At 64.3% G+C, this 115343-nt stretch carries 105 protein-coding genes, 1 tRNA gene and 1 pseudogene (2 of these 107 running past the window's edge); 54 read left to right on the top strand and 53 right to left on the bottom strand.

Going from position 1 to position 115343, the window contains the following annotated elements:
• Positions 1-426: the 5' portion of an LptF/LptG family permease gene (locus K8R92_02685; protein ID MCE9618797.1), read on the bottom strand. 1215 nt of this gene lie to the left of the window's left edge; the window shows 426 of its 1641 coding nt (coding positions 1-426); it begins with the start codon at positions 424-426; its stop codon lies beyond the left edge, outside the window.
• A 29-nt stretch (positions 427-455) separates the two neighbouring features.
• Positions 456-1832 carry a sigma-54 dependent transcriptional regulator gene (locus K8R92_02680; protein MCE9618796.1) on the bottom strand — a complete coding sequence of 459 codons (1377 nt, stop codon included), beginning with the start codon at positions 1830-1832 and terminating at the stop codon, positions 456-458.
• Between the two features lie 162 nt (positions 1833-1994).
• Here K8R92_02680 and murC point away from each other — a divergent pair, with 162 nt between their 5' ends.
• The 7 genes from murC (at position 1995) to cls (ending at position 8966) form a co-directional block, all read left to right on the top strand.
• Positions 1995-3443, top strand: coding sequence for a UDP-N-acetylmuramate--L-alanine ligase (gene murC / locus K8R92_02675; protein MCE9618795.1), 1449 nt, complete (start codon positions 1995-1997; stop codon positions 3441-3443).
• 4 nt (positions 3444-3447) lie between these two features.
• Complete coding sequence (murB, locus tag K8R92_02670; protein MCE9618794.1) at positions 3448-4401, top strand: UDP-N-acetylmuramate dehydrogenase; 954 nt, start codon at positions 3448-3450, stop codon at positions 4399-4401.
• Positions 4398-5300 (top strand): D-alanine--D-alanine ligase, encoded by a 903-nt coding sequence (locus K8R92_02665; GenBank protein ID MCE9618793.1) that lies wholly within the window; start codon positions 4398-4400, stop codon positions 5298-5300. Before murB ends, K8R92_02665 begins: the two co-directional genes overlap by 4 nt.
• 100 nt (positions 5301-5400) lie before the next feature.
• Positions 5401-6279, top strand: a complete 879-nt coding sequence (locus K8R92_02660; protein MCE9618792.1) for a hypothetical protein — start codon at positions 5401-5403, stop codon at positions 6277-6279.
• A 40-nt stretch (positions 6280-6319) separates the two neighbouring features.
• Complete coding sequence (locus tag K8R92_02655; GenBank protein ID MCE9618791.1) at positions 6320-6991, top strand: hypothetical protein; 672 nt, start codon at positions 6320-6322, stop codon at positions 6989-6991.
• 52 nt (positions 6992-7043) lie between these two features.
• Positions 7044-7511: a transcription elongation factor GreA gene (locus K8R92_02650; protein MCE9618790.1), complete on the top strand. Its 468-nt coding sequence runs from the start codon at positions 7044-7046 to the stop codon at positions 7509-7511.
• Positions 7512-7580: 69 nt separating this feature from the next.
• Positions 7581-8966: a cardiolipin synthase gene (gene cls / locus K8R92_02645; GenBank protein ID MCE9618789.1), complete on the top strand. Its 1386-nt coding sequence runs from the start codon at positions 7581-7583 to the stop codon at positions 8964-8966.
• A 36-nt stretch (positions 8967-9002) separates the two neighbouring features.
• Here cls and iscX read toward each other — a convergent pair whose 3' ends face one another.
• Together iscX and K8R92_02635 are read right to left on the bottom strand one after the other, a co-directional pair.
• Positions 9003-9212 (bottom strand): Fe-S cluster assembly protein IscX, encoded by a 210-nt coding sequence (iscX, locus tag K8R92_02640; GenBank protein ID MCE9618788.1) that lies wholly within the window; start codon positions 9210-9212, stop codon positions 9003-9005.
• 22 nt (positions 9213-9234) lie between these two features.
• Entirely contained in the window at positions 9235-9633 is a 399-nt protein-coding gene (locus K8R92_02635; GenBank protein MCE9618787.1) for a 2Fe-2S iron-sulfur cluster binding domain-containing protein, read from the bottom strand.
• A 73-nt stretch (positions 9634-9706) separates the two neighbouring features.
• On the opposite strand from K8R92_02635, the gene K8R92_02630 reads away from it, so the two are divergent.
• On the top strand, positions 9707-10771 hold the full coding sequence (locus K8R92_02630) for a 23S rRNA (adenine(2503)-C(2))-methyltransferase RlmN (GenBank protein MCE9618786.1): 1065 nt from the start codon (positions 9707-9709) through the stop codon (positions 10769-10771).
• Between the two features lie 28 nt (positions 10772-10799).
• Here K8R92_02630 and K8R92_02625 read toward each other — a convergent pair whose 3' ends face one another.
• The 4 genes from K8R92_02625 to K8R92_02610 form a co-directional block, all read right to left on the bottom strand.
• Entirely contained in the window at positions 10800-11501 is a 702-nt protein-coding gene (locus K8R92_02625; protein MCE9618785.1) for a hypothetical protein, read from the bottom strand.
• A 70-nt stretch (positions 11502-11571) separates the two neighbouring features.
• Positions 11572-12579, bottom strand: coding sequence for a hypothetical protein (locus K8R92_02620; GenBank protein MCE9618784.1), 1008 nt, complete (start codon positions 12577-12579; stop codon positions 11572-11574).
• A gap of 28 nt (positions 12580-12607) precedes the next feature.
• A complete protein-coding gene (locus K8R92_02615; protein MCE9618783.1) occupies positions 12608-13918 on the bottom strand; it encodes a ribonuclease D in 1311 nt (436 codons plus the stop codon).
• A gap of 51 nt (positions 13919-13969) precedes the next feature.
• Positions 13970-15292 (bottom strand): UvrB/UvrC motif-containing protein, encoded by a 1323-nt coding sequence (locus K8R92_02610; GenBank protein MCE9618782.1) that lies wholly within the window; start codon positions 15290-15292, stop codon positions 13970-13972.
• A 255-nt stretch (positions 15293-15547) separates the two neighbouring features.
• Between K8R92_02610 and K8R92_02605 the strand changes: the two genes are divergently transcribed.
• From K8R92_02605 to K8R92_02590, 4 genes are all read left to right on the top strand, one after another.
• Positions 15548-15889, top strand: coding sequence for a hypothetical protein (locus tag K8R92_02605; GenBank protein ID MCE9618781.1), 342 nt, complete (start codon positions 15548-15550; stop codon positions 15887-15889).
• 151 nt (positions 15890-16040) lie between these two features.
• Entirely contained in the window at positions 16041-17366 is a 1326-nt protein-coding gene (locus K8R92_02600) for a dihydroorotase (protein ID MCE9618780.1), read from the top strand.
• Complete coding sequence (locus tag K8R92_02595; protein ID MCE9618779.1) at positions 17363-20008, top strand: MMPL family transporter; 2646 nt, start codon at positions 17363-17365, stop codon at positions 20006-20008. Before K8R92_02600 ends, K8R92_02595 begins: the two co-directional genes overlap by 4 nt.
• Before the next feature lie 17 nt (positions 20009-20025).
• Positions 20026-20412, top strand: a complete 387-nt coding sequence (locus K8R92_02590; protein MCE9618778.1) for a heavy-metal-associated domain-containing protein — start codon at positions 20026-20028, stop codon at positions 20410-20412.
• Here K8R92_02590 and K8R92_02585 read toward each other — a convergent pair.
• Positions 20409-21461: a DHH family phosphoesterase gene (locus K8R92_02585; protein ID MCE9618777.1), complete on the bottom strand. Its 1053-nt coding sequence runs from the start codon at positions 21459-21461 to the stop codon at positions 20409-20411. The two genes, K8R92_02590 and K8R92_02585, sit on opposite strands and share 4 nt — an antisense overlap.
• On the bottom strand, positions 21458-22369 hold the full coding sequence (gene ribF / locus K8R92_02580) for a riboflavin biosynthesis protein RibF (protein MCE9618776.1): 912 nt from the start codon (positions 22367-22369) through the stop codon (positions 21458-21460). Before ribF ends, K8R92_02585 begins: the two co-directional genes overlap by 4 nt.
• A 112-nt stretch (positions 22370-22481) precedes the next feature.
• Here ribF and K8R92_02575 point away from each other — a divergent pair, with 112 nt between their 5' ends.
• Positions 22482-25355: an NAD-glutamate dehydrogenase gene (locus K8R92_02575; GenBank protein MCE9618775.1), complete on the top strand. Its 2874-nt coding sequence runs from the start codon at positions 22482-22484 to the stop codon at positions 25353-25355.
• A gap of 181 nt (positions 25356-25536) precedes the next feature.
• On the opposite strand, the gene K8R92_02570 is transcribed toward K8R92_02575, so the two are convergent.
• The 4 genes from K8R92_02570 to K8R92_02555 all read right to left on the bottom strand — a co-directional run bounded on the left by K8R92_02570 (position 25537) and on the right by K8R92_02555 (position 29664).
• Positions 25537-26457, bottom strand: a complete 921-nt coding sequence (locus K8R92_02570) for a hypothetical protein (protein MCE9618774.1) — start codon at positions 26455-26457, stop codon at positions 25537-25539.
• Between the two features lie 13 nt (positions 26458-26470).
• A complete protein-coding gene (locus tag K8R92_02565) occupies positions 26471-27496 on the bottom strand; it encodes a hypothetical protein (protein MCE9618773.1) in 1026 nt (341 codons plus the stop codon).
• 148 nt (positions 27497-27644) lie between these two features.
• On the bottom strand, positions 27645-28799 hold the full coding sequence (locus K8R92_02560) for a glycosyltransferase (protein MCE9618772.1): 1155 nt from the start codon (positions 28797-28799) through the stop codon (positions 27645-27647).
• Between the two features lie 16 nt (positions 28800-28815).
• Positions 28816-29664, bottom strand: coding sequence for a VOC family protein (locus K8R92_02555; protein MCE9618771.1), 849 nt, complete (start codon positions 29662-29664; stop codon positions 28816-28818).
• Positions 29665-29785: 121 nt separating this feature from the next.
• Between K8R92_02555 and K8R92_02550 the strand changes: the two genes are divergently transcribed.
• The 3 genes from K8R92_02550 (at position 29786) to K8R92_02540 (ending at position 31665) form a co-directional block, all read left to right on the top strand.
• Positions 29786-30532, top strand: a complete 747-nt coding sequence (locus K8R92_02550; protein MCE9618770.1) for a DUF2652 domain-containing protein — start codon at positions 29786-29788, stop codon at positions 30530-30532.
• 76 nt (positions 30533-30608) lie between these two features.
• A complete protein-coding gene (locus K8R92_02545) occupies positions 30609-31172 on the top strand; it encodes a carboxymuconolactone decarboxylase family protein (GenBank protein ID MCE9618769.1) in 564 nt (187 codons plus the stop codon).
• A gap of 25 nt (positions 31173-31197) precedes the next feature.
• A complete protein-coding gene (locus K8R92_02540; GenBank protein MCE9618768.1) occupies positions 31198-31665 on the top strand; it encodes a nuclear transport factor 2 family protein in 468 nt (155 codons plus the stop codon).
• Between the two features lie 195 nt (positions 31666-31860).
• Here the strand turns inward: K8R92_02540 and K8R92_02535 are convergent, their stop codons facing one another.
• Positions 31861-34758, bottom strand: a complete 2898-nt coding sequence (locus K8R92_02535; GenBank protein ID MCE9618767.1) for an insulinase family protein — start codon at positions 34756-34758, stop codon at positions 31861-31863.
• Between the two features lie 140 nt (positions 34759-34898).
• Here K8R92_02535 and K8R92_02530 point away from each other — a divergent pair, with 140 nt between their 5' ends.
• Positions 34899-35525, top strand: a complete 627-nt coding sequence (locus K8R92_02530; GenBank protein MCE9618766.1) for a hypothetical protein — start codon at positions 34899-34901, stop codon at positions 35523-35525.
• Between the two features lie 10 nt (positions 35526-35535).
• On the opposite strand, the gene K8R92_02525 is transcribed toward K8R92_02530, so the two are convergent.
• The 3 genes from K8R92_02525 to K8R92_02515 all read right to left on the bottom strand — a co-directional run bounded on the left by K8R92_02525 (position 35536) and on the right by K8R92_02515 (position 41517).
• A complete protein-coding gene (locus K8R92_02525; protein ID MCE9618765.1) occupies positions 35536-35964 on the bottom strand; it encodes a PEP-CTERM sorting domain-containing protein in 429 nt (142 codons plus the stop codon).
• A gap of 36 nt (positions 35965-36000) precedes the next feature.
• The gene (locus K8R92_02520) at positions 36001-37716 is read right to left on the bottom strand and encodes an EAL domain-containing protein (protein MCE9618764.1); all 1716 of its coding nucleotides are present in this window, start codon (positions 37714-37716) and stop codon (positions 36001-36003) included.
• A gap of 240 nt (positions 37717-37956) precedes the next feature.
• A complete protein-coding gene (locus tag K8R92_02515; protein ID MCE9618763.1) occupies positions 37957-41517 on the bottom strand; it encodes a PDZ domain-containing protein in 3561 nt (1186 codons plus the stop codon).
• A 20-nt stretch (positions 41518-41537) separates the two neighbouring features.
• Between K8R92_02515 and K8R92_02510 the strand changes: the two are divergent.
• A pseudogene (locus tag K8R92_02510) lies at positions 41538-42864 on the top strand (cyclopropane-fatty-acyl-phospholipid synthase family protein).
• Positions 42851-43966: an NAD(P)/FAD-dependent oxidoreductase gene (locus tag K8R92_02505; protein MCE9618762.1), complete on the top strand. Its 1116-nt coding sequence runs from the start codon at positions 42851-42853 to the stop codon at positions 43964-43966. Before K8R92_02510 ends, K8R92_02505 begins: the two are co-directional and overlap by 14 nt.
• A 2-nt stretch (positions 43967-43968) precedes the next feature.
• On the opposite strand, the gene K8R92_02500 is transcribed toward K8R92_02505, so the two are convergent.
• The 5 genes from K8R92_02500 to K8R92_02480 form a co-directional block, all read right to left on the bottom strand.
• Complete coding sequence (locus tag K8R92_02500; protein MCE9618761.1) at positions 43969-44505, bottom strand: hypothetical protein; 537 nt, start codon at positions 44503-44505, stop codon at positions 43969-43971.
• Positions 44506-44507: 2 nt separating this feature from the next.
• A complete protein-coding gene (locus K8R92_02495) occupies positions 44508-45062 on the bottom strand; it encodes a YdeI/OmpD-associated family protein (protein MCE9618760.1) in 555 nt (184 codons plus the stop codon).
• A 7-nt stretch (positions 45063-45069) separates the two neighbouring features.
• Complete coding sequence (locus K8R92_02490) at positions 45070-45483, bottom strand: VOC family protein (protein ID MCE9618759.1); 414 nt, start codon at positions 45481-45483, stop codon at positions 45070-45072.
• Between the two features lie 58 nt (positions 45484-45541).
• Positions 45542-45922: an ankyrin repeat domain-containing protein gene (locus K8R92_02485; GenBank protein MCE9618758.1), complete on the bottom strand. Its 381-nt coding sequence runs from the start codon at positions 45920-45922 to the stop codon at positions 45542-45544.
• A 122-nt stretch (positions 45923-46044) separates the two neighbouring features.
• On the bottom strand, positions 46045-46584 hold the full coding sequence (locus K8R92_02480) for a DUF1572 domain-containing protein (protein MCE9618757.1): 540 nt from the start codon (positions 46582-46584) through the stop codon (positions 46045-46047).
• A 181-nt stretch (positions 46585-46765) separates the two neighbouring features.
• Here K8R92_02480 and K8R92_02475 point away from each other — a divergent pair, with 181 nt between their 5' ends.
• The gene (locus K8R92_02475; GenBank protein MCE9618756.1) at positions 46766-49810 is read left to right on the top strand and encodes a hypothetical protein; all 3045 of its coding nucleotides are present in this window, start codon (positions 46766-46768) and stop codon (positions 49808-49810) included.
• 204 nt (positions 49811-50014) lie between these two features.
• Here K8R92_02475 and K8R92_02470 read toward each other — a convergent pair whose 3' ends face one another.
• Positions 50015-51700, bottom strand: a complete 1686-nt coding sequence (locus tag K8R92_02470) for an NAD(P)/FAD-dependent oxidoreductase (GenBank protein MCE9618755.1) — start codon at positions 51698-51700, stop codon at positions 50015-50017.
• A gap of 127 nt (positions 51701-51827) precedes the next feature.
• Between K8R92_02470 and K8R92_02465 the strand changes: the two genes are divergently transcribed.
• From K8R92_02465 to K8R92_02440, 6 genes are all read left to right on the top strand, one after another.
• The gene (locus tag K8R92_02465) at positions 51828-52265 is read left to right on the top strand and encodes a hypothetical protein (protein ID MCE9618754.1); all 438 of its coding nucleotides are present in this window, start codon (positions 51828-51830) and stop codon (positions 52263-52265) included.
• Positions 52266-52332: 67 nt separating this feature from the next.
• Positions 52333-53724: a TolC family protein gene (locus K8R92_02460; protein ID MCE9618753.1), complete on the top strand. Its 1392-nt coding sequence runs from the start codon at positions 52333-52335 to the stop codon at positions 53722-53724.
• A gap of 32 nt (positions 53725-53756) precedes the next feature.
• Positions 53757-55163, top strand: a complete 1407-nt coding sequence (locus K8R92_02455) for an efflux RND transporter periplasmic adaptor subunit (GenBank protein MCE9618752.1) — start codon at positions 53757-53759, stop codon at positions 55161-55163.
• Positions 55164-55224: 61 nt separating this feature from the next.
• Positions 55225-58503, top strand: a complete 3279-nt coding sequence (locus K8R92_02450; GenBank protein MCE9618751.1) for a CusA/CzcA family heavy metal efflux RND transporter — start codon at positions 55225-55227, stop codon at positions 58501-58503.
• 51 nt (positions 58504-58554) lie between these two features.
• A complete protein-coding gene (locus K8R92_02445) occupies positions 58555-58689 on the top strand; it encodes a 50S ribosomal protein L34 (protein MCE9618750.1) in 135 nt (44 codons plus the stop codon).
• Between the two features lie 71 nt (positions 58690-58760).
• A complete protein-coding gene (locus K8R92_02440; GenBank protein ID MCE9618749.1) occupies positions 58761-59264 on the top strand; it encodes a hypothetical protein in 504 nt (167 codons plus the stop codon).
• Here the strand turns inward: K8R92_02440 and rnc are convergent.
• Together rnc and K8R92_02430 are read right to left on the bottom strand one after the other, a co-directional pair.
• Positions 59233-60045, bottom strand: coding sequence for a ribonuclease III (gene rnc / locus K8R92_02435; protein MCE9618748.1), 813 nt, complete (start codon positions 60043-60045; stop codon positions 59233-59235). The genes K8R92_02440 and rnc overlap by 32 nt on opposite strands.
• Before the next feature lie 132 nt (positions 60046-60177).
• Positions 60178-60543: a PilZ domain-containing protein gene (locus K8R92_02430; protein ID MCE9618747.1), complete on the bottom strand. Its 366-nt coding sequence runs from the start codon at positions 60541-60543 to the stop codon at positions 60178-60180.
• Between the two features lie 186 nt (positions 60544-60729).
• Here K8R92_02430 and ilvC point away from each other — a divergent pair, with 186 nt between their 5' ends.
• From ilvC to K8R92_02415, 3 genes are read left to right on the top strand one after another with little or no spacing between them, the layout of a single operon-like run.
• The gene (ilvC, locus tag K8R92_02425) at positions 60730-61767 is read left to right on the top strand and encodes a ketol-acid reductoisomerase (protein MCE9618746.1); all 1038 of its coding nucleotides are present in this window, start codon (positions 60730-60732) and stop codon (positions 61765-61767) included.
• Complete coding sequence (locus K8R92_02420) at positions 61764-62675, top strand: undecaprenyl-diphosphate phosphatase (GenBank protein ID MCE9618745.1); 912 nt, start codon at positions 61764-61766, stop codon at positions 62673-62675. The genes ilvC and K8R92_02420 overlap by 4 nt, the downstream gene beginning before the upstream one ends.
• A gap of 46 nt (positions 62676-62721) precedes the next feature.
• Positions 62722-63162 (top strand): hypothetical protein, encoded by a 441-nt coding sequence (locus K8R92_02415; GenBank protein MCE9618744.1) that lies wholly within the window; start codon positions 62722-62724, stop codon positions 63160-63162.
• Positions 63163-63221: 59 nt separating this feature from the next.
• Here the strand turns inward: K8R92_02415 and K8R92_02410 are convergent, their stop codons facing one another.
• Complete coding sequence (locus K8R92_02410) at positions 63222-64772, bottom strand: aldehyde dehydrogenase family protein (protein ID MCE9618743.1); 1551 nt, start codon at positions 64770-64772, stop codon at positions 63222-63224.
• Positions 64773-64837: 65 nt separating this feature from the next.
• Between K8R92_02410 and K8R92_02405 the strand changes: the two genes are divergently transcribed.
• Positions 64838-65500 (top strand): CoA transferase subunit B, encoded by a 663-nt coding sequence (locus K8R92_02405; protein ID MCE9618742.1) that lies wholly within the window; start codon positions 64838-64840, stop codon positions 65498-65500.
• 128 nt (positions 65501-65628) lie between these two features.
• On the opposite strand, the gene K8R92_02400 is transcribed toward K8R92_02405, so the two are convergent.
• From K8R92_02400 to K8R92_02365, 8 genes are all read right to left on the bottom strand, one after another.
• Positions 65629-66390: a FliA/WhiG family RNA polymerase sigma factor gene (locus tag K8R92_02400; protein MCE9618741.1), complete on the bottom strand. Its 762-nt coding sequence runs from the start codon at positions 66388-66390 to the stop codon at positions 65629-65631.
• Positions 66391-66845: 455 nt separating this feature from the next.
• Complete coding sequence (locus K8R92_02395) at positions 66846-67133, bottom strand: hypothetical protein (GenBank protein ID MCE9618740.1); 288 nt, start codon at positions 67131-67133, stop codon at positions 66846-66848.
• The gene (locus K8R92_02390) at positions 67130-69208 is read right to left on the bottom strand and encodes a flagellar biosynthesis protein FlhA (GenBank protein MCE9618739.1); all 2079 of its coding nucleotides are present in this window, start codon (positions 69206-69208) and stop codon (positions 67130-67132) included. The genes K8R92_02395 and K8R92_02390 overlap by 4 nt, the downstream gene beginning before the upstream one ends.
• Positions 69205-69903, bottom strand: a complete 699-nt coding sequence (locus tag K8R92_02385) for an EscU/YscU/HrcU family type III secretion system export apparatus switch protein (protein ID MCE9618738.1) — start codon at positions 69901-69903, stop codon at positions 69205-69207. The genes K8R92_02390 and K8R92_02385 overlap by 4 nt, the downstream gene beginning before the upstream one ends.
• Entirely contained in the window at positions 69904-70635 is a 732-nt protein-coding gene (locus tag K8R92_02380) for a flagellar biosynthetic protein FliR (GenBank protein MCE9618737.1), read from the bottom strand.
• Positions 70632-70889, bottom strand: a complete 258-nt coding sequence (locus K8R92_02375; protein ID MCE9618736.1) for a flagellar biosynthetic protein FliQ — start codon at positions 70887-70889, stop codon at positions 70632-70634. The genes K8R92_02380 and K8R92_02375 overlap by 4 nt, the downstream gene beginning before the upstream one ends.
• Positions 70890-70930: 41 nt before the next feature.
• Complete coding sequence (locus K8R92_02370; GenBank protein MCE9618735.1) at positions 70931-71653, bottom strand: EscR/YscR/HrcR family type III secretion system export apparatus protein; 723 nt, start codon at positions 71651-71653, stop codon at positions 70931-70933.
• Positions 71650-72093 carry a flagellar biosynthetic protein FliO gene (locus K8R92_02365; protein ID MCE9618734.1) on the bottom strand — a complete coding sequence of 148 codons (444 nt, stop codon included), beginning with the start codon at positions 72091-72093 and terminating at the stop codon, positions 71650-71652. The genes K8R92_02370 and K8R92_02365 overlap by 4 nt, the downstream gene beginning before the upstream one ends.
• Positions 72094-72273: 180 nt before the next feature.
• Here K8R92_02365 and bamD point away from each other — a divergent pair, with 180 nt between their 5' ends.
• The 3 genes from bamD to ftsH are packed head-to-tail and all read left to right on the top strand — an operon-like array spanning position 72274 to position 76109.
• Positions 72274-73482, top strand: a complete 1209-nt coding sequence (bamD, locus tag K8R92_02360) for an outer membrane protein assembly factor BamD (GenBank protein MCE9618733.1) — start codon at positions 72274-72276, stop codon at positions 73480-73482.
• Positions 73479-74033 (top strand): hypothetical protein, encoded by a 555-nt coding sequence (locus K8R92_02355; GenBank protein ID MCE9618732.1) that lies wholly within the window; start codon positions 73479-73481, stop codon positions 74031-74033. The genes bamD and K8R92_02355 overlap by 4 nt, the downstream gene beginning before the upstream one ends.
• Before the next feature lie 18 nt (positions 74034-74051).
• Positions 74052-76109, top strand: a complete 2058-nt coding sequence (ftsH, locus tag K8R92_02350; GenBank protein ID MCE9618731.1) for an ATP-dependent zinc metalloprotease FtsH — start codon at positions 74052-74054, stop codon at positions 76107-76109.
• A gap of 69 nt (positions 76110-76178) precedes the next feature.
• Here ftsH and K8R92_02345 read toward each other — a convergent pair whose 3' ends face one another.
• The 4 genes from K8R92_02345 to K8R92_02330 all read right to left on the bottom strand — a co-directional run bounded on the left by K8R92_02345 (position 76179) and on the right by K8R92_02330 (position 82191).
• Entirely contained in the window at positions 76179-77537 is a 1359-nt protein-coding gene (locus K8R92_02345) for a 2-oxo acid dehydrogenase subunit E2 (protein ID MCE9618730.1), read from the bottom strand.
• A gap of 12 nt (positions 77538-77549) precedes the next feature.
• Entirely contained in the window at positions 77550-78524 is a 975-nt protein-coding gene (locus K8R92_02340; GenBank protein MCE9618729.1) for an alpha-ketoacid dehydrogenase subunit beta, read from the bottom strand.
• A 14-nt stretch (positions 78525-78538) separates the two neighbouring features.
• Complete coding sequence (gene pdhA, locus K8R92_02335) at positions 78539-79705, bottom strand: pyruvate dehydrogenase (acetyl-transferring) E1 component subunit alpha (protein MCE9618728.1); 1167 nt, start codon at positions 79703-79705, stop codon at positions 78539-78541.
• Positions 79706-79827: 122 nt separating this feature from the next.
• The gene (locus K8R92_02330; protein ID MCE9618727.1) at positions 79828-82191 is read right to left on the bottom strand and encodes a PDZ domain-containing protein; all 2364 of its coding nucleotides are present in this window, start codon (positions 82189-82191) and stop codon (positions 79828-79830) included.
• A gap of 294 nt (positions 82192-82485) precedes the next feature.
• On the opposite strand from K8R92_02330, the gene K8R92_02325 reads away from it, so the two are divergent.
• Positions 82486-83124, top strand: a complete 639-nt coding sequence (locus K8R92_02325; protein ID MCE9618726.1) for a hypothetical protein — start codon at positions 82486-82488, stop codon at positions 83122-83124.
• Here K8R92_02325 and trpE read toward each other — a convergent pair.
• From trpE to K8R92_02310, 3 genes are read right to left on the bottom strand one after another with little or no spacing between them, the layout of a single operon-like run.
• A complete protein-coding gene (gene trpE / locus K8R92_02320) occupies positions 83113-84627 on the bottom strand; it encodes an anthranilate synthase component I (protein ID MCE9618725.1) in 1515 nt (504 codons plus the stop codon). The two genes, K8R92_02325 and trpE, sit on opposite strands and share 12 nt — an antisense overlap.
• A gap of 10 nt (positions 84628-84637) precedes the next feature.
• Positions 84638-85135, bottom strand: coding sequence for a crossover junction endodeoxyribonuclease RuvC (ruvC, locus tag K8R92_02315; protein MCE9618724.1), 498 nt, complete (start codon positions 85133-85135; stop codon positions 84638-84640).
• Between the two features lie 10 nt (positions 85136-85145).
• Positions 85146-85901 (bottom strand): YdjY domain-containing protein, encoded by a 756-nt coding sequence (locus tag K8R92_02310; GenBank protein ID MCE9618723.1) that lies wholly within the window; start codon positions 85899-85901, stop codon positions 85146-85148.
• A 283-nt stretch (positions 85902-86184) separates the two neighbouring features.
• Between K8R92_02310 and K8R92_02305 the strand changes: the two genes are divergently transcribed.
• The gene (locus K8R92_02305) at positions 86185-86964 is read left to right on the top strand and encodes a 6-carboxytetrahydropterin synthase (GenBank protein MCE9618722.1); all 780 of its coding nucleotides are present in this window, start codon (positions 86185-86187) and stop codon (positions 86962-86964) included.
• Positions 86965-87020: 56 nt separating this feature from the next.
• On the opposite strand, the gene K8R92_02300 is transcribed toward K8R92_02305, so the two are convergent.
• From K8R92_02300 to K8R92_02290, 3 genes are read right to left on the bottom strand one after another with little or no spacing between them, the layout of a single operon-like run.
• Positions 87021-87218 (bottom strand): CDGSH iron-sulfur domain-containing protein, encoded by a 198-nt coding sequence (locus tag K8R92_02300; protein MCE9618721.1) that lies wholly within the window; start codon positions 87216-87218, stop codon positions 87021-87023.
• Between the two features lie 38 nt (positions 87219-87256).
• Positions 87257-87724, bottom strand: a complete 468-nt coding sequence (locus K8R92_02295) for an acetolactate synthase (protein MCE9618720.1) — start codon at positions 87722-87724, stop codon at positions 87257-87259.
• 39 nt (positions 87725-87763) lie between these two features.
• Positions 87764-88654 (bottom strand): ABC transporter substrate-binding protein, encoded by an 891-nt coding sequence (locus tag K8R92_02290; GenBank protein ID MCE9618719.1) that lies wholly within the window; start codon positions 88652-88654, stop codon positions 87764-87766.
• Positions 88655-88691: 37 nt separating this feature from the next.
• Between K8R92_02290 and K8R92_02285 the strand changes: the two genes are divergently transcribed.
• Positions 88692-90554, top strand: a complete 1863-nt coding sequence (locus K8R92_02285; GenBank protein ID MCE9618718.1) for a DUF885 domain-containing protein — start codon at positions 88692-88694, stop codon at positions 90552-90554.
• On the opposite strand, the gene K8R92_02280 is transcribed toward K8R92_02285, so the two are convergent.
• Positions 90540-91193: an MBL fold metallo-hydrolase gene (locus K8R92_02280; protein MCE9618717.1), complete on the bottom strand. Its 654-nt coding sequence runs from the start codon at positions 91191-91193 to the stop codon at positions 90540-90542. The two genes, K8R92_02285 and K8R92_02280, sit on opposite strands and share 15 nt — an antisense overlap.
• Positions 91194-91203: 10 nt before the next feature.
• Here K8R92_02280 and K8R92_02275 point away from each other — a divergent pair, with 10 nt between their 5' ends.
• The 4 genes from K8R92_02275 (at position 91204) to K8R92_02260 (ending at position 96139) form a co-directional block, all read left to right on the top strand.
• Positions 91204-92061 (top strand): HEAT repeat domain-containing protein, encoded by an 858-nt coding sequence (locus tag K8R92_02275; protein MCE9618716.1) that lies wholly within the window; start codon positions 91204-91206, stop codon positions 92059-92061.
• 16 nt (positions 92062-92077) lie between these two features.
• Positions 92078-93640 (top strand): MATE family efflux transporter, encoded by a 1563-nt coding sequence (locus K8R92_02270; GenBank protein MCE9618715.1) that lies wholly within the window; start codon positions 92078-92080, stop codon positions 93638-93640.
• A 156-nt stretch (positions 93641-93796) separates the two neighbouring features.
• A complete protein-coding gene (locus K8R92_02265) occupies positions 93797-95080 on the top strand; it encodes a radical SAM protein (GenBank protein MCE9618714.1) in 1284 nt (427 codons plus the stop codon).
• A 48-nt stretch (positions 95081-95128) separates the two neighbouring features.
• Positions 95129-96139 (top strand): adenylate/guanylate cyclase domain-containing protein, encoded by a 1011-nt coding sequence (locus tag K8R92_02260; GenBank protein ID MCE9618713.1) that lies wholly within the window; start codon positions 95129-95131, stop codon positions 96137-96139.
• An 89-nt stretch (positions 96140-96228) separates the two neighbouring features.
• Here K8R92_02260 and K8R92_02255 read toward each other — a convergent pair whose 3' ends face one another.
• The 3 genes from K8R92_02255 to ilvE form a co-directional block, all read right to left on the bottom strand.
• Positions 96229-97080 carry a hypothetical protein gene (locus K8R92_02255; GenBank protein MCE9618712.1) on the bottom strand — a complete coding sequence of 284 codons (852 nt, stop codon included), beginning with the start codon at positions 97078-97080 and terminating at the stop codon, positions 96229-96231.
• A 33-nt stretch (positions 97081-97113) separates the two neighbouring features.
• The gene (locus K8R92_02250; GenBank protein MCE9618711.1) at positions 97114-97587 is read right to left on the bottom strand and encodes a zinc ribbon domain-containing protein; all 474 of its coding nucleotides are present in this window, start codon (positions 97585-97587) and stop codon (positions 97114-97116) included.
• 414 nt (positions 97588-98001) lie between these two features.
• Complete coding sequence (ilvE, locus tag K8R92_02245) at positions 98002-98895, bottom strand: branched-chain-amino-acid transaminase (GenBank protein MCE9618710.1); 894 nt, start codon at positions 98893-98895, stop codon at positions 98002-98004.
• Positions 98896-98934: 39 nt separating this feature from the next.
• Between ilvE and ispH the strand changes: the two genes are divergently transcribed.
• Entirely contained in the window at positions 98935-99996 is a 1062-nt protein-coding gene (gene ispH, locus K8R92_02240) for a 4-hydroxy-3-methylbut-2-enyl diphosphate reductase (protein MCE9618709.1), read from the top strand.
• The gene (gene rlmN / locus K8R92_02235) at positions 99993-101168 is read left to right on the top strand and encodes a 23S rRNA (adenine(2503)-C(2))-methyltransferase RlmN (GenBank protein MCE9618708.1); all 1176 of its coding nucleotides are present in this window, start codon (positions 99993-99995) and stop codon (positions 101166-101168) included. The genes ispH and rlmN overlap by 4 nt, the downstream gene beginning before the upstream one ends.
• Here the strand turns inward: rlmN and K8R92_02230 are convergent.
• Together K8R92_02230 and K8R92_02225 are read right to left on the bottom strand one after the other, a co-directional pair.
• Positions 101131-104580, bottom strand: a complete 3450-nt coding sequence (locus K8R92_02230) for a 2-oxoacid:acceptor oxidoreductase family protein (protein MCE9618707.1) — start codon at positions 104578-104580, stop codon at positions 101131-101133. The two genes, rlmN and K8R92_02230, sit on opposite strands and share 38 nt — an antisense overlap.
• Entirely contained in the window at positions 104577-105470 is an 894-nt protein-coding gene (locus tag K8R92_02225) for an HAD-IIB family hydrolase (protein ID MCE9618706.1), read from the bottom strand. Before K8R92_02225 ends, K8R92_02230 begins: the two co-directional genes overlap by 4 nt.
• A gap of 62 nt (positions 105471-105532) precedes the next feature.
• Here K8R92_02225 and K8R92_02220 point away from each other — a divergent pair, with 62 nt between their 5' ends.
• Together K8R92_02220 and K8R92_02215 are read left to right on the top strand one after the other, a co-directional pair.
• Entirely contained in the window at positions 105533-106309 is a 777-nt protein-coding gene (locus K8R92_02220; GenBank protein ID MCE9618705.1) for a hypothetical protein, read from the top strand.
• Positions 106306-107415, top strand: a complete 1110-nt coding sequence (locus K8R92_02215; protein MCE9618704.1) for an RluA family pseudouridine synthase — start codon at positions 106306-106308, stop codon at positions 107413-107415. Before K8R92_02220 ends, K8R92_02215 begins: the two co-directional genes overlap by 4 nt.
• A 35-nt stretch (positions 107416-107450) precedes the next feature.
• Here K8R92_02215 and aat read toward each other — a convergent pair whose 3' ends face one another.
• On the bottom strand, positions 107451-108059 hold the full coding sequence (gene aat, locus K8R92_02210) for a leucyl/phenylalanyl-tRNA--protein transferase (GenBank protein ID MCE9618703.1): 609 nt from the start codon (positions 108057-108059) through the stop codon (positions 107451-107453).
• 96 nt (positions 108060-108155) lie between these two features.
• On the opposite strand from aat, the gene K8R92_02205 reads away from it, so the two are divergent.
• The 10 genes from K8R92_02205 (at position 108156) to K8R92_02160 (ending at position 114417) form a co-directional block, all read left to right on the top strand.
• The gene (locus tag K8R92_02205) at positions 108156-108401 is read left to right on the top strand and encodes a hypothetical protein (protein MCE9618702.1); all 246 of its coding nucleotides are present in this window, start codon (positions 108156-108158) and stop codon (positions 108399-108401) included.
• A gap of 285 nt (positions 108402-108686) precedes the next feature.
• Positions 108687-108757, top strand: a tRNA-Gln gene (locus K8R92_02200).
• A gap of 68 nt (positions 108758-108825) precedes the next feature.
• Positions 108826-109620: an NTP transferase domain-containing protein gene (locus K8R92_02195; GenBank protein MCE9618701.1), complete on the top strand. Its 795-nt coding sequence runs from the start codon at positions 108826-108828 to the stop codon at positions 109618-109620.
• Entirely contained in the window at positions 109617-110600 is a 984-nt protein-coding gene (locus tag K8R92_02190) for a ribose-phosphate pyrophosphokinase (GenBank protein MCE9618700.1), read from the top strand. Before K8R92_02195 ends, K8R92_02190 begins: the two co-directional genes overlap by 4 nt.
• A 55-nt stretch (positions 110601-110655) precedes the next feature.
• Positions 110656-111345, top strand: coding sequence for a 50S ribosomal protein L25 (locus tag K8R92_02185; GenBank protein ID MCE9618699.1), 690 nt, complete (start codon positions 110656-110658; stop codon positions 111343-111345).
• Between the two features lie 24 nt (positions 111346-111369).
• Positions 111370-111960 (top strand): aminoacyl-tRNA hydrolase, encoded by a 591-nt coding sequence (gene pth, locus K8R92_02180; GenBank protein MCE9618698.1) that lies wholly within the window; start codon positions 111370-111372, stop codon positions 111958-111960.
• An 84-nt stretch (positions 111961-112044) separates the two neighbouring features.
• Complete coding sequence (gene rpsF / locus K8R92_02175) at positions 112045-112473, top strand: 30S ribosomal protein S6 (protein ID MCE9618697.1); 429 nt, start codon at positions 112045-112047, stop codon at positions 112471-112473.
• 120 nt (positions 112474-112593) lie between these two features.
• On the top strand, positions 112594-113031 hold the full coding sequence (ssb, locus tag K8R92_02170; protein ID MCE9618696.1) for a single-stranded DNA-binding protein: 438 nt from the start codon (positions 112594-112596) through the stop codon (positions 113029-113031).
• A 169-nt stretch (positions 113032-113200) separates the two neighbouring features.
• Positions 113201-113956: a 50S ribosomal protein L9 gene (gene rplI / locus K8R92_02165; GenBank protein ID MCE9618695.1), complete on the top strand. Its 756-nt coding sequence runs from the start codon at positions 113201-113203 to the stop codon at positions 113954-113956.
• A gap of 89 nt (positions 113957-114045) precedes the next feature.
• A complete protein-coding gene (locus K8R92_02160; GenBank protein ID MCE9618694.1) occupies positions 114046-114417 on the top strand; it encodes a hypothetical protein in 372 nt (123 codons plus the stop codon).
• 65 nt (positions 114418-114482) lie between these two features.
• Here K8R92_02160 and mfd read toward each other — a convergent pair whose 3' ends face one another.
• On the bottom strand, positions 114483-115343 hold the final stretch of the coding sequence (gene mfd, locus K8R92_02155) for a transcription-repair coupling factor (GenBank protein ID MCE9618693.1). Its footprint extends 2448 nt past the window's final position; only the last 861 of its 3309 coding nucleotides appear in the window; its start codon lies off the right edge, out of view — the gene reads right to left on this strand; it ends in the stop codon at positions 114483-114485.

Raw genomic sequence — 115343 nt, 5'->3', positions numbered from 1 at the left:
CGCGGCGAGGAAGACGCTGGTGGCGTCCTGCGCCAGCATGTCCTGCATGCGACCCCAGAAGCGCGGCACGATGGTGTGCAGCAGCACGAACATGAGCACCAGCAGAATGAGACCGATCGCGATGACCGGCGCGAAGATGGTGCGGTAGCGCAGGCCGCAGGAGGACATCGCCACCAGCTCGTTGTCAGCGGTGAAGCGGTGCATCACCAGCGTGGCGGCGAACCCCGCGGAGAAGGGCAGCGCAAATTGCAGCATGGGGATCATCGCCAGCGAGACGTACTTCACGACGCTGCCGGAGCCCAGCGAGCTGTCGGCCAGCGGCTTGATCGCGGCGCCGAAGGCGATGACCACCACGATCACCGTGGTGGTGAAAAGCAGCACCCGAAGGAGCTCCGCCGTCATGTGCCTCCAGAGAATCCACGGCATGGGAGTGGGCCTTCGGGCAGCGCACCGCGCTACCGGAGCCCGTACTCCTTGAGTTTGCGGTAGAGCGTGCGCTCGCCGATCCCCAGCATCTGCGCGGTCTGCTCCCGATTGCCCTGGGTCAGGGCCAGCGTCTGGCGGATGGCCTCCTTTTCAAGCTTGTCCAGGCCGACGCCCGCCAGGCTGCCCACCGGCGACCCGTTGTCGCTGTCGGTGGAACGGATCTCGTCGGGAATGTCCGCGAGGTCGATCTCCGGCTTGCGGCAGGTGACCACGATCCGGTGCACCAGGTTGAGCAGCTCGCGCACGTTGCCCGGCCAGTCGTAGGCGGTGAGACGCATCATGGCGGGTTGCGAGACGCCGACGCGCGGCCGGCCCAGGTCGGCGCACCACTTGCCCACGGCGTGCGTGACAAGGCGGGGCACATCCTCGCGGCGCTCGCGCAGCGCCGGGATGTTGATCTCGACTCCCTTGAGCCGGAAGTAGAGGTCCTGGCGGAAGCGCCCGTCGGTCGATCGCGTCTTCAAGTCCTGGTTGGTGGCGCTGATGAATCGCACGTCGGCCTTGCGCGGCTCGTTGGCGCCGAGACGGATCAGCTCGCCGGTCTCCAGCACGCGCAGCAATTTCGGTTGCATCGATAAAGGCATGTCGCCGATCTCGTCGAGGAAGAGCGTGCCCTTGTCGGCGTACTCGAAGACACCCTCGCGATCGCGGTCGGCGCCGGTGAAGGCGCCGCGCACATGGCCAAAGAGCTGGTCCTCGAGAAGCGTCTCGCTCTGGCCCGCGGCGTTGAAGGTGGCGAAGCGGCGATCCTTGCGCTTGGAGTGCTTGTGGATGGCGCTGGCCACCAGCTCCTTGCCGGTGCCGCTCTCGCCCGTGATCAACACGGGGATCGTGCTCGGCGCGACCTGCTTGATGGTGGCGATGACCTGGCGGATGGCGGCCGATTCGCCGATGATGCCCTCGAAGCCATAGGCCGCGTCGACCTGGCCGCGCAGGCTGGAGTTCTGGTGACGAAGCAGGACGGTTTCCGCGGCCCGCTGCACGATGTTGCGGAAGACCACCACGTCCAGCGGCTTCTCGATGAAGTCATAGGCCCCGCCCTGTAAGGCCGCCTTGGCGGTCGGCACGTCCCCATGGGCGGTGACCAGGATCGTCTCGGCCTCCGGCTGATGGGTCTTGGCCAGCTTGAGCACATCGAGCCCGCTGGTGGGCGTATCCATGACCAGGTCGGTGACGATGACATCGAAATTGCCGTTGCGAAGCTCGATGTCCGCCTGGGCGGCGTTGTGCACGATGGTGCAGACATGCCCGGGCCGCTTCAGCGCATCGGCCATGGTCTGGGCGTGCTCCACCTCGTCGTCCACCAGCAGCACTTGTGCCCGCAAGGGAGCGGCCGATTCCGTCATCCGCCGATTGTACGGCGAATGGGTCGCGAGGCGGCCGGAAGGTCGCCATGAAATTGAGCGGGGTTTTCACCCGCCGGCCCCTGCCGGGCCGATGGTGATGGCATGGCGCCAACCACCCAATTCGAGCACGAAGTCTCCGGGAAAGTTCATACGATGAGGAGCGTGATCATCGATTCCGTCACGCCGTGGTTCTCAAGTCAGCGCTCCCTCGCTGAGCGAAGGATCTGGCTCGTCGGCGCCGGCGGCACCGGCGTCAGCGGACTCGCACGGCTGCTGAAACGGCGCGGCGCACAAGTGAGAGGAAGCGACCACGAGGCGAGTCCGGCGGTCCAGTCCCTGCGCTCGGAGGGCTTCGACATCTCCATCGGCACGGCGATGGATATCCCGGCGGACACTGAGCTGGTCATCGCCACCGCCGCCGCCAAGCCCGACCATCCGCAACTGGTGGCGGCGGCGAAAAGAGGAATTCCGGTGCGGACCTATGCCGAGGCGCTGGGGCTGGTGCAACTCGGCCACACCGCGGTCTGTGTCGCGGGGACGCATGGCAAGAGCACGACGACCTGCCTGCTGACCTGGTGTCTCCTGCAGGCGGGATTCGATCCCGGATTCATCGCCGGCGCCACCTGCAAGGCGCTGGGCGGAAGCATGCGCACCGGTGCAGCCACGCAAAAGACCGGCCCCTTCGCGGGTTCGCTGGGATTTCTGGTCACGGAATCCTGCGAGTTCGACCGCTCCTTCCACAAGCTGCATCCCACCGCCGCCATCATCAACAACGTGGAGGCGGACCACCTGGATTGCTACGCGTCGCTGGAGGAGATCATCGAGTCGTTCCGCGTCTTTGCGCTGCGACTTCCCGCCGCGGCCGATCACGGCTATCTGCTGATCGCCCACGAGGGCGCCCACCGCGAGCGAATCGCCAAAGATCTTCGCGCCGAGTGTGAAACCTTCGGCCTTCATGCCTCCGCTGACCACGTCGTTGAATGGTCCGCCGAAGGGATGGTTCGCGTGACGCGCTCGGGCAAGGAGACGCTGCGCTGGATTCCAAAATTGCTTGGAGCCCACAACGCGCTCAATGGCGCCGCCGCCGGAATCATGGCGCTGCGGCTGGGCGCGGATCGCGGCAGCGTTGAGCAGGCGCTGGCCTCCTTCGCCGGAGTCGATCGGCGCCTTGAGTTTCTGGGCGAGCGAATGGACGGCACTGCGAGCGTGCGCGTCTTTGACGACTATGGACACCATCCCACCGAGGTCCGCGTGACGCTGGAAGCCCTTCGCCACGCCGCCAAACCGCGGAAATTGATCTGTCTTTTCCAGCCTCATCAGCACAGCCGGACCCGCCTGCTTCTGGACGACTTCGGCACCTGCTTCGGCGCCGCGGATCATGTGCTGCTGACGGACATTCACTTCGTGCGCGACGCGGAATCCGAGCGGTCGCTCGTCTCGAGCGAGGATGTCGCCAAACGGATTCGCGACCACGGCGGCTCGGCGGAATGTGTGGGCACGATTGAACGGGGCGCCGAGAAGCTGCGCGAGATCGCGCGGGGCGGCGATGTCGTGGTGACGATGGGAGCCGGGCCGATCTACCGCGCCGCGCACCTCTATCTCAAGGCGTGAACCGATGACCACGACGACGCCCAACGCCCTGACCGAAGGACTCGACGCCATCGTGGAGCCGGACGCGCCGCTGGCCGGGCACACCTGGTTCGGCGTGGGCGGTCGCGCCGACCTGCTGGTGCGGCCGCGGAGCGAGGCTTCCCTGAAGGAGCTGCTGCGTCGCTGCCATGACTCGAATCTGCCGCTGCGCGTGCTGGGCTCGGGGGCCAATCTGCTGGTGCTGGAAGAAGGCGTGGACGGCGTGGTGGTGAAGCTGGACCAACCCGCCTTCACGCAGTGGACCTTGAACGCCGACGGCAATGCCAACATGGTGATGGCGCCGGCCGGCGTCGATGTGAGCAAGCTGATGAACGCCTGCGTCAAGGCGGGACTCGACGGCCTCTGCCCGATGTGGGGCATTCCGGCAAGCATGGGCGGCGCGACGCGCATGAACGCCGGCGGAAAGTTCGGCTGCATCGGCGACGCCATCCACTCGGTCGCCACCATGAACGAGCGCGGCGAGGTGCGCGTGCACCCGCACCGGGCGATCCAGTTCTCCTACCGCCACTCCTCGCTGCCGCAGGAGCTCATCCTCTGGTCGCTGCTGCAACTGACCCCCGGCGATCCGGACGAGCTCCGAAAGAAAGTCGTCGAAATCTCTCACTACAAGAAGAACTCGCAGCCCCTGGCGGACAATTCCGCGGGCTGCCTCTTCCGAAATCCTCTCGCCGAGGATGGAACCCGAACCAGCGCCGGAAAGCTGATCGACCTCGCGGGCCTGAAGGGATTCGCCCATGGCTCGGCGTTCGTCAGCCCGGAGCATGCCAACTTCATCTGCGTGAACAAGGGTGGTCTGGCCGGCGATGTGTTCGAGCTCGCCCGCATCGTGCAGCAGAAGGTGCGTCAGCGCCACGGCGTGGAGATCGAAATGGAAGTTGCGGTGTGGGGCCGCTCCATCAACACAATGGAGAAATCATGATGCGCGTGCTTCTTCTCAAGGGCGGACCGGATGCGGAGCGCGAAGTCAGCCTCAAGAGCGGCGGCCAGGTCGCGGCGGCGCTGCGCCGCGCCAAGGCCGAAGTCGAGGAGGTCACCATCGACCGCCTGACCGCCAGTGAACTCCGCGCACTGCCCGGCGATGTCATCTTTCCGGTGCTGCACGGGCCGTGGGGCGAGGGCGGACCGCTGCAGGACATTCTTGAATTGGATGGCCGCGGCTACGTGGGATGCGGTCCCGCGGCGGCGCGGCTGGCCATGGACAAGGCTGCGGCCAAGCGAGCCGCGAGCCAGGCGGGCGTGCCGACTCCCGCCTCATGCGAACTGCGGATCGGCCAGCCCATCGACCTCCGCCTTCCGCTGGTGATCAAGCCCACCAACGACGGCTCCAGCGTGGACCTGCGCATCTGCCGCACCACCGAGGAGCTCGACCGGGCACGGAAGGAGCTGGAGGGCCGGCGCCCGCGCCTGCTCGCGGAGGAGTTCATCGCCGGTCGCGAGTTCACCGTCGGCATCGTCAACGGCCGGACGCTGCCGATCATCGAGATCAAGCCCAAGGAAGGCGTCTACGACTACCAGGCGAAATATCTGCGCGACGACACGCAGTACCTGGTCGATCCCGAGATCTCCGACGACGTGAGGGAGGCGATGAACCGCCACTCCCTGCTGTGCTGGAGCGCCATGGAACTGCGCGACGTCTCGCGGGTCGACTTCATGGTCGACGCTCGCGGACCCTGGTTCCTGGAGGTCAACACCATGCCGGGATTCACCGACCATTCGCTGGTGCCCAAGGCCGCGAAACATGCGGGAATCTCCATGGAGCAGCTGGTGCTCGCACTCGCCAAGGAAGCCATGAGCCGCGGCGCCAAGGCGCACGCCTGAGGGGCCAAACGCCCGACCCGTGCGTGCCTCCGCGCGACTCCAGAACCCAAGGGTCGAATTCTTTACTTCCCGGCTGATTCTGACCGATTGAGGAGGTTCAATGGCCTCCCGCAAAAGATCGTCGCCGAAGCGCCGCGCCGCCGCTTCCCGCCCAAAGTTTTCCCTGAATCTCCACTGGATCAAATCCAAGCCCTTCCTGGTGGCGGCCGGCTGGTGCGCCTCCTTCGCGGTCATGGCCCTGTCACTGGGCATGGGAGTGCCAATCCTCAAGCGCGAGGCCGCGGCTCGGCGCAACGACGCCCCTTTCCTGGTCGTCTTCTCGTCGCGACCCGCATGGATGAGCGAGACTGACCTGACGCCGCTGGCGGATGTCGTGGCCGAGCGACTCAACGGATCGCCGATGGACCGCGACGGCCTCTCCGAAGCCCGCGAGGCGCTGATGCACACCGGCTGGTTCAGCGAGATCACCCAGGTAAAGCGCAGCGGCATGAGCGAGGTCTACGTCGAAGGCGTTTGGACCACTCCCTTCGCGGTGGTGCGCGAGGGCGGCTATGACCACCTGATCGACGTGGACGGGAAACTGCTCCCCCGCTGCTACCGGCCCAACACCGCGCCGAGCAGCCTGATCCGAATTGAAAATGCCTCCTTCGCGCGGCCCGCGGCTTTCGGCGATGAATGGGCCGGCAAGGACATGCGCGGCGCCGTGGCCCTGGCGCGGCTGATCGACGATCATGCCTGGCGCGGACAGATCGCCTGCATCGACCTCGACCGCACCAAGGACGATGGATGCCTGCGCATGAAGACCAATCGCGGGTGCACGATCAAGTGGGGGCGCAGCCCGGGCAACGAGGGCGCCGCTGAAGTTCCCGCCCGCCAGAAGATCGAGTACCTGCAGTGGCTTTACGACCACTACGGCCGCATCGACGCGGGATGCGACGACGAGCTCAACCTGCTCTCCGACTATGTCGGGATCCGCTGAGCGCCGGCCTTCCGTCGACCAACCGGGATAGTCTGCACCGATGAGCCTGCCTCGCGGACTGGTCTTTCTCACCACGGCGTGGATCTTCGCGGCGTGGTGCCTTTGCATCGGAGTGCGCCCGCCGATCCAGCCCTCGATCGCCAGCTACGTGCCCGGCGTCCGGCTCTTCATCGCGGCGATCGCGGTCGGGCTCTGCGTTGCCTGGCCCATGTTGCGGCTGAGTGAAAAGCCTTCGAGCGCCCCGATCCGCCAGGTGCTCCTGGACTTCGCGGCCCTGGCGGTGCTGCTGCACGTGGTGCTCTGGCCGCTGCGCCTGGCGACGAGCTGGTCCCCTGAGCGCATGGGACTGATCGACCTTTTCCTCTTCTCGTGGGCGGCGATCATCGCGGCGCTGCTGACCAACACAATCGCCAGCCGCTCCGCAACGGAGCGCGTCGTCGCCATGTCCGCCGTGGTGGCGATCGTGCTGCTGGGGCCGATCGCCTATGTCGCCAGCGTCCGCATGGAGTGGCCCGCTCCTCCGAACTGGCTCGATGGCCCCGTCATGGGCGTCCTACGCGAAACGCTCGGCGGCGGCGCCCGGCCCGACGCGATCACGTGGAGGGGAACGATCGGGATCGCCTCGGCGGCCGTCGCCTCCTGGATCGCCGTGCTGCTGATGCACCTGGCCGCGCCGAAGTCCCCGCGGCAACCCTCGCCAAATCCGGACTAGGGCAGTATCCTTCCCCTTCGCGGGCGCTTCGTCCGCACCCCAAAGGCTCACCATGGAAATCATCTCGCAAACCGACAAAGATCGGCTCGAAGCCCAACTTTCCGAATGCCTGCAGTTTCGGCCCGTCATCGCCGGCCGGATCGCGGAAGCCCGCGCCCAGGGCGACCTGAAGGAGAACGCCGACTACCACGCGGCCCGCGAAGACCAGGCCATGAACGAGGCCAAGATCCGCGACCTCGAGGCCAAGATCGCCCACGTCCAGGTGGCCGGCGAGATCGAAGTCCCCATGGACATGGTCTTCCTCGGTGCCATCGTGCTGCTGCGCGACGTGCAGAACAGCCGCGAGGAGAAGTACCGCCTGGTGGGGCAGATCTCCGACGACTCCAGCGATGACTTCATCGAAGTCACCGGGTCGAGCCCGATCGGCGTGGCGCTGATGAAGGCCCGCGTGGGCGAGACAGTGCGCGTCGACCTGCCCCGGGGCGAGCGCCGCTTCCTGATCGTCAAAATTGAAGGCTGACCGCTGACCTCGCATCTCGCGATCCTCGATCCCTTTCTGGTCGGCGGCGAATTCGCGCTCCAGATCCTGATGGCGGTCATCGTGCTGCTGCGCAAGGGGGACCGCCCCCCGGTGGCGATGGCATGGATGGTCGTGGTGCTGGCCCTGCCGGTGGTCGGGCTGGTCGCCTACCTCCTGGTGGGCGAGACCCGCTTCGGCGTCTTCCGGATGAAGCGGCACGCGCGGATCATCGCGGAAGTCGACTGCCCAGCCAATCACGAGCAGGCCGATCCGCGCATCCGCCGTTTCGAGCTGGCGCCGGAGCAACACCAGATCGCCTCGGTGGCGGCCCTGGCGAGCCATTCGATTCCCCTGGCGGGCAACCGACTCTGGCTCAGCGGCGACACGCAGGAAACCATCGATCGCATGTGCGCCGACATCGACCAGGCGGCCAAGCACGTGCACCTGCTCACCTATATCTGCCTGCCCGACAAAGCCGGCCAGCAGGTGTGCGACGCGCTGCTTCGGGCGGCGGCCCGCGGCGTGGCCTGCCGCCTCCTTCTCGACGGCGTCGGCAGCAAGGAGTTCCTCCGCGACACACTGCGTGCGGCCCTGGTTCAGGGTGGCGTCCAGGTGGTGGAGGCGCTCCCCGTGAACATGCTCCGGATGGTCTTCGCCCGGCTGGACATGCGCAACCACCGCAAGCTGCTGGTGGTCGACGGCACGATTGGATGGGCCGGCAGCCAGAACATCGCCGAGGCCGGCTTCGCGCCCAAGGCCAAGTACGCGCCGTGGGTGGATTGCAGCGTGCGCGTCGAAGGCCCGCTGGTGAAGGAGCTGCAAATGGTCTTCATCGAGGATTGGTACATGGAGTCGGAGGAGGACCTCGACGAGATCCTGCGCATCGAGCCCGAGTTCCGCGAGGACGGAGTCATCGCCCAGTCCTTCGCCTCCGGACCCAACTTCCAGAACGACTCGGTCACCCAGCTCATCCAGTCGGCGGTGCAGATCGCCAAGGAGGAGCTGGTGCTGACAACCCCCTACTTTGTGCCCGACTACGCCACGCTCTCGGCGCTGGAGGTCGCGGCCCGCCGCGGCGTGCGCGTGCACCTGGTGGTGCCCGCCCGCAATGACAGCATGTTCGTGCGGCTCGCCAGCCGCAGCCTCTACCGCGGCATGCTGGAGTGCGGGGTCCGCATCCATGAATTCCAGAAGGGACTGCTGCACGCCAAGACCGTCGTCATCGACCGCGCGACCTCGATCGTGACCAGCGCCAACCTGGACCGCCGCAGCTTCGAGATCAACTTCGAGGTGGGCATCCTGGTCTTCGACAAGGAGTTCTCCGGGCAGCTGCGCTACCTGCAGAACCAGTACATGGAGCAGAGCAGCGAGGTGCTGATGACCAAGTGGGACACGCGCAAGTGGTGGGACCGCCTGATCGACAACGCCGGCGGCCTGCTCAGCCCGCTTTTGTGAAGCGCGAATTCCATCGAGCGCCACGCGCGGGCGCGATCACTCCCGCTCGTCGATCCACGCCTGCTGGATCGCCTCCAAAATCTTCTCATTGCTCGGATGGCCGGGCTGTTCCTGGAATCCCTCCAGCGACAGCACCAACGTCTTGAGCCGCGGAAAAGCGATGGTCAGCGGATCGACCGCGGGATGCGCCTCCGCCAGCGCCTCGCCGATGTCCGCGACATCCAGCCAGTGCAGTTGATGCTTCATCGCGCGGCGCCCCGTGCGGCTCTCAATGGGGAATTTCCTTGACGGCATTGCGGTTCCACGCGGGAACGCGGACCACGATCGGGCCGTTGCTCTTGATCTCGCACTGGCAGGCCAGGCGGCTGTTGCGCTGCAGTCCGGGGGCCTCCTCGACGCGGTCCTCCTCCGCCTCGGTCGGCTCGCTCAGATGCTCCATCCCCTTCTCAACGTAGATGTGGCAGGTGCTGCAGGCGCAGACTCCGCCGCAGGCGTGCTCGATGTTGATGCCGTGGTCCATGGCCACTTCCAGGAGATGCTCGCCCACGCCGCCCAGCAACTCCCACTTGTCCTGCGGGGTGCTGGTCAGGCCGGCGGAATCCTCCAGATGAAAGGTCACGGGAACGATGGGAGGGCCGTGCTCGTGATCGGATCGTTTCAGATGCATGGACCTCATGGTAGGGAATGGAGTCGAATTTTTCCGCATCGGAATTTCGGGCCCCCGGCGTTACCCTTGCGCCATGGATGTCCTTGGCCTGACCAGCGGCGAATTCGTGGAGCGGCTGCAAGGCCGGCGCGCCCGGCGCGAGGCCCTGCAGACTTATGCCGCCGTCTTTCGCCGCGATGAATCCGACACGGAATTCGCCTCCGCCCAGCTGCCGGAGTTCGGCACGACGCAGGTCGACGGCGAAACCGTGAAATTCACCCTGAAGGTGGGCGGCGGGCTGGAGACGGAGAGCGTGATCATCCCCATGCCCCACACCGGCGGAGGATTTAGCCGAACCCTGTGCGTGAGCAGCCAGGTGGGCTGCGCCATGGGCTGCCGCTTCTGCGAGACCGCCCAGATGGGACTGCTTCGAAATCTCAGCAGCGCCGAGATCGTCGCGCAATGGTTCGCGGCGCGCCACCGGGTTGAGAACGCCATCGACGGCGGGCGCGGTTTCCAAGTCAAGAACATCGTCTTCATGGGCATGGGCGAGCCGACGGAGAATCTGGACGCGGTGCTTCATTCGGTGCGGATCCTGACGGATCACTACGGACCGTCGATCGCGCCCTCCAACATCACCATCAGCACGGTGGGCCGCGCCGAGGGCATCCGGCGGATCGCGGACTTCGCCCGGCAGACCGGATTCCACCGCCTGCACCTGGCCCTGAGCCTGAACGCGCCCAACGACGAGATCCGCTCGCAGATCATGCCCATCAACAAGTCCGAGCCCATCGCTGCGATCCTCGACGCGGTGCGCGGCTACCCCGACACCGCCGGCCCGATCTGCGTGGAATACGTGCTGATCCCCGGTGTGAACGACGCGCCGGAGCATTGCGACGCGGTCTGCGCCCTGCTCAAGGACATCCGCTGCTCGCTGAACCTGATCCCCTACAACCCGCGCCGCAACAGCCCATGGCCGGCGCCCGACGAGGAAAGCGTGCGCGCCTTCATGGCGCGGGCCATCGCCAACAAGCAGTTCTGCAAGCGCCGCGGAACCAAGGGCCGTTCCGCCATGGCGGCGTGCGGACAACTGGGCAGCGAAGCCATTCGCACCCGAAAGTTTGTCGCCTTGCAAACGGGCTCCGCCGGCTCGAACTGATTCGGCGCGGCGCCGAGTCAAGTTGGAATCAGCTGCTTCCCTCGCGCATCCGCTGAATCCCCTCGGGAAAAGGGTACTTGGCGAAGACCGCGGTCTTGGGCACATCCCACAATCCGACGGGCGGATAGATGTCGCCGCTGAAGCCCCCCTGGTTCATCGCCTGCAGCACCGCCTCGAAGGAGGGCTCCTGCATGGTGTGGTCGAGCAGCCGGTTGGACTTGGCGCCGAGAAAGCTCACGCTGCAGATGGGAAGTCGGTCGCGCCGACCCTCGACCATGCGGCTGATGGTGCGGAAGCCGCGGAAGAGATCCTCGAGCGTGAAGTGGGTCCGGCCCGCGGGTCGCAGCAGCGCCAGGATCAGCAGCTGGTCCAGATCGAACTTCAGGATGTAGGGCTCGCGGTCGTCCTTGGCGTGCAGACTGACGGCGCTGCGAAACATCTTGGCAAAGCTGGTGGCGCTGGAGAGCGTCCACTGGCTGGTGGGGATCAGCTTCAGCAGTTCGCCGAGCACGCCATGCGCGTTGTCGACCTCGTTGATGCCGCAGATCACGGTGCGGTAGCGCCCCTCGACCAGGTCGTCCAGCAGGTGCTGCCCCCACATGACGCGGATGGAGCGCGACCCGCAGAGCGTGCGGGGATCGCCGCGCGGAATCAGCGTGATGCGCGGCCCCGCGCTGGGGGCCTCGATCAGCCGGTCACCATCGCCGTTGTAGATTCGAATCTCGCTCATGGCTTCAGCATGCCTGAAGATGGCCGCCTCCGCAACCGCGCCGGGGCCGGTCACGGATCGCGAGCGACGATCAGGAGGAGAACACAATCATGGGCACGCACTCCGGCATCGGTCGGAAGGCGGGGCTCAGGAGTTTACCGATACGCGCGATGCCGATGGGCTCGCCGGCCTCGCCCTCGAGGAATTTGACCAGCGTCTTCACGGCGTTCGCCGCGTCCTTGCTGGCCACTGCCGCGGCCTCGAGCGCTTTTGGAGGCAGCACGATGGAATCGCAGTTGGCCCCCTCGGCGACCGCCTGGAGCGAACCTCGCTGCAGCGAGCGCCCCGCCGCAATGAGAGCCTGGGTGGAGTCCTGCGTGGCGATGCCCAGCAGCACCGGCGTCACGCCGGGACCCCAGTTCGAGGCGGGGCCGATCTTCGGGGCCAATTGCGGTGAAGCTTTCGCGATGGCCTGCAGCGCGGCGGCGCACTCGGCGGCCTTCGCATCCTGCAGCGTCTTGACGGAAACGCCATATTCGTTCATCAGACTGCTGGTATTGTCCACCGCGGACTTGTTGTTCCATGCGGGATCGAAGGCGCCCCCCGCGGCGGGCCGGTTCCAGATGCCGCTGCATGCGGTCACCGCCCGGGCGTTGGCGGGCTTGCCGTTCGCGGAAACCTTGACCACGATCTTCACGAACCAGGGCTCGGCCTTCTGCGGATAGAGCGATTGGAAACTGCAGCTGCTGGCGCTGGCAAGCGTGGCGACGCATTCCACCGCGGCGCCGACTTGGACCTTCAAGAGCCGGAGCTGGTCCTCTTCGTAGGCGGTGGACTGGCCGGTGAACACGATGGCGCCGGAGAGCTCGGGGGCCATCTTCAGGATCGAGCGGGCGCCAAAATCGTCGCACCACGCCCCCGCCAAGGCGAAGGGAAGGATGGGTATGTCCCGAATGGCGGTGCTGGCGGCCTTGGGTCCACCCTGTGGCTTCACGCCTTGCTGGGCCAGCGCCGCGGGAGCCAGCAGAAATGCCGGAATCGAGGCGAGCAGTTGGCGGCGCAGGGTGTTGCTGGGCTGGTTCATGGAAGGATCTTGCACGAAAACTCCTTGGGGTTCAATTGGTTCATCAAGCCTTTTCATCGCTCAGGCGAAGCGCTCCGCCTGCTGCGTCCCAACGCAGGGCGAGTTCGCTCCGGCCCTCGATAAATCCATCCAGCCAGCGGCCGATGCTCTCGCTGCGCCAGTCATCCGCGGCAAAGGGCTGTGCCGCCTCCGCGACCGTGGCTCCCTGGGCCATCTTGTGCTCGCGGTCGATCCGGCCCGCCAGCCAGGCGGTGAACTCGGCGCGGCTGGTCACCAGGTTCGGGGCGATGCTTGTCGCCATGCATCGGGTCTGGAAGGCCAGCCACATGGCGTCGATGCGCGACCGCACCGCGGCGTCTTCCAGCAGACGGGCGAACTCCTGGCGGATGGGCGGCATGCTCTTCGCCAGGCGGATGCACTCGATGATGCGCTCGCCGTAGCGCTCGGCGACGGACTGGGGAACGAAGCGGATCTCGCGCAGGGCGCTCAGGTTTTCAGGCTTGCGACGCACCAGCTCCATCAAGGCGCCGTCGGAGAGCAGCGTGCGCTGCGGCTGATCCTCAACCTCCGCAAGTTCGCGGCGCAGCAGCACCAGCTCGCGCAGAATCACCATCACCGCGGGCTTGAGCGGCTCGCCGCGCGAGGCTCGGCGCATCTGTCGGTCGGGATCGAAGACCGGCTCTCCTTCCAACTGCCGCGCACTCTCCTGCATGGCCCACTTTAGGCGCCCGAACCGATCCAGCTCCGCCTTGATCTTGCTCCAGACCAGCGGCAGGTAGCGGACGTCGTCGGCGGCGTAGCGGAGCTGGCTCTTGGAGAGCGGGCGCCGATCCCATTCGGAAAACGTGTGGGCCTTCTGCAGGCGGAACCCGGTGAGATGCTCGATGGTGTTGCCCAGGCTGCTCGGCCAGGGGAGACCGATCAGGCTGGCGGCGATCTGGGTGTCCACAAGCTGGTGGGCCTTGCCCTCGATCGCCTGCCGCACGGCCATCAAGTCCTGCTCGCCGGCGTGCACCAGGGTCAGCACCGAGGGATCTGCGACCAGCCGGTAGATGGGCATCGGATCGACTCCGGAGAGCGGATCGAGCAGCGCCACCCGCTCCGAGGTCGCGACCTGCACCAGGCAGATCTTCGGACGGAAGGACTCCTCGCCGATGAATTCGGTGTCGAAGGCGAAGACGCCGACCTCTCGCACATGGCGGACAAATCCCTCGACGGCTTCCGCCGACTCCAGCAGTTCGTGGATACCCCCCGGGACCATCGGATGCTCCAGCGACGCCGCATCCGCCTGCTGGCCTTGGTCGCGCTCCGCATCGGCGTGATGTTGTGCTCGTTTTGATCTTCGATGCGACACCGGGTGGGGCTCCTTCAGTCGGTCAAGAGTAGCGACACGCGGAGACGCCCATCAGCCGCCGGGCTTGCGGCGGGTCGAAGGCTTGGATTTCTTGCGGGGCGCGGCGCCCTCCGGCATGAGCCGCTTGCGCACCAGCAGGTGGTGGTAGTGCTGGGCGTAGCGATGGGCCTCGTCGCGGATCGCCTGACAGAGCTTCAGCCCGGGATTGTCGCGGCCGAGTTTCATGGGCTCGCTCTCGCGCTGCACGTAGATCAGCTCCTCCTTCTTGGCCAGGCTCACCACAAAGGGAGGCTTCGACTCAAACTCCCCGAATGCGTCCAGCGCCGCGCCGAGCTGCCCCGCGCCGCCGTCGATCAGGATCACATCGGGATAGAGCTCGCTGCCGCGGCCCTCCTCGCGGTAGCGGCGACTGACCACCTCGCGAATCGCAGCGTAGTCGTCGTTGGCGACGGTCTGGATTCGGAAGCGCCGGTAGCGCTCCTTGAAGGGGCGGCCGTTAACGAAGCAGACCAGGCTGCCCACGGTTTCTCCGCCGCCCAGATGGGCGATGTCGATGGCTTCGACGCATTGAATCTCCTGTGAGAGGCCCAGGGCGCGCTGCAGACTCTTGCATCCGGTTTTCGGATCCTGGACCGAGATCGTGACTTCGGGCTGCCAGTCATACTCCGGCTCGTCGCCGCGCCGCTCGCGCTCGTCCAGGCGCTCGATCGACTGCACCTGGTCGCGCAGGATGGCCGCCTCCTCGTAGCGATTTTCCTGGGATGCCTTGAGCATCTCCTGGCGGAGCTCACGCAGCATGACGCTGCGCTTGCCCTCCAGAAAGCGGCAGAAGCGGTTGATGTCTTCGCGGTAGCGTTCCCGCGACACGCGATTGGCGCAGGGCGCCGTGCACTGCGCCATGCTGTGCAGCAGGCAGGGCCGGAAGGAGCGGTTGCGCGGATCGTCGGCGCGGATGTCGAGCTCGCACGTGCGGTACTGGAAAACGCGCTGCAGGAAATGCACGGCGTGGCGCAGGCTTCCCCCGCTGGTGAAGGGGCCGTAGAGCTTGGCGCCGCGGAACCTCGGCGCCGAGGGATCACGCGTGATGTAGACGCCGGGGAATTCATCGCGCGTGGTGACCGCAAGGTAGGGAAAGGTCTTGTCATCCAGGAGCAGCGTGTTGAAGCGAGGCTTGAGATCCTTCACCAGGCGCGCCTCCATCAGCAGCGCCTCCCACTCCCCCTCGCAGGGGATCACCTCCACGTCCTCCACGGCTTCCAGCATCGGCTGCTTCTTCAGGCCAAGGTCGGCGCTCTCGATGAAATAGCTGGAGATGCGGTCGGGCAGGCAGTTCGCCTTGCCGACATAGAGGACCTTGCCCTCCGCATCCTTCATGAGATAGACCCCGGGAACCTGCGGAAATGCCCGGGCTTTGCCCAAGAGGCGCTTCAACCGTTCCGGGGTCAAACCTGCGGGATTGGGCTGGGATTCCGGATTCGGATCGTTCGACACAGGCGGAGTCTAGGAAATACCCCGCCAATTGAGCACTTTCCTTGAACCCCCGGGATGGTGTGCTACTATTGCCCCGTGCTTGCAGGGCGGAGTTCGCCCGGCACAACTGATTTCGAGTCATCTTTCAAAGGATCTCACATGAAGCTTTTCGCAACACTCACCGCCGGTCTTCTCCTCGGTCTCGCTGCTTGTACAAGCACAACCACCACCACCGCCCCAGGCGCCGTCAGCGGCTGCAATGGCAAAACCTGCGACATGAGCAAGTGCTCCGCCGAGTGCAAGGCGAAGTGCGAGGCGGACGCCAAGAAGGCCGCAAGCCCAGGCGCCGTCTCCGGCACCGCCAGCGGCTGCTGCAAGGACAAGGCTGCCACCACGAGCCCAGGCGCGGTCAGCGATCAGAAGTCTGATTGCCAGACCAAGTCCGGCTGCTCGACCAGCGGTTCAGGCTGCCCCTTCGCCGGCGCCAAGACCAACGGCTGATTGCGATGGATCAATGGAGCGGCGCTGACAAGCCCCGCTGCCTGCAAAGATGGCTAACGATGGGCGGCTCATGCATTTGAGCCGCCCATTTTCTTTTTGAATCAGGTCGTTTCTTCACGAGCGAGCACGCTCCGCTACCATCGTCGCACCCATGCCCAGCGCCGGCCCTGCCATCCTGATTCGAGGCGGAAGAGTGATCGATCCGGCGCGTCAGTTCGACGCCAAGGCGGACGTGATGGTGCGATCCGGCCGCGTGGAGCGCATTTCGTCGACTCCGATTTCCGACGGCGGCGCCACGGCCATCGACGCCGATGGATGCCTGGTCTGCCCGGGATTGATCGATCCGCATGTGCACCTGCGCGAGCCCGGCGGCGAGCACAAGGAAACCATCCGCACCGGGGCCGAGGCGGCGATCGCGGGTGGCTTCACTTCCATCTGCTGCATGCCCAACACCACGCCCGCCCTTGACCTGCCGAGCCTGGTGGATTTTGTCCGGCTCAAGGCCAAGGAGGCCGGACTGGCGAGGGTTTTTGTCGCTGCCGCGGGAACCATCGGACGCGAAGGCGAAAAACTTTCTCCAATCGGGGCCATGGCCAACGCCGGCGCCGTGGCCTTCACCGATGACGGCGTGGGCATCGCCGATTCCGCCGTGATGCAGCGGGTGCTGTTGACCTGCAAGGCCGCCAAGCGCGCGTGGATGCAGCACTGCCAGGATGCGGCTCTGACCGGCGAAGCCTCGATGAATTCCGGCGCGATCGCCGCCAAGCTGGGGCTGACGGGCTGGCCCGCCATCGCCGAGGAATTGATGCTGGAGCGCGACGTGCGTCTCAACCGCGCCATCGGCTGCCGCTACCACGCACAGCATGTCTCCTCGGCGGGAAGTGTCGAGATCATTCGACGGGCCCGTGCCGAAGGCCAGCCCGTGAGCGGCGAGGCTTCCCCCCACCATCTGCTGCTGACCGACGACGCCTGCGACGGATGGAACACCATCGCGAAGGTGAATCCCCCGCTGCGCCGGCCCGCGGACATCGAATCGCTGCGCAAGGCCGTGGCCGACGGAACATTGGAAGTGCTGGCGACCGACCACGCGCCGCACACTGCCAGCGAGAAGGCCCGTGATTTCTCCGCGGCGCCATTCGGCTGCATCGGACTTGAGAGCGCCCTGCCCATGTACGCGAAGGCCCTGATCGAGAGCGGCTTGATGAAGTGGCCGGAGATGATCCAGCGCATGACCGTCGGTCCGGCCCGCCTGCTGGGATTGCTGGAGGATGGATTCGGACGGCTCTTCGAAGGTGGCCCCGCCGATGTCACGGTGATCGACATTGACACCAAAGTGACGGTCGATTCCAGCACATTCCGGTCCATGAGTCGCAACTGCCCCTTCCACGGAATGCAGGGAACGGGCCGCCCCAGAGCCGTGGTGGTGCATGGAAAACTTTTCGATCTGGCCCGGGCTGACTGGTTCGAGGCCGCTTGAGCGCCCCCACGCCAGAGCGGCAGCGCCGCCGCGTCCGCCTGATGGATTGGCTCTACCGCGTCATCGCCGCCCGCTCCAAATGGATCATCGCCGCGCTGGCGCTTTCGACGGTCGTGTGTGCCTGGCTGAGCTGGACCTACCTCAAATTGGACGCCGACACGGATTCGCTGATCGGCGAGAACCAGCCTTTCCTGAAGGATTACCGACGCTTCAAGCATGACTTCGGCGATCTCGAATATGTCATCGCGGTGGTCGATCCGCGCGGCGACTCCGCCGCGGCCGACCGCGCGGTGCGCGCCTTGACGACGAAACTGGCGGCGCTGCCGAGCGTCTCCAAAGTGCACGGCTTCATCGACGCCCAGGACCAGTGGCGTCTCGCCCCCCGCGCGATGGCGGACGCGGAACTCGCCGGACTCGCGGATGCGGCCGAGGCGCTTCCCATCCTCGCGGCTCGGCCCACGCTGGGGACGCTCCTGGCCGAAGGCGACCGGCGGATCGCGCTACTGCTCGACCGCGGTTCATCAATGGACGACGCGACGCGGCGCCCCCTGGCCGCCAGCGCCTTCCTGCTGCTGGGCGCGGCCGCAAGCGGACAGCCGGGAGCTGCGCCACTGGATCTCTCGCTGCCGCGCGAGACGATCTGGCTGACCAACGAAGGCGGGCAGCTGCGCCTGGTGCTGGTGCTGCCGGTGAAGAACTACGAGTCGCTCGCCGTGGTGGACGAGTCGCTGGTGCAGATGCGCCGGGTGATCGAGGAGATCCAGGCCCAGGAGCCCGCGGTCGAGATCGGCCTGACCGGCAAGCCCGTGCTGCAGGCGGACGAGATGGAGACCACCAACTCCGACATGAACCTGGCATCGATGGTGGCGCTGGGTCTCTGCGCCGCGCTCTTCATGGCGGTCTTCCGCGGGGTGAAGCGCCCGCTCTTCGCCGTGGCGGCCTTTCTCGCCGGATCCGCGCTGACTTATGGTGCGGCCTTGCTGATGATCGGCAGCCTGAACCTGCTGAGCGTGGTCTTCATGCTGGTCCTGGTGGGCGTCGGACTGGACTACGGCATCCACATGATCGCCCGCTACCTGGAGGGATTGCGACACTTGGAGGCCCCGGAGAGCGTGCGACACATGATGCGCACCGCGACGCCCAGCATGCTGGCCGGCGCCGCGGTGAGCTCCGGCACCTTCCTGATCGCCATCTTCGTGCCCATGCAGGGGCTGCGCGAGCTCGGCATCATCTCGGGCGTGGGGCTTCTGCTGTGCGGGGCGACCATGGCGGTCGGCTTGCCGGCGCTGCTGCTCTGCTTCGACCGGCGCTCGGACAAGGATCGCGAGCGGCGGTCGTTCTTCATTTCGCGGGCGGCGCACTCGGAAACGCTCCCCGCCCCGGCGCGCAAGAGCCGCCACTGGATGTTTGTTGCACTCTCGATGGCGGCCATGGTCGCCGGCGTGGTGATCGCCTGGGAGCGCGTGGGTTTTGAAAGCAATCTGCTCAAGCTTCAGGCGGCGAACTTGCCCAGCGTCGGTTGGCAGCGGCGGCTGCAGACCGAGGGCGGCAACTCGACCTGGTTTGGCGCGGTGATGACCGATTCGTTCGACGAAGTGGCGCCCCTGGTTGAGAAGGCGAGCGCACAGCCGTTGATCGGGCAGACCCGCAGCGTGCTCGACTTTGTCAAGCCCGATTCGCCGAAGCGCGAGGCGCTGCGTCGCGCGATCGCCAAGGCCAGCGCGCTGCCGCAGGCGGTTCCCGTCGACCGGCCGCTGCCGGAGCTCGCCCGGCGCGCCGCCGATCGAGTGGACTCCCTTGCAAATGGTGCCAACACCGCCGGAGCCCCCGCCGCCGACATCGCGTTCATCCGCAATCTTGCCCTTTCGCTCCACGCGCTCCAGACCGCCCTCGAAGGCAATGCACCGGAGGCCCTGGCCCGTGCCGAGCCGGGCCTGGCCCTTGCCGCCAACGCGGCGCAGCAGCTTCAGATCGGTGCGGGACTGTCGATCCGCGAGTCGCTGCCTCCCGCGGTGCGTGATTCGTTCACGAGCGAGAACAACCGCTACGCGACCCTGCTGCATCCGAAGGAGGACATCTGGGAACCCGGCGCCATGGCCCCCTTCGTCGCGGCGATGCGCGAGGTGGATCCTTCGGTGACCGGCGCGCCGATCACGGTCTTCGAAAGCATGCAGCTTATGAGGGCGAGTTTCCTGTGGCAGGGCCTGATCGCCAGCGCCTTCGTGCTGGCATTGCTCTACGTTGACTTCCACTCGGTCCGGCTCATGGCGCTCGCCTTCCTGAGCCTGCTCGCCGGACTCGGCTGGACCGTCGGGCTCATGGGAGTGCTCAACATCCCCTTCACGCTGGCCAACTTCTTCGCCATTCCGATCATGATCGGACTGGGCATCGACAGCGCGATCCACATCACCCACCGCGTGATGGAGGGTGGGCTCACCCTCGGCTTCGGCAGCACGCGCCGCGCCGTGGTGGTGACGGCTCTGACCACGACGATCGGCTTTGGAACGCTGCTCTTCGCCCAGCACCGCGGCCTGCGCGGCCTGGGCGAGGTCATGACCCTCGCCAGCCTCTGCTGCCTGGTCTCGTCGGTGTGGCTGCTGCCCTCGCTGCTGCGTTGCGCGGGCTGCGACAAATTCAAGTGAGCGACTAGAATCGCGGCATGCACGCGCCCCGTCACTTGAAACACTGGCTCGCTTCCATGCTCTGCGCCCTTCTCGCCGGCTGCGGCTCCGACAGTGATCCGCGCGTCAGCAGCGTGGCCCCCGTGGTGTTTCAGTATTCGGTCAAGGGAATGCACTGCCAGGGATGCGTCGATGCGATCACCGACAAGGTGACGCACATCAAGGGAGTGGTCGACTGCCGCGTCAACCTGCAGGACAACTCAGCCACGGTCGCCGTGCGCGACGCGTCGATTGAACCCGAGGTGAAGAACGGCATCGAGCGGCTGGGCTACACCGTCTCGCCCTACGCGCCCCCGCCGCCGGCCCCAGCGCCGACCCCGATCGAAGTTGCTCCCGGCGCGGCCAAGTCGGGCACGACACCTTAATTCAAATTTTGAATCGCGCGCTCGACCGCTTTGGCGACCTGTTCCGCGACCTGCGGCAGCTCGCCGCGCACCCGGGCGCCTGCGGCGTGGATGTGTCCGCCGCCGCCGAACTCACCCGCCAGTCGGTTGACATCCACATATGGGCCGCCCGCATGCAGGGCAGGCTTGCTTCGGAAGCTGATCTTCACGACACCGGGCTCGGTCTGAGAAATCAGGATGCTGCACTCGGTGGTGCCCACCTGCATCGGGGCGTTGACGACCCCGGCCAGATCCTCGGAGCTGCCCGAGCTGGTGGCGAAATCCTCCGGATGCAGTTGCATGATGGCGGCGCGATTGTTGGCGAGCCAACGCATATTGCTCAGCGCGCGGCCCATCAGGCTTAGTCGCTGCGGGCGCGAATTCTCCTCCAATTGCCGGTAGAGGCGGTCCTTCTCGACGCCGGCGTTGATCAGGCGGGCCGCCAGGGTGAACACACCGGAGTCGGCGTTGGAGAATCGGAACCAGCCGGTGTCGGTGGCCAGGCCCGCAAAAAGTGCCTCGGCGACCGATTCGGCGCCGCCCATTCCAGGCTGGTCAAACTTGACGCCGAGAGCCTCGATCACCGGAATCAAAACCTGCGTGCAGCTGGCGCAGCTCGTGTCCACGATGCGATCCGCGAAATCGGTGTCGCCGCAGCGGTGATGATCCACTCCAACCGCCCGGTCGCGCCGCTCGCGCAGCCACGGACCCAGGTGCTCGAGCTGTCCCCAGGAGCCGGTGTCGAGCACGGCGATCGCGTCGTAATCATCGCCGGGCAACTTCTCCGGCGCCCGCCCCGGCTTCTCATGGCCGAGCAGGCATTGCAATGTGGGATCGAAGGGACCGGAGAACCAGGTGTCGACCGTCCGTCCGCGCTGCCGAAGCGCTCGAGCCAGGGCGAGCACCGAACCGATGGCGTCGCCATCGGGCTTGTCGTGCGAGGTGATCAGGATGCGCCGGGCGTTGAGCAGCCGGTCCGCGATGATTCGCGGCGTCGAGGTGGTGGAATAGGTCGCGGCCACAGGTCTCATGCCAGCACCAATTCATCGGCTATTTCCAGGCGCGTCCGTTGCGTGTCCCGGTTCATTTGCTCAAGAAGGGCTTCCACGCCGTCAAATCGGCTCTGCTCGCGCAGCCAGCGCGAAAATTCCAGCGTCAGCGTCCATCCATAGTCGTCCAGCGGCGCCGTGTGGTCGAGCAGAAAGGCCTCGACGGTGCGGGCGGCGCGGCCGAAGGTCGGCTTGGTTCCCACGCTGATTGCCGCGCGGCGGCGCGCGCCCGATGGCAGCGTGGCGATGCCCGCGTAGATGCCATCGCCGGGAAGCAACTGACCCTGCGTGGCGACATTCGCCGTCGGCCACCCGAGCGTGCGGCCGCGCTGGTCACCCTGCTCGACGCGACCAGTCAACTGGTAGGGCCGGGCCATGACTTTTGCGGCGTCCTCCACGCGTCCATTCTGAATCAGCCAGCGCAGCAGCGAGCTGCTCGCCGCCGCGACAGAGGAATCCCCCAGGCAAACTTCGACCGCCGCCACTTCGGCGACCTCAAAGCCAAGCCGCGATCCCATTGCACGCAGCGCCGCCAGATCCCCTTCGCGCCCTCGGCCAAAGCGGAAATCCCGCCCCTCGACGATGAACTCAAAGGGAAGATCTTTGCGAAGCCATGCGATGAATTCCGCCGCGTCCATGGCCAGCAGTTCGGCGGTGGTCGCAAGGACATGCACCCGGTCCGCGCCGCACTTCAGGAGCCAGTCACGGCGTTCTTGAAGCGTCTGGACACTGGGCGGAACGTGGGATGGATTGAGCAGCGATGCGGGGTGGGACTCAAGTGTCACCGCCACGACCTCGCCGGTCCGACCTGCCCGAACGCGGGCCTCTGCCAGCAGGGCCTGATGCCCCGCATGAACGCCGTCAAAGTTGCCAATGGTGATTGCGCGCAAGTTCAATAGCGTAACCAACTTAGGCCCTGTTATTGAAGGTCGGCCAAAAATGGGCCAAAGCAGGGCAAAAAGACGGCTTGAGTGGCGGTCGAAGAACGGCGATAGTGCTTGGATGCGCTCCTCCGAGACACCCGCCGTCACATCGGCCCCGCCCACCACTCCGCTCATCAACGAGCTCTCCCAGCAATTCAAGGCGACGGCCGAGAGCGTGGTGCCGTGGTTCCTCTCGCAGATGCCGCCGATGTATTTCCAGGACACCACGCCCGATCGCGTGCAGAACCACCTTCGCGCCATCATCGCGGCCAAGGCGAGCAAGGCGCCGCTGGACCTGACCATCCGCAGCGACGATGGCAAGGAATGGACCATGATCCGTCCGGGCAACCGCGTGGGCGTGCTCTCCGAGATCGTGGCCCAGTTGCCGATGAACGAGCCGTTGCGCGCCGCCACCATCCACGCCACGCTCGACGGCTCGCTGGTGGTCGACACCTTCGAGCTGGGTGAGCGCGTCCCCTTCAATCCCAGGGACCCCGCCCAGGCGGCCAAGGTCGACTCCGTCATCAAGTGGGCCTCCGAGCATGGCCTGGACTGGAGCGAAAAGGACATCCGCTCCTACGTCGCCGGGGCGAGCGCCGACTACGTGCTCACGCTCACGCCGCTGCGCCTCAGCCGCCACGCGGCACTCTTCCGCGAGGTGAGCGGCACCGACGGCGCCCGGACGGAGCTGGAACAGGAAGCCGACCCCACGCAGAGCCGCATCTCGATCGCCTTCTCCAACGCGCGGACGCGCACCATGCTCGAGCGCACCGCCATGGTGCTGGCACGGGCGAAAATCTCGATTTTCCGGGCCTATCTGGACCAAGTCAAGGACGCGCCGCACGGGCAGGTCACCCTGCTGGCCTTCGTGGTGCAGACCGAGGATGGCAAGCAAATCGACCCGAAGAGCGACATCTGGAAGAAGGTTTCGCACGACATCGCGCGGGTGAAGTGGATCAACTACGACATTCTCGAATTGGCCAACCGTCATCCCGGCCTCGACCTCAACCGCGCCGAAGCCGTGATGGGCCTCTGCCACCTCGTGCACCAGATGCTGGTGCACCAGGACCGACTGGCCTTCCAAAGCCAGGTGATTCTGGAAGCCGCCGAGGAGTCGATGGACATTTCGCTGCGCATCGTCGACCTGCTGGCGGCGCGCTTCGACCCGACAAAGCCGATGGACGACGCGGCCTTCGCCTCCGCCGTCAAGGTGATCCAGACCTCGCTCGAGTTCCTGCGCCCGCCCGGCTGGAACACCGTGCTCATGGGGATGCTCCGCGCCGTGCAGGCCACGCTGCGCACCAACTACCACCTGCCGCAGCGCTTTGGCTTCGCGCTGCGCCTCAAGCCCGAGCTGCTGCAGGATGAGCTGCGGCCCAACCTGCCCTTCGGCGTCTTCTTCGTCAGCGGCCGCGGCTTCAACGGCTTCCACGTCCGCTTCAAGGAGATCGCCCGCGGCGGCCTGCGCCTGGTGCGGCCGCGCGACGCCGCCCAGCACGCCCGCGAGAGCGATCGCCTCTACGACGAGGTCTACGCCCTGGCCAGCGCCCAGCAGCAGAAGAACAAGGACATTCCCGAGGGTGGCGCCAAGTGCGCCCTGCTGCTCGAGCCGCCGTCGGACCCCACCCGCTGCGTGAAGAGCTTCGTGGACTGCATGCTCGACCTCATCACCCCCGAGCCCGGCACCCGCGCCAAGGTGATCGACAAGCTCGGCATCGAGGAGTTCATCTATCTCGGGCCCGACGAGAACATCACCCCCGACCACATCGAGTGGATCGTGGAGCGTGCCAAGCGGCGGAAGTATCCGCTGCCGACCGCGTTCATGAGCAGCAAGCCCAACGCCGGCATCAACCACAAGGTCTACGGCGTCACCAGCGAGGGCGTGAACGTGTTTCTTGAGGTGGCCCTGCGCGACCGCGGCATCGACCCGAAGAAGCAGCCCTTCACGGTCAAGATCACCGGCGGACCCGACGGCGACGTCGCCGGCAACATGATCAGCATCCTGAAGCGCGACTACGGAACCAACCCGCGGATCACCGGCATCGCCGACGGCAGCGGCAGCGGCGAGGATCCCGACGGCCTGGACATCGATGAGCTGCTGCGCCTCTTCGCGGAAGCCAAGCCCATCGCCTCCTTCAACAAGAAGAAGCTGGGCAAGAACGGGCGCATCGTCACCGTAGACGAGCCCGACGGCGTCCGCCTGCGCAACACGCTGCACAACCGACTGGCCACCGACGCCTTCATCCCCGGCGGCGGCCGGCCCAGCACCATCGACGAGCGCAACTGGAAGGAATACCTCAAGCCCGACGGCACGCCCTCGAGCCCGCTGATCGTGGAGGGGGCCAATCTCTTCCTCACCGCGGAGGCCCGCAAGCACCTCAGCGCCGCGGGGACCACCATCATCAAGGACAGCTCCGCCAACAAGTGCGGCGTGATCTGCTCCAGCTACGAGATCATCGCGTGCATGCTGCTGAGCGAGGCGGAGTTTCTGCGCATCAAGACTCCGTTCGTCGAGGGTGTGCTGGCCAAGCTGCGCGAGATGGCCCGCACCGAAGCCGAGCTGCTGCTGCGCGAGGGCAAGGCCCGCAAGGACAAGTCGCTGCCTGAGATCAGCGTGAGCATCTCCAAGGCCATGAACGACGCGGCCGACCTGATCCACGGCTCGATGGCATCCTGGAGCGCGGCCGACCACGCCCTGGCTCGCGGGCTGGTGCTTGAGCATCTGCCGCAGGTGCTGCTGGAAACCGTCGGCGCCCGCGTCTTCAAGGATCTGCCCGCCCCCTACCTGAAATGGATGATCGCCAAGAAGCTCGCCAGCACCATGATCTACTCCAGCGGCATCGACTACCTCGCGGGTTCGACCCCGGAGCAGGCCGCGGCGAAGGCCCTGGAGTTCATGCGGCAAAGCAAGAAAATTCAGGCGCAGGCCGAGCTCGCGAAATCACTCAAGTGAATGGCTCCGTGAGCGAGGTGCTATCAGTCGCTCAGACAACATGGCTCCGCGAGCAAAGTGCTATCAGTCGCTCAGACAACGCTCCGGGGCTCGCGGACTCGCCCCTGCGCTAAACTCGCTTGGTGATAGCACTTTGCTCGCTGCGCACGATCCATTTCCAATTTGACACTTTTGCTCAGAATCAACGAGCCGTTAACCAGCGGATCACATTCAGGGCGAAGCGCTTGTTGTCGTAGCCCGGATTGTTGAAGCCGTACTTGTTGCCGTTCTTGTCGATCTGGGCGGTCAGCAGCGCGGACTCCGCCAGCACCACGATGCGCCCGCGCCAATGCTCGGCGCAAAGACCCTGGGCGTAGCCCGCCGCCGGATGGGGTTCCGCGTACTCGACGCTGGTGATGATGTCGCCCCCCTCCCGCTTCACATCGACCTTGACGTTGTAGTTCTTCGCCGCCGGCGAGAGGAGCAGCAGCGGCGTCCACTCCGCGCCGCCCTTGACGGAGCTACCCGTGAAGGTGTTGACGCGCTCGACCTGCTCGAAAATGGGATGGGCGGCGTTCAGATTGCCCTTGGATTTCTCGAAGAGCAGCGCGTCGCGCACTTCCTTGTTTTCCAGCGGCGGATCCTCGGTGTAGCCGTTGTGCACGGTGACTCCAAACTTCGCGAGCAGCGGCGCCATGGCCAGGCCGAAGGGATAATGCTCGGTGATGATCAGCGCGGAACCACCGCCGGCCACCCACGCCTCGAGCTGGTCGATCTCCTCCGGCGTGAAGGGCGGTATGTCGCCGGGATCCTCGCGGCCCATCGCGGTCGGGATGACATAGACCGCCACGCCCGCAAGGGTCGACGCGCTGATCGGTTGATCCGTGGAGCGGACGCGGCAACCATCGTTGGCGATCAGCCGGGCGAAGGGCGCGTAGGTCGTTGAAATCTTGTGATGGTTTTTGTGGGACTCGTCGAAGCAGACCACCGGCGCGGCGGCCTGCAGCTTCGGCGTGTCGACCGAGGCGTCGCATCCCTCGTCAGCGACCGAGCCGCTTGGGGAGCATGCTGCCACCGACAGAAGCATCGCTCCGATGAACAGGGCGAGTCGTGCGGAAAGCATCGGCCGTTCGTGGTCAGGAATTCCTGCGCCGCCGGGCCAGGACCGCGAGGCTGGAACACAGCAAGGCAAAGGTCGATGGTGCCGGCGCCGGGGCGCCGTAGTTGAATCCGGACAGCGAGTCGATGCTGAAGTCCGTGATGTTGCCCTCGGAGCCGACGACGTAGCCCTTGCCTCCCCACAGAATGGTGTTCGAGAAGTCCAGGTCGGTCGTGGTCTGTCCTCCGAATCCGCCGCTGGCCCGCTCGCCCGCCATGAGATTCGCGTAGAAGCCGGCGCTGAAGGCCGTGCCCCAGGTGAAGGGAATGGCGAAGGAGAGCGTGCGATTGCTGATCGACATGAAGGGCAGCGACGAGGAATCCGATGGTCCCCAATTCGTCGTGCCGAAGGCCACCATCTGGTAGTCCCAGCCCGAGAAGATCGTGCCGTTGTGGGTGGTGTTGAGCGCGTTGAAAAGGTTGTACGCCTGCGAATTGATGGCGCTGCCGTAGGGCTGCAGAATGTTGTGACTCTTGTAGGCGGCGACTTGCATTGTGCCCGACGCGCCATTGACCAGTGCCGTCATGGATCCGTTGACCACGATGGGAACCACCCAGATGCCGGTGGTTCCATTGGCCCCGCCTCCGGTCAGGGTGAACTGGTCGTTCCATCCCGCGTTGGCGGAAGCACCCGGGAACGACACCGCCATGGAGCCGTTGTTGTAGGCGCTGAGCTTGATCGTGCCGACGGACGCGCTGCCAAAGGCGTTGTTGCTGAAGGGATAGATGCCGGAGCTTCCGGAATTCGAGGCATTGGCCGTGGCCGTACCGCCGATGCCGGAAGTGCTGGTCTGGGCGTTGACATACAGCGTGCTCACGCCGCCCTGGACCGCGTCGCCTGGCGCACCCAGGCCGGAGAACGCCTGACTTCCCGCGGCCACGCTGGCAAAGGCCGCGCCATCCGGCGTGGTCGATTGGCCGTCGATGGCCATCGCGCAGGGCGCGATCATCGCTGAAAGAGCAAGGACGGAGAGCGAACGACGCGAAGCAAAGATCGTGGACATGGCGAAGCCTTTTCCTGATAGAGATTGTTTGAGTTCTTTTCCCATCACCTGCCTGTGACGCCTATGCCGATTGCGCGGGATAGACCGACGCAAGGTGTCCCATATTTGCCCCCTGTCCAGTGAAAATTTCCAGAAAGTGCGATTTTGCTCAAAAAGGGCATAAAGAGGGTTCGAAGAGAACTCCAAGCAGTTTCCGGGTCGCGTGCCCCCAGGTGAACCCCGCCGCCGTGAACGCCGGTCCGGCCACCCGAGCCTTCGCGGCCAGGTCGGGTGATTCGACCGCGCAAAGCATCTGGTGGACGAGGTGGTCGAAGTCGACCCGCAGCTCGAAGCCGCCGGCGTCGTCGGTCTGCTGGACGGCGACCCGCTTGGCGTCGACGCGCAGGGCGAAGTCCTCCGTCGTGAAGTCATCGGTGGAACCGCCCCGGGTGCAGATCACGGGCAGGCCGCTGGCGATCGCCTCCAGCACCGGCAGATTGAAACCCTCGGCCGAGTAGGGAGAGACGTAGGCGTCCGCCATCTGATAGAGCCGCGCCATGTCGGCGAAGGTCAGGGTGCTTTCGATGTAGTGCATCCGCGAATGGATGAGCGCGACCTCCGCTTCGGTGAGCGAGGCGGCCTGCGACTTGAGCATCTCCTGCGAGGCGTAGAGTTCGCCCAGGCCCTTCAGGACCAGTCGCGCGTGCGGATGCTTTCGCACCACGACGGCGAAGGCCTTGAGCAGCGCGTCCATGCGCTTGGTGGCGTTCATCGCGCCCAGGGTCAGAAAGACGAATCCCTCCAGGCCGCGCTCGGCGCGCATCGCGGCACGCCGGTCGGGATCGATGGGATGAAAGATGGAGGCGTCGACGCCGTGGGGCACCACCACCACGCGCCGCGGATCGGCGCCGCTGTGGATGAACCCCTCGCGCGACCAGTTGGAGGGGGTGACGATGATGGCGTCGCCCTCCTTGATTGCCTCCGACAACGGGCGCTTGCCGGCGATGTACTTGGCGGGGACGCATCGGAATTCGGCGGTGCCGAAGACCACGGTGCGGCGCGCGTCCGAGGGACTCAGGTTGTAGGGAAAGGAAACCCGCAGCAGCGCGTCCGGCTTCTCCCCCGCGGCCCGATCAGGAATGGCGCGGATCGCGGCCTCGGCGGATTCATCGAACAAACCCTTGGTCGCCTTCCAATTTGGTTGGAGAAAGGGAACGTCATGGTGCCGCAGCGCCACGTCCGGCTCACGCAGAAACTGCAGGCACTGAAACTGGTTCACGATCGCGTAGGAGTGGGGCAGGAACCTCCACCCTTCGATCAGCAGAGTCTTCACGGATCGCTCAGGAGCCGCAGCCACAGCCGCTCGAGGAGCAGCATCCGCTCTTGGCCGGCTGCCACATCGCGAAGCTCGCGCCGTTGGGGTCGGTGAAGGCGGCGACGCGGCCGATGCCGGGAATGTCCATCGTGGCGCCGGCGGCGGCGCCGCCGAGCTGCTTGGCGCGCAGGACGCTCGAGTCGATGTCCGCGACCTGCACGTACTGCAGCCAGTGCGATGGCGACTTGTCCTTCGGATTCCTTGCCATCAAGCCGGCGACGGTGCGCCCATGGCTTGCGAACATCCAATAGGGGAAGCCGAGCGTGGTGCTTTCGGTCACGGTCCATCCCAGCAGCTTGGTGTAGAAGGCGACCGCGCTCTTGGGGTCGGTGGTCATGAGCTCGTTCCAGCCCACGAGACCGTCGCCGCTCCAGTTCACGCCGTCAGTCTTGCCGGGATGGGCCTGAAAGAGGCTGACATGCGCGCCGGTGGGATCGCGGAACATGCAGAAGCGGCCGATGGTGATGTCCTTGGGGGGAACGATCACCTTTCCGCCCAGCGTGGCCACATTGGCGAAGGTGGCGTCGAGGTCGTCCACGGCGATGTAGCCCATCCAATGGGCCGGGATTTCCTTGGGATACTCGGGACCCATGCCCATCAGGCCGAAGGTGGCGTGGCCTTCCTTGGAGAGAATCGTGTAGGCCGTCGGGCTCGCGGGACAAGGCGCCGCTGTCGCTTCGAAGAGCGTCGCGTAGAAGTGTTCAGCGCCCTTCAGATCGCGACTGGAGCATTCATGCCAGCAGAATTCCCCGTGCACGCAGGGCTGGGATGTGTGGGAGCCGGTTGAAACGGGTTGGGTGGTGATCGCGGTCATCAGATTCTCCTTGCCGACAAGCATACAAGGCCGCCTCTCGGCTTCAATGCGCGGCGCGAGCCCGGCCGCAACCTGTGTCGTGCACTTCGCCCTTTCGATACGATCGCGATGGAACTCCATCATGGCCATCCAACCGACCTTTCTCCTCATCGCCGACATCGCCGGCTACACGCGCTTCATGAAGTTCCATCGCACGAGCCTGGCGCACGCGCAGGACATCGTGGCCCAGCTGCTTGAGGCGGTGATCGACGCCGCGCAATCGAACCTGACGCTGGCCAAGCTCGAGGGCGACGCCGCGTTCTTTTATGTCGCCTTCCCCGCGGGCGCCGAGCCCAACCTCAAATTCGTCGCCGAACAGGCGGCCGCCATCTACCGTGCGTTTCACCAAAGGGTCTCCGACCTGAGCATCAACGCGATGTGCAAGTGCGATGGCTGCACGCAGGCGGGCAACCTGAAAATCAAACTGGTCGGCCACCTCGGCGAGGCCGCAGTGCAGCGGGTCAAGCACTTGTCGGAGCTGGCCGGCGTCGACGTGATCCTGGTGCACCGGATGCTGAAGAACGGCGTGCCGCTGCCTGAATACATGCTGATGACCGAGCCGGTGCACCAGCGCGTCGATCGCAGCATGCGCGACCGCTCGACCATGCATGCCCTGGAACTCGATGGCCTTGGCCGAGTCGAGTCCTTCTACGTGGATCTCAAGAAGTATGTCGGCGAGGTGCCCGCGAGCACGCGGCAATCCCTGCTGTCGCGCATCGGGCGGGAATGCACGCTCGTCGCGCGGACCATTCCGGCGCTGCTAGGCCTGCGCAAGCCCTGCGCCGGCTTCCGCAATCTCGCCGAAGCGGGGACCCCCGTGAAGGGGTAGGCTGGCAAGAAGCCAGGCACACAAGCGTACGAAGTCTGCCTTCTTTGATTTGAACTCCAACCGACAGGACCCCATTATGGCGCGTCTCCCCATCCAGAACACCGAAACCGCAACCGGCAGCAACAAGGACATTTTCGCCGCGCTTCAAAAGGGACTCGGCATGGTGCCCAACATGGCCAAGGTCATGGCCAACTCGCCCGCCGTCCTGCAATCGTTCGCCCAGTTCAACGGCGCGATGGGCACCGCCAAGCTCTCCGGCCCGATCCGCGAGCAGATCGCGCTGCTCACCGCGGAGAACAATGATTGCACCTACTGCCTCTCGGCGCATTCGGCCCTGGGCAAGATGAGCGGCCTGAATCAGGCTCAGATGGACGGCGCCCGCCATGCCAAGTCGACGGACGCCCGAACGCTTGGCGCGCTCACGTTCGCCCAGGCGGTCATCGACCAGCACGGAGGCATTGGCACAAGCGAGATCAATGCCGTGCGCGCCGCCGGTTTTTCCGACGGGGAAATTGCCGAAATCGTCGCCGCGGTCGCGTTGAATTTCTTCACCAACTTCTTCAACAAGGCCTTCGACGTCGATGTCGACTTCCCACGAGTGGAAGCACACGGCCACGCGGCGGCTCTTCCCACGGCCTGAACCGGGGATGCCCTCCGTCACGATCATGCCCACCCCGCCCATCAAGCCGCCCTTCACGCGCGAGATGGCAGTCCACAAGGTGCGCGCTGCCGAGGATGCGTGGAACAGCCGTGATCCGGAGCGGGTTTCGCTGGCGTATTCACCCGACAGCCAGTGGCGCAACCGCGGCGAATTCGTTCAAGGTCGCGAGCGGATCAAGGAGTTCCTTCAGGGCAAATGGAAGCGCGAGAACGAGTACCGCCTTGTGAAGGAGCTCTGGGGGTTTCTGAACAATCGCATGGCCGTGCGGTTCCAATATGAGTGGCGGGACGATGCGGGCCAATGGCATCGTTCCTACGGCAACGAACTCTGGGAATTCGACGACGATGGGCTCATGCGAAGGCGCGAAGCCAGCATCAACGATGTGCCGATCACGGAAACGGATCGCAAGTTTCGCTGGCCCGCACCGGGGCCGCGGCCCCTGGATCACCCCGGCATTCCTGCGTTGATGTGATGATCGCAAGTGAGTTTCATTGACCCGCGTCGCGGAAAGAGGTTGCCCCACAATGCGAGTTTAGCGCAGGGGCGAGTCTGCTGAATCGAGCGGAGTGAGCAAGGTGCTATCTCCAAGCGAGTTTAGCGCCCGAGCAAGTCTGCGCAGCGAGGGCGCGTTGTCTGAGCGACTGATAGCACCTTGCGCACGAAGCGATTACTTGCCGGGCTGTCCTTCGCTCTTCGCGTCGGCGCCGCCCGCGTTCTGCGGGTTCACCATCACCACGATCGAGTTCTTCGGGTCGTAGTACTTCGCGAAGGTGTCCTTCACCTGCTTGGCCGTGAGGGCCTGGTAGGCGGCGGGCTCGTTCACCACATCGTCGAGCTTGGTGCCTTGGTAGGTCATCAAGTCGATGCGACCGGACCAATAGCCGGGCTCCTTGACCTGCTCCTCGAAGGTGTTGGCCATCTGCTTCCGCGCGATGTCCATCTCCTCCTCGGTGGGTCCGTTCTTGGCGAACTCCTCGTACATGGAGGCGAGCTTCTCGATCAGGGGCTTGGCCTTGTGCGGATCCGTGGGAGCGGTCGCGGAGAAGACACCGAAGCCGGGATAGGTGGTCGCGGCCCGCGACGCGGCACCGATGCTGTAGACCAGCTGCGCCTTCTCGCGGACCTCGGTGACCATGCGCGTGGAGAGGATGCGCGACGCCATGCCCAGGGCACGGACGTCCTCGCGGTTGGCCTGGTCGGCGCCGTAGAACCCGGAGAGCACGAAGGACTGCTTGGTCGGCGTGTCCAGCGTCTTCTCGAAGTAGCGCGGCCCCGCCGGACGCTTGAGCGAGCGGATGGACAGGTAGGTCTCAGGGCTCACTCGGGGGCGCTCCGAGAGGGCGCCGAGATACTTGGTGGCGAGATTGACCGCGCGGTCCTTGGAGATGTCGCCCACGACCGCCACCTCGATCGGCGACTCCGCGATCAACTTCTCCAGCCAGAGCTGCGATGCCGCCAGCGTCAGCTTGTCGATCTGCTCGGGAGTGATCGGCTTGGTCCGCGCCTCGTCGTCGGGATAAGGCAGCGACGAGGCCATGCGCGAGCCCAGCCCGTTGGGGGTCTTCATGGACTCCTCGATGACTTGCCGCGCCATCGTCTTGTACTGCGTGAAGGCGGCTTCTTCGATCTTGGGCTGCGTGAGCAGCAGATAGGCGAGCTGGAATCCGGTCTCGAGTTCCTCGGGGCTGCCCGAGATGGTCAGCGAGATGGTGCCCGGCGCGCCGCCACCCCCGCCGCCGCCGCGTCCGCCGCGACCGCCCCCGCCCATGCCGCCGCCGCGCACACTGACCTTCTTGCCGGTCATGAGCTCGCGAATGTCGGTCGAGGTGAGGGACTTTGTCGCCGGGCGACCCCAGGCGAGCTGGGCCGCCTGCGTGATGCCGCGGTTGTCGGCGTTTTCAAGCAGGTCGCCGCCGACCAGCGTGATGTTCACCGTCGCCTCGTTCTTCTTGTAGTCCATGAAGCGATGGTGCATGCGGACGTTGTTGCTCAGCCACCCCGACCAGACCTGGCTGGCGGCGTGCTCGTCCTGCTCCTTCAGGGTGCCGGGCTGCGGCAGTTCGTTCATGAGCTTGGTCGCGTGGGCGACCTCGACATCCTGCTTCGGCGAGACCGCCATCGCATCGGTGCCGATCTTCAGGAGCTGCTCCTCGGTGGGAACATCGACGCTCGAGGGAAGCACCGCGATGAAGGCCACGGCCTTGGGATCGAACTCCTTGGTGAAGCGCGTGGCGACTTCCTCGGCGGTGATGCCGGGAAGCTGCTGCTTCAGCAGCTCAAGGCGCTGCTTGGGAGACATGATGGGCTCGCCCGAAACCAGCGAGTTGTTCATGCGGCCGACGAGGGCGCTGGCGGCGACGGTGGACTCGGTCTCCACGGCGCGCTCGGCGCCGGACATGATCTGCTTCTTGACATCCTCGAGCTCGCGGGCGGTGAAGCCGAACGAGCGGGCGCGTTGAAGTTCCATCGACAATTCCTGAAGAGCAGCCTTCCACTTGCCCGGCGCGGCGCGGCCACTGAGCTCAACGCTGTAGAGGGTGGTGGCGTCGTTGCCGGCCGAAACGCGGCCGCTGAGGTAACTGGTGCCGCCGGCGGCGACCTTCGCCTCAAGGCGACGATTCATGGCGCTTTGGCCCAGGCCCAGCACCAGGTCATCCCGGTACATGCCCACGGTGGTGGTCGGCGGATGCGCCGGCTCCAGGTAGGTGACGCGGATGTCCTCGGAGGTCAGCTCCGGATCGCTCGCCACGATGGCGAAGCTGCGCACATAGCCCTTGATGCCGGGAGCCTGCGGAGTGGCCGTCGCCTTTTTGGCGGCGGTGCCGAACTTCTCCTTGATGACCTTGACGACCTCGTTGGGATCGGCGTCGGCGACCACCATCACGGTGGCGTTGCCGGGGCCATACCACTTGCCGTAATAGTCCTTGAAATCCTGCTGGTTGACGCCGTTGATCGTGGCCTCGGTGCCGATCGTGTCGCGCTGGCCGTAGAGCGAGCCGGGGGAGATGCGCTCCATGATGTAGTCGCTGGTCCGTTGCCGGGCGGAAAGTCCGCGACGACGCTCCTCCTGAATGATCTGGCGCTCGGCGTCGATTTCCGCGGGAGTCAGGCTCAGGCCCGACATCACATCGGCGAAGAAAGTCATGCCCTTGCCGAGCGTCTCGGTCTTGGCGTCGGGCAGCGAGAGCTGATAGGTGGTCTGCTCCATGTTGGTGAAGGCGTTCTGGTCGCGGCCGAACTGCATGCCCAGCGACTGGAAGAAGGGCACGACCGAGCCGGGAGGAAAGTGCTCCGAGCCGTTGAAGGCCATGTGCTCCAGGTAGTGCGCGATGCCGCGCTGGCGGTCGGTCTCGTTGAGCGAGCCGGTGCCCATGTGGATCCAGATGACGGCGCGGCCCGGTGGCACCGCGTGCTTGCGCACGATGTACTTGACTCCGTTGTCGAGCTGGCCGGTGACCAGCGAGGGATCGGTGGGAAGCGGCTTGTCGGCGTTCTGGGCGGCGGCGCCGAACACTCCGACGAAAACGAATGCGACAGCGAGAGCGAGACGGTTGCGGGTTGTCATGGTTTCTCCTTGCGACTCAGCGGAGCGAGCGATGGCGGAAACAAATTGCCCGGTGAGTGTACCACTCCGCACCGAAGAATTGACACAACGACAACATGGGCGCATCCATTCCTGAACTTCACCGCCTCTAGAATTTCGGGATGAACCGCCACGCGGCATTGCAGGCCATGGCCTTTGCGACGCTCATGACGGCACGTTGTGCGCCGTCCCAGCCCTCGCCCCAGGCCAAGAAGCAGGCGCCCACCGCGCCGACCGCGACCAACGCCAGTGGCGTTGCCCCGCCGAAAGCGGACACGGCGTCGGTCATCGCCTCCAACGGCTTCGCCTACAGCCCCGACGAGCTCGCGCCCGGCTACCCCGAGGTGGTCACCATTCGCCTGGGCAACCGCCTGCGGATCTATTCGATCTCCCCGGATTGGAATCCCGCCACGCTCGCCCTCTTGGACAAGCAGAAGGACGTGCTCTGGTCGATCCGCCTTGACCTGCCGCCCCGAGGCACGGTCAACGGCTCGATACCGAACGGAATCGATCCGGACTCGGTTCGCATCACCAGGTCCGCCGGCGCGTTCGATGCGTCGCACGTGTCGCACCTCATCGGCGCGACCGAGCCCGAATGGTCGACGGTCCGCATGAAGGAGCTTGGCGTGGCCGACGAATGGAAGAGCGGCGAGCCTGCGCCCGACCGGTTCTGGCTCACCGAGCGAGTGCGGCTGTTCCTTGACGAGCAGCTTGCCTCGATGCACCAACCGGCTGGTTCAACCGACTGACTCGCTGCGTTCAGCGGCGGCGGCGCGTTCCGGCGAGCCCCAGGCCGAGCAGCGTGAACGCCGAGGGCGCGGGAACCACGTGGACCGAGGTGACGTCTCCGCCGTCGGTGGCGCCGCTGAAGTTCACCAGGGCCGAGTCCGTTCCCGGCGCCGAGACCATCCCTCCGGCGATCTGCTGGCGGAAGACCTTGTCCAGGACATCGGCGTTGAAGGTGGTCAGCGCCGTGACGAATTCAGGCTCGGTGACTTCGGGAAAGGCGGCATCAAATGGCCACGGGCTGGAGCTGGAGACCAGGCTCGCCGCGGTGGCCAGGTCGAACGCCACCGTCGCGCCCTCGGTCGCGCCATCCACGTAGCGGCCGAAGAAGGTGTAGGCCACGACCGGCAGCGCGAACGCGTTGGTGAAGGGCACGCTCAGCGCGGCCGTGGTGCGCGTCATGCTAACTCCAGGCCCCTGCCGGAAACAACCTCTCACCTACACGGAGGTTTCGCAGGTCCAGGGTGAAGCGTCGATCCAGCTTCCCACCTGGTCGCTCCACAGGGGCTTGCTGATGTAATGGCCCTGCAACGTATCGCTCCCCAGGTCTTCGAGCGTGTCGTATTCCGCCTTCGTTTCCACTCCTTCCGCGACCACGCGCAGTCCCAGGTCGTGGCAGAGCATGATCAAGGAACCGACAATCTTCCTCTCCCGTGGATTGCGCAGCACCCCCGTGATGAAGGATTTGTCGATCTTCACCTCGTCGATGGGAAAGCGCTGGATGCCGGCGAGTGACGAGTAGCCCGTGCCGAAGTCGTCGATGGAAAGACCCACTCCAATGCGGCTGAGCACGTCAAAAATCTCCTCGGCGCGCTTCGGGTCGAGGATGATGGCGCTTTCGGTGATCTCCAGCATCAAGCGGTCCGGAGCGGAGCGGGACGCCTTGAAGACCTCGTCGATCATTTTCACCAGCTGGGAATCGAGCAGCGAACGCGCCGAGAGGTTCACGCTCATGCGGAACCGGTTTCCGCGGCTGCGCTCGCTTTCGCAGAATCGCAGGGCTTCCGTCATGACCCAGCGCGTCAGGGGGCCGATGAGGCCCGTCCGCTCCGCATCCGCGACGAACTGGCCGGGGGCGAGCATGCCCCGCCGCGGGTGACGCCAGCGCACCAGCGCCTCGACCCCGACGATGCTATGGGTTTTGAGCTCCAGCTTCGGCTGGTACTGAAGCACCAGCTGGTTCGATTTGATGGCCTCCTGCAGTTCGGCCATGAGGCCGAGTCTTTCGGAACTGTACAAATTGAAGGTCGGCTCGTAGACGGCGTAGCCGCTGGACCGTTGCTGGGCGCGGTACATGGCGATGTCGGCCAGCCGGAGCAGCGTTATGGAATCGTCGGCGTGCTGGGGCATGGTCGCCATGCCGATCGCCGCCTCGACCACGATGGGAATGTCGTCGATCAGGAATGGCTCCAACAGGGAAGCCTGGATTTTTTGAATGATCTCGGGCAGGTCGCTGGTCGCCACCAAATGCGGCAACAGAATGCCGAATTCATCGCCTCCGAGCCTCGCGACGACGTCGCGATCGAACAACACGCCTTTGAGCCGGATGCCCACCAGATTCAAAAGCTCGTCGCCACGGACGTGGCCGAGGGTGTCATTGACCTCCTTGAATCGTTCGAGATCCATCACCACCAGTGCCAACGAGTCCTCCTCCCGTTTCGCGACCTCGACGGCCTTGGCGACCAGCTCGAGGAACCTCGCGCGATTGGGCAGCGTCGTGACCGGATCCACGTAGGCGAGCCGACGAATGGTTGCGTCCGCCTCGCGCCGCTCACGACGCCCCTTCGCCTCCTCCAACTCGCGCCGGGTCGCGGGGACCAGCCGCTTCATCTGGTCCTTCAGGATGTAGTCGTTCGCCCCGGCCTTCATGGCGGTGACCGCGAGATTTTCGCTGCTGGTGCCGGAGACCACGATCAGCGGGATGTCCAGCCCGGTCTCCCGCAGCAACGTGATGGCCTCGAAGACGTTGAACTGCGTCAAGTTGAAGTCGAAATAGACAATGTCCCAGGTCCGCGCGGCGAGCTCGGCGCTCATCCCCGTCGAGGTGTCGATCCGTGCGCAGGTCACACGAAAGCCTCCTTGCTCCAGCTCCTGAAGCAGTTGATCGGCTTCAAGTTCGGACTTCTCGATGATCAAGGCGCGCAAGGAGTTCATCGCGACCCCGTGCGAATGGACAATCTCGAGAACCCGCACCGAGGCGGGCCGCACCATTCACCGGCTGGAATATTGACGCGCTCGCCCAAGCAGCCTCCGAGTTCCCAAGCGGAACAAATTTCGGATAATTTGGCGTTATTCTGACTTGGGGCAAGCGTACCACAGATCGACCCGCCGAAAGCCGCGGCGGACGATTGGCCTTTCAACCCGTGAACGATGTCGCTCGGCTCAATCGCCGCGCTATTTCTTCGCGTTGTCCGGCGTGCTCTTGTTGGGTCGCGCCGGCGGCGTGTTTGGCTTCACGGGGTTTTCCGCGATCTGTTTCAGCAGCAGGTCGACTGCGGCCTTGAGCTGCGCGTCCTCGCCGTTAAATGTGGCGTTGGGCATGTTGTCCACGATGATGTCGGGAGTGACGCCCTCGCCCTCGACCATCCAGCGGCCGTCGAGGCCGTAGACGGCGAACTCGCTGGCCGACGCGATGCCCTTGTCCACCAGCGTGTTGGAGGAGCTCAGCCAGATGCCGCCGCCCCAGGTGCGAGTGCCGATGACCTTGCCCAGACCGAGCCGGCGGAAACCTTCGGAGAAAGTCTCGCCGTCGCTGCTGGTGCGCTCGTTGCAGAGCGCCACCATCGGACCTCGGAACGCATATTGCATGTTCCACGAAGGCGGGTTGCCCACGCGCGGCGTCCAGAAGGCCCATGCCTTGCGCAGAAGTTTCGAAAGCACCCACGAGTCGATGTTGCCGCCGCGATTGTGGCGGACATCCATGATCAGGCCCTCGCGGTTGAAGATGGGATAGAAACCCTTCACCCAGTTGGTGTAGTCCCCCTGCCCCATCGCGCGCATGTGCACATAGCCGATCTTGCCGCCCGACCACTCGTCGACCAGCTTGCGGCGGCTGAGCTCCCAATCGGTGTAGCGCAGGTCGTTCTCGCTGCCTTGCGAAATCGGAATGGCGATGGCGTCGCGGCCGGCGTCAAAGCCGCTCTTGTCCGCGTTGGCCGGCTTGATGTGCAGCAGCACCTGCTTGCCCACCTTCTGCCGCAGCAGCACCGAGGCATCCGCCGCGGAAAGCGTGGGCACGCCGTCGATCGACTCGATGACATCGCCCACCTTGGCGGCCACCGCCGGCTTGGCCAGCGGCGAAATCCGCTCCGGATCGTCCGCCTCGCTCTGGTAGATGCGCGTGATGCGATAGCCGCCCGCGGCCTCGTCGCGCTGCAGCACGCCGCCCAGCGACGCCACCGCGATGTTGTCGGGCGGATCGCGCAGGTCGCCGCCATTGACGAAGTGGTGCAGCGTGGAGAGCTCGCCCACCATCTGCGACATGACGTTGTTGAGTTCCGCACGGCTGGTCACGCGGTCCACCAGCGGCAGGTACTTGTCCAGCATCGCGCGCCAATCCACGCCATGCATGTTGGGGTCGTAGTAGTAGTCGCGCATCAGGCGCCACGCCTCGATGAACATCTGGCGGAACTGCATGGCCGGGATCAGCGAGAGCGAGATGCCGGAGAGGCTGACCGCCTTCTTGTCCAGGTCGGTGACCGGCGCGGCCGCCGCGTCCACGATGTAGAAGGAATCCTTCTTGCGGATCAGCAGCTTCTTGCCATCCTGCGAGAGCTCGTACCCGGTGACGTCGCCGGTGACAGTCTTGGTCTCGATGGGATCGTTCTTGATCTCCAGCGCCTCCAGCGAGGCCTTGGGCTCGAAGTCGGTCGGGCGATTGGTGAAAAAGAGGGCCTTGTCGTTGGCGGTGAGCGACCCGTAGTTGTTGGCCTTGATCGGCACCTCGTAGAGGCGCTCCATCAGGCCGGCAAGCTCGATCTCGACCTTCTTGGGCTTCTCGTCCTTCTTGTCGTCCTTCTTCTCGTCGCCCTTTTTGTCATCGGGCTTCTTGTCGTCGGCCTTGGCATCGTCGCTCTTCTTCTCGTCGGTGTTGACCGCCGGCGCGTCGTCCTTCTTTTCGTCGACTTTCTTGTCGGCGTCCGTCGCCGGCTTGTCCTTGGCTTCCTTGGCCTTCTTCTCCTTCTCGGCTTTCTCAGCTTTTTCCTTGGCGGTCTGCAGCTCGTCCTTGGGCGCGAATGGGAATCTCTCGCCGGGCTTCAGAGCCAGCGCGTAAATTTTGGTGGTCTGATCCAGGAAGGGATCAGGCTGATTCGCGCCCCAGGGACTGTTCACCACGGTGCGCAGCGTGCGATCCGAGAGGAACCAGAGCCACTTGCCGTCGGCGCTCCACGCGGGCGAGTAGCTGGCGTAGCGATCGGTGGTGACCACCGTGACCTGCTTCGAATCGACGCTCCAGATCTTGATGATGGGGAAATTGTTGTCGGCCTGCGCACCGTAGGCGAGCCACTTGCTGTCGCCGCTCCAGGTGAAATCCGCAAAGTCGTCGATGTTGGAGGTGTCGATCTTGGTGTCCGTCTTGGCCTCGGTGTCGAAGATCCAGAGCTCCTGGTTCTTGTTGTGGTGCGCGATGAACTTGCCGTCGGGGGACGGGAAGGCGCCCCACTGCAGCACGGTGGCGTCCTTGGTGAGCTGCGTCGCGGCGCCCACGCCATTGGCGGGCATCGACCAGACTTCCACCTCGCCGCTCTTGTCGGAAAGGGCGATGAGTTGGTCGCTGTCCTTAATGAAGGTCGCGCCGCGGTGGCGCACCGTGTCGTCACGGTCCACGTCCACGGTGCGCCCCTGCTTGGCGGGCACCACGAAGATGCGGCCGCGGGCCGTGAAGGCGACCTTCTCGCCATCGGGGGAAAGCGATGAAGCCGTGATGTAATCGGCGGGCTTCTCCACCCAGCGCTCGCGCAATTGGTCCAGATCCGTCTCCAGCGTGATCGGCACCATCGCCGTCTTGTCGTTGGCCAGATCGAGCAGCCACAGATCCGCCCCGAGTTGGTAGGCAATCTTGCCGTCGCGCAGCGACATGTCCTGAATGTCCAGGCCCACGTGGTGCGTGTGCTGCTTCAGATCCTTGCCTTCCGGCGTCATCGACCAAACATTCATGTGATTGTCGCGGTCGGTCAGGAAATAGATGCGCCCCTTCCACCACATGGGCCGCTTGCTGGTGCCCGCGTAGTCGCCGGTCAGGTTCACGGCCTCGGCGCCCTTCTTGAAGCGCCAGACTTGCTGGATGGTGCCGCCCTTGTAGCGCTTGGTGAAGGAGCCGTTGAAGGGAATGCGCACGAAGGCGAGGGTGGAATCGTCGGCGTTGGCAACGGAGGGATCGAACGATCCATCGGAGGCCTGGGCCAGCGGCGCCAGCGTGCGCGCGCCGGTCTTCGGGTCAATAAGCGTTAACTGCTCGCAGGGCAGCGTGCTGAACTTGTCGGTGGTTGAAACGATGCGGCCATCCGCGGTCCAGCCCTGCACGCGCTGGCGCGAGGCGTCATAGGTGAGACGCTTGGGCAGGCCGCCATTGAGCGACATGGTGTAGACCTCGGCCGGACCCTCGTACTGACCGATGAAGGCGACGGTGTTTCCATCCGGTGAAATCGACGGCGCGAATTCATCGCCGGGATGGCTGGTGAGTCGCGTGGCCACGCCGCCGGTCGTCGGCACTTTCCACAAGTCGCCCTCCGACACGAAAACGATGAAGCCGGAACCCAGCGCCGGCATGCGGTAGTAGCCGGCGGGCTTGGAAGTCGGCACCGGCGGAACCGCGCCGACGGGCGGACCCGAATCGGCGCCGCGCACGGCGGCGTTGATGGCGAATGCGAGGCAGAAAGCGGGAAGAAACGGGGCCAGGGTTCGGATGGAGCGCATGCCGGAGTCTAACTCCGCCTGGCGGATTTCTGGAAGCATCGGCCTCCGCTTCGGTTTCCATGGCGTCCGGCACCTATCATGAAGGCCGTGAGCAACTTCCCGATGAGGGCAAGTGAACAGCGGCCGACGCTGGGCAATGTTGCGATTGCCGCGGCACGAGTGGTCGTCATGCGGGTCATGCGGGCCATCGGCAATCCGCCGGTGCGGATCGTGCTCTGGAATGGCCAGGAGATTTCAAGCTTTCGCGGGAACGCCGTGGCGCGGGTGATCATCCGCGACGCGGGCGCGCTGGCCAAACTGCTGCTCAACCCCGAGTTGAACTTCGGCATGCTCTATTCGGCTGGGCGCATCGAGGTGGAAGGCAACCTGCTGGAGTTCCTGGATGCGGCCTATCGCGCCTGGCCCCTTCAGAAGAAGGCGAGTCCGGGTCGCAGGCTGCTGACCTGGCTCAATCACGCGCGGCTTCATTCATTGGATAAGTCGCGCGACAACATCCAGCACCACTACGACATCGGCAACGACTTCTACAAACTCTGGCTGGATGAGCGCATGGTCTACACCTGCGCCTACTTCGAGAGTCCTGACGCCACGCTTGAGGAGGCTCAGTTCGCGAAGCTGGATCATGTTTGCCGGAAATTGCGCCTGCGGCCGGGCGAGAACGTGCTGGAAACCGGGTGCGGCTGGGGCGCACTGGCGCTGCACATGGCCAGGCACTACGGCGTGTCGGTGAAGGCCTACAACATTTCCAAGGAGCAGATTGCATTCGCCCGCGATCGCGCCCGCGCCGAGGGGCTCGAAGGGCGCGTCGAGTTCATCGAGGATGATTACCGCAACTCGCGCGGCGAATTCGACGCGTTCGTCAGCGTGGGCATGCTCGAGCACGTGGGCCCGTTGCACTACAAGGAACTCGGCGGGGTCATCGACCGCAGCCTGGGCGCCCATGGTCGCGGTCTGATCCACACCATCGGCGTGAATTTCCCCCGCACCATGGACGCCTGGACGGAGCGCTGCATTTTCCCCGGCGCCTGCCCGCCCAGCCTGGGACAGATGATGAAGATTTTCGAGCCCTTCGATTTCTCGGTGCTGGATGTCGAGAATCTGCGGCTGCACTACGCCAAGACGCTGGAGCACTGGCTGCAGCGCTTCGAGGCCCACGCCGACGACGTGGAGCGGATGTTTGACAAGGCCTTCGTGCGGGCGTGGCGCCTCTACCTCGCCGGCTCGCTCACCGCCTTCAAGACCGGCGGCATGCAGTTGTTCCAGGCGACCTTTGCCCGCGCGAGCAACAACCAGATTCCCTGGACCCGCGACCACCTTTATCAACCGCAGCAGACCCTTCGCGAAGTCAAGCCCGACGCGGTGAAGGACTCCATTGGAACGCTGTGACGTGCTCATCGTGGGTGGCGGGCCCGCGGGCTCGAGCTGCGCGTGGCAATTGCGCCGGCAAGGCATGGATGTGGTGGTGATGGACAAGGCGACCTTCCCGCGCGACAAGGTTTGCGCCGGATGGATCACACCCGCGGTGGCACAGGAATTGGAACTGGACCTCGCGGACTATGCAGCGAAGCATCTGCTGCAGCCGATCACGGCTTTCCGCACCGGCTTGATCGAAGGCCGTGAAGTGGAGACCAAGTACCTCTCCACGGTCAGCTATGGCATCCGCCGCTGCGAATTGGACGACTATCTGCTGAAGCGATCAGGCGCGCGTTTGCGGCAAGGCGAATCGCTCAAATCGATTCGGCGTGAGGGCGACAACTGGATCGTCAATGACTCCGTCTCCGCGCCGCTGGTCGTCGGCGCGGGCGGGCACTTCTGCCCGGTGGCACGCTTCATGGGTGCGAGCATCGGCAAGGACGAACCGGCGGTCGTGGCCAAGGAAATCGAGTTCGAAATGACGCCTGAGCAAACCCGCGATTGCAAGGCGAAGGCTGACACGCCCGAACTTTATTTTTGCCGCGACCTCAAGGGCTACGGCTGGTGTTTCCGCAAGGGCGCGTATCTCAACATCGGGCTGGGCCGCGAGGACAACCACCGGCTTCCCGAGCAGCTCGAGAGTTTTTGCAGGTTCCTCAAGCAGCGCGGCCGGATTCCGCAGGACATGCCCGACCACTTTCACGGACACGCTTATCTGCTGCATGGGCATTCGGTGCGCAAGCAGATCGATGATGGTCTGTTGCTGGTCGGCGACGCGGCCGGTCTGGCCTATCCGCAGAGCGGTGAGGGCATCCGCCCCGCGGTTGAGTCCGGCCTGATGGCGGCCGAAACGATCGTGGCCGCCAATGGCGACTACCGCCAAGAGAAGTTGCAGATGTACGCGGACAAGTTGCGCGAGCGATTCGGTAAGGGAGCCACCTCAAGCGGCGCCGGCCCGGCGTTCCTGCGAAACTCCATCGCCGGGTTCCTGCTGGGCACCAAGTGGTTCACGCGGCATGTGGTGCTGGACCGCTGGTTCCTGCACGCGAACCAGGCGGCGCTCCAACCCGCCTGAATTCACCAATTTCGTTTTTCGTAGGGCACATCCGCGTAGTCGGGCGAGATCTTGCTGCAGTAGGTGATCTCATTCTCGGGCGCACCGATCGACTTGAGCACTTTCACCTGGTGCTCGAGACATTTCTTCTCCGCTTCATGGCCGGTCCAGGCTTCCGATGGCACTTCGCCGGGATGAGCCTTGAGATAGTCGTGATAAAGCTTCGAATGAAAGGAATCGTGGGCGATGACGCTGGCGCACCAGGTCGGCGAGTAGAAGGCAGAGGCGTCGTTGATCTCGAAGACCGGCGGCGTGGCGTCGGCGCGCATGCCGCTGTGCTCGGACTGCTTGATGACGCCGATGTTGTCCGCGACGACCTTGTACGCGTCGGGGGACTTGCTCTTGAGCAGCGTCAGCGCGCCGGAAATCTGGCTCTTGAACTTGTCCGTGCCGATGACTTCGATCGCCGCGGCCAGCGCGGATTGCAGCGGAAGCCATGCCACCAGCAACAAGATGGCCAGCCATGTGCCGGACATTCGCACCATGCGAGTCGAACCCATGGCTAGAGCCTACGCCCCGCGGCGGATTCCGCGATGAGCTTTTTGATTCGCTTCGCACGAGTCTCCTCCTGCTTGGCGCTGACGATCCACCAACTGATCAACTTGCGGTAACTGGGCGACTGCGCTTCGTAGAACGCGAAGGCCCGCTTGTTCTTCTTGAGAAGGCCGGCATAGGGCTCGGGTATGACGGCCTTGTGCTGCTCGTAGGCGTAGACGGCGGATTTGTTATCGCGGCGCAGCTTGTAGGCGGCTAGGCCGGGTGGCCGCATCAGACCCTGCTTGATCAGCTCCTTCGCGATGCCGATGTTGATGGCGCTCCAGATGCTGGTGCGCTTGCGCGGAGTGAATCGAATGCTGTAGCTCACCGGGTCGACGTTGCGGCGAATGCCGTCGATCCAGCCGAAGCAGATCGCCTCACGCACGGACTCCTGCCAGGTGATGCTCGTTTTGCCGGAGGTCTTGGTGTAGAAACCGACCAGCAGCTCCGTCTCCGCGGCGTGATTCTTTGCCAGCCACTTGCGAAACTCGCCTGCGGTGCGGAAGAACCGGTGCTTCATCGCGCGATCAATCGCCTTCTTGCCAGAGGCCGATCACGTTGCCGGCGGGATCGCGGATCGTCGCGACGCGAAGATTGCCTTCGGGATAGGGCGCCTTCACGATCTCGCCACCGAGGGCAATGACGCTGTTCACCGCGTCATCGAGGCCGTCGACATAGATGTAGGGAAGCAGACCCGGCTCGCGGGCGGCCTTGCGGCTCTTGCGCCAGCGGCCGAGCATGTGCCCGGTCTGGTCGGAGAACTTCGGATGGTCGGTGTCGGCGTCCTCGATGTGCCAGCCGAAGACCTTCTCGTAGAACATCGCGGAGCGCCGCGCGTCGATGGCGGGGATCTCCAGGTAGGAAAGCCCGCCGTTGCGGGCGAGCTTCGGGTCGACGCTGATGGCGCCGCCCCGGGGTTCTTGTTGATTGTTCTTTGACATGCGAATGTTTTACCCGAAGACCGCGTCAATGCAAAATGATTTGGCGAGTCGCTGGTAGTTAGACGGCCTGAAGCTGGACGAACTCCAAAACGGCCTTGCTTCGCTCGCCCCCGGCCTTGGCGTGCTGGAGCAGGGAAATGCCGTGCGGGCCCTTTGATTTGGCGAGATTCGGATGCAGCTTGAGGATCAACTGCACATGCTCCAGCTCGCCGAGCATGGCAGCGACGAAGAGGTCGTAGCGGCCGCCCTGGCTGATCAGGTATTCGGCGATGTCCGGCCGGCCCATGTGACCGGCGCCGCCGATCGCCATTTCGAAGTCGCCGTTGCCCCAGTCCCAGGTTGCATTGAGCAGGGTCGGATGCTCGGCGAGCATGGCCTTGACCTTGTCCAGGTCGGAGTGGCCCGCTCCAACAAATTCCTTGACCAGGCTCGGCTCCAGCGCGGGCGGCTTTGGCTTTTTCGGGTCCTGAGTGAGTGCTGAGGAGGCAAGAAGCTTTCCGGGGATCAACAGAGCGGCGCCCAAGGTTCCGCCAAGGACGGCTCGTCTGGAAAGGTTTTCGTTCATGGCTTGTCTCCTTTACGCGGCATCGTGAGCACCTTCCACGAGCCAGGCTTGCCGCCGAGCTTCTCGTTCTCGGCGTGGATGCGGGCGATGAGAATGATCTGCCCCACGTGATAGGCCGCGTGCGCCAGCGAACGCTGAGCCGCCAGGATGACCGTGTGCGGCTCCCCGCGGACGGTGACGATGCGCGTGAGATCGGAGGGTTTCAGCGCGGCGAGCGTCGCGAAGAGAACCGCCCACCCCGCTTCCCAGTCGGCGAGCATCTCCGCGCGGGACTTGTAGGTGTCCACGAATTCGCCGTCGCGGTCGCGTCCGGGCTTCTCGCCGTCGGTGGTGAGGAAATCCGTCCAGCGCGAACGCAGGTTGCCCGCCATGTGCTTCATGATGATGGCGATGGAGTTGGTGTTGGGATCCAGCGGCGCGTGCAGCGCGGCGTCGGGCGCCTGGGCGGCGGCCTTCTCGGCGAGATCCTTGTACTTGCGGAAGGTCTCGGTGAGGGCGGAGAGGAAGGTGGTGTCGGAGTTGGGGGGTGGCATCATTCTGGCCTCAAATTTTCAGTTGAATTGTTCGATAGTTCAAAGCGGTGTCAGCGCTTCCTTTGCGATCGTAATCGAAGTCTTTGACAATTAATGCCTCAGGCCATATTAAATGACCTTCTCAGCTTTTCTGCCCAAGTGAACGGTAGCGCGGCAAACCAAGCAGGTGCTATTCTCTCAATACATGTTCGGGGACGACAAACTCCTTCCACTTTTCCTGCTACACGACGAGCCGATTTTTTCACATACCGAAAACTATTTTGAAGGAGACCCCTTCTCTAGAACGGTTGCACGTGCGGCATTGGGAACCAAAGGTCCATTCACCATTGGCGTATATGGCGAATGGGGGAGCGGGAAAACTTCTGTTCTACATGCGGCCCGCACCATGATAAATGCAGATTCCGCATGGTCGCATGTGGTGACGGTGGAGTTTAATGCTTGGCGATACGAGCGAGAAGAATTTCCAATAGTGCCCTTAGTGGCCACGATCGAGCGAGAGGTCGCGGCCAAATGCGTCTCACTCAAAGCGAGAGATGCCAGAAACCATGCGGAACAAATTGGTTGGTACGAGAAGGCTGGAATGCATTGCCGCGCCTTGCTCGCGGGTTTCCAATTCAAATTAAAGCCCGAAATAAAAATTCCATTTGTCGGGAGTATTGCTGCCGAAGCCACATGGTCCGCCAAAGACACGCTCGAACAATTCGCCAAACTTCAAAATGAATTAAGGACTCTCGATAATAAGCTTTGGTTCTCGCTCAGCGAATCGTGCCTTTCGCTCTCGACCTTTGATGCCCTCGATAAGGTCGGAAGCGCTGTCAGCAGCGCCGCGGGCGATACAAAGCACAACTGGCCACTTGTTGTCGTATTCATTGATGATCTTGATCGTTGCCAACCTGAAAAGGCTTTCGAACTTTTGGAAAATGTAAAATTGGTTCTCTGTCAAGCCGGATTCGTTTTTGTACTTGCGTTAAACCATATCGTCGTGGATGCGTATCTCTCACACTTGGCATTACAGCGCTATGGGAAAGACAATGCCCATGTCCACAAAAGTTATCTTGACAAGATTGTGCAACTGCCCCTCCACATGTCTCCCCGTGGCGAAAGGTTCGTAAATTTCGCAGAAGAACTTCTGGACAAACGCCTCGCAAAAGCGGTTGGCCATGAGATCCGCTTGGGGCTTAAGGATCTTGCCAAAGTTTTGGCGCTCTCGGCCAACCGCACTCCTCGCTCACTGGTGCGACGGATCAACACTGCCTTAATTGATATCGCCCTTCGGGACCCTACAAATCTCCCCAATTCACTTAAATCAGAATTACCTCCATACCAAATATTTTCGGGTTTATGCATTGTGCAACGAACGTTGGAAGCAACTATCGGAGTAGAACGCACCCGCGAACTCGCTGAGGACCAAGAACTTTGCGACCTGCTCAATCGTAAAAATATTTTTGAAGCGATCAAAGATGTCCATAATTTGCTTAACCCCCGCAAAATTAAGGATGATAGGAAATCACACCTTAAAGGCGACAGCAAAGCAATAAATATTCTTGTTCCCACGGAGTCGTCCGATCCGGGACGGGCTGAACGGTGGAACACCATTGTTCAAGCCATATATCGCGAGGCTTCCTTATACAAAGGCGACCGTGATTCGCAAGGCAACAATATTGCAAATAGCAGCATGCTTACAAGCAAAGAAGCGCAGCGATGGCTCTCCAAACACGAAGAGAGACAAGCGATCATGCGACTCACTGTACAACGCCCAGAATTAGAGCCATCGCAAAATAAGATCATCGAAATTGATTCAGATTCCCTACCGGCCACTCCTGATCATTCCATTAGTGGGGCCTCAAGCGAAATCATTTTTGGCAAACTTCCTCATAAAGAACGGGCGATTATTGAACTTAAAATTTTCCAACATCTCGAACTCCCTTCCGATTCCGTCTTGGATCAAAGGAAACTGTCTCAAGTAACTGAATTGGATTTTTCAGGAGACCATGTTACAGATGCAGGCGTGGCCTGGTTAGCAAAGGCTAGTACTAATCTAAAGTCACTTACCTCGTTGAACCTTAGTCACACTAAGGTGACTGATGTGGGAGTGAAAGAACTTACGGCCTCAGATACGGGCCTCAAGAACGTCACTTCACTAGACCTTAGCCACACAGAAGCTACTGATGTGGGCGTGAGGGACCTGGCTGACTCGGATTCAGGTCTCAAAATACTTACATCGCTTGACCTCGGCCACACGGAGGTGACTGATATAGGAGTGAAGGAAATCTGCCGTAAGGACACCGGCCTTTCGACCCTGACACGATTGGATCTCTCAAGTACCAACATAACTGATATTGGCGTAATGGAACTTTCTAAGACGGATACGGCTCTCAAGGCGCTTGATTGCCTCAATCTGTGTTTCACAGAAATGACAGATGCTGGAATGAAAGAACTCACGCGCGCGGATTCTGGCCTTAGATCTCTTAATACCTTGTTTCTCTTAGCCGGCAATGTCACTAATAAAGGGTGGACCGAGCTCTCTCGAGCGGACACAGGTCTCAAGTCTCTTACCACATTGCTTCTCTTCAATAGTCAAATCTCGGACGCGGGAATGAAAGAACTTACGCGCCCAGAAACCGGTCTTAAGAGTCTTACGAATCTTACTATTTACGAGTTAGGGACAAAGAAAGGGCTGTTGGAACTCGCTCGCACAGACACCGGACTTGCATCTCTCACTTCATTGACACTCTTTAATACGCCGATGAATGACGAGATTTTGAAGGAATTTACACGTGCAAATACTGGATTGAAGACTCTTACCACTCTGAATCTCTTCGACATAGATGTGACTGATGTGGGAGTTATGGAACTCGCCCGCGAAGATTCGGGACTTGAATCACTTGTATCGCTGTCACTCAGAATGACAAAAGTAACAGATATTGGAATTGGCGGACTCGCTCGACCAAACACCGGCCTCAATTCTCTTACATCTTTGGATTTGTGCTCATCAAAAGTGACTAATGCGGGAATTAGTGAACTCGCCCGTCCAAATACCGGAATTAAGAATCTCACATCGCTTGACCTCAGCATGACAGAAATAAGTGATGAGGGGATATATGAACTCGCACACAAAAGCACAGGCCTCAGATCTCTTAATCGGCTGTACCTCTCCCGAACGAAAGTAACAAAGGATGGAATTGAGATCGTCAAAAAACGCTGGCCAGGGATCAAAATATTCCAATAATTTCTGCCTACTTTGAGTAACTTCAAGCTTGTGCGACAATTCGAAATTCATTCATCAGAAAACATTTATACTTCCCTGGTAATTTGAATTTGGGCCGCGATTTTTAGACAAAGCCTTGATAAACCATATTTCCCTTTGGGCAAGATCCCATTTGCTTTCGATAGGTTGACTTCTTTATACAAATATTTTGGAGAAGCCCTCCGCTCACTTCGCCCTCACTCCCAATTCCTTCGCCACGCGCACCGCCGCATTGTGCCCCGCCGCGCCGATGACCGACCCCGCCGGATGGCACCCCGCGCTGCACGAATACAAGCCATCGACACCAGTGGCGTAGGGCATGCGCTGGTCGAAGCCGTAAGTATTGTCCACATGGTGAATGTGCCCGTAGCGAATGCCGATGTCCCTCTCGATGCGCTTGGGCGTCAGCACATAGGTGTCCAGCACTGAATCCGAAAAACCCGGGCAGAACTGCTCGGCGATGCTGAAAATGTGGTTGACATAGCGGTTCTCCTCAGCCTCCCAAGTCGATCCCTTGATCTCATAGGGCACCCACTGAATGAAGAACGCCGAATTGTGGTGGCCAGCCGCATCCTGCAGCGACGGGTCGACCTGCGTGTGGATGTACCACTCGATCGTGGGGAACTCCGCCAGCTCGCCGCGCATCACCTTCTCGAAGCCGGCCTTGATGTCCGCGATCGGGTGCTTGCCCTGCGGCAGCAGGTGCATGGTGCCGTTGTGCTGGCCGCGATCCTCCGGCAGGCACTTGAACTTGGGCAGGCCCTTGAGCGCCATATTGATCTTCATGGTGGTGCCGGTGCGGATGAAGTCATCCATGCGGGCGTTGAGCTTCTCCGGCAACGCGGCTCGCCCCACCATCTCGCGCAGCCGGAACGGGTCCGCGTTGACCAGCACCGCGCGGGCTGTGATCTCCCGCCCATCGACAAGGGTCACGCCAGTCGCCCTCTCCCCGGTCATGACAATCCTCGCCACCGGCGCGCTGGTCAGAATTGTGGCGCCATGTTTCTTGGCGACATCGGCGAAAGCATTGGCCACCGTGCCCATGCCGCCCTTGGCCACCATCCAGGTTCCATCGGCCTTGGGCAGTCGGCACATGTTGTGAACCAGGAAGTTCATGCCCGTGCCCGGCGTGCCGAACGAGCCGCTCAAGCCGCTGAATCCGTCGGTCACCGCATACATGGCCAACAGCAGTTCGCTCTGAAAGCCGAATCGATGCAGGTAATCCTCCACCGTGCCGGTGACCAGCTTCACGAACACCTCGCGCAGCTCCGGACGGATGTAGATGTCCGCAGTCGCCTCCACCGACACCGGCTCTTCAAGCCAGCTTGGCGCCAGGTCGTCGCGCAGCTTTCCAACTTCCTCGGCCAGCGCCTGATTGGCTTGCCAATCTCGCAGCGAGAACATGCTCAGGAATTGCTGCTTCATGGCGGCCTGGTCGGAGCCGAAGAGCAGGTAGCGGCCATCAAGCGTGGGCAGGAAGTAGTGCGGGTCGCGTCGCAGCACCGGAATGTTGGCGCCGGTGCGTGCAATGATTTCCGGCTGCATCACCCCCAGCAAGTACGACGCGGTTGATGTGCCCAGCTTCGGCACGCGTGCAAATGGATACTCGGTCTTGGTGGCGCCGCCGATCATGGCCCGCTCTTCCACCACGGTCACCTTCAAGCCTTGCTTGGCAAGCATGGCCGCCGCGACAAGTCCGTTGTGCCCCGCTCCAACAATCACGACATCAACTTGAGAGGGCGTGGCGGCTGGCGTTGCAGTTGGGGTGGTCGCGGATCGGGTCACGCGGCAAGAGTAAGTGCGAGCGGGCAGACTGTCGAAAGGCCGCCCATGTGGCCCAACGCCGCTCCATTCAGCCCCTCCACACCACATAGACGGAACAGATATCACACGCCAACCAGATGGAAATTGAACTCCATCAAGATTTACGCTAATTTGGCCGAACCACACTGAGGCTGTCACGCAGCACACCCACCGCCGAATCATCAAACCCCACCCGATGCACGACTCCCCCCTGCGACTCCTGACACTCTGGCTCTGCCTGGTCTCGTTCCTATTGAACGGCACCACGCTTTGCTCGGGTTTGGTGATCTGCGATGACGGCAAGGGCAACACGCACATTGAATGGGGCTGCGAGCGAAGCAACGACGGTGACTGCCGCAAAGTCTGCACCAACGAATCCGAATGCACGGAGGGCGAGAGCGACCATGCCCCTGCTCCCTGCTCGGACACCCCGGTCAATCCGGATGTCACTATCGCCCGCGCTTTGACGCACGGGCCTCAGGATTTCTCGCTGGTGGCAACACCTGTTGAGTTTGCGATTCCGGTTGCGATTCAGGAACCGAGTGCTTGCAACAAGCACCTGAGTTCCCTGCCGGTCCCGGTGCGTCCGCCCGACGCGCTGGCGCAATTGCGCTGTGTCATTTTGGTTGTGTAAGCACGAAGAACCCGCCCCTTTTCGGCGTCGCGTTTTTCGCATTTTCCACAACTGACAGGACACACTCATGACAATTTTTGCGCGTTTCTTCGTGCGCGGCCGGGCTCCCGCCTTGGGAGTAACCATCGCCGCGCTTCTTGCAGCCGGATGCCAGTCCAATGCTCCGCAACCCACCGCCGAGGAGTCCATCGCCCTTGCCATCGGCACCAAGGACGCCGTGGTCTTTCGCGATGAGGGCGGACCGCTTGATGAACCCTCTCACACAGGCGCACTTTCCGCAAGCGACGCCCTGCGCCTCGCGGTGACCACCGATCCGTCGCTGCAGGCAGCTCTGGCCCGTGTGCGCGTCGCCATGGCCGACGCGGACCAGGCCCGTCTGCTGCCCAATCCCGTGCTCACCATCGCCTACATGTGGGGACCGGGCCTTCCCCAGGTGCAGGTCTCGCTCATGGAGGAGCTGATCCAGTGCCTGCAGATTCCCCGCAAGGCCAGCGCTGCCGACAATCGACTTGCCAGGGCCGCCGCCGACGCGGTGACCGTGGCGCTGGATGTCGTGGTCGAATTGCAATCGCGCTACGCGGCTGTGCAGGCGGGCGATCAATTGATCCCGCTGCTGGAGGACCGACTTTCGCTGCTGAACAAGCTGGCTCAAGTCGCCAGAAACCGGCTCGATGCCGGCGAGGGCGTTCGCTCCGACGTCACGACGCTCTCGGCCCAGCGCGTTGCGTTGGAAGTTGAAATCGCGGATGCGCGGTTGAAGCGGCGCGAGGATCGCCTGCGTCTGGCGCGCCTCATCGGCGAGCCTTCAAGCGCGGGTGAATGGAAATTGGATTCCTGGTCGGCGCCGGCGCTCGAGGCGCACGCGGAGTCGCAATGGGTGAATGCGGCACTGCTTCACCGGCCTGAGGTGCAGGCCGTGACATGGCAACTTGCGGCCCTCGGGGACGAGTACGCACTGGCCAACCTGGCGCCGTGGGAAAGCCTGAGCGTGGGAGCCCAGACCCAGCGCGACGATCAATCCTTCTTCACGGGCCCCGCTCTTTCAACGCCCATTCCCATTTTCGACACGGGTTCTGCCAAGCGGGCCCGCGCCGAGGCGGAGCAAATGGAGGCCCGCCACAACCTCACGCTGGCCAGGCGCAAAGTGGTCGAGGAAGTGCGCGTTGCCTACCAGGCTCTAGCCGGAAATCTCGCCAATCTTCGCCGCGTGCAGATGGAGCTTGTCCCGCTGCAGCAGCAGCGGCGGCAGGAAGCCGAGGACGCCTATCAAGCAGGTCAGACCGACGTGACCACCGTATTTCTCGCCGAGCAGGATCTGGAGACTTCGCTGGCCAAGTCCGTCGACATCGAGCTGCAGGCCATTCTCTCTTTGATGCGCCTGCAGCGCGCCGTTGGCGGACCGGGTGTCACCCCCGTTGTCGCCCCCGTTGAAACCGCAAACGCCGGAGCCAATTCATGAACGCAATTCCACTCATTTCCCATCGTTGCCTTTTGTCCACCGCCCTTCTGACTGCGACCGTCGCCCTCGCTGCGCTGGCTTGCGCCGGGTGCAGCAAGGAAGCGCCTCATGCGGAAGCCGACCACCACGACCATGCTCACGAAAAGCCGGGCGCACAAGATGAGAGCGTTCCTCACGATCACGCAGGCGAGAAACCGGGCGCCCATGATGAGAGCGTCCCCCACCACCATGCCGCCGAGAAACCCGGCGCTCATGATGAAAGCGCCCCCCACGACCACGCTCACGACCACGCAAGCGAAGGCGAGCACTCCGACGAAGTGCAGCTCACCGCCGAGGCGGTCGCCCGTTACGGCATCAAGGTGGAGGCCGCGCAACACATGCTCCTGAAGCCCACCTTTGTCGCCCCGGCGCGGGTCGCCTTCAACACCGAGGCGATGGCCCATGTCGGTTCGCCGCTGCGCGGACGCGTGGTCGAGCTCCCGGCTCGCCTGGGCGCGCAGGTCCTTAAGGGTGACACACTCGCGGTGATCGAAAGCCCCGAGCTGGGCGAGGCGCAGGCCGAATATTTTCAGAAGCGCACCGCCGCTGAAATGTCCAAGCCGAGCATGGAGCTGGCGCGGATCTCCTGGGAACGCGCGAAAGGCCTCTACGAAAAGTCGCAGGGCATTTCCCTGACCGAGGTGCAGCGCCGCGAGGGCGAGTACTTCGCGGCGGTGGCCGCTCAGAAGCTGGCCCAGGCTTCAGTCATAGGTGGCGAGAACCGCCTGATCCTTCTGGGCATGTCGAAGTCAGGCATCGAGGCATTGGCCGCCACCGGCGAGATCATGCCCCGCTATTCAATCCTCGCCGCGATCGACGGACAGATCGTCGAGCGCGAAGTCACGCTGGGAGAACTCGTCGGCCCCGACCGGGAAACGCTCATGGTGCTGGCGAACATGAGCACGCTTTGGGTGATCGCCGATGTGCCGGAAGCACGGATGCACGAGGTTTCGCTCGGCGCCAAGGCCCTGGTCACGATCGGCACGGTCGGCAGCAAGGTCTTCGAAGGCACGGTGGCGTTCATTTCGCCGCTGGTCGACCCGAACACGCGGACCGCTTCGGTGCGCATTGAAGTTCCCGCCGCGGCGATGTCGCTCAAGCCGGGCATGTTTGCTCAGGCGGAAATTGTCGCATCAAGCGAAGCCGAAGGCGGCGCCGGAAAGCCCATAGTCGCGGTCCCCGACGAAGCGGTGCAGACCGTGGAGGGCGGCCCCGCGGTCTTTGTGCCGGTGCCCGATGAACCCAACACATTTGCGAAGCGCGCCGTCACGGTGGGCAAGTCCGTGGGCGGTCTGGTGCCAGTCTACTCCGGTCTTGCCGTCGGCGAGAAGTTTGTCGCCGCGGGCAGCTTCATCCTGAAGGCGGAACTAGGCAAGGGAAGCGCGGCGCATGAGCACTAGCGCACTGCGTACCGAATCCATTGACTGACCTCCAGACACCACACCACAGAAAACGCTCCCCATGCTCGAACCTCTGCTCCGCTTCTCGATCAAGAACCGCTGGCTCATCGTGCTACTCACGGCGATGGTCGCATCGCTTGGTCTCTACTCGCTCAAGAAGCTGCCGATTGACGCGGTGCCCGACATCACCAACAACCAGGTGCAGATCAACGCGCTCGCCGCGGCTCTGGCCCCGGCCGAGGTCGAGAAGCAGGTCACCTATCCGATCGAAAATGCCCTCGCCGGAATACCCGGCCTGCAGTCGACGCGCTCGCTGTCGCGCAACGGCTTTGCGCAGGTCACTGCGATCTTCGAGGATGGCGTCAATGTCTACTTTGCGCGGCAGCAGGTCTCCGAGCGGCTCGGCGAAGCCAGGGATTCGCTGCCGCAGGGCGTCGACCCGGTCATGGGGCCGATCGCCACCGGCCTGGGCGAGATCTACATGTACACCGTGGAATATGAGCATCCCCGCGGAGTCGGCGCGACTATCACCGATGGCGTGCCCGGGTGGCAAGCGGATGGCTCCTATCTGACACCGGAGGATCGGCGCCTGGCCAGCGAGCTCGAGCAATCGGCCTATCTGCGCGAGGTGCAGGATTGGATCATCCGTCCGCAACTCAAGGGTGTGAAGGATGTCGCGGGCGTGGACGCGATCGGCGGATACGTGAAGCAGTACCACGTGCAGCCCGATCCGATGAAACTGGTCTCCTACGGCCTCACCTTCACGGAGGTCATCCACGCGATCGAGAGCAACAACGTCTCGACCGGCGCGGGCTACGTCGAGCACAAGGGAGAGTCCTACCTCGTGCGCACCACGGGGCGCATCGAGAACATGGAGCAGCTTGAATCGATCGTGGTGGGCACCCGCAATGGCGTGCCGATCTATGTGCGGGACATCGTTGTTCCGGGCGGAGTCGGCGTCGGCCGCGAGCTGCGCACCGGCTCTGCCAGCGAGAATGGCAACGAGGTCGTGGTGGGAACCGCGATCATGCTCATCGGCGCCAACAGCCGCACCGTGGCCGCCGCGGTCGACGCCAAGATGACCGAGATCCAGCGCAGTCTGCCGCCCGGAATCCGGGCCAAGACCGTGCTCAATCGCACCAAGCTGGTGGATGCGACCATCGCCACGGTCCGGACCAATCTGCTGGAAGGCGCCGTTCTGGTGATCGCCGTGCTGCTGCTGATGCTGGGCAATGTGCGGGCGGCGCTGATCTGTGCGCTGGCCATTCCGCTGTCGATGCTCATGACCGCCACCGGAATGGTGCAGTCGAATGTGAGCGGAAACCTGATGTCCCTGGGGGCGATCGACTTCGGTCTGGTCGTGGATGGCGCCGTCATCATCGTTGAAAATTGCCTGCGCCGGCTCGGCGAGCGCCAGCACCGCGAGGGCCGCCTGCTCACGCTGGAAGAACGACTTCGCGAGGTCATGATCGCCGCGAAGGAAATGATCCAGCCCTCGGTGTACGGGCAGGCGATCATCGTCATCGTCTACTTTCCGATTCTGGCGCTCACCGGCGTCGAGGGGAAGATGTTCCATCCGATGGCGCTGACGGTGATCTTTTCGCTCATCGCCGCTTTCATCCTTTCGATGACCTTTGTCCCGGCGATGGTCGCGATTTTGATCCGCGGCAAGGTGAGCGAGAAGGACATGTTCCTGGTGCGCTGGGCCAAGTCCGTCTATGCGCCGGTGGTCGCCTGGTCGATCCGCATGCGCTGGAGCGTGGTCTCGGCGGCGGTGGTGGCCTTCGCCGCATCGGCGCTGCTCTTCACGCGGCTGGGTCAGGAATTCGTGCCGCAGCTCGACGAGAAGGACATCGCCATGCACGCGATGCGGATCGCCTCGACCGGCATCACGCAGTCGCAGGCCATGCAGTTTGAAATCGAGCGGGCGGTCGCCGCCATTCCCGAGGTCGCCTTCATCTTCTCCAAGACCGGCACCGCCGAGATGGCCACCGATCCGATGCCCCCGAATGTCTCGGACACATTCATCATTCTCAAGCCCAAGGAGGAATGGCGCAGCGAGTTCGACGGGCAAAAGGGGAAACTCATCGAGTTCATCCAGAAAACACTGGCCGCCGAGCTGGGCAACAACTACGAATTCACGCAGCCGATCCAGATGCGCTTCAACGAATTGATCTCTGGCGTCCGAAGCGACGTGGCGGTCAAGGTCTACGGCGACGACTTTGCCGCGATGGAGAAAACCGCCAAGGAGGTGCAAGCGGTGCTCCAGGGCATTCCCGGCGCCGCCGATGTCAAAGCCGAACAGACCGAGGGCCTGCCGGTGATGACCGTTGCAATCGACCGCCCCGCCATCGCGCGCTACGGCCTGAGCGTGGCTGACGTGCAGACGGTGGTCTCGGCAGCCATGGGCGGCACCGAGGCCGGCCAGGTCTTCGAAGGTGATCGCCGCTTCCACCTGGTGGTTCGCCTGCCGGACGAGTTGCGCGGAAAATTCGACGTGCTCGAGCGACTGCCCATACCCCTGCCCAAGGGCGAGCCGCAGCCGGGCATCCTTCAGCACGCGAGCATCGTTGATTCTCAGGGAAAGCAAACCCAAACAGCGGACGCGGGGTTCGTGCCGCTGGGCCAGGTGGCCGCGATCGAGGTCGCGGAGGGTGCCAACCAGATCAGCCGCGAGAACGGCAAGCGACGGATCGTCATCCAATGCAATGTGCGCGGGCGCGATCTGGGTTCCTTCGTCCAGGAGGCGCAGCAACGCGTTCAGGGTGTTTCCCTTAAGGCAGGCCAATGGATCGTCTGGGGCGGCCAGTACGAAAATCTGGTGGCTGCCAAGGAACGGCTCGGCGTGGTGGTTCCCGTCTGCTTCCTTTTGATCTTCCTGCTTCTCTTCAGCACCTTCAAGAGCGTCAAGTACGCGCTGCTGGTCTTCAGCGCCCTGCCGCTTGGCCTCACCGGCGGCATCGTCGCTCTGTGGCTGCGCGACATGCCCTTCTCCATATCCGCGGCGGTGGGATTCATCGCGCTCTCCGGCGTCGCCGTGCTCAACGGTCTGGTGATGGTTTCGTTCATCAATCAACTGCGGCGCGAAGGTCTGCAGCGCGACACCGCGATCGAGCGCGGTTGCCTGGTGCGGCTGCGGCCCGTGTTGATGACCGCCCTGGTGGCATCACTCGGCTTCGTGCCAATGGCCCTGGCCCAGGGCACGGGCGCCGAGGTCCAGAAACCCCTGGCCACGGTCGTCATCGGAGGGCTGATTTCAAGCACGCTTCTCACGCTGGTGGTGCTGCCGGCGCTCTACCGCATTTTCACGGGGAAAGATTCCACAAATCCAAGCGGTTGAGCCGGAACCCGATTTACGCTACCCTGTTCGGCCCACCTCGAAGGAACCGCAATGCATTATCCGCACAAACTCAGCCGCATCAAGAAACTTCGCAAAGTTGGTTTCCGCGCCCGCATGCAGACAAGCAAGGGCCGGGCCATTGTGAATCGCAAGCGCCGCGTTGGACGGGCCGTCAAGACCCGCTGAGCCGCTTGCCAGCCCCCATAAAGTTGGCGCTGATTGGCCTTCGACTTTCCGGAAAGTCGACGCTTGGCCGCATGGTTGCCGCTCGCCTGAAGTGCGACTTTGTCGACCTGGACGAGGTCGTGTTGAAGCGACTCGGCACTCGGACGGTCTTTGAAACATTTCATTCGATCGGGGAGCCCGCCTGGCGCGCCGCCGAGTGCGCCGAACTGGCCCGGCTGCTTTCGCAGGACAACACGTGCGTGCTCTCCCTGGGTGGCGGCACGCCGATGGCGCCGGGCGCCGCTGAACTCCTTCTGCAATCGAAGTCGCAGGGCACATTGAAGATCGCCCTGCTCGAGCCCGGCGACTCCGAGCTCGCCCGGCGTCTGGCCAACAATCGCGGCGATCGCCCCCTGCTGCCCGCCATTCCTTCGACCGGTGACGCCAACGCGGATGCGATCGCCGAAGTGCGCACGCTCAACAAGATTCGAATGCCGCTCTATCGCTCGCTCGCCGACGTAATCGTGGACACCAGTTCCAGCGAGCCCGCCTGCGTCGAGCAGATCATTTCTTCTTTTCGGAAGGCGGGCTCTTAACCGAGTCGGCCTTTGGGGCGGGGCCGGACCTGCTCCGCCCAGGAATCGGCCGGGCGATCTCGATCCCCCGCTCATCCGCCGTGATCACGCCAAGTTCGCGAAGTGCCGATTGAGCCGCCGCCTGCTCGCCGGACTTCTTGCTCGCTCCCCAGCAGGCCGTGAAGCGCCGCTCGCCGCTGACCACCGCAATCTCGAAGCATTTCGCGTGGTCGGGCCCCTTTTCATCCAGAATCACGTAGCTGGGCGAGGGCATGCGCAGGGCCACAAGGGTCTGCTGCAGCACGCTTTTGAAGTTGAATTGGTGCCCGCCGCGCAGCGATTCGTCGACCCGGTGGCCGATGTGCTTCAGGATGAACTCCCGCGCCGGCTCTAGGCCTCCATCAAGGTAAATCGCTCCGATGACCGACTCCAGCACCGCCGCGCTCACCGAGCTCGGCAGCGTGGTCGGCGGACCCATGCCCTTGCCCAGACGCAGCGCCTCGTGCAATTTCAATTCGATCGCGATCTCGGCGCAGGTCTGCCGGCTCACCGCGTAACTCTTCACCTTGGTGAGATCGCCCTCCAGGCTTTCCGCCAACGAGCGGAAGAGATGCTCGCACACCACCAGCCCCAGCACCGCGTCGCCCAGGAACTCCTGGCGCTCGTTGCTCTTGGAGCGGTGGTCGCTCAGCGATGCATGCGTGAGCGCGGTTTCCAGGAGCGATGGATCCTGAAAGTGATAGCCAATGCGCTCCTCAATCTCCGCAATCGAAATTTCCTTCACAAGAACCTCTCGCCGCATCAAGCGGAACTAGCGAACCTTGGATTCGCGGGTTCTCCAGAGGACTCCCATTTGAAGAATGAGGAAGTCACCTGGAGATCACGCGCTGCGGCCGCTCACGCGAGCGGCCATCTTTGAGTCACCAAACCAAAATCATCTCAGCCGACCGTTCGAACCGCCCTTGAGAAGCGTAATCAGTCGCTTCTCATCTTCCTTGTCGGTGAATTTCGTGATCTCGATGCCCATGCGGCGCGGTCCGGGATCATCGATTTCGTCGAAGATCCTCGTGACCACGCCTGAGAAACGGATTTCCTTGAAAGTGCCTGTCGTGTAGAGATCGATGTCGATCCGCTTGCCGACTTGAAGAGCCTCGTCGAGCTCCAGGCGAATGCCGCAATTGCTGATGTCGTATGCATGACCCTCGAACGGAACCTTGTCGCAATGAACGACCACTCGCGACACATCCGGTCGAAGTGTGAATCTCTGATTTCCGCGGCGTTCGGGGTTGAGAGTTTTCATTGTGAGTTGGGAACGAAATCTCCTAGTGCATAGGGCTGTTATCGGTCAGCGGATCTTGAAACTTGAACTTGTTTTGAAAGTTTCCTAAATAATTTTCATCTGCCCCTAGTGTGCAGTGCATTTTGGCATCACCAAATGGCAAACCAAAAAAGCGACAAGATTTAGTGGTTTTTGTACGCTGCCCCGGTGTCCGACCCCAATAACGCGACCGCGGAGTTGAGAATCATTCAAAAAGATTCGGACGCACCGCTGGCGCCGTTGATTGGAAAGGTCGTTTCCGTCTTGGGTTACGGAAACCAGGGGCAGGCCCACGCTCAGAATCTCAGGGACAGCGGGGTCTCGGTGCGGGTCGGATCGGAGCCTGGAACCCGCGGACATGCACTCGCCAAGTCGGCCGGCTTTGATGTGCTGTCGACCGCCGAGGCGGTCAAGAATTCCGACCTGGTCATCGTGGCCTTGCCCGACGAAATCCATGGAAAAATATGGACTTCCGCCATCGAACCCAACCTCTCCCGCCATGCAGTGGTCGGGTTTCTGCATGGGTTCTCCATCCGCTTCGGCATGGTCAAGCCCCCCGCCTCCACTGGCGTCGTCATGGTCGCTCCCAAGGGCCCGGGCCGCACGCTTCGCGATCGCTTTGTTGCCGGCCAGGGCATCCCCTGCCTCTTCGCGGTGCACGCTGGCGGCATTGACGCGAAGCAGACGCGATCGCTCGGTTTGGCGTGGGCTAATGGCATCGGCTCGCTTCGCGCCGCGGTGATCGAGACCACCTTCGCCGCGGAAGCGGAGACCGATCTCTTCGGCGAGCAGAGCGTTCTTTGCGGCGGCATGCTGGCGCTGGTGAAGGCCGCCTACCAGACCCTCGTCGAGGCGGGCTATCCCCCGATGCTCGCCTACATCGAGTGCTGCCATGAGCTCAAGCAGGTCGCGGACCTGATGTACGCCCGCGGTCCTTCCGGCATGCGCGACGCCATCAGCACGACGGCGGAGTTCGGCGCCTTCGACGCCGAGGGCGTGCTGCTGACGGACAAACTTCGACAGGACTTCAAGTCAATCCTGGCCCGGGTGCGCGACGGTTCCTTCGCCCGGCGCTTTCAGGGCGACGCAGATGGCGGCTTCCCGATTATGAAAAAACTTCAGCAAGCGGCGGCCCATGATCCGATGGAAGAGGCCGGCCGCAAAGTGCGGGCGCTGATTCCCTGGCTGGCGAAAGAAACCCCTTGACGATTTTTGACGCATTTATCCTTGGCATCGTCGAGGGATTCACCGAGTACCTGCCTGTGAGCAGCACGGGGCATCTGATTTTGGCGGCGTCGCTGCTTGGCCTGGGCACGGGCGACGGCACCAAGGACATGGCCACCATCAAGGCGGCGCTGGATCAATTCGAGATCATCATCCAGGGCGGGGCCATTCTTGCGGTCGCCGGCATCTATTGGAAGCGCCTGAAGACCATGGCCCACGGCTGCGTCGGCTTCGTGCATCCGGAGCGGGCGACCAAGGAGTCGCACGCGGGCTTCCAACTTTTGCTGAAGCTGATCCTGGCCTTCATACCCGCGGCCGTGGTCGGGCTCACCCTGCAGAAAACCATCAAGGCTCACTTCTTCTATCCGGTTCCGGTGATCATCGCCCTGCTCATCGGCGGCGTGCTGATGGTGTCGCTCAAGGGCTGGCACAAGAAGAAGCTGGAAAAACACAAGCGGGGCGACACGATCTCGCATCTCTCCTTTCGCGGCGCCGCTTTCATCGGCCTGATGCAGACGCTGGCCCTGATGCCGGGCACGAGCCGCTCGCTGGTGACGTTGCTGGGCGGCATGCTGATGGGTCTCTCGCCGGTCGCCGCCGCGGAGTTTGCCTTTCTGCTGGGTTTGCCCACGCTCAGCGCCGCGGCGGTCTATGAAACCTTCAGCCTTTTCAAGGATGGCACCGTGGGCGTGACGCAATTCATCGGAGCACTCGGCGGGCCGCTGCCCGTGCTTGTGGGTCTGGCCACGGCCACGCTCAGCGCCGCGATCAGCGTGAAATGGCTGGTGAAATGGCTCACCCACCACACGCTGGCGGTCTTCGGATGGTGGCGGATCGCAGTGGCGGGCTGCTTCACCGTGGCGATCCTCGCCGGCTGGATCGCCCGCTGATCGAAATTCAAACTGCGACTAAGATCACCCCTCTCGAGGAATCGACATGGGACAAGCGACGCTCGCCTTTCGAAATTTTCTCATCCGCGCCGCCATCTTCGTTGTGCTCGCGGCATTGCTGGCGTGGGCCGTGGGCGGAACGCTCTTCGGCAAGCACCGAGTGAACTTCCCTCCCGTCGCCTTCGACGGGCGCGACTGGGCGGCGCAGGCCATCGGCAATGGACAGCGGCCGGACGAGGTGCGCTGGCGACTTCTTTCAAAGGCGGGCGACGATCCCTGGACGGTGAATCCCGATTCCGAATCCGGCGTGTGGCGCGAGCTGGTCGGGCCGATGGTGGATGCTCAGGGGTTGACGATTGCGGTGACCGAGGATGCCCCGGGTCCGACGATCAAACAATCCTGGACGCTGATTCGTTTCGCCAACGCCAAGGATGCGCCCACGAAGTCTCCGTTGCCTTCCGGCGCTCCATTGCGATCCGTGCCTTGACGCGAAACCTGGATTCCTGAAACTCAATTCACGCTGTGGTTCGCTGGTTTGTCGCGCCATCATTCGCCGAAGCGAATGCCCTGGGCGAGCGGCAGGTCCGTTCCCCAGTTCACGGTGCAGGTCTGACGACGCATGTACTGCTTCCAGGAATCCGAACCGCTTTCACGACCGCCGCCGGTGTCCTTCTCGCCGCCGAAAGCTCCGCCGATCTCGGCACCGCTGGTGCCCAGATTCACGTTGGCAATGCCGCAGTCGCTGCCGTCGTGCGAAAGGAATCGCTCCGCGCTGCGCACGCTGTCGGTGAAGATGGCGCTGGAAAGACCCTGGTCGACGCCGTTCTGGATCTCCATGGCCTCCTCGAAATTCTTCACGGAGAAGATGTAGAGGATCGGCGCGAAGGTTTCCTCGCGGGTGATGGCGGGCATGGCGCCCTTGGGAACCGAAATCAATGTCGGCTCGCAGAAATATCCCGGTTGACTCTCCCACTTCTTGAGGCCGGGCAAGCCGCCGCACTTCACAGTGCAACCCTGGGCGACCGCCTGCTCGATCGAGGCCTTCATGGCCTTGCGTGCCTCGGCGTGAATGAGCGGACCCATCAGCGTGTTCTCTTCCAGCGGATCGCCGATCTTGATGGTGGCGTAGAGCTTGATCAATCGCTCGGTCAGCGGCTTGACCACGCTCTCGTGCACGATGAGTCGCCGCGTGGTGGTGCAGCGCTGCCCCGCGGTGCCGACTGCGCCGAAGACCACGGCGCGCTCGACCAGCTTCATGTCGGCGTCGGGCATGACGATGATGGCGTTGTTGCCGCCAAGCTCCAGCAGCGTGCGGCCCAGTCGGCCCGCCACCACCTGGCCCACCTTGCGGCCCATGCGGCAGCTTCCGGTGGCGGAGATCAGCGGCAGGCGCCGGTCGGCGACCATCCGCTCGCCCACTTCGCTGTCGCGGCCGATGACCAAGCCGAAGACGTCGCGCGGATCGCCGTAGGCCGGCCGGAAGATCGTCTGCTCCTGCATCACGCGCTGCGCCACCTCATTGCAGGCGATGGCGGTGAGCGGCGTAATCAGACTGGGCTTCCACAGTGTGGCGTTGCCGCAGGTCGCGGCGAGCATGGAGTTCCAGGCCCACACCGCGGCGGGAAAATTGAAGGCGGTGATGCAGCCGATGGTGCCCAGCGGATGCCATTGCTCGAACATGCGGTGGCTGGGCCGCTCGCTGTGCATGGAAAGTCCGTAGAGCTGCCGCGAGAGGCCCACGGCGAAGTCCGCGATGTCGATGCATTCCTGGATCTCGCCCAGACCCTCGGCGCGGATCTTGCCGGCTTCCAGGGTGACCAGCTCGCCGAGATCCTTCTTGTGCTCGCGGAAGGCCTCGCCGATCTGCCGAACGATTTCACCGCGCTGCGGGGCCGGCAGCGTGCGCCACGCCTTCTGCACCGCCACGCAGCGCACGATCGCCGCGTCAAGCTCCGCAGCACTGTCCAGCCGGACGGTGGCGATGGTCTCGCCGGTCGCGGGGCATTCGCTGGCGATCGTGTCCGCGCCCTTGCCTGGCGCCAGGCGCGGATGTCGGTCGATTCCAAGGCGTTTCAACAAGTCTTTTGCGGTTTTCATGGAGCGGGAAGCATATCGACCTTGCGGCAGTGGACGCGGCGGCGGCGCCAGCGCACAATCCCCGGATGCCCCTGAACCGAGACCAACTTGCCCGTCGGGCCGCGCTGGAGCTCCGCGAGGGCTTCTACGTCAACCTGGGCATCGGCATTCCCACACTCGTCGCCAACCATGTTCCGCCGGGCATGACCGTCTGGCTGCAGAGCGAGAATGGCATGCTGGGCATGGGGCCCTTCCCCACCGAGAAGAATGTGGACGCGGACCTGATCAACGCCGGCAAGCAGACCGTGACCGGCGTCCCGGGTCACAGTTTTTTCTCCAGCGCCGAAAGCTTCGCCATGATCCGCGGCGGCCACATCGACCTGGCGATCCTGGGGGCGATGGAGGTGAGCCAGGCGGGCGACCTGGCCAACTGGATGATCCCCGGCAAGCTGGTCAAGGGCATGGGCGGCGCGATGGACCTGGTCGCCGGCGTGAAGCGCCGCGTGGTGGTGATGGAGCATTGCAACAAGAAGGGCGAAAGCAAGGTGCTGCCCAAGTGCACGCTGCCGCTCACCGGCCTCTCCTGCGTCGATCTGCTGATCACCGACCTCTGCGTGATGGAGTACGACCGGACACGCGATCGCTTTGTGCTGAAGGAACTGGCCCCCGGCGCGACGCTGGAGGAAATCAAGGCAAAAACCGCGGCGGAATACCTGGTCGACGCGGCTCCGGTCGCTGTGCGTCAGTGAAGCATTGAACCAATGGCCGACGCAATCCCTGTCGCATTTTGCCAGTGAATCATTGAACGAAAAAGGCCGCCCCCTCGGATCGGACGCGAGGAGACGGCCTGCACTGGAAGAATCTCAGATGGATTGGTTCAGAGATCCTTCACGCGATGTTTCATTTGCGCCTTCAGGCGCGCCAAAATGGAGGAGTGCATCTGGCTCACGCGGCTCTCGGAAAGGTCGAGCGTGAGGCCGATTTCCTTCATCGTCATCTCCTCGTAGTAGTAGAGGATCAGGATCAACCGCTCGGAGCGGCTGAGCCCCTTGGTCAGCAGGGCCTGCACGTCGATGCGCTGGATGCGGTCGGTCGGCATCTCCTGGCGCCGGTCACTGGCCACATCCATCTCGCGAGCCTCGCCGCCTGAGTCCTTGTCGTTCCACTTTCGGTTCAGGCTGACGATGCCCACGGGGCGCGAGTCGCGGTTGAGCTTCTCGAAGTCCTCCTTGCTGATCTTCAGCCGGGCGGCGACCTCGTCCTCGGTGGCCTTCTGTCCATGCTCCATCTCGATGGACTTCTTGGCCCGCTCCATGGTGGCAGTGCGGCTTCGGACCAGCCGCGGCACCCAGTCCATGGCGCGGAGCTCGTCGAAGATGGCGCCGCGGATGCGCTGGGCGCAGTAGGTCTCGAACTTCACGTTGCGACCCAGGTCATAGGCGTCGATGGCGTCCATCAGGCCGAACAATCCGGCGCTGGTGAGGTCATCCACGTCGACTTCGGAAGGCAGCCGCTTGTGCAGCCGCTCGGCGGTCTTGCGCACCACGTCGCGGAAGCACTCCATGAGGCGGTTGCGAAGCTGCTGACGCTGCAGCGACTCCGGCGCGAGCTCGCGGTAGAGCCTCCACGCCCCGGTCATGGCCTCGGGGGTGTCCATGGGCAGGTCAGCGATCGAAGGTGGGCGACCGCGGACCGCCTTTTTGGTCCGGATCTTCTCGGCCGTGGCTGTCCGTGAGGACGACGGCTCCGAAACTCCGGAGGTGCGCGACGAACTGGTACGTTTTATTTTCGCGAGCCGCGACAGGGAGGCGGGCGGCGTTTTCTTCGCCGGTTCCTTCGTCGCTTTCTCGCCGCGGGCCGCGCTGCTGCGCGTGGCCTGCGTGCTTGTCTTGGACATGCGGTCGCTCCTTGACCTAAAGCCCATCAGTCGGTCGCCCCCACGGGGCGACACGGCTCAATGTCACGCGGAAAATGCGCCCGCGCGTCTTGGTGTGCCGAATCCTTGGCAACACCTTGACACGCGGAGTCTAACCCAAGCGCGGGAGTGTGCAAGTCCCAAACCAAGACTTCGCAAAAATTTATTTTCGGCGCGGTTTAGCGCCGCTGCTGCTTGATGAAGTCGTGGGAGTGCGTGAAGACATCCCGCTGCGCCGACTGCTGCTGGCGCTGCTCGCGGATGGAGTGCAGCGCGGCCAGCAGCCTGAGCTTGTTCATTTCCTGGCGCGGCGCCCGCGTTAGCGGCTGCGCCAGCAGGGTGACCTTGCGCCACCAGAGGAAGCCGCTGCGCTTGATGGAGAGAATCTCGAATCCATCGGGGTTTTCAGCCTTTGCCTGACGAAGCAGATCCAGCTCGTTCGATCCGCTGTAGCTTTTGCAAGTCATTTTACCGCCTCGGTTTGCGTCGCTTCAGCCAGAACCAGTTCAACGCCCTCGGGAATCTCCTCGCGCGCGATCACCGAGACATCGCCGAGGCGGCCGCGCAGGGCTTTGCTCACCGCGCCGCGCAGTGGCAACGGTGTCACCACCACCGCGGGAAGTCCGCGGCGCAGCAGATCGCGCAGGCCCGGCGCCACGCATCGGACTAGTCGCTCGGCAGCTGCGGCCTCGGGCACCACGCTGCGCTGGGCGGCGGCGAGCGCCCCGCTTGAAAGCATGGTCTCCTCATCCATCCACACGGCGTGCAAAACCCGGTTTCCGCTGGAGTTGCGTGTGATCAGCCGGTCGCAGACGTCATGGGAGACCACGCTGCGAACTACGGCAATGGTTTGATCGGGCTGGGTGGCCACCGGCAGCGAGACCAGCAGTTCGGCGATCTTCTCGATGTCGCGGATCGCCACCCCCTCGCGCAGCAACTCCTGAAGAATTCCGCGGATGCGGTCCAGGGTCCATGTGGGCGGCGCCAGCATGGCGGCCAAGTTGGGCGAGCGTGATCGCAGCCTTTCCAGCATCTTGGCGGTCTCCTCGAGGGTGACCAGCTCCCAGGCTTTCTTGCGCAGGACTTCCAGCAGATGCGTGGCGAGCACGCCGCCGGAGTCGGCGATGGCGAAGCCCTGCCCTTCCAGACTCCGGGCGACCGAGTCCTCCACCCAGATGGCGGGCAGACCGAAGGCGGGTTCCTGTGCGGGCTCGCCCGCGACTTCCGGCGCGCCGCCCTTGGGATCCATCACCAGCATGCGACCGGGGCGCAGCGTGCCGCCGCCCACCGCCGCGCCGCGCAGTCGAATGACATAGGAGTCCGCGGGCAAATTTGGATCATCGCGGATGCGCACCGATGGCACGACCACGCCCAGTTCCATCGCCAGCTGGCGGCGCACTCCCGCGACCAGTGGAAGCAAGCCGGTTTCGCTGCGCTCCTGGTGCGCCAGCATCAGCAAGTCAAGGCCAAGGTCAATGCTGATCGGCTCGATCAACAGCGCATCCTCCAGCGATTCGGAGGCGCTCAGTGCGGCGCGCTCGGTCTGGACGGCGAGCCGGCCCGCCGCCACCTGCACGCGGCCGATCCACCACGCCGCCGCGGCCAGAAGCATCGAGGCACCCAGCAGCGGCGCGGTCGGAAGCGGAGTGACGGAGAGACCCGCAAGCAATCCGGCGACGATCCAGAGCGTGACGGGACGGGCACCAAGCTGACGCGGGATTTCCGTTCCCAGGGTTTCGCCGCTGGCAGCTTTGGCCGCGACCAGGCCTGAGGCGGTCGCCACCAGGAAGGCGGGAATCTGCGTCACCAATCCGTCGCCGACGGCAAGCAGCGTGAAGACGCGCAGCGACTCGGAGATGCTCCAATTCTTCTGGATCATTCCCACCAGGAATCCGCCCAAAATGTTGACCAGCACGATCACGATGCCCGCAACCGCGTCGCCGCGCACGAAGCGACCGGCGCCATCCATCGCGCCGTGGAAATCCGCCTCGCGCAGCACGACATCGCGGCGCTGGCTCGCCTCGGTCGGCGTGATGGCGCCGGAGGCCACATCGGCATCGATGGCCATCTGCCTTCCCGGCAGCGCGTCCAGCGCGAAGCGAGCCGACACCTCGCCCATGCGCACTGAGCCGCGGGTCACCACGACGAATTGCACCACGACCAGCATTGCGAAGACGCTCAGGCCGACGATGGGATTGCGACCTGCGGCGATTTCACCGAAGGCCTCGATGACCGAACCCGCCACGGCGCGGCCCGCTTCGGGAGTGGCCGCATCCATGCCGAGGATGAGCCGCGTGCTGGCCACGTTGATGCCCAGCCGCAGCAGCGTGGTGCCCAGCACCAGCGCTGGAAACACGCTGAAATCAAGCGGCTTCTTCATGTTGGCGGCGGTGGCCAGCACCAATCCGCTCAGCGCGAAGTTCACCGCGATCAGCGCGTCCATCGCCATCGGCGGCAGCGGCACCACCAGCACGGCCACCAGCCCGATGAAGGCCGCGGGCACGAGCCATTCCATTCGCAGCGCGGGCTTGGGAGGGATCATGAGCGTCCTCCCCGCGGGTGCTGCGGCCGTCGCCGCGTCGCACGGCCTTCGCCAGATTCACGGGCCGCTTCCTTCGCTTCGGCCCGAGTCAATCGGATGCCCGCTTCAAAGGTGCTTCGCGCCTTGAATCGCTGCAGCAGCGACGCCGCGAACAGCACGATCGCCGCGCCGAGCGCGGTCATGCCGATCATGCCCAGCGCCGATCCCAGCACACTCGAAAGCGATCCCCTGCTCCAGTTGGAAATGTTGGCCAGCCAGGGCCAGGCGAAAGCCAGACTCGCGGCCAAGGTCGCGACCGCGGTGACCAGACCCGCGAAGACCGGACCGATGCGCGACAGGATCGAAGTGCGCGGCCTCATCTTCCAGGGACCCATGCGGATCCACGCCCAGTGGGAAGCCGCATGCGCCAGAAGCGCAGCCAGAAACGCGAAGGCAACCAGCCACAAGGCAGGCTCGATCGCTTCAGCGAGCAAAGATGCGGACTTGTCCGATGGTGTCAGCAGGAACAGTCGCCGAGCCATCGCCAGCAGCGAACGGATCTGCATCGGCGCTGCCACCGCGGTGATGGCACCGAAGAACATTATTCCCAGGAACGACGCGAGCCAGACGGCCCTCGGACCATGGCCCTGGGCAAGGACATGCTCGCGCTTCGAAAGCGTGGGCGGGTGAATGCGTTCGGCGGAATCTCCGAGCATCTAGGGGGCCACCTCCCGGGCGATGCGTGCGAGCGAGTCCTGGATGAAGGCATTTTCGGCCGCCCACATGACGCCGCAGGTGGCCACCGCGGCGGCAAGGCCCGTGGCGGCGCGCGGGCCGAATCCTGCGGAGAAGGTTGAGAATCCCGGCACGATGCGCACCACCAGCGCCGCCACCGCGGAAACGGCGGCGAGCACGCCCACCACCGGCAGGCATGCCTTGAAACCCACCAGCATCGCCGCGTCCAGCAGCGAGGCCGCCGAGTTGGCGATGCCCGATTGGAAGAACGATCCCGGCGGCAGCGTGCGCACGCTCGTGGCGGCGGTCATCGCCACCGTCTGGATTCCGCCCACCGCCACGAAGATGGTGATGGCGCTCCAGGCGAGCAACGCCTCGGCGCTGCTGGCCTCGCCGTCGATGGCGGGGTCGTAGGCCTGCGCGAGCGAGAGACCCATCTGCTCGCCGATGACGTGACCGCAGACGCGCAGCGCCTCGACCGCAATCGCGGCGAGCAAGCCGATCATGGCGCCGATGGCCGCCTCAACGGCGATCTCCGGAAGCGAGATCGAGGTCACCATCGCGTCGCCTGCGGCGATCGGCGCCGCGGCCCATCCTGCCGCCGCCGCGAAGGCCAGACGAAAGCGCCACGGAATCATTGTGAACGCGGGAGCGAAGACCGCCGCGCCGGCGGCCCGCGCCGCGCCTGCCACTGCGATTGCGGAGAGGCTCACCCGCCACCTCCCATCATGGTCACGGCGAAGTCGATGACTTTCGATCCCATCCAACCCGCAAGGGCGATCGCCACCAGCGCCACCGCGATGAGTCGCGGCGCGAAGGCCGCGGCCGCATCCTGCACATTGGAAAGCGACTGCACCAGACCCGAGATCAGACCGACCAGGAGGCCCACCAGCAGCAGCGGCAGCGCCAGGACCAGCGCAGCGGAGAGCGCCGATCGAAGGGCGTCGATCATGTCCGCCTCACTCATGGAATGCTCCTCGCAGGTGTTCTCTCATGGATCTCATCGATTCAGGTGGCCGTGACCGAGCGCGTGATGCCCGCGACCAAGCCCGTGGAGACAAGCGCCCAGCCGTCGACCGCCACAAAAAGCAGCAATTTCATGGGCAAACTGATCAGGGAGGGCGGCGTCATGAAGAGGCCGAGACTGGCCATCACCGCGGCTACCGCTAGATCGATCACCAGGAAAGGCAGCAGCACCTTGAAGCCGAGCATGAAGGCGATGCGCAACTCGTTGAGCGCGAAGGCGGGCGCCAGCGTGAAAGTGTCGACGTCGCGGCGAGTCAGGGACTGCCCCGCCTCGACCGGCGTTCCGCGGGCCTTGAGCACCGCTTCGAGCGTGGGGCCGCCATTCTGCAACTGAAGTTGGTCGAACATGAACGCGCGCAGCGGCTTCTCGGCGCCCCGCACGGCGATCATCGGGTCCGTTGAGTTTCCGCTGGCCAGTTGCGAAAGGCCTCCCTCCCATGCGGCCTTCAACGTCGGCGTCATCGCCACCACGGTGAGTGCGGCGCTGAGACCGAGCACGATCAAGTTGCTGGGAACGGCGCCAAGGCCCAGACCCTGACGAAGGATGCTCAACGTCACAAAGATGCGCGGGAAGCAGGTGCACAAGGCAAGCGCCGCGGGCAGCAACGCGAATCCCACGGCCGCCGCGGCCAATTCCGCTCCACCGCCCAATCCAACGGGAACCGTGGTCGCGGCCTGATTGAGACTGGCCAGCAGAATCGTCACGCCACCCTCCGATGTGCGGCGCCAACACTTGTCTCTTGCGGCGCTGAGGCCTCGAACTCCGCGAGTCGCTGGAAACCCTGCGAGCTCTGTCCCAGCAGCACCACGCGGTCGCCCACCTTCACCAGCGTCAGCGACTGCCCCTTGGCCATCACGGTCCGATCAATGATCTCGATGGCGCCGCTTCCATGGTTTCGTCGCGACCGGCTCCGGAAATTCCCCTTCCACCAGAGCACGGCGCCGATGCCCGCCAGCATGCACACCGCGAAGAGCGAGATCCATCCTCCGCCGGACGTCCCCTGCGCATTTTCGACCGCACGCAGCAGGACCGGCTGCGATTCGGGATCGACAGACTGGCCAACTGCAATCGCCGGAATTGATCCCAGTGCGATGACCGCGCCCGCGACGCGGGCCAACAAAAGGTGAGGGATACGCCCATCCATGGCAGCCCCTTCGCTTGACGCCTCGCATCCTGCGACGACGGCCGGAACCCTCCGGCTCCGGCTTAGATCGGCTCGCCGGCCCTCGGAGGCGTAGGGATTTCAGGGAAAATCTCAGCCTCGCCCGCCAATCGTTACCATTCGGGAATGATCCGTCGGCTTCTAGGACACCGGGGCATAGCGATGCTTGTCATCGCCGCCTCGATGCTTGCCCTGGGCGAACGCGCCGCAGGCCAGATGGACTACACGCTGGATGATTTCGACCGCTGGAAGCCCTCCGAGGCCCCCTCACCGGTCGACGAGCAGCTTCAGCAGGCGAGGATCGCGCTGGCCAACGGCGACGCCTCACGGGCCCTCAACCTCTCCGAGAATTTCCTCGAGAACAATCCCCTGGGCCAGGGCCGCTCCGATGCCTTCCTGATCCAGGGCGACGCGCAACTGGCGCTGGGCTACGAGTACAAGGCGCTCTTCTGCTACGAGGACGTGGCGCGGCGGTATGCCATGAGCGCGGCCTTCATCCCCGCCCTCGAGCGCGAGTTTGAGATCGCCAAGGCCTATGCCCATGGATTGAAAAAGCGCTTCATGGGCACCTTTCGCTGGATCGACGCGGGCGACGATGCCCAGGAAATCCTCATCCGCATTCAAGAGCGCCTGCCCGGAAGCGAGCTGGCCGAGAAGGCCGGCATGGAGCTCTCCGACTACTACTTCCGCATCCGCGACATGCCGCTGGCCGCCGATTCCTACGACTTGTTCGTGCAGAACTATCCGCGCTCCAAGCAGGTGAACAAGGCCAAATTGCGCCTGATCTACAGCTACTACGCACAGTTCAAGGGACCGCAGTACGACGCCAGCGGATTGCGCGAAGCCACCTCCCGGCTCAAGCAGCTCCAGGCGGACGACCCGGCGCTGGCCCAACAGATCGGCGCCGAGGCGCTGCTGGTGCGCGTCTACGAGAGCGAGGCGGCCAAGTTGCTGCACAACGCGCGCTGGTATGAGAGCATGGGGGACTTCATCTCCACCGAGCTGACGCTGCGCTCGCTGGTCAAGCTCTATCCCAAGTCGATTGCGACCATCACCGCACTCAAGATGGCTCCCGGCATCGTGGCGAAATTGCCGGAGGGCATCGCCAAGAACTGCCCCAACTACGCTGAGCTCGAGGACGCCCTGATCGGTACGCCCAAGACGGGCGCTTTTTCGGAGCCGACGGGAGTGCTCCCGAATCCCGAGGCGCCGCTGCCGGACACCGCCCAGACTGCGGATGAAAAGCCCGTCGCCGGCGCTGAGCTGCCGCCGGAGGACCAGATCAAGCCCGCCCCGCAGCCCGTTCCTCAGGGTGCCACCGGCACTCCGACCGCTCCGCCGCCAAATCCAACACCACCGCAACACACGTGAAATTTGTATCCGCCGATTTCCTTCGTCATGGCCTGGCCTTGCCCCTGCTCGTCTGCGCGACGTTGGTTTATTCCGTCGCTCCGGGCTGCGCCTCGTCAAATTCCAAGGGAATGAAGGGTGGAAGTGTGCTTCCGAGTAAATATCACACCATCGCCGTGCCGATATTCGACAATGCGACCCAGGACCGGGAGATGGGATTTCAGTTGACGGAAGCCCTTCAGAAAAGACTCCAGCAGACCACCCCCTACACCGTGACCCACGACGGGCGGGCCGAGACGATTCTGCGCGGCAAGGTGACCGACGTGAAGCTTTCCCAGATGAGCCAGAGCGTGGCGACCGGCCTCTCCGAGGAAGTCGCCTACACTGTGACGCTGGACTGGGACTGGGTGGACGTGAAGACTGGAAAGTCCATCACGGCCCGCCGCGGATTCACCTCCAGCGGCGTGGTGGTGACAAGCCGGTCGCAGGCGGAGCCCCTGGACCTGGCCCGCTTCGAGGTGACCCAGCGGCTCGCGGACGACATTGTGGCGAACCTCCAGGCCGATTGGTGAACCATGCAGGATTTTCAAATGAGCGAACCCAACTCTGACCCGAACACGATCGCCTTCGCCTCGAAGAAGAAGCCGGAGAAGAAATTGAAGAAAATTGATCCACCCACTCCCGGCTCCTCCGGCCCGCCGATCAAGCCGCGCCGCCAAAGCGTGACCTGGTTCACCCTGGGATTGCTGGCGCTGCTCATTTGGATCGTCATCAACGGCAGCTCGACTCGCGGCAGGGCCTTTGACACTTGGCAGGAATTCATGGTGTACGCCAAGGAGGGCAAGCTGGAGCCCAAGTCGGTGGTGATCCTGAACGACCGAATCGTTGCGGAAGTGAAGCCGAACACCAAGGGCTTTGCCGAGCAGTTCGGCGACAAACCGGCTCCGGTGTACGTGTCCATTGCTCCCACGGCCATCGAGAAGTACATGAAGAACCTGGACGAGGCAGGGATTCCCTACCGCGTCGACGTGGGCACGAGCACCTTCGCGCAGATCGCCATGACGATCCTGCCGACGCTGATCATCCTCGGCATTCTCTGGTTCCTGCTCTCGCGCAGCATGCGCAACGCGGGGGGCGGACCCGGCGGCATGCTGGGCAATTTCGGCCGCAGCAAGCACCGCGTCAGCAACAAGGAGATGGCCCACACCACTTTCGCGGATGTGGCCGGCATCGACGAGGCCAAGGAGGAAGTTTCCGAGCTCGTCGAGTTCCTCAAGGATCCCAAGCGATTCCAGCGCCTCGGTGGGCGCATTCCCCGCGGCGTGCTGCTGGAAGGACCTCCCGGCTGCGGCAAGACGCTGCTGGCCAAGGCCATCGCCGGTGAGGCCGAGGTGCCCTTCTTCTCGATCTCGGGAAGCGATTTTGTGGAGATGTTCGTGGGCGTCGGCGCCAGCCGCGTGCGCGATCTCTTCAAGCAGGCCAAGGACAATTCTCCGTGCATCATCTTCCTGGACGAGGTGGACGCCGTCGGCCGCAGGCGCGGCGGCGGATTCACCACCGGCGGCCACGACGAGCGCGAGCAGACCCTCAACGCGATCCTGGTCGAGATGGACGGCTTCGACGCCAATGACCAGGTCATCGTGATCGCGGCCACCAATCGCGTGGACGTGCTCGACCCGGCGCTGACGCGGCCCGGCCGCTTTGACCGCACCGTGGGCGTGCAGTTTCCCGACGTGCAGGGACGCCGGCAGATTCTCGCCGTGCACGCCAAGAAGGTGAAGATGGGTCCGGACGTCAACCTGGAGCGCATGGCCCGCAGCACGCCGATGTTCAGCGGCGCCGACCTGGCCGCCATCATCAACGAGGCCGCGATCCTGGCCACCATGCTCGACAAGGACTTCATCGAGATGACCGACATGGAAGAGGCCCGCGACAAGATCCGCTTCGGCCGCGCCAAGAAGAGCCGGCGCATCGAGCAGCAGGAGCGCGTTGCCACCGCCTATCACGAGTCGGGCCACGCCATCCTGCAGGTGCTGCTGCCCGACGCCGATCCCCTGCACAAGGTCACCATCATTCCGCGCGGGCAGATGCTGGGCGTCACTTTCAGTTTGCCCGAAAAGGACCGCTACGGATTCTCGAGGAAGTACCTGCTGGCGACCATGCGCGTGCTCTGCGGCGGTCGCATCGCCGAGGCCCGCCAGAACGGCGACGTCTCCAGCGGCGCCGCGATGGACATCAAGATGGCGACCGCCTACGCGCGGGCCATGGTGCTCGAGTGGGGCATGAGCGAGCGGCTCGGCTTCGTGCGCTACGCGGGACAGGATTCGCGCGAATCGTTCATTCCCGAGCGCGACTTTTCCGAGGACACCGCCAAGATGATCGACGAGGAGATCCGCCGCCTGATCGACGACGCCTTCAAGGATGCTCAGCGGATGGTGCACGACTCCTGGGACAAGATTTCGGCGCTGGCCGAGGCCCTGCTGAAATACGAGACCCTTCAGGTCGAGGACGTGCAGAAGATCATCCGCGGCGAGGCCTTCACTCCGCCGACCGTGGTCGAGATGCTCTCCGCGACGACCACGCCCCCCGTGTCACCAAAGCCCGAGCCGCCGGCCCCCGACATCGGCGTGATGCCCAGCCCCGCCTGATCGCTCCGTTTTTTGTGTGGCTGCGACCCGCTTGATCGCCTTGGATTCTTGCTGCGCCCGCCCCGCGAATCACACCAGCAGCGTGGCCGGATTTTCCAGCAGGTGCTTGAGCGTGTTCAGCCAGCGCGCCGCCATGGCCCCGTCGATCACGCGATGGTCCAGCGACAGCGTCGCGGTCATCTCGTAGCCGATGGTCAGCTCATCGCCGCGCACCACGGGCTGCTTCAGGGCCGCGCCGCAGGCGAGGATCGCCGAGTTGGGCGGGTTGATGATCGCGGTGAAGTGCTCCACCCCGAACATGCCCAGATTGGAGACCGTGAAGGTGCTCTCCGACATCTCCTCCGCCGAAAGGCCGCGGGTGCGGGCCTTCTCCGAGAGCGCCTTGGTGTCGCTGGAGATGGTGCGCAGGCTCTTGCGATCGACATCGCGGATCACCGCGACCAGCAGTCCGCCGCCCTTGGACTCGTCCAGGGCCACGGCCACGCCGATGTTGACCTGCTGATGCATGAGGATCCGGTCGCCGGCCCAGCTGGCGTTGACGTAGGGATGCTTGGCCATCGACAGGGCGCAGCCGCGCACGATGAAGTCATTCACCGAGAGCTTGATCTCCTGCTCGGCGAGATCCTTGTTGAGTTGCTCGCGCAGGGCCATCAGCCGGTCGAGCTCAAACTTCATCGAAACCTGGTAGTGCGGAATGGTGGTCTTGCTCTCGACCAGTCGCTTGGCGATGGTCTGCCGCATGGAGCTGACGGCGACCTCGGTGCTCTGCAGTCCCGCCATCACCAGGCCCGTCGATCGGGCGGTCGGCGTGACCGGCACGGCCAGGGATCCGGTGGTCGCGTGCGCCGCGGTCGACATGGAGGAGCTCTTCGCCGCGGCGGGCTTGGAACCGAGATTTTCCAATGCGTTGAGCACATCGCGCTTGATGATGCGGCCGCCGGGGCCCGAGCCCTTGAGGCCTGAAAGGTCGACGCGCTCCTGCTCGGCGATGCGGCGGGCCACCGGGCTGACCCGGAACTTCGCGCCGCCCACCTCAAGCTCCTCGTCAAGTTCGATGTCCGCCGGAGCGGCTTGGGGAATCCCCGGCCGGGCCGCGCTGGTTGCGGCGGGCGCGCTGCGCACGGCGGTTGGCGTCGCGGCCGGGGCGGTTGCGACGGGCCGCGCCGTCGGCGCCGCGTCATCGCTCTCGCCATCTTCCAGAATGATCGCGATCTCGGTGCCCACCTTGACCTGCTGCCCCGCGGGCACCAGCAGCTTGGAGATGCGCCCGTCGTCGAAGACCGGCATCTCCATGGTGGCCTTGTCGGTCTCGATGTCGGCGACCACCATTCCACTCTTCACCGCGTCCCCCTCCTTCACGTTCCAACGGACAATCGTGCCCGATTCCATGGTGTCCGAAAGCCGCGGCATGGTGACGGAGATGGGCATCAGGGGATCCGCTCAGGCATTGTAGGTGGCGCTGCGGACCGCCTCGCAGATCTTGCGGGCGTTGGGCAGGTACTCCTGCTCCAGGTTGAATGCGTAGGGCGCGGGCACGTCCTCGGTGTGCACGCGGTGCACGTGGTTGTCCAGGTCGTCGAAGCAGCGCTGATGGATCTGGGCGGCGACCTCGGAGCCCGGGCTGCCGAAGCTCCACGACTGGTCGACGACGACGAGGTTGGAGGTCTTCTTGACCGAGCGCACGATGGCACCGATGTCCAGAGGCCGGATGGTGCGCAGGTCGATCACCTCGCAGGAAATGCCCTCCTTGGCCAGGGCCTCCGCGGCCTCCAGGCAGAAGTGCACGGGCCGGCCCCATGAGGCGATGGTGCAATCGGCGCCGGCGCGGCGCACTCGGGCCTCGCCAAACTTCACGAGCACGTCCTCGCCGACGGGCACTTCCCCCTTGAGGCCAAGCAGTCGCTCGCTCTCCAGGAAGAACACCGGGTCGTCGTCGCGGATCGCGGTCTTCATCAAGCCCTTGGCGTCGTCGGGCGTGGCGGGGATCGCCATCTTGATGCCGGGCACGTTGGAGAAGAGGCCCTCGACGCACCAACTGTGCGTGCTGCCGAGCTGGCCGCCGGCTCCGTCATTGCCGCGGAAGACGATAGGGCAGCCGAACTGCCCGCCGCTCATGAAGAGCATCTTCGGCGCGTTGTTGAGGATGGGATCCGCCGCGACCAGGCTGAAGGACCAACTCATGAACTCGACCACCGGGCGCAGCCCCATCATCGCGGCGCCGATCGCCATGCCGGCGAATCCGCTCTCGGAGATCGGCGTGTCGATGACCCGGCGGGCGCCGAACTCGTCCAGCATGCCTCGGCTCACCTTGTAGGCGCCGTTGTACTCGGCCACTTCCTCGCCGATCAGCATGACCCGCGCATCGCGGCGCATCTCCTCGCTCATGGCGTCGCGGATGGCGTCGCGGAATTCCATCTCCTGGGTGGCGGTCACAGCAGGTCCTCCCCCTCGCGGGTGGCGCGGAAGGTGGGCGGATTCTGGGCGCCGCCATACATCTGCGGTTCGCTCGTGCCGGTGTAGCGGCCCCAGGGCTCGCGGTAGACATCGTGATAAAGATCAGTCAACGGAGGCACGGGGCTCTGGTCGGCGAACTGCACGGCGTCGCGCACTTCGGTCTTGACGTCCTTCTGGGCTGCCTTGATCTGGTCGTGGGTCATCGCCCCCTGCTCAAGCACATATTTCTCGAAGATGCCGATCGGGTCGCCCTGCTCCCAGACTTCCTCCTCGTCGCGGGTGCGGTACTTGCGCGGATCGCTCATCGAGTGGCCCTTGTAGCGGTAGCAGCGCATGTCGACGAAGGCGGGTCTGCTGCGCTCGCGGCACTTCTCGACGACATCCTTCATGCCGTGGTAGACCTCAAGCAGATTCATGCCGTCGATGACCGAGGCGTCGATGCCGTAGCCCAGCGCCTTGGAGGAGAGGTCGTGGCTTTGCGTGGTGCCGCGGTGGATGCTGGTCCCCATCGAGTAGCCATTGTTCTCCACCACGTAGACCACCGGCAGGTCCATCAGGCCCGCCAGGTTCAGCGCCTCGTGGAAAGAGCCCTGGTTCAAGGCGCCGTCGCCCAGGAAGCACATCGTGACCCGCGAGGATTTGCCCTTGTTGATGACCTCGTCCTGGTACTTGGTGGCGAAGGCGAGCCCGGCGCCGAGCGGCGTCTGGGCCCCGACGATGCCATGCCCGCCGAAGAGATTGTTGGCCTTGTCGAACATGTGCATCGAGCCGCCCTTGCCCTTGGCGCAGCCGTCGACGCGGCCGAACATTTCCGCCATGCAGGCGCGGGCGGTCATGCCTCGGGCCAGCGCATGGCCGTGATCCCGGTAGGCTGTGACCAGCGGATCCTCCGGCTTCAAGGCGGCGACGCAGCCGACCGCGACCGCCTCCTGCCCGATATAGACGTGGCAGAAGCCGCCGATCTTCTTGTCCTGATAGGCCTGCATGCAGCGGATCTCGAATTCGCGAATCAGCACCAGCTCGCGGTACCAGGCGCGCAGCAATTCCGCGGCGGGCGCGGGCCGATTCGCCGCGCGGCGCGGGACGGGCAGTCCGCCGTGAACATCGTGGGAAGGTTTGCCGTCGGTGGTGGGCGTGGGCATGGATCGTTTCCGCGGAACGAATCCATTCAGGATCCGCGGGGAGCCCCACGTTATAGGGGAGGCGGCGCTTTCAAGCAACGGTCCGCCGAAAAGGAAGTGAAAAGAGCCGAATCCGGCCCTGGTTACGGGCTCGCGGTTTCCTTGGTGACCTTGGGTGCCCCCGCCACTTCCGTGGCGGTGGTGTCCTTGACCACGCGGGCGCGAACGGCCAGCAGGGCCATCTCGAGCTGCGGGTCAAGGCCCTTGGTCAGCAGATCGGCGGGATCAGGACGCGGCTTGGCCTTTGGATCGTCGGCCGCCGGAATCGTGTCCGCCTTGATTCGAAGTTCGGTGGACTTGTCCATCTGCTCCGGAGTCATCTTGGTCAAAAGGTCCGGGTTCACGCCCCAATCGCTGGAGCCGGGCTTCTTGTGAACGAGACGTCCATGAGTCTGGCCCGCCTCCGGTGGAAGCACATAGTGCTGCGTGGTGATCTTCACCGCCGCCTGCTTGCCGCGGTCGGCCAGCGGATTGACTTCCTGCACGCTGCCCTTGCCGAAGCTGCGCTCGCCGACGATGACGGTCTTGTCATAGGCCTGCAGGCAGCCGCTGAGAATCTCGCTGGCGCTGGCCGAGGACTGGTTCACCAGCACGGCGACCGGAAGATCCTTCAGCTCGGCGCGGTTGGCCTCGGCCTTCTTGCTGGAGGTGGCGATGCCGAAGCGATTCTCGGTGGAGACCAGCTCACCCTCTTCGACCCAGAGGTTGCAGAAATCGACCGCCGATGAGAGCAATCCGCCGGGATTGCCGCGCAGATCCAGGACCAGCCCGTTGAGCTTGCGCTCGGAGCGCATCTCCTTCAGGGCCGCCAGGAAATCCTCGAAGCTGTCCTCGTTGAAGCTGGTCAGACGAACGTAGCCGATGCCCAGCGCCGGATCCACGTACCAATCCCAGGTGGGATCGCCGCGCTCGGACAGGCTCTTCTTGTTCCAGCCATTCACGGAGCGGATCTTGATGCTCTCGCGCTTCAACGCGACATCGAAGGGCTCAGGGCGATCGGCGCGACGAATGGAAAGCGTGACCACTTCCCCTTCCGGGCCGGTGATCAGATCGACGGCCTTGTTCAGGGCCCAACCCGTGGTGCTGTTGCCGTTGACCGCGATGATGCGGTCGTTGGGCTTGATGCCGGCGCGCGAGGCGGGCGAACCTTCGAGCGGATTGATGATCTGGATGTCGCGCTTCTCGTCGTGGCGGATCATGATGCCGACGCCGACGAAGTTGCCATCCACCTGCTGGCGGAAGCGCCGCAGCGACTCCGGCCAGATCAAGGCGGAATACTGGTCTTCGAAGCGCCGCGAGAGGACGCCCATGGCCCCATCGCCGAACTCATGCAGGACGACTTCCTCGGGCAGCCCGACCGTGCTCTCGTTGGCCGCGAGCAGTTCGTTGATGACCTCGCGGAAGAGGACTCCGTTGGCGGATTCGCGGGTGGCCGCGGCGACGCGGGCCGAAACCTTGTCGATCGTTGCGAGCCACGCGGCGCGCTTGGTGGCGTCGCCCAGTCCCGGGAAGCTCTCCTGGCATTCCTCGGTTGTGGCCAGCAGCTTCAGGTTTTCCACGCCGCCCTCAAGCAGTGGCTGCCATCCGCCACTCTCGATGTGCTCGGTCGCAACCTTGCGGAGCGCCTCCTTGAGCATCCCCAGCGAAATTCCCTGGAGCTGATCTTTCCAGCTGTCCACCAGCGCGGGGTTGTATTCGGGGAAATCCTCGGTGGCCTTGGCGGTCAGGTCGCCCTCGGGATCGTTGGGATCCTCGGTCTTGGCGTCAGCCTCCTTGGTTTCGCTCTTGGGCTCCATCGCCTCCATCGCCTTCAGTCGTTCGTTCTGCTTCTTGCGCAAGTCGTAGAGATGCTTGGGCGCGTACTCCGCAAGCAGCTGCACGCGGTCGCCGCAATCATCCAGTTGGTCGCTGAGACGCTTGAACTCCATCGCGTCGCCGCCATCCTCGTGCAGCGCCCGCAGGCGGAAGAGCATTTCCTGGGCGAGCAGCCAGTCGGAATCCTTGAGCGCCTCCAGGTACTTGGCCTGGCCCTGGGCTTGAAGCTTGCCGATGGCTTCGCTCTTGAGCTCGCCCTTCCAGGCTTCGTTGTCCTGAAGGAATTTCAAATTGGCGGCGGCCACCATGGCCTTGGTGAGGTTGCCTTTGGCAAGCTCGTCGCTGATCTCCTGGCGGCGCTTGGCGATGGATTCCTGGCGGACTTTTTCCTGCTCGACCTTGTGGGCGTTGTGTTGGACGATCGCTTCCTGCAGCGCTTTGAGCGAGCCCTGGCTGCTGGTCGGTGCGGTCGCCAGCGCCTTTTCGAAACCATCCATGTCCGCCTTGCGGGCCGCGTCCCACGCCGTGTCGCTCCACGTGGCGACGTTGTTGGTCGCGGTCTGAAGGGCGAACGAAGCGGAGACCACGGTGACCAGGGCCACCATCGACAACATGCGGAGAGGCGATTTCATCGTTGAAAATTCCTTGGTTTGAGCGAAGTGTCTTCTTTCTATACTTCGGCCCAGTTCGACCGTGTGTTGAAAATTAGCCTTGAGAATTCCGACAATTGCTTCCACAGGTCAACGGAGCATCAGCACCGTGCGATTGGACTTTGTGATCGTCCGACAGCGTCACTATTCTAGGTCCGCAAACACCTTGCGTCGCGCCCTTTCAAGAAAAATTCATTGAAACCCCCCGCTCCAATCCAGTCCCCGGCCGAGGCGCTCGCCAGTTTCGTCTCGGCTTCAGGAACCTTTTCCACGGGAATGTGGCTTCTGCTGCCGCTGGCGGTCGGAGCGATGTGGTGGCCGATGTTCGGCGGCGTCGCGGTGGTGGTCCTGGCGATGAGCTGCTGGTTCCGCTGGATCGGAATCCGCGAAATCAAGCGAGGTTTTGCCTTGGGCGGCATCGGTGACGAGTTCGGCTGGCTGCGCGTCTGGCAGGTGATGAATTCGATCAACGCCGGAGGCGGGCTTGCGGTGGCCATCGGCGTGCTCATGACCAACGGGGCTTCGTTCCCTGAGGAAGGCAAGGCTTTGCTGGTCTCCGTGGAAAATGTCTGGTTCGTGCTGCTGGTGCTGGAGCTTCTGGCCGCGACGCGAATGATCTCCTCGGTCGCCGTCTGGCTTGAGTCGACCTGGGTCAGCATTACCCAGGCCATCGTCGCGTGCCTGCTGCTTTTTTCACTCGCGCTGCACTTTGTCATCCGGTGGATGCCCAGCGACCCCGCCGACTCCAATGCCGTGACGCTGGCCCGGGCCGCCGCAATCCTGGTCGCCGCCGCCTGCGGCCTGGTCGCCATCTGGTGGATCGCCGACGGAGTCAACCGCATGTCCCTGGCCCTGGCCGACGAGATGAGCGAGGAAGCTCCGACCGCCGGCAAGGCAAGCGATTCAGCTTCCTGAAAATGCGTCTTCGGCCAGATCCATGGCCCGGCCCAGGCCGGCGGCCTTGGACATGGTCTCCTGCCACTCGGTCGCGGGATCGCTGTCGAGCACCACGCCCGCGCCCGCCTGCAGATGGACGGTCCACGGCGCGCCAGGCTTTCGATTGGTGGGCATGACCATGGTGCGCAGCGAGATCGCCATGTCCATCGATCCGTCGAAGCCAATCACGCCGATGCCGCCCGCATAGGGGCCGCGGCGCACCGGCTCAAGCTGGTCGATGATCTGGATGGCGCGGATCTTGGGCGCGCCCGAGACCGTGCCCACCGGCAGCGTGGCCCGCAGCGCGTCCCAGGCGTCCAGCCCCATGCCCAGCTCGCCGGTGACGGTCGAGGAGAGATGCATCACGTGGCTGTAGCGCTCGACATCCATGCAGCGCTCGACCTGGACCGAGCCCGACTCGCAGACGCGGCCGAGATCATTGCGGCCAAGGTCGACGAGCATGATGTGCTCGGCGCGCTCCTTCTCGTCGGCCCGCAGTTCAGCCTCCAGTTTCGTGTCGAGCTCCGGCGTGTCGCCGCGCGGGCGCGTGCCCGCCAGCGGCCGGCTCACCACGGTCCGGTCGCGCACGCGGCAGAGAATCTCGGGGCTTGAAGCCGCCAGAATGCAACCGGAAGCCTGCAGGTAGACCTGATAGGGACTTGGATTGACGATGCGAAGGGCGCGGTAGATCTCGAAGGGATCGATGGCGGTTTCGCGCTCGAGCCGCTGCGACAAAACGATCTGGAAGGCGTCGCCGGCAACGATGGCCTGCTTGGCCTTCGCGACGGCGCCTTCGAATTCGGCGCGGCTCATGGAACTCCGCGCGGGCGGCTTGGGCGGGACGCGGAGATCGATGTGGATCTCGCCTGTGGGCAAAGCGGGGCGTTCGCGGAGCAGTTCAAGCTTGAGGTTCTCGATCGCCTCGTCCGCCGCCGTCCGCGCCGCGGCTTCCGATCCATGCTCGCCCAGAGGCCGGGCCACCACGCAGTCGAGCGTGCGCGTGGCGTGATCGAACACCACGACCTGAAGGTAGAGGCCCATGTGCATGTCGGGAAGGTGGCGGTCGTCCCTGGGTGCATTCTTGAAACTCAGGGCCTTGGGCTCGAGCCATCGCACTGCGTCGAAGGAGAGGAACCCGACCCAGCCACCGTGAAAGGCCGCCGGAATCGCGCCGCGTGAAAACGGCTTCCAGTCCGCGGTGATCTGCCGCGGAATCTGCAGCGGATCCGCGGCTTCAAGCCGCTTCTCCAGCGTGCCATTTCGAAGCACCTCAACCGCATTTTCCCGGGCGATGACTTCCTGCGCCGGCCGCGCTCCCAGCATGGAGTAGCGGCCGATGCCCCCGCTCTGCTCCACGCTCTCCAGGAGAAAACTTGGCGCGTTGCGATCGTCCGGTGCCACCAGGCGCCGGTAGGCAAGCACCGGCGTCAACTGATCCGAGGGGATGCGCCGACACTGGATCAGAAGATTGCCGGCGGACATGAGGGTGAGATTAGCGGGACTTTCCCGGGCCCGAGAGTCGGCGAGCCGCGGTCAGTGCGATCGCCATGGCGTCGCTGGCGTCGTGCGGGCCCTTGAGCGTGCGCAGTCCGCACTGCGCCATCACGGCGCGGCGCACCTGCTCCTTGGTGGCATTGCCCCGGCCGGTGACGGCGCGCTTGACTTCGGCGGGGGCGAACTCGGCGATCTCCAGGCGCCTTTCCGCAAGCGTGGCCAGCAATACGCCGCGGGCATGGCCCATGATGATGGCGGTCTGCGCGTGCTTGACATGGCTGAAGAGGCTTTCCACCGCGGCGTGGTCGGGCTTCAAGTCCGCAAGGACCTCGAGCAGCTCGGTGCGGATCTGCAGCAGCCGCGCGTGCAGCGGACCCGTGGTGGCGATGCGCAGCACGCCGGCCTCAATCAGCGACGGCTCGGCGCGGCGCGAATCGACCTTGACGCAGGCGTATCCCGTGCGGCGCAGTCCGGGATCGATCCCAAGAATTCGCATCGGACCAATCCTACGGCTTGGCCACTTTCAGGATGAGGAGCACGTCGCTTCCCTCGGGAGGCATCTCGCGCGTCTTCGCCTGCCAGCGCGGCTCGGAGACCATCGCCTGGTCGGGAATGACTTTGGAGTAGCCGATCACCTCGTCGCTGAAAGTCACGAGTCCCACGATGGAGCCGGATACATCCGCCGCATAGCGCTGACCGCCGCGGCCGTCGCGCTCGAAGCGGCTGCCCGCAAAGACGAATGCCTTCGAATCGAAGGTTTCCTTGTGACGGGCATCCTCAACCCATTCACCCAGCGGAATGCGTCGCGTCTCGCCGCGCAGGGTGTACTGCACCTCGACGTCAACGGGAGAGCCGTCGGGCGGCTCCAGCCGGAGATCGTTGGCGGTGCCGGGCACGAGCGACCACTTGCCGGGATGGCCGGCCCGCGCGTTGGCCGCCAGCAGCGCCGCGTGGATGCTGGAGGCGGGGACCGAGACCACGACCAGCGATTCATGCTCGCGGCTTCCCTTTCCGCAGACCAGTTGCTCGAGAAAGCCCTGGCGAAGGGCGATCTGCCCCTGCACGCGGATCTCCCCCGCGGCACGGTCGATCGACAACCCCTTGGAAAGAATGATTTCGGCGGGCGCGGCGGAAGTCGCGGCGAGCGTTGTGTCGGAGTCGCTCTTGGCGGGTTGTGCATTGGGGCTGCAACCTGCCGCGGCGGCGAGCACACTTGCCAGCGCGAAAAGAAATCCTGGAATGCGGGTTTTGATCTGGCTCATGGACTTGAAATCCGAGGTCCAGAGTAGGAGAAATAAAAAAGGCCCGACGGAGGCAAGCCTCACGTCGAGCCCTTCCGGGGGCTTGGTAAGTGAAAGATCCTATCCCTGCTACGCACCATGGTTCAACGGTGTGAATCACATTTATCGCAATTTTCAAAATTCTTCACTTGAGCGAAACAATTGATCGCCTCAAGAGAGTGAATCGACTCGATTGATGAGGGAGTTCTCGTCCGCACGAGCGATAACGAATTCATTCTGATCGCCATCTGGTTATTCTTGAAGCATGCTGCTGTGCCGAACGGTTCGATTCGCCCTCTCTCCCGTTCACCCCGTCGAACTAACTTCTCCCAGATCCAACGCTTACGCCGCATGGCCGACCGCCGAGGGCTGGCACGCCCATGTCTCCCTTGAGATCGCGATCGCCGGCGAGCCCGATCCTCGCACCGGTTACCTGATTTCCATCCAGGAAATCGATGACATCGCCCGGCGAACCGCCCTGCCCCTACTGGATCGATCCTTTCGCGAGGGCGGTCACCAGGCCCTGGTTCTGAAGCCGGTCGCCGAGGCCTTGAAAAAGGAATTGCCCTTTCCGCTCCGGTTCCTGATTCTCCACCAAAGCCGCTTTCTTTCCTTCCAATATGAGGACTCCATGCCCAACCACGCCACCCTGACCCAATCCTTCGAGTTCGCGGCCAGCCATCGGCTTCATTGCGACGACCTGGATGCCGCCGCGAACCAGAGGATCTTCGGCAAGTGCAACAACGCCGCGGGGCATGGCCACAACTACCGCCTTGAGGTTTCGGTGCGCTCACCGATCCAGGATCCGCCGACTTTCAGCCTGACGCAGTTGGAAAAGGCGGTGCGGGAGCACGCCATCGACAAGCTCGATCACAAGCACCTCAACACGGATGTGGCGAGCTTTGCCAAGACCAATCCCAGCGTGGAATCGATTGCCCGGGTCTGCCACCAGTGGATCGTTGATCCCGTCAAGAAGCTCGGCGGCGAGCTGGTTCGGGTTCGGGTCTGGGAAACCGAGAAGACCTCGGCGATCTACCCCGGCTGAAGCCCGGATCAGCAGCTCGGCTCAGGGCCGAACCACGCAAGGGCTCCAACGGACGATCACTCCGGGATTTCGACGCGCTGGTGCTCGGCGTCATAGACGAAGCACTTGCCCTCGGGCTCGTCGCGGCACTTCTTGTGACTCGCGTCGCAGAAGGGCGGATTCTTGGTGAGGCCGCAGGCGCAGATGAAGATGGGCTTGTCCTGGGGCTCGATCTTGATCGGGCCGGTGGCGGTCATGCGGACTTTGCGTGCCATGTGCGTTGCTCCTGGTTGAAAAAGTGCGCGACCGTGAATCAGACGAGGTCTTCTTCGCCCAGCAGGCGGAAACCCTTGCGGAGCAGGATCTGGCCGGCGAGCGTGAGGTCGTCCACCGCGATCGCCACCGTGGGCGCCTCCTGCTTGCGCATCATGACGGGATAGGCGAAGCGGATGTTGAGCTCGGCGCCCAGCAGGTGCAGGCAGAGATTGGTGAGGCTCTTGCCCTCGGGCAGCTCCACCACCAGCAGGTCCACTTCGCTGAAGGTGAATTGGTTGCTGCGCAGCACCACGCGGGCGGCGTCGGCGTTGTTGAAGATCAGACGCACAACGGCATGGTCGCTCGAGTCCAGGATGCTGAAGGCGGCCAGATTCAGACCCGATTGGTCATCGCATTTCTGCAGCAGATCGAGCAGCTTGCCCACCTTGTTGTCCAGGAAGACGCCGAACTGGCGCACGGATGGCGGGGTGTACCCCTGTTCAGTTGGCGTGGGTGAGAGGCTCATGCGAAGGGGCGAGAATATAGCCGCAATCGCCGATGTGTTTTATCGAGCGGCGAAGAGAGATTCGGTGGAGCGCACCGCGGGGACCAGCCCGGCCGCCGCCGCATCGGAAAGCAGGCGAAGGATGGCGTTTTCACCGCGCGGACCGAAGTCCAGCGACATGCGGTTCACGTAGAGGTCGACGAAGGTTCCGGCGAGCCCCTGGTCCATGCCGCGGGCGAACTTCATGGCGTATTCGATTCCCTTGTCGCGATGTTGCATCGCGTGCTCCACCGAGCGCTCGAGCAATCGCTGGACGCTGCGCGAGGTGCCGGCGCCGTAGCGCGCGTCGAGATCACGGCGGATGGCGTTGAGACCCAGCGGCAGCGGCAGTTGCGTCTGCTGCTTCCACCAGGCGCCGAGATCCTGCACCAGGTGGAGACCGCGGTCCTGGAATTGGAGCTGCCCCTCGTGGATCACCACGCCGGCGGGAAATTCGCCCGACTCCACCGCTTCCATCAATTGGTCGAAGGGAACTTCCTTGTATTGAAACTTGCCGGGCCCAAGGAGCAGGCTGAGCACCATGAAGGAAGTCGTCCGCACTCCGGGCACGGCGATGACCACGCCGGGTTCCTTCAGTTGCGCCGTGGTCATGGGGTCGCGCGAAACGAGCTTGGGTCCGTAGCCGTCGCCCACGCTGCTGCCGCACGCAGTGGCGCAGTAGCGCTCGACCACCAGCGGCAGGTTGGCGCAGCTCATCGCCGTGATGTCCAGCAGCCGACTCGCATCGCCCGCCGAGCGGCGGTTCAGCGACTCGATGTCGTCGCACACCTGCACAAAGCGGAAGCGATCGTCGCTGACTTCGGGTTCCCCGCCATCCACGCCGAAAAGCGGCCACCACATGAAGGCATCGTCGGGATCCGGGCTGTGGCCAAGCGTCAGTTCAATCGGCATTTGGCAAGAGTAGCCCCACTCCTGCTACTTTGATGCGATGCGAGCCAAGCACCATCCTCTTGCGGAAATCATTTCGGTCGGCGCCCTTGTTGCGATCTTCTTCGCGGTTCAACCGGCGGGCGCACAGGCCGTCGCCGGCGGCGCCGCGAAAGCGGATGCCAAGCCAAGCAGCTCCGCCGTGCTCAACCAGGCCTTCGACTCCATCCAGGCCTTCCGCGACCGCGAAGACCCGATGGAGGCGATCGCCAATGGCCGCCCCGCGGACGCCTTCCGCATCAGCGACCAGAGCGCGGCCGCCACCGCGCGGCGCAACAAAGAGACGATCGCGCTGCTGGGCGCGCTCAAGAGCGTTCCGCGCGACGGCCTGAGCGAAACGGAGCTGCTCGACCTGGACCTGGTCCTGCGTGACCTCGAGCTCAGCGTGCAGTCGCAGAAATTTCAGGAGCACCTGCTGGTGATCGGGCCGCTGGGCGGGCCGCAGCAGAACATCCCGCAGATGTCAGAGCGCATGCCGTTTGAGCGCGGCCGCGATCTGGAAGCTCACGCGGCGCGACTTGAGCAGGTTCCCAAGCAGCTCGCCGACCAGCAGGCCCTGCTCGAGGAGGGTCTGCGCCTGCACATCACCCAGCCCAAGGTGATTCTGCAGGGAATGGATTCGCAGTTCGATGCAGTGATCGCCGGAAAGCTGGAGGCGCTGCGGGCCCCCTTCCTGCGCACCTATCCCGACCTGACCCCCGAGCAGAAGCAGGCGCTGGCTGCCCGCGGCGACAAGGCGATCGAGAAGATCCTGGCGTCGCTGACGACCTTCCGTGATTTCGTGAAGAACAAGTACATCCCCGGCTGCAGCGACGAGATTGCCTGCGCCTCGCTGCCCAACGGACCGGAGTGGTACGCCTTCCGCCTGAAGCAGCAGACCACCACCACCAAGACGCCGCAGGAGATCCACGCCATCGGACTGGCCGAGGTCGCCCGCATCCGCGCCGAGATGCTGCAGGTGATCCGGCGCACCGACTGGTTCACCCCGGATTCGGCGCTGGCTTCCCTCCCCGACGACGAATTGTTCTCGCGCTTCACGGCCTTCCTGCGGAGCGATCCGCGCTTCTATTACCAGAGCGCCGAGGAATTGCTGCGCGGCTACCGCGATGTCTGCAAGGGCATCGACGCCCACCTGCCGGCGCTCTTCGGGAGATTGCCGCGCCTGACCTACGGCGTGCGCGAGATCCCCCGCTTCATGGCCCCCAGCCAGACCACCGCCTACTACCAGCAGGGCAGCCTGGACGCGGGCAATCCCGGCTGGTTCTACGCCAACACCTTCGCACTGAATCAGCGACCCAAGTACGAGATGATTCCGCTGGCCCTGCACGAGGCGGTGCCCGGACACCACCTGCAGATCGCGCTCGCTCAGGAATTACCGCAGCGCCACACGGTGCGGCGCGACATGGGCTTCACCGCCTTCGTGGAGGGGTGGGCGCTCTACGCGGAGCGGCTGGGCATCGAGATGAAGCTCTTCGACGATCCCTACAACGACTTCGGCCGACTGCTCTACGAGATGTGGCGCTCCTGCCGACTCGTGGTGGACACCGGCATGCACTCGATGGGCTGGAGTCGCGACAAGGCGGTGGCGTTCATGAAATCCAACACCGCCTTGAGCGAGTTGAACATCGAGCGCGAGATCGACCGCTACATCAGTTGGCCCGGCCAGGCCTGCGCCTACAAGCTTGGCGAGCTCGAGATCCGGCGGTTGCGCAGCGCGGCCGAGAAGGAGCTCGGCGCTTCGTTCGACCTGCGCGCCTTCCACGACGCGATCCTTGGTGATGGCGCCCTGCCGCTGGATGTGCTCGAGGCCCGCATGACCAAGTGGATCGCGGCGAAGAAGGCGGCGGGATCAGCGGCCCGCTAGGAATGGATTGCTGCGCCGTTCCTGTGCAATCGTGGTGGGCGGACCATGTCCCGGCAGGATCGCGGTGTCGTCGGGCAGCTTCATGAGCACCTGATTCAGGGAACGCATCAGCGTGGCATGATCGCTGCCGGGGAAATCCGTGCGGCCGATCGAGCTTTGAAAGAGCGTGTCGCCGACGATGGCGAATTTTTCCCTTGGGCAGTGCAAAGTCACCGAGCCCGGCGAATGACCGGGCGTCTCGAGCACTTCGAACTCGACACCGCCAAGGGAAAGCTTCTGGGATTGCTGCAGCGTGCCCGTCGGCGCCGAAACCGAGATCGGCTCGCCCATGAAATAGGAAAGATTGAGCTGGGGATCCGCGAACCACTCATGCTCCGCCGCGTGGGCGAGCACGGGAATCTTCGGATACATCGCGCGAACCTGATCCAGCCCGGCGATGTGGTCGGCATGCGCGTGGGTGAGCAGGATCGCCTCGGGCTTCAATCCCGACGAGCGAAGGAAGTCGAGCAGCGGCTCCGGCGCCTCGCCCGGATCGACGATCCAGCAGGCGAGCTTCCCGGTTTCTCCCTTTTTCCCCGCGACTTCGACTACATAGGCGTTGGTTTCGCAGCGGCCGAGAGCGAAGGCGTGAAGTTTCACGGCTGATTCCATGCACAACCTTATACTGCCCGGCGTGAAATGGTGGCCCGGAATTTTCGCGCTCGGCGGAGTGGCTCTCCTGGCGGGTTGTGACACCATGACGAGCGATTTCAACTCCTTCACGAATTCGTTTTCACCGCCCTCGCCGGCGCAGGCCGCCCAGTGGGCCCTGGATCCCTACGACCACGAGAACCAGCGCCGCGGCACCGTGCTGCTGGCCAACGCGCCGTGGGGCGGCAGCCCCGCCTACCTCAGCATGTACCGGCTCTATGTCGAGGACAACTCCGATCCGCTGGTCAAGGCAAGCGCGCTGGACGCGCTGGCCCGACACGGCGAGGTGAGCGACGCCGAGCTCGTCGCCAAACAACTGCAGAACAAAAACATCCAGGTGCGCATCGCGGCCGCGAAGGCATTGCAGCGCATCCATGATCCCAAGATGACCGCTCTTCTCTGCTCGCGCGGAACCGACGAGAACGAGGAAGCCGCGGTCCGCACCGAGATCGCCATAGCGCTGGGCCAGTACGCCGCCGACGACTCCTTCCAGGCGCTCTGCGCCATGGTCGACCACCGCGAGCTGGCGGTGAATCTTGCGGCCAACGATTCGCTGCGCCTGCTGACCGATCACGACTTCGCCCTGGACCGCCGCCTCTGGCTGAGCTGGTATCGGGCGACCAAGACCCCCTTTCGGCGCGAGCTGCAATACCTCTATCCGACCTACCAGCGCGAAAAGGGGTTCTGGGATTACATCACCTTCTGGGCGCCGCTCAACTTCGAGAAGCCCGGCGTGCCGGTAGGCATGGACGAGGCGAAGCTGCCGCCTTCAACCGCGCCGGATGATTTCCAGAACCTGGGCAACTCACCGAAGTGAAAGCATGCGCTGATCGATGAAGTCGACGAAACCGAAGAAGCGAGCCGCCGACGCGGACCGCGATGTGCCCATGACCTCGATCGGCCCGGACGATCCTGCGGACACCCTCATGGCGGTCGCGGAGATCGACGCTGATTCGTTCGAATCCGGCGAGATCCGCTCCGGGCGACTGGCGGGCAAGAGCATGTGGAGCGCGATCTGGATTCTCGCGCTTCCGGTCTTGCTGCAGCAGCTCATGGCCGCCTGCGTGGGCATGACCGACAAGATCCTGGCGGGAAACCTGCCCAGCAAGGTGGTCGTGCCCGCGATGGACGGCATCGGCATCGGCACGTATGTGGGGTGGTTCACCGGCATCGCGCTGGCCGGGCTCGGCGTGGGCGGGCAGGCGATCATCGCCCGCGCGATGGGCAGTGGCAACAAGCGCGACGCGCACGAGGCGCTGGGCGCCAGCGTGACGCTGGGCGTCGTGTGGGGCGCGCTGGTCGGCCTCTTTATGTGGCTGCTGGCGGCGCCGCTGGCGGCGGTCTCCGGCCTTTCGCCCGAAGCTGCCGCGCATTGCTCCACCTATGTCTCGGTGATCGCCTGGAGCATGCCCTTCTGCGGCGTGATGACCGTGGGCGGCATGTGCCTGCACGGCGCGGGCGAGACCACCAAGCCGTCGCTGATCTCGATCGGCATCAACGTCATCAATCTCTTCGCCAGCTGGATGCTCTCGGGCGTGGTGCTGCGCTTCAACGGAAACGAGTTGCCCGCACCGCTCTCGATCGATCCTGAAACCTGGGGCGTGTGGGGCATCGCCGCGGGAACTTCGCTGAGCTACATCGTCGGCGGCATCGCGACGGTCTGGGTGATGGTCAGGGGCGTGAAGGATCTGCGGCTGGAGAAGAAGACGCTCAAGCCGAAGCGCAAGATCGCCTGGCGCATCACGCGGCTGGGCATTCCGAATTTCTTCGAGGGGCTGGCGATGTGGGGTTCCAGCCTCTTCATCATGGGCTTCATCGGGCAGATCGCCCGCGGCGCCACCGGACTGCCGCCACATCAGGGATTGATCGGCGCCCACATGATCACCGTGCAGTGGGAAGCCTTCTCGTTTCTTCCCGGGTTCGCCATGGGAACCGCGGCCGGCGCGCTGGCCGGGCAATACCTCGGCGCCAAGAATCCGCAGATGGCGCGCAAGGCGATTTGGGCCTGCACCGTGCTGGGCATGAGCATCATGGGCGCCATGGGAATTCTCTTCATGACCGAGGGAAGATTCCTCGCGTCGATCATTTCCAGCGAACCGGTGCATCTGGATGAGGTTCCGAAATTGCTTTTCGCCTGCGGCACGGTGCAGGTGTTCTTCGCGCTGAGCATGACGGTCCGGCAAGGGCTTCGCGGCGTGGGTGATGTGAAATGGATTCTGGCGATCACGGTGGGAAGCATCTATGCGATCCGCCTGCCGCTGGCGTGGGCGCTGGGCGTGTGGATGGGCTACGGACTCGCGGGCATCTGGTGGGGATTGAGCCTTGAGCTGGGCATCCGCGGGCTGCTTTTCCTGGCGCGCTTCCGCTACGGCAACTGGCAGAGACTCCGGGTCTGACTTTCATGTTTGGACTCCAATCGCGGTTGCTCCTAGACTGCCGGAATGCCGCCACTTCATGCGACGATCGACGCGTTTGACCGGGGACTTCTGCGCGATGTCGCCGCCGGCGCGGCGCGGCTGACGCCGCAGCAATCGCTGCGACTCTTCCAGGAGATGCCGCTGGCGGAACTCGGCCACTGGGCCGACGAGCGCTGCCGGAGCCTGCACGGCGAGAGCATCCGCACCTATGTGATCGACCGCAACATCAATTACACGAATGTCTGCACCGCCAAGTGCACCTTCTGCGCCTTCCGCCGCGACGGCGACGAGAGCGATGCCTACACGCTGCCGACGGAGAAGATCCTGGAGAAGATCCGCGAGCTGGTCGCCATCGGCGGCACGCAGATTCTGATGCAGGGCGGAATGAATCCCGAGTTGCCGCTTGAGTGGTATGTGGAGTTGCTGCAGGCGATCAAGTCGGCTTATCCGCAGGTCCATGTCCACGCGTTCAGTCCGCCGGAATTCGTGGAATTCGTGCGCTTCTTCAAATCAGGTGGCGCGACGATGGAAGAAAAGTTGGAGAGCGTGATGCGCGTCCTTCACGCGGCGGGCCTGGACAGCGTGCCGGGCGGCGGCGGGGAAATCTTCGCCCCCGCGGTGCGAAAGAAAATCGGACTGGGCAAATGCACTGCTGAAGAGTGGCTGACCGTGATGCGCGTGGCGCACAAACTGGGCATGAACACCAGCGCCACCATGATGTTCGGCCACATCGAGGGCTTCGCCGACCGCATTCACCACATGGAACTGGTCCGCCAGTGGCAGGACCGCGCGATTGCGGACTTCTCGCACGATGGGGGCGGCCGCTGCATGGCATTTATTTCCTGGCCCTTCCAGCGCGAAAATACGCCGCTGGGCCGGGCCAAAGGCTGGGACGAAGAAGTCGGGAGCGGCAAGCAATTCCCCGGCGATGTCGTGGCCAGGCTCGACGGCAACGGAACCAAAGACGCGGATCCCGAGTTCGGCCGCCGCGTGCGCATGAGCGGCGCGACCGACTATCTGCGCACGCAGGCGATCAGCCGCCTGCACCTGGACAATGTCTGGTCGATCGGCTCGAGCTGGGTGACGATGGGTCCGCTGGTCGGCCAGGCCGGGCTTCTTCATGGCGCCAACGACATGGGCAGCGTGATGATGGAGGAGAACGTGGTCAGCAGCGCGGGCACGACCTACTGCCTCAACGAAGCGGAGATCTGCCGGCTGATCCGCGACGCGGGTTTCCTGCCTGCGCAGCGTGACAACCACTACGACCTGCTGCGCGTCCATGACGGCAAAGACAGCCCGGATCTAGCGGTCGCGGATTGGAGCCTGCTCCGCGCCAAGCCGCTGCACCGCGAGAATCACGACAAGTCGAAGGCTCCGGTCACTGTCACTGTGGGCCAGACCGCCATCGAAACTCAATAGTCGAATCAAGTCGTAGCGGCGCGGTGTGCAATGTTAGACTTCGCGCCGATGGATACCGCGCTCGCCCGTCGTCGCGCCCACATCGTTCTCGTCGGCGCCGCGATCGGCGCCGCGCTCGGATTCGCCTACATGCTGGCGATCGAGCCGCCCGGCTGGGCCGCCGCCGCGCGCGGCATGGCCGCGGGCGCCGCGATCGCCGGCGGCGTGACGCTCCTCGAGACCTACGGAGCCGCGAGCGCGGCAGGCCGCGCCCTGCGCCGCCTCCCCTTCGCCGCCTTCGTCGCGGTCAAGGTTGGGCTCTGGATCGTCTGGATCATGCCGGTGCTCGCCGTCGTGCGGCACTTCGCGCCGCCGACCGAACGCGGCACGTTCGTCCTCGCCGGAGACGCGCTCTACTCGCTCGCGGTGTCGTTCGTCATAGTCTCGCTGATGGAGGTCGATCGCCTGCTCGGGCCGGGCGTGCTGTGGCGGCTGGTGATCGGGCGCTACCATCGACCGGTCCTGGAGGATCGTGCTTTCCTGCTGCTGGACATCGAGAGTTCGAGCGGGATCGCCGAGGACATCGGTGACGAACGCTTTCTCGGCCTGCTCCACCGCGTGATCACCGACGTGAGCGAGGCGATTGTGGCACATGGCGGGGAGATCTACCGCTTTGTCGGCGACGGGATCATCGTCAGCTGGCCGACCGTGGCGGCGGTGCGCGACGCGCGCATCCTGCACTGCCTCGCCGCGGTTGTCGCCGTCATGGAGCGCAATCGCGAGACCTACCGCTCCGAGTTCGGGGTCGCGCCGCTGGGCCGCGCGGCGATGCATGCGGGTCCGATCGCGGTCGGCGAGGTCGGCGACGCCCGGCGCGAGATCGCGTTCCTCGGCGACACCCTCAACACCGCTTCCCGTATGGACCAGGAATGCCGGAAGCTGGGCCGGCGTGCGCTGATCTCGAGCGACCTGCTGGCGCGCCTCGCGGTGCCCGATGGCATGCGCGTCGAGTCGCTGGGCGACGTCATGCTGCGCGGCAAGAGCCATACGGTCGCGCTGCATGCGATCGAGATCGGCTGAAGTGTTTCGTGGCGCGCCGGCCACCCGACTTTCCCCGCCGCCAGCACGATTCTGTTGTCATTGGCCTTCCATTCCTGGAATCCCATCGCTTAATCCGCCGGCGCGGTTGACACGGCGGAATCCCACCGCAACTTTTCCGGAACCACCTTGCCGCATTCCGGGCAGTTGATCCCGGTCAACTTGTGAAGCAAGTAGCCGCACTCGCAGTGGGGCTCGTCGCATACCACCTGGATCGCCAGCCGACACTTTGAACAATGCGCAGGCCCCATGGGCAATTGAATCGCCTCGCCGCAACGCGGGCAATTCATCTGGACCGTGATGCGATCGGAGTAACTCTGGGCCATCTTCACGGCCCGTTCTTTTTCAATGGTGGCCAGGATCAGGGAGGCAATCTGGCTTGCTCCGGCGATCATGTAGGAAATAGCGAACCACTCGAATGGAATCGAGTTCTTGAGATACATCTCGGTTTCCTTTGAAAATGCGAAAAGGATCACATTCACTCCCACGGCGACGGCAAGCACGAACGCCACGGCCCGGATCAACCGATTCGAAAGTTTCTGAAGCCGCAGCCGCAGCAGCCACATGCAATCCAACGCCATGAGCAGATAAATGAGGGCGCACAAGACCATCCGTTCCATTTCGTCCGACCGAGGCGACCACCAATGAGACCACTCCCAAATGCTCGAGACAAAGATTGATACAACAAAAGAGATGCAGAGCCAGCTTGAAAGTGCGACCAATTTGAGCCAGGGACTTTGAAACCAAAGCCAGAGGAAGCAGCGGCCAAGCACCAATCCCAAAAAGGTCAGCACCAGCGTTGCGAGAATGCACGCAGTCCACTCTGAATTGGCAAGAATGGCGTACATGCCCAGCAGCAACATCACGCCAATCACCGCCAGGGCGAATCGGTTGAAGCGAGAGGTCCACAACCGATAGGCCATGTCAATCCTCCGGCGCGTTGGTTTTGACGCGGCTCATGAAATGCATGGACTCTTTGTCCCAAGGACCGGGTCGGTGGACTGAGAAGACACGGCGGAATCCCACCGCAACTTTTCCGGGACCACCTTGCCGCATTCCGGGCAGTTGATCCCCGTCAGCTTGTGAAGCATGTAGCCGCACTCGCATCGAGGCTCATCGAACTCGATTTGAATCTCCAGGTGGCATGCAGAGCAGGTCGCACCGCCTGTCGGCAGCCGATTCGCCGCGCCGCAACGCGGACAATTGAATTGAAGCATGAATCCCCCAAGGTGTTTCCGGGACAGCTTCGCCGCCCTCTCCTTTCCGATGGAGGCCAGGATCGCCACAACGACCTGGCTCGCGACAACGGTCATGAACAAATTCAACATGAGTTGCTCTTCGCGAACTTGGCCGAGCAGCTCCTTCATCCAGTCCGTTTCGTTTGCCAAAATGATGAGCGTCCCGAACACGATCGCCAGAACAACCGACACGGCGCGAAGCCATCGGTCGACCCCCCGTTGCAATTTCAACCGAAGGAGCCATTGGCAGTCCGTCACCAAGAGCAGGTAGATCACCGCGCAAATCACCGCATGCATCATGTCCAGCGATTCCGGAGACCACCAGTGGGACCACTCCATGAACCCCGAAACTAAAACCGAACCCGCGAAGAGGATGCACAGCCAGGTGGAGACAGCGATCAACTTGCTCCAGAGATTGCGATGCCAGAGCCACAGCGTGCTGCTGCCAATCACCAATGCCATGAAAATCGTGAAAAGGACTCCAAGGTAGTCCTGAGTTTTCTGCGATTTGGAGAAAACGGCGTAGACGCCCAAGGGCACAAGCACAACGACAGCTGCCAACACGAATCGGTTGTAGTTGGACTTCCAGGCTCGGAATCCCATGGGTCAATCTTCCGGCGCGTTGTTCTTGACCCGGTTCTTGAAATCCGCGGCAAGTTTTTTGGTGATCGGGCCGACTCCCCCGCCGCCGATCACTGTGGCGTCGATCTTGGAGACGCCGATGATTTCCGCGGCGGTTCCCGTCAGGAACACCTCATCTGCCGAGAGCACATCACCCAGCTTCAGCGGGCCTTCCTTCACCTGCAGCCCCGCGGCCGGCGCCAGCGTATCGATGACAAACCTGCGCGTCACACCGCGCAGAATGCCCGCGGTCACCGGAGGCGTGTACAGGACGCCCTTCTTCACCGCGAAAATATTGTCGCCGGTGCACTCGCTCACTTCACCGGCCATGTTCAGCATGATGGCCTCGTGCACGCCGGCGTCCAGCGCCTCCACCTTGGCGAGGATGTTGTTGAGATAGTTCAGGCTCTTGATTGCGGGATCCAGGCACACCGCGGGAATGCGCGGCCGCTTGGCCACGACAATCGGCATCCCCTGCTCGTACATCTTCTCCGGATACAAGTGGATCCGGTCGACAATGATGATCGTGCTCGATGTCGGACAATGATTTGGATTCAACCCGAGCGAACCCTTGCCGCGCGAGGCGATGAGCCGGATGTATCCATCCTTCAAGCCGCTGCGGGCCACGGTGTCGCGCACCGCCTGCGCCATCTGAGCGCGGTCCAGCGCCGGCTTCAGGCGAATCTCCGCCGCGCCGCCGAAAAGCCTCTCAAGATGCGACATCAATTTGAAGACTTTTCCGCCATACATGCGGATGCCCTCGAAAATGCCGTCGCCATAGAGGAAACCATGGTCGTAGACGCTGATCATGGCCTGATCGGGTCCCATGAACTTGCCGTCGATGTACACCGCGGGACCGGACTCGCTCGAAGTTGACATGCTCTGAAGTTACCAAGCCGCGAGCTATCATCGGATTCGATGAAACTTGTCCTTGCCAATCCCCGCGGATTCTGCGCCGGCGTCTACATGGCGATTGACGTGGTCGACCAATTGCTCGAGCTCTGCCCCGGCGAGCCGATCTATGTCTACCACGAGATCGTGCACAACATGCACGTGGTCGACCGCTTCCGCAACCGCGGCGTGACCTTTGTCGAGGACGTGGCCGACGTGCCCGAGGGTTCCATCCTGGTCTTCAGCGCCCATGGCGTCAGCCCCGCGCTGCGAGCCGAGGCCGAGGCGCGGCGCCTGACCGCGATCGACGCGACCTGCCCGCTGGTGACCAAGGTGCACAACGAGGCCATCCGCTACGCCCGCGTGGGCTACCAAATTCTGCTGGTCGGCCATCTCGATCACCAGGAAGTGGTGGGCACGCGCGGCGAGGCGCCGGAAGCGATCCAGGTGGTGCAGAGCCCCGCCGACATTCCAAAGCTGCAGATCAAGGACCCCGCAAAGCTGGTCTACCTGACGCAGACCACACTGAGCACCGACGACGCCGACGTGATCATCAAGGCGCTCAAGACCGCTTTTCCCCTGCTGAAGGAACCGCCTTCGAGCGACATCTGCTACGCCACCACCAACCGGCAGCGCGCCGTGCGGGCCCTGGCTCCGGACGTGGACCTGGTGCTGGTGGTCGGCAGCCGCAACTCCAGCAATTCGGTTCGTCTGGCGGAGATCGCCGAGAAGGTCGGCACCAAGGCGCGGCTGATTGACGACAAGAGCGAGCTGCGGCCCGAGTGGTTCGAAGGCGTCGAGACCACGCTGATCACTGCCGGCGCCAGTGCGCCGGAGGACCTGGTGCACGACCTGATCGCCGAGCTCATCGAGCGCTTCGGCGGCGAGGTGGAGCAGCGCGACATCTACCGCGAAGAGGTCGAGTTCGGCCTGCCCGGCACCCTGAAGGACCTGATGCGCCAGCGCGGCGTCGACCCGAGCAGCTGCCGCGTGGTCCGCACCGACAGCGCCCCCGCCCTGCACAGCTGGCTGGAGGAGCGGCGCATTCCCCATCGCACCATTGACCTGACCATCGGCGCCACCCAGTGACCGAATCGGACTCGCCAAGCCGCCCGGGAGAACGCTCCGCGTTTTTCGAATTCGATCCGACCACGCTTGCGGAATGGACCGCGGCGCGCAGGATGCCGGCCTTCGTGCCCAAGCAGATCATGGAGTGGGTCTATGCCAAGGGCGTCATCCAGCCCGCCCTGATGACCAATCTTTCCAAGCTCAACCGCGAGACGCTGGAGCGCGAAATGATCTTCGAGCAGGGCCGCTTGCAGGCGGAGATGAGCGCCACCGACGGCACGCGGAAATTGCTCCTCGCCTGGCCGGATACTTCCGCGCCTGCAACGGGCTTGCTGCCGATCATGAACCATTCACCCTCGGCAAGTTCGCTGCCGATCGCCAACCAAACCACTTCCGACCGCACCACCGAGTGCGTGATGATTCCGACCGAGGATCGCAAGACCGCATGCGTGAGCAGCCAGGTCGGCTGCCCGGTGGGATGCAAGTTCTGCGCCAGCGGCATCGGCGGACTCGAGGGCAACCTCACCCGCGGCCGCATCGTGGAGCAGGCGTGGCGGCTCGGCCGCCTGAAAGACGTGGAGCGAATCTCGCATGTTGTGTTCATGGGCATGGGCGAGCCGCTGGCGAACTTCTCCGCGGTGACTGACGCCATCCGCACGCTCAACGCTCCGTGGGGCATGGGCATCTCCGCGCGGCGCATCACGCTGAGCACCGTCGGGCTTCCGGCCGCCATTCGCAAGCTGGTCGGCTTCGAGATTCCGGTCACGCTGGCCCTGAGCCTGCACGCGCCCAACGACGAGATGCGCCGCCAGATCATTCCCTGGGCGGAATACTCCACGATCGCCGAGCTGCTGGACGCCTGCGACGAATGGTTCCGCACGACGGGCCGCGAGATCACGCTGGAATACATCGTGCTGGGTGGATTCAACGACCGTCCGGAGCATGCCGAGGAACTGGCCGGACTGGCCAAGCGGCTGCGGGCCAATGTGAATCTGATCCGCTGGAACGAGGTGGCGGACCTGCCCTTCCGTCGGCCGCTTTCGGATGATGTCCATCTCTTCCAGGAAGTGCTGCGCAACCGCGGCGTGAATGTGCACATCCGCGCCAGCCGAGGCCGCGACATCGCCGCCGCGTGCGGTCAGCTTCGCCACGAGGTCAAGACGGGGTCAGCCGCGCGGACGGCTCAGCGGTAGCGGCCGCGATCTCAGAGGCGCTGAGCCATTCCGTCGCCAACGAGCGGATCGACTTCTCGTCCAACGAGAGCAGCGTGCCGTCGACGGCGGACTCGTGCAGCCGCGCGAAGAAGGCCCCCCACGAATTACGGCGCTCCGGCTCGGCCGCGGCGCGCACCACCATCTCGGTCACCGCGTCGCGCGAGGCGCGATCGGTGGGCTTGCCGCGCACGCCCAGCGGCACCAGCCAGGAGAGCGTGCGGATCACCTTGGCGGGCCAGTCGCTGGAGCGGAAGTCCAGGCGGATGAAGCGCCCGAACAGCGTGGCCTCGATGCGGTTGAGGAAGCGCCGCTCCATCTTGTCGCCGCGGCCGGCGCGCACATCCAGCCGGCGGCGCGTGAGTCGGCGCTGCTCCAGGCTGGTGCTCATGGTGGCGACAAAGACCAGGTCGCGGATCAGCATCACTTCGGCCAGCGGCAGCGGCGCGTAGACCAGCAGCGGCCAACCATCCTCGCCCGAATCGGCGCGGGCCAGACCTCGCAGCAGGCGCGCGTAGGTTTCGGCGTAGGCCATGCCGCCCCAGAGCCAGCAGCGATGGAGCCCGGTGACGGCGTCGCGCCGGGCGGCGCGGCCGGCGCGCGTGCCCGAGAGCGGCGCCATCGTCTGCAGCAATTCGCGCATCAGCGCCCGGAAGCGCCCGCGCGAGCGCCGCGCGAAGAATCCGCTCTCGGAAATTTCCAGGTCGATGCGCCGCACCAGCCGCGCCAGCCCCTCGGGCCCGCGGTCCTTGGTCTCGCCCGCGCCCAGCGGCAGGTTCATCAGACGCGTCCGCTCCGCCGCAAGCACGCGGCCATATTGCACCGCCTGCACGCAGCGGCCATAGCCTCGCTCCTCGATGCGGCCCACCGCGGCCTCCAGCGCGCTCTCGCTCACCGGAATCAGCCCCTGCTGAAAAGTCATGCCCAGCAGGACGAGATCCGTGAGCCGTTCGGTCAGAAAGGTCTGCCGGCAGATGTTGGCGACGTCCATCAACAGCACGCCATCGCCGCGGCACATATAGGAGGCCGCCATGGCCAAATCGCCGGCGGACTTGATGTCCTCGGCGTCGACCTGATCATCCAGCAGGCCGGTGTTGGCGATGAGATAGGTGCGATCACGCTGCGCCACCCGCAGAAAGGGATCGGGCCCCAGCGCCCGCACCGTCTCCACGGGATCGAGTCCGATGACCACGTCCGCCTCACCGTAGGGAATCTGCGTGGCGCAGGTCGAGTGGACCGCGTCGAGGCTGGTGAAGACCACCTGGCTCCAGGCGCGGCGGCCCGGACCAACGGGAATTGCCTGCGAAACCGCCTGGACGCGGTAGCCCATCGAGCGACCCGCTTCACACAGCGCAAGGGCTGCAAGTCCCGGCAAGTCGCCGCGCCATCCGGCCAGATGCGCCCGCCACCGGCCGCTGTTGGCGTGGACAATCTTCGGCGGCGCAGGCCGCGGCGCTCCGGGCTGCAATTCATCGGGACGCGGCGGCTTGGTGCGCAGCACCTCGACCTGCTCCAGCAGCGGCCGCGCGTTGAATTGGAAGCGCGCGCCCGTTCGATCCGCAAGAACCTCCACCTTGAACTCCGTGCGCAGCGGATTGGTGCCGCGCTCCAGGCCGCGCTCCACCATGATCGCCGGCGCCGCGGGGCGCACGTCGCAGGCGGCCTCGGCGGACCAGATGGCGCGCTGCAGCGGCACGAACCCCATGCGGTCCACCTCGGCGAAGCCGCGATCGAGCAGATAAACGTCGCGGCGCGGCGGCGGGCCGTCGCGGCCGATGACGATGGTGAGCCCGTCGCGAAGGGCCGCCGAGCGCAGCAGCTCGCGGAAGGTCGGCCGGTCGTTCAGATCGCCGTGCATCACCTCGACCGGCGAGGCCGCGTCCTGCGGAATGGCGGCGCGGGCCAGCGGCTCGATCTCAGGGGTGTCCTCGCCGCCCAGGTCGCAGACGGCGAACATGCGCGGCTGGCTGTCGCGGGCCGCCTGGCGCACCGCGGTCGCGCCCTCGCGGGCGAAGCGGCGGCGGTCCCACGCCTCCACCACCACGAAGCGGTCGGACTCCGGCGCGTCGCGACCCTCGAAGATGATCCCGGTGCGCGTCTCCTGCGGGGTCGACTCGTTGCGCGAGGCGAACTGCTCCGCGACCTCGGCGATGATGGAGCGCAGAGAATCCATCGCGCCCGAGGCGCCGATGCCCTCGCCGCGGTCGGGCACCTTGAGGCTCTCGGTCTGCGGGACGCTGCCGGTGAGGCGCTCCTCCACTGCGAGCGAGGGACGAATCTGGCTCAGGATGTGGGCGATCTTGCGGGCCAGGATCGAGGGGCGCGTGGCGTCGTTGAGCTCCAACACCGGCTCGACCTCGCCGTCGGAGGGAAGACGATCCCACCAGATCGCGGCGATCTTCTCGCCGGAGCGCCGCGCCATCTCCGCCACCTGCAGCGCCTCGCTGGCCAGCGTTCCGGGGCGCGGCTCCAGCACCACCACATTGGCGCAGCGCGACAGCAGGCGCACCAGCGAAGCCTGATCCAGCGGGTGCGGCATTGTCAGCGCCAGAAGCGGCACCCTTCCCGCAAGACCAAGCTCTTCCAGCAAATGCCGGATCGCCATCACACAGGAGCCGGTGGCCACCACCCCCCACGGCTCGGTCTCGCCCGGCGAGGGCATGGCGCTCAGTTGATTGAGCTCGAGCCGCCGCGCGATGGCCAGCGGCTCTTCTCGCTCGGCGCTGCGCGTGGGCCGGCGGTTGCGCTTCAGTTCCAGTGCGGCGTCCACACGGTCGAGCACGCGGTTGGGCTCCACCTCCAGCGTGTCCAGCGAACGCAGCAAGCCGACATGGGCGATCAGCGCCACCGCGCTCTCGGTGGCTTGGGCCACTCGGAAGGCGTCCTGGATGCCGACGCGCAGACCATCGACGGTGCTCGGGGCCAGGCAAGGCAGGCCCAGCTGCGCAGCGCTTTGCAGCGGGCAGGCCATCGACGAGAGATAGGGATTGTCCTCGAGCACGAAGACCACTCGCCCCTCGCCGTGAAATCGCCCCACGCGCTCGCGGGCCAGCAGCGCCATCGCGGCGTGCAACTGGTCGTTGGGGACGAAGGCCACGGCGCGCTTGCCCAGCGCCGCCGAGCGCAGGGCCAGCTCCACGGCGCGGGTGGCGTCGACGGAGGTGTGCAGGGTCAGGCCGTGCCGCTGCGAGACTTCGAAGGAGCGCGGCTCCACGAGCACGCGAAAGAGCATGTCCAGCGGCTGCCGCCGCGGCGCGAAGACGTCGGAAACCGGCCACTCGCACTCGAAAAGTCCCTTCAAGAGGGCCTCGAAGGCGGTGCACAACACGTAGCCCTCGGCGCGCACCACCGGCGGCGTCCACACTTCGCTCTGATCGCGGCCGAAGGAGGTCACGACGCGGATCGTACCGCTTCCGAAGTGAAGGCTCCGCTGAGGATCCGCTCCGCGGCGTGCGCAAAGCCATCCTCGCCGTGGTGCGGCGCGATGTGCTTGGCATGCTTGTGGACGTGGGCGTGCGCATTGCCCATGGCGATGCCCACCCCCGCTTCGCGCACCATGATCAGGTCGTTGAGCCCGTCGCCGATCGCGTAGACGCGCTCGTTGCCCAGCCCGCGCCGGTCGCGCAGCTTCCGCAGCATGGTCCACTTGTCGGTGTCCAGGGAGTAGATCTCCAGCAGGTGCGTCTCGCTGCCGATCGCCGCCGTGGCGGTGACGGCGCTCCACGACTGCATGGTGGCGCGGCCCCGGAATTTTTCTCGCATCGACGTGCAGACCGGCTCCAGCAGGTCGCCGCGATCGACGGCCCCCACCCGCAGCACATGATCGAAGCCGTGGGCCTCCGCCTCGCCGAGGTCGGCGGCGCGGCGCACCGGAACATTGTGCGACTCGAGCCACCACTGCGTCGCCGGATCGATGGCGCCGGTGCCGATCAGGCAGTAGTCGTGCGAGCTGGCGGCATGGTCGCAGAGCAGATGCGCCAGCAGCCCGCGCTCGATGACCTCGGCGGCCAATTGACGGGCGAGATCGGCTTCGATGGTCGAGCGCTCCAAGGTCGTGCCCGTCGCCGCATCGCTGAGCACGCTTCCTCCGGAGGTGATGGCCAGACCCTGGGTCTGGATCGCCTCGAAGACGCGGCGCGACTCGCGCCAGGAGCGCCCCGTTGCAGGCACCACCTCGTATCCCGCGGCCTGCAGGTTGGCCAGGGCCTCCTTGTTCCGCGCCGACACCGTGCCCTTGGCGTCGAGCAGCGTTCCATCCAGGTCCACGGCGATCAATCCCTTCATCGGCCCGAGGGTACGGGCAAAGCCTTGGTCGGACCGCGCTTCCCGCTACACTCCTTCTCCTTATGGACAAGCGACTTCAAGAAATCCAGCACGGCACGCTCACCGAGAGCCGCCTCAACAGCGACTTCCTCTTCTGGCTCAAGACCAAGGGACCGAACTACCTGCTGGCCGCCATGCTCGTGCTCTGCGCGTTCATGGGTTACTACTGGTGGGAGAATCGCGCCGCCCTGGCCCGCGACGGCGCCTGGAACGAGCTGCTCACCTCGCAGACGCCGCAGGCCCTGATCGAGGTCGCCAACAAGCACAGCGGCACCGACGCGATCTCCGACCTGGCCACGCTCAACGCCGCCGACGCCTACATGGAATCGGTGGCCTCCGGCAAGCGCTTCGACCGCGAGGCCGCCGCCCCCGACGCGACGGTGACTCCCGAGCTGCGCACCGAGTACCTCGCCGAGGCGGACCGCCTCTACGCCAAGGTCGCCGATGCGAACATCGCCAAGAAAGGCGCCAAGTCGCTGATCGCCGCCACCGGGCTCTTCGGCCGCGCCGCCGTCGCCGAGACTCGCAATGATCCGACCCAGGCCGCGCTCTACTTGACGCAGGCCCACGATCTGCTGGACACGCACTATCCGCAGTTGGCCAAGATTGCTCAAACCCGCAAGGATTCGCTTCCCGAGCTGAGCCAGATCCGCGCCATGCCCTCGCGCCCCGCTGAGCAACCCTCGACGCTGGACCCGACCGCGAGCACGCAAAATCTGCTGGCTCCGACCGGCATGGAGTCGACCGGGATCATGTCCGCCCCTGTGGTCCCGCCCGCGACGCCCGCCGCGCCCAAGTGAAGGAGCTGGATCCCGAGGAGCTTCTTGCGCTCTACGAGCGCCAGGAAGGCGACGACGAGACGCCCGTCACGGTGACCTTTGAATTGCAGCGCGACCTGGACAAGCGGCTTGACCGCTATCTGGTCGACCGCATTCCTTTTCTCAGCCGGACTTCGCTGCAGCAGCTGATTCACGAAAACAGCATCACCGTCAACGGCCGCGTTCCCAAGCCCAGCACCAAGCTGCACAAGGGGGACAAGATCGTCGCGGTTCTGCCGCCGCCCCCTTCCACCGAAGTGCCCGCCGACGACATTCCGCTGGACATCGTCTACGAGGACCGCGACCTGATCGTGGTGAACAAGCAGGCCGGGCTGCTGGTGCATCCGGCGCGAAGCTACAAGCGCGGCACGCTGATCAACGCGCTGGCCTGGCATTTTCTGCACCGCTCCGAGGGCGCCCTGAGCGCGGTGGGCAAGGAATTCGCCCGGCCCGGCGTGGTGCATCGGCTGGACCGCTGGACCACCGGTGTGATGGTCGCGGCCAAGACCGACACTGCGCACTGGCGCATCGCCAAGCAATTCGAGAATCGCACCACCGAGAAGCGCTATCTCGCACTCGTGCATGGCACGCCTGAACCCGTCGCCGACATGATCGACCTGCCGCTGGGCAAGCACTCCACGGTGCGCGAGCTCTATGCCGTGCGCTGGGGTGAAGAAGGCCGTCCCAGCCGCACCATCTACCGGACGATCGAGCGCTACCAGGGCTACGCGCTGGTCGAGCTTGAATTGCTCACCGGGCGCACGCACCAGATCCGCGTGCACATGAGCCACTTGGGCTGGCCGCTGGTCGGCGACGACCTTTACGACGGCAAGCACGTTCCCGCGGCGGAGCTGGGGATCGAGGGCGACCCAAAACGCATCGTGATGGACCGGCAGGCGCTGCATGCGGCCATGCTGCGCTTCGAGCATCCCTCCACGCACGCCAAGGTCTCCTTCACCGCGGCGGTGCCCGCGGATTTTCGCGAGATCATCTTTGCGCTGCGCAAGAAAGGCTACGAGGCCGTCGACGCGCCGGGCTCAACGCTCTCCCTGGAGGAGCTCGGCCTTCCGCGCAGCGCGACTGAGTAAGAGTTGCGCCGTCGACCATAGACGCGAGTGAATTTCTAGAAAGTCACGTCGAGGTCGATCGCCGAGGCGAGACGCTTTTCATAGTCGGCCGCGGGAATCTCGACCCCGCCAAAGCTCAGCACCAGCGGATTGGCGTACTGGCTGTCCAGCAGCGTGAAGCCGCGGGATTTCAAGTGCGTGACCAGCCAGTGCAGGCAGGCCTTGCTGGCGTTGCCGGCGCCCGCGCCGCGCAACACAAACATGCTCTCACCGAAAAAAGCCCCACCGATGGAGATGCCGTAGAGGCCGCCGACCAGCTTCTCCTCGATCCAGGCTTCGACGCTGTGCGCAAAACCAAGCTCGTGCAGACGGACATAAGCCGCCACCATCGACTCGGAGATCCAGGTGCGCTCCTGATCGGGCCGCGGCAGCATGCAGCCGCGCATCACCTTCTCGAACGCGGTGTCGGCGCGGACCAGGAACTGGCTGCCCCGGATCGCCCGCTGCGAGGTGCGCGGCAGCTTGAAGGCCTCCAGTGGCAGGACGCAGCGCGGATCGCAGGTGTAGTAGGCGACAACGCCGGTCTCCGCGTCCGCCATTGGAAAGGCGCCGGCGGCGTAGGCGGCGAGCAGGGATTCCGGCGTGAGATCCGCGTCGGCGGGCATGGCCTGATTGTGACCGATGGCGGGCGTGCGTCCAGTGGCCTTCGCCTTTGTCCCAACTCAAGTTGCGCCTACACTCCGTCCGATGAGTTGTGCATCATGATGTGCGGACAGGGTCATCTTCAGGGTCAGGTCATCGACCTTTCAAGCAAGTCGATCCACCAGGATCAGATCGTGGACTTGGTGGTGCTCTTTGATGGGCAGCCGACCGCCGTCCCGCTGCGGGTTTCAGGCCTGCTGCTGCCCGCGGGCGGAATCTGCTCCGGCAGCCGCATCCGCGTTTCCTGGCTTTCCGGCAAGGTCGAAGCCATTCAACTGCTCCAATCCGCCCAACTTGTGGCTTGAGCCAACCGTCGATTTCGGCTAGAGTTTCCCCCCTCGGGCCGTCGGTGACGAACTCCAAAAGAGTCGGCGCCGCACGGGGCGTGCCGTCGCGGCTGACGGGCGCTCCTGCCTCGACGACAGCCGCGGTGCGGGGATGGTCCCTGAGCCGCGAAAAGAGTTCCGCCCGTGCGGGCTCTTCGGTTCAGGTGGACTTTTCCCGGAGCGCATTTCCAGACGACGCAACAGGCACAACACGACGGCGCACTCTCACGAATGCCGATATGCAAGGGTACGATTCCCCCATCTTGGCCCGTGGTGTAACGGTAGCACAGGAGATTTTGGTTCTCCTTGTCCTAGTTCGAATCTAGGCGGGCCAATTCCGGTCGCACGCGAGATGGCGCCCGCGCGAAAACGCGCTTGAGTGCCACTCCCCATCGAAAGCAACATGAGCCCCACGACCCAGCCATCTTCGCCATCCTCCGCCATCATCCTGGCCGCCGGCAAGGGCACGCGCATGAACAGCGACCTGCCCAAGGTGATGCACCCGGTGGCGGGACAGCCCATGGTCAAGTGGGTGGTGCGCAGCGCCCGCGAAGCAGGCGCGAAGGAAATTGTCCTCGTTGTTGGCCACCGCGCCGAGGTCGTTGAAGCGGCCTTCTCCCATGACAACCCCCCCTGCCACTTCGTGACGCAATCGCCGCAGCTGGGCACGGGCCACGCGGTCGACCAGGCCCGATCGGTCTTTGAAAAGGGTCTGCTCGGCGAGCATGTTTTGGTGCTCTGCGGCGACGGTCCGCTGATCCGCGGAGAAACGCTGGAGAAATTGTGGCAGCGCCACCGCAGCGAAGGCGCCGCTGCCAGCCTGGCCACCAGCATCCTCAAGGACGCCACCGGCTACGGTCGCATCGAGCGCGACGCCGCCGGCAAGTTCCGCCGCATCGTGGAGGAGAAGGACGCGACCGCGGAGCAGAAGAAGATTCTCGAAGTCAACCCGAGCTACTACCTCTTCAACACCAAGGAACTTTTCGCGGCGCTCAAGAGCGTCACCAACGCCAACGCCAGCGGCGAGTACTACATCACCGACGTCTTCGAGCTGCTGCTCAAGCGCGGCCTCCACATCGCGGTGATGAACGCCGTGCCCGTGGAGGAGGTCCTGAGCATCAACACTCCCGCCCAGCTGGCGGAGGTGGACGGCATTCTCCGCGGTCGGAAACGAACCCCACTCGAAAGCACCCCATGAGCGCCAAAGACATCGACACCCTGAAGGTCTTCGCCGGCACGACCGGCCTTCATCTGGCCAGCGGCATCGTCAAGTACCTGGAGCTGCCGCTGGGCGCGGGCGAGACCAAGGTCTTCCCCGACGGCGAGCTTCTGGTCAAGCTGGACGAGGACGTGCGCGGCCGCGACTGCTTCGTGGTGCTCTCCACCTGCAGCCCGGTGAACGCCAGCCTGATGGAACTGCTGATCTACGTCGACTGCCTGCGCCGCGCCAGCGCCAACCGCATCACCGCCGTCATTCCCTACTTCGGCTACGCCCGCCAGGACCGCAAGGACGAGGGCCGCGTGCCCATCACCGCCAAGCTGGTGGCCAACTTGATCACCACCTCCGGCGCCCACCGTGTGATGTGCATCGACCTGCACGCCGCCCAAATCCAGGGCTTCTTCGACCTTCCGGTGGACCATCTCACCGCCAGCCCGGTGCTGCTGGAGCACTTCCGCAAGGAGCTGCCGGGCTTCGTCAATCCGATCGTGCTCAGCCCCGACGTCGGCAACGCCAAGACCGCCAACATGTTCGCGGAGCATCTGGGCATCGACCTGGCCATCATCGAGAAGCGCCGCCAGAGCGGCAGCGAGGTGAAGGTGAAGAATGTCATCGGCGAAGTCAAGGGCCGCTCCGTCATCATGTTCGACGACATGATCACCACCGCGGGCACCGTGGTCGAGGCCGCCAAGGTGGCCCGCGAGCGCGGCGCCACCAGTGTCCACATCGCCTGCACCCACGCGGTCATGGTGGGCCAGGCCATCGAGCGCCTCTCCGCCCCCGAGATCACCAGCGTCACTGTCACCGACACCATCCCGATCGAGCGCCGCCTCGACGCCATCCGCCCCAAGCTGCGCGTGCTCAGCGTGGCCAAGATGCTCGGCGAGGCGATCCACCGCATCCACCACAACCAGAGCGTCAGCGCCCTCTTTGGAAAGGGCTTCGGGCCCGCCCGCTGAACCGAATCAAACTTTTTCGACTCAACTCACTTTCTTTTTATAGGAGACCTCACCCATGTCAAAAACAACCCCAACCCTTCAAGCCCAGACCCGCGAACGACTCGGCACCCGCTACACCAAGCGGCTCCGAGCCACCGGCAAGCTGCCGGCCATCCTCTACGGCCACGGCAGCAAGCCCCTGCCCCTGCAACTGGACGCCAAGCAGACCCTGCACAGCCTGAAGGCCGGCGCCCACGTGCTCAACATCGCCCTCGAGGGCGGCACCACCGAGACCTGCCTGGTCAAGGAGCTGCAGTTCGGCTGGCTGGGCGACGACGTGATCCATCTCGATTTGACCCGCGTCAATCTGGATGAAGTCGTGAAGGTCAAGGTCCACTTGAACTACTTCGGCCAGCCCGAGTCGGCCAAGAAGCCCGGCGCCGTGCTCACCCACGACGTCACCGAGCTCGAAGTGAGCTGCAAGGTGCGCGACATTCCCGAGGAGATCCGCATCGACCTCACTCACATGAAGGGCGACCTGCTCACCGTGGGCGAGTTCAAGCTGCCGGAGGGCCTGACGGCGATCACCGATTCGCACACCGCCTACGCCCGCGTCATCATCGTCCAGGAGGAGCTCGCCGCCGAGGCCGTGGCCCCGACCGGCGCCGCCGAGCCCGAAGTGCTCACCGCCAAGAAGGACAAGGTCGAGGGTGCCGAAGGCGCCGCTCCGGCCGAGAAGAAGGACAAGGAGGACAAGAAGGCGTAAGCCTCCTGCAGCTCCATGCGTCTCATCGTTGGCCTTGGAAATCCCGGAGCCGAGTACAGCGGAACCCGCCACAACGCGGGCTTCGATGTCCTCGATCGGCTGGCCCGAAGGTTCGCGGATCCGCCGGCGTCCCCGGCGAAGTCGCGCTTCACCGGCCTGCTGCTGGAAGCCAAGATCGGCGAGGAACGCGTGCTGCTGCTGAAGCCGACCACCTTCATGAACCTCAGCGGCGTCAGCGTGCTGGAGGCCCTGCGCTTCCACAAGCTCGACGCCAAGACGGATCTGCTGGTGATCGCCGACGACTTCGCGCTGCCGTGCGGAACGCTCCGCCTGCGCGGCTTTGGAGGCGACGGCGGCCACAACGGGCTGGCGGACATCACCCGCCGTCTCGGCAGCGACCAGTGGCCGCGGCTGCGGGTCGGCATCGACGCCCCCGGCAGGATTCCGACCGAGAGCTACGTGCTCGGTCACTTCACCGAGGAGCAGAAACTTCGCATGGCCACAGGGCTGGACGAGGCGGCCGAGACCGCCGCATGCTGGGTCGAGCGCGGGCTCGACCATGCCATGAACACCTTCAACCGCCGTGGCGCCGGAGCGGCCGCGGGCGACTCTTGATTTCATTCCGGCCCGGCGCGTGCCGGACCGGGTTCGACATTTGGTTTGATCTTCTCACTCCACTCTTTTGAAAGGATGTTTGATATGGACGCAACAATCACCGCAGAACGGACCCGCCCCTACGAGGGCATGTTTCTCTTCCCGCAGTCGGCCAGCTCCGACCTGCAGGGCTCGACCGACCTGGTCAAGGAGCTCCTGACCCGCAATGGCGCCGAGATTCTCTCGATCGCCAAGTGGGACGAGCGCAAACTGGCCTATGACATCGAGGGCAACAAGCGCGGCCTCTACATTCTGGCCTTCTTCCGCACCGTGAGCGACAAGCTCGCGGCCATCGAGCGGGATTGCAACCTGAATGAAAAGCTGCTGCGCAGCATGGTGGTCCGCGCCGACCACCTCACGGAGGAGCAGCTTCGCAACGCCGAGGCCATGCAGAAGACCCTGGATGAGAGCCGCCTGCGGGCCCTTCCTGCCGACGAGCCGGGTGCGGATCCCGACTTGGACGCCATCGCCTGAACCCCATCGGGCCGCCCTTCGGGGCGGCCCGATTTTTATTTTTGGACTTTTCGCCCCAAAGCGACAAGGAGGGGAATCCGGCTCCTAGAATGCCGCCACGCATTTAAGGAGGCGCAATTCATGGCAAGTTTCAACAAGGTTATGTTGATGGGCAATCTCACCCGGGACGTCGAAATCAAGCTGCTGCCGCAGGGCAACCAGACGGTCGGCAATTTCGGCATCGCGATGAACCGCAAGTTCAAGACCGCCAGCGGCGAGGAGCGCGAGGAAGTGACCTTCGTCGACTGCGAGGCCTGGGGCCGGCAGGCGGAGATCATGAAGCAATACCTCTCCAAGGGTCGGCCCGTCTTCATCGAAGGCCGGCTCAAGCTCGACCAATGGGAGGACAAGGAAGGCAAGAAGCAGTCCAAGCTGCGCGTGGTCGTCGAGAACTTCCAGTTCATCGGCGCCCCGGCGGGAGGAAGCGGCGGCGGCGAGGGCGGGAGCCCGCGGCGCGGCGCCTCCCAGGAAAGCAGCGAAGCCCACGCCCCCGTCGCGGGCGAGGATATTCCCTTCTAAACCCCGGTTCGAAGCGGAAAAATCTTGAAGTTGGATTTCCAACCCCCTTGTGACCCAGGGGGGTTTTTGCCATACTCCGGAGCTCGTCGCCGCCTGGCTTCCGCGCGGAAGCAGGCACACGTTGGGTGCCGGCGACCACCCTCACTCCCCAAAGGGGAAGGACAGCATCATGGCAAAGCGCAACGTTGAACTGCTTCTGAACAAGACCGTCGAGAGCCTCGGACTGGTGGGCGATGTCGTCAAGGTGAAGCCGGGCCACGCCCGCAATTATCTCCTGCCGCACGGGCTCGCCGAGTATCCCACCGCTGAGAAGATCGAGGCCCTCAAGGAGGCCCGCGCCAAGGCCGCCGCCGAAATGCAGAAGCGCCAGGAAGCCCGCGCCAAGCTCATCGAGCGTCTGGCCGGCGTCACCATCAAGCTCATCCGCAGCGTAAACGACCAAGGCGTGCTCTACGGCGCCGTCACCCACCGCGATATCGCCGACCAGCTGGCCATCGACAAGTTCGATGTGGAAATCCGCGCCGTCCGCCTGGCCAACACGGTCCGCCGCATCGGCACCTACACCTGCGCCATCGTCTTCGACCGCGAGCTCCGCACCGAGATCAACGTGGAAGTGCTGCCCGACCGCACGCTTGAGCTCTTCCAGCAGTCCGTGGACGCCGAGCGAGCCGTCGAGACTGAGGAGCCGGCCGAGGAAACCCAGGAGTCCGAGGACGCCGGCGAGGACGAGGCCGCCGACGGCGAAGCCAAGGGCAAGAAGGGCAAGAAAGGCAAGAAGTCCGCCGACAAGGGCGACGACGAGGGAGACTCGAAGTCCGCCAAGGCCGGCAAGGGCGAGAAGTCGGAGAAGGCCGAGAAAGCCGACGCCTCCGAGAAGCACGGCAAGTCCGACAAGGGCAAGAAGCCCAAGAAGGACAAGGACTGAGACCGGGCGACGGCTTCGAAATGACAGGCTCAGAAAGTCCAGTGGATCCGGTCATCGAACCGATGGATGTCTCCGTCGAGGATCCCTCCATGACGCTACTCACAACCCGCCGCGAAATCCTGCCCGAAACCCGCCGCAGCCAGACCCACAAGTTCTGCATTGCCGGGCACGAGGGCTACCTCACCGTCGGCCTCTTCCAGGATGGTCGGCCCGGCGAGATCTTCATCAAGATGAGCAAGGAAGGCTCGACGCTCTCGGGCCTGATCCAGGGTTTTTGCCGCGCCTTCAGCCTGGCCCTGCAGCATGGCCTGAGCACGCATGACGCCGTGGATCGCTTCCGCGGCATGCGCTTCGAGCCCATGGGCGCGACGGGCAACCCGGAGATCCCCGAGGCCTCGAGCATCCTGGACTACGTGGCCCGCTACCTGCAGATTCATTTCGTCGAGCGCGGCGAGCGCTAGTCGCCGCGACGGCGCCCTCGAGCCATGACAATGTTGGACTGACCCGCCGCTCTTGAGCGGCGATTTTATTTTTCGGCGACCAGCGGCGACGGCGCGACCTTACCCAATTGTGCGCGGAGAAATTTGAGCATGCGGTTCGGATCCGCAAGATGCTTTTCCGGCCGCACGTAGACGTCGATCACCCCGGCCTCGTCCGGCTTGCCGACAACCCGGACGGTGGCCTCCGAGCGCGCGAAGGATCGCTGCAGCAACGGCGGCATCTTGGATTGAAAGATGTAGTCCTGATCGCGCCGCACCAGCGAGCGCACACCGCAGGCCGCCAGCAGCACCCGCAATTCCGCCAGATCCAGCAGCATGCGCATCGGCGCCGGCATCTTCCCGTAGGCGCTCTCGATGTCGGCGGCGGTCTGCAACAAGGCCTCCATCGTGTCAGCGCTGGAGACGCGGCGGTAGGCCTCCAGCCGCCGGCGTTCGCTGGGAATGAAGCCGCGCGGAATCGCCCCGGCGAGCCCGATCTCCAGGACGTGGTCCGCCGAGCGCACCTTCTTGCGCGACGTCAGCCCATCCACCGCTTCCTCCAGAAGCTGGCAGTACATCTCGTAGCCCACCGCGGCGATGTGTCCGCTCTGCTGGGCCCCGAGCAGGTTGCCCGCGCCGCGGATCTCCAGGTCGCGCATGGCGATGCGGAACCCGGCGCCGAGCATGCTGTAGTCCTCGATGGCGCGCAGGCGCCGCCGCGCGTCGTCGGTGACCGGCCGGTTCTCCGGCAGAAAGAGGTAGCAGTAGGCGCGGTGGTTGGAGCGGCCCACGCGGCCGCGCAGCTGATGCAGGTCGGAGAGGCCGTGCAGATCCGCCAGGTCGATGAACATGGTGTTGGCCCGCGGATTGTCGATGCCGCTCTCGATGATCGAGGTGCTCACCAGCAC

Source organism: Planctomycetota bacterium (assembly GCA_021414025.1).
Taxonomy (GTDB): domain Bacteria; phylum Planctomycetota; class Phycisphaerae; order Phycisphaerales; family SM1A02; genus SYAC01.
Note: the sequence above shows the minus strand (reverse complement) of the source record. Positions and strands in the feature narration are given on the sequence as shown.

Excerpts from the sequence above, each read along its gene's own strand:
- K8R92_02405 (MCE9618742.1), top strand. The coding sequence starts at position 64,838 with ATGCCCCTGAACCGAGACCAACTTGCCCGTCGGGCCGCGCTGGAGCTC.
- K8R92_02450 (MCE9618751.1), top strand. The coding sequence starts at position 55,225 with ATGCTCGAACCTCTGCTCCGCTTCTCGATCAAGAACCGCTGGCTCATC.
- K8R92_02410 (MCE9618743.1), bottom strand. The coding sequence starts at position 64,772 with ATGAAAACCGCAAAAGACTTGTTGAAACGCCTTGGAATCGACCGACAT.
- K8R92_02545 (MCE9618769.1), top strand. The coding sequence starts at position 30,609 with ATGGCGCGTCTCCCCATCCAGAACACCGAAACCGCAACCGGCAGCAAC.
- K8R92_02575 (MCE9618775.1), top strand. The coding sequence starts at position 22,482 with ATGCGCTCCTCCGAGACACCCGCCGTCACATCGGCCCCGCCCACCACT.
- K8R92_02415 (MCE9618744.1), top strand. The coding sequence starts at position 62,722 with ATGGGACAAGCGACGCTCGCCTTTCGAAATTTTCTCATCCGCGCCGCC.
- K8R92_02465 (MCE9618754.1), top strand. The coding sequence starts at position 51,828 with ATGCACGACTCCCCCCTGCGACTCCTGACACTCTGGCTCTGCCTGGTC.
- trpE (MCE9618725.1), bottom strand. The coding sequence starts at position 84,627 with ATGTCCGCCGGCAATCTTCTGATCCAGTGTCGGCGCATCCCCTCGGAT.
- K8R92_02515 (MCE9618763.1), bottom strand. The coding sequence starts at position 41,517 with ATGCTTCCAGAAATCCGCCAGGCGGAGTTAGACTCCGGCATGCGCTCC.
- K8R92_02290 (MCE9618719.1), bottom strand. The coding sequence starts at position 88,654 with ATGCCGATTGAACTGACGCTTGGCCACAGCCCGGATCCCGACGATGCC.
- aat (MCE9618703.1), bottom strand. The coding sequence starts at position 108,059 with ATGCCCGCCGACGCGGATCTCACGCCGGAATCCCTGCTCGCCGCCTAC.
- K8R92_02625 (MCE9618785.1), bottom strand. The coding sequence starts at position 11,501 with ATGAGCGAGATTCGAATCTACAACGGCGATGGTGACCGGCTGATCGAG.
- K8R92_02475 (MCE9618756.1), top strand. The coding sequence starts at position 46,766 with ATGTTCGGGGACGACAAACTCCTTCCACTTTTCCTGCTACACGACGAG.
- K8R92_02655 (MCE9618791.1), top strand. The coding sequence starts at position 6,320 with ATGAGCCTGCCTCGCGGACTGGTCTTTCTCACCACGGCGTGGATCTTC.
- K8R92_02305 (MCE9618722.1), top strand. The coding sequence starts at position 86,185 with ATGCTGCTGTGCCGAACGGTTCGATTCGCCCTCTCTCCCGTTCACCCC.
- K8R92_02565 (MCE9618773.1), bottom strand. The coding sequence starts at position 27,496 with ATGTCCACGATCTTTGCTTCGCGTCGTTCGCTCTCCGTCCTTGCTCTT.
- K8R92_02495 (MCE9618760.1), bottom strand. The coding sequence starts at position 45,062 with ATGAAGCACCGGTTCTTCCGCACCGCAGGCGAGTTTCGCAAGTGGCTG.
- K8R92_02555 (MCE9618771.1), bottom strand. The coding sequence starts at position 29,664 with ATGACCGCGATCACCACCCAACCCGTTTCAACCGGCTCCCACACATCC.
- K8R92_02255 (MCE9618712.1), bottom strand. The coding sequence starts at position 97,080 with ATGGCCTATCGGTTGTGGACCTCTCGCTTCAACCGATTCGCCCTGGCG.
- K8R92_02265 (MCE9618714.1), top strand. The coding sequence starts at position 93,797 with ATGCCGCTGGCGGAACTCGGCCACTGGGCCGACGAGCGCTGCCGGAGC.
- K8R92_02525 (MCE9618765.1), bottom strand. The coding sequence starts at position 35,964 with ATGACGCGCACCACGGCCGCGCTGAGCGTGCCCTTCACCAACGCGTTC.
- K8R92_02535 (MCE9618767.1), bottom strand. The coding sequence starts at position 34,758 with ATGACAACCCGCAACCGTCTCGCTCTCGCTGTCGCATTCGTTTTCGTC.
- K8R92_02490 (MCE9618759.1), bottom strand. The coding sequence starts at position 45,483 with ATGTCAAAGAACAATCAACAAGAACCCCGGGGCGGCGCCATCAGCGTC.
- K8R92_02600 (MCE9618780.1), top strand. The coding sequence starts at position 16,041 with ATGCCCAGCGCCGGCCCTGCCATCCTGATTCGAGGCGGAAGAGTGATC.
- K8R92_02650 (MCE9618790.1), top strand. The coding sequence starts at position 7,044 with ATGGAAATCATCTCGCAAACCGACAAAGATCGGCTCGAAGCCCAACTT.
- K8R92_02530 (MCE9618766.1), top strand. The coding sequence starts at position 34,899 with ATGAACCGCCACGCGGCATTGCAGGCCATGGCCTTTGCGACGCTCATG.
- K8R92_02460 (MCE9618753.1), top strand. The coding sequence starts at position 52,333 with ATGACAATTTTTGCGCGTTTCTTCGTGCGCGGCCGGGCTCCCGCCTTG.
- K8R92_02160 (MCE9618694.1), top strand. The coding sequence starts at position 114,046 with ATGACGCTACTCACAACCCGCCGCGAAATCCTGCCCGAAACCCGCCGC.
- K8R92_02630 (MCE9618786.1), top strand. The coding sequence starts at position 9,707 with ATGGATGTCCTTGGCCTGACCAGCGGCGAATTCGTGGAGCGGCTGCAA.
- K8R92_02375 (MCE9618736.1), bottom strand. The coding sequence starts at position 70,889 with ATGAGTGAGGCGGACATGATCGACGCCCTTCGATCGGCGCTCTCCGCT.
- K8R92_02395 (MCE9618740.1), bottom strand. The coding sequence starts at position 67,133 with ATGACTTGCAAAAGCTACAGCGGATCGAACGAGCTGGATCTGCTTCGT.
- K8R92_02270 (MCE9618715.1), top strand. The coding sequence starts at position 92,078 with ATGAAGTCGACGAAACCGAAGAAGCGAGCCGCCGACGCGGACCGCGAT.
- K8R92_02225 (MCE9618706.1), bottom strand. The coding sequence starts at position 105,470 with ATGAAGGGATTGATCGCCGTGGACCTGGATGGAACGCTGCTCGACGCC.
- ftsH (MCE9618731.1), top strand. The coding sequence starts at position 74,052 with ATGAGCGAACCCAACTCTGACCCGAACACGATCGCCTTCGCCTCGAAG.
- K8R92_02440 (MCE9618749.1), top strand. The coding sequence starts at position 58,761 with ATGGTTGCCGCTCGCCTGAAGTGCGACTTTGTCGACCTGGACGAGGTC.
- K8R92_02205 (MCE9618702.1), top strand. The coding sequence starts at position 108,156 with ATGATGTGCGGACAGGGTCATCTTCAGGGTCAGGTCATCGACCTTTCA.
- K8R92_02345 (MCE9618730.1), bottom strand. The coding sequence starts at position 77,537 with ATGCCCATCTCCGTCACCATGCCGCGGCTTTCGGACACCATGGAATCG.
- K8R92_02610 (MCE9618782.1), bottom strand. The coding sequence starts at position 15,292 with ATGAAGGATGCGGAGGGCAAGGTCCTCTATGTCGGCAAGGCGAACTGC.
- K8R92_02285 (MCE9618718.1), top strand. The coding sequence starts at position 88,692 with ATGCGAGCCAAGCACCATCCTCTTGCGGAAATCATTTCGGTCGGCGCC.
- cls (MCE9618789.1), top strand. The coding sequence starts at position 7,581 with ATGGCGGTCATCGTGCTGCTGCGCAAGGGGGACCGCCCCCCGGTGGCG.
- K8R92_02660 (MCE9618792.1), top strand. The coding sequence starts at position 5,401 with ATGGCCTCCCGCAAAAGATCGTCGCCGAAGCGCCGCGCCGCCGCTTCC.
- K8R92_02470 (MCE9618755.1), bottom strand. The coding sequence starts at position 51,700 with ATGTGGTGTGGAGGGGCTGAATGGAGCGGCGTTGGGCCACATGGGCGG.
- rpsF (MCE9618697.1), top strand. The coding sequence starts at position 112,045 with ATGGACGCAACAATCACCGCAGAACGGACCCGCCCCTACGAGGGCATG.
- K8R92_02635 (MCE9618787.1), bottom strand. The coding sequence starts at position 9,633 with ATGCATCTGAAACGATCCGATCACGAGCACGGCCCTCCCATCGTTCCC.
- K8R92_02480 (MCE9618757.1), bottom strand. The coding sequence starts at position 46,584 with ATGATGCCACCCCCCAACTCCGACACCACCTTCCTCTCCGCCCTCACC.
- K8R92_02605 (MCE9618781.1), top strand. The coding sequence starts at position 15,548 with ATGAAGCTTTTCGCAACACTCACCGCCGGTCTTCTCCTCGGTCTCGCT.
- K8R92_02550 (MCE9618770.1), top strand. The coding sequence starts at position 29,786 with ATGGCCATCCAACCGACCTTTCTCCTCATCGCCGACATCGCCGGCTAC.
- K8R92_02220 (MCE9618705.1), top strand. The coding sequence starts at position 105,533 with ATGGACAAGCGACTTCAAGAAATCCAGCACGGCACGCTCACCGAGAGC.
- K8R92_02190 (MCE9618700.1), top strand. The coding sequence starts at position 109,617 with ATGAGCGCCAAAGACATCGACACCCTGAAGGTCTTCGCCGGCACGACC.
- K8R92_02570 (MCE9618774.1), bottom strand. The coding sequence starts at position 26,457 with ATGCTTTCCGCACGACTCGCCCTGTTCATCGGAGCGATGCTTCTGTCG.
- ispH (MCE9618709.1), top strand. The coding sequence starts at position 98,935 with ATGAAACTTGTCCTTGCCAATCCCCGCGGATTCTGCGCCGGCGTCTAC.
- iscX (MCE9618788.1), bottom strand. The coding sequence starts at position 9,212 with ATGAAGCATCAACTGCACTGGCTGGATGTCGCGGACATCGGCGAGGCG.
- rplI (MCE9618695.1), top strand. The coding sequence starts at position 113,201 with ATGGCAAAGCGCAACGTTGAACTGCTTCTGAACAAGACCGTCGAGAGC.
- pdhA (MCE9618728.1), bottom strand. The coding sequence starts at position 79,705 with ATGCCCACGCCCACCACCGACGGCAAACCTTCCCACGATGTTCACGGC.
- K8R92_02295 (MCE9618720.1), bottom strand. The coding sequence starts at position 87,724 with ATGAGCCTCTCACCCACGCCAACTGAACAGGGGTACACCCCGCCATCC.
- K8R92_02185 (MCE9618699.1), top strand. The coding sequence starts at position 110,656 with ATGTCAAAAACAACCCCAACCCTTCAAGCCCAGACCCGCGAACGACTC.
- K8R92_02330 (MCE9618727.1), bottom strand. The coding sequence starts at position 82,191 with ATGAAATCGCCTCTCCGCATGTTGTCGATGGTGGCCCTGGTCACCGTG.
- K8R92_02500 (MCE9618761.1), bottom strand. The coding sequence starts at position 44,505 with ATGGGTTCGACTCGCATGGTGCGAATGTCCGGCACATGGCTGGCCATC.
- murB (MCE9618794.1), top strand. The coding sequence starts at position 3,448 with ATGACCACGACGACGCCCAACGCCCTGACCGAAGGACTCGACGCCATC.
- K8R92_02300 (MCE9618721.1), bottom strand. The coding sequence starts at position 87,218 with ATGGCACGCAAAGTCCGCATGACCGCCACCGGCCCGATCAAGATCGAG.
- rnc (MCE9618748.1), bottom strand. The coding sequence starts at position 60,045 with ATGCGGCGAGAGGTTCTTGTGAAGGAAATTTCGATTGCGGAGATTGAG.
- K8R92_02665 (MCE9618793.1), top strand. The coding sequence starts at position 4,398 with ATGATGCGCGTGCTTCTTCTCAAGGGCGGACCGGATGCGGAGCGCGAA.
- K8R92_02445 (MCE9618750.1), top strand. The coding sequence starts at position 58,555 with ATGCATTATCCGCACAAACTCAGCCGCATCAAGAAACTTCGCAAAGTT.
- K8R92_02680 (MCE9618796.1), bottom strand. The coding sequence starts at position 1,832 with ATGACGGAATCGGCCGCTCCCTTGCGGGCACAAGTGCTGCTGGTGGAC.
- K8R92_02325 (MCE9618726.1), top strand. The coding sequence starts at position 82,486 with ATGTGGCTTCTGCTGCCGCTGGCGGTCGGAGCGATGTGGTGGCCGATG.
- ssb (MCE9618696.1), top strand. The coding sequence starts at position 112,594 with ATGGCAAGTTTCAACAAGGTTATGTTGATGGGCAATCTCACCCGGGAC.
- K8R92_02390 (MCE9618739.1), bottom strand. The coding sequence starts at position 69,208 with ATGATCCCTCCCAAGCCCGCGCTGCGAATGGAATGGCTCGTGCCCGCG.
- ilvE (MCE9618710.1), bottom strand. The coding sequence starts at position 98,895 with ATGTCAACTTCGAGCGAGTCCGGTCCCGCGGTGTACATCGACGGCAAG.
- ruvC (MCE9618724.1), bottom strand. The coding sequence starts at position 85,135 with ATGCGAATTCTTGGGATCGATCCCGGACTGCGCCGCACGGGATACGCC.
- K8R92_02585 (MCE9618777.1), bottom strand. The coding sequence starts at position 21,461 with ATGAGACCTGTGGCCGCGACCTATTCCACCACCTCGACGCCGCGAATC.
- K8R92_02275 (MCE9618716.1), top strand. The coding sequence starts at position 91,204 with ATGCACAACCTTATACTGCCCGGCGTGAAATGGTGGCCCGGAATTTTC.
- K8R92_02540 (MCE9618768.1), top strand. The coding sequence starts at position 31,198 with ATGCCCACCCCGCCCATCAAGCCGCCCTTCACGCGCGAGATGGCAGTC.
- K8R92_02310 (MCE9618723.1), bottom strand. The coding sequence starts at position 85,901 with ATGAGCCAGATCAAAACCCGCATTCCAGGATTTCTTTTCGCGCTGGCA.
- K8R92_02260 (MCE9618713.1), top strand. The coding sequence starts at position 95,129 with ATGGATACCGCGCTCGCCCGTCGTCGCGCCCACATCGTTCTCGTCGGC.
- K8R92_02590 (MCE9618778.1), top strand. The coding sequence starts at position 20,026 with ATGCACGCGCCCCGTCACTTGAAACACTGGCTCGCTTCCATGCTCTGC.
- K8R92_02365 (MCE9618734.1), bottom strand. The coding sequence starts at position 72,093 with ATGGATGGGCGTATCCCTCACCTTTTGTTGGCCCGCGTCGCGGGCGCG.
- K8R92_02520 (MCE9618764.1), bottom strand. The coding sequence starts at position 37,716 with ATGAACTCCTTGCGCGCCTTGATCATCGAGAAGTCCGAACTTGAAGCC.
- K8R92_02340 (MCE9618729.1), bottom strand. The coding sequence starts at position 78,524 with ATGGAATTCCGCGACGCCATCCGCGACGCCATGAGCGAGGAGATGCGC.
- bamD (MCE9618733.1), top strand. The coding sequence starts at position 72,274 with ATGCTTGTCATCGCCGCCTCGATGCTTGCCCTGGGCGAACGCGCCGCA.
- K8R92_02400 (MCE9618741.1), bottom strand. The coding sequence starts at position 66,390 with ATGACCGGGGCGTGGAGGCTCTACCGCGAGCTCGCGCCGGAGTCGCTG.
- K8R92_02385 (MCE9618738.1), bottom strand. The coding sequence starts at position 69,903 with ATGCTCGGAGATTCCGCCGAACGCATTCACCCGCCCACGCTTTCGAAG.
- K8R92_02430 (MCE9618747.1), bottom strand. The coding sequence starts at position 60,543 with ATGAAAACTCTCAACCCCGAACGCCGCGGAAATCAGAGATTCACACTT.
- K8R92_02195 (MCE9618701.1), top strand. The coding sequence starts at position 108,826 with ATGAGCCCCACGACCCAGCCATCTTCGCCATCCTCCGCCATCATCCTG.